We start from the raw sequence: 93,115 nt of genomic DNA on the forward strand, positions 1-93,115 counted from the left end.
CGCCAGCATGTGGACGCCGGCCTTGGCCACGCTGTAGGCCGCGCTGTCGGGGATGGCCCGGATGCCGATGTTGGAGCCCACCAGCACCACGCTGCCGCCGTCCTTCACCCTCGGGCCCAGGTGGTGGGCCATGAGCCAGGGGCCCCGCAGATTCACGGCGAGCGTGGCATCGAAGTCGGCCACGGGCATCGACGTCACCGAGCCCAGGAGGAGCCCTCCGGCGTTCAGGAACATGCCATCCAGCTCCGGACACTCCCGGGCGAAGGCCGCCACCGCCGCGTCGTCCGTGTGGTCCAGGACCGCATGGACCGCATCCGGCAGCGTCTCCTTCAGCCTGTCGAGATGCCGGCCCACCAGGATGAGCTCGGCCCCGCGGTCCCGGAAGAGTCGGGCCGCCGTCCGCCCGATGCCGCTGCCGGCGCCGGTGACGAGGATCCGGCGGTTCTGGAGGGCGCTCACGGCTTCTCCGGCATCCGGAAGCTGCCGGTCCCGGTGCGGATGGGCGTCACCACCCCGCCGCTGATGGCCCAGGTCAGAGCCTGATCGGCGCTGAGGTCCGCCGACTTTACCTTGGAGGCCTCGATCATGATCACATAGCCCGAGGTGGGGTTGGGGGCGGTGGGGATGTAGACGGCGACCATGCCCTGGCCGCCGGGGATGGCCCAGGAGCAGTCCCGGCCGGCCACGAAGCCAAGAGTGAACGAGCCGGGGTGGGGCCACTCGACGATCACCACCTCCTTGAAGCTGCCCCCCTGCCCCGACTGGATGGCGCCCATGAGCTGCCGGGTGGCGCCGTAGACGGTCTTCACCACGGGGAGGGACATCATCAGCTCGTCCATCCAGCCCAGCAGCTGGCGGCCGATGAAGTTGCCCATCAGGGCGCCCACCAGCAGCAGCAGCAGCACGGTGGCCAGGGCGGAAAGGGCGGCGAGCGCCCAGGTGGGCGGGTCCGGCATGCGGGTCAGGTGGGCCACCCAGGTGAGTGGCTCCCGCGAGATGCCCACCAGGGCCGTGAAGATGCCCTTGAGGATCCAGAGCGTCACCACGAGGGGCAGCAAAGTGAAAAGGCCTGCGAGGAGGTATTTGCGGATCATCGAAAGCCCCCAGGTCGGCACACGGACCAAACCCTACCGAGCGTCTCGCGCATCCCCGCAGGGGATGCCGAGAAAAGGCCTGCGAGGAGATACTTGCGGATCATCGAAGGTCCCCAGGTCGGCACACGGACCAAGCCCTACCGAGCGTCTCGCGCATCCCCGCAGGGGATGCCGAGAAAAGGCCTGCGAGGAGATACTTGCGGATCATCGAAAGTCCCCAGGTCGGCACACGGACCAAGCCCTACCAAGCGTCTCGCGCATCCCCGCAGGGGATGCCGAGAAAAGGCCTGCGAGGAGATGCTTGCGGATCATTCAGTGTCCTTCGTGCGCCTTATTTCCGGTCAGGCGGCCATCCTCGGCCATGATGCTGGGGCCCACCACCTTCCAGAAGCCGTGGAAGTAGGAGATGGCGCTCCAGATGGCCAGGATGACGGCGCCCCACAGCAGGAGGACGCCCATGCCCCAGAAGAAGCTGTAGGGCCGGTTGAGCTGGATGAAGAGGTGGAAGATGTCCTTGTGGGTCCACTCGTAGAGCCAATAGTCGAGCCTGGGGCCGAGGATGAGGCATGAGATGGCCGCCACCTGGAAGCCCATCTTCCACTTGCCGATGGTGCCGGCCGGGATGGTCATGCCCTCCTCGCTGGCGATGCCGCGAAGACCGGTCACGGCGAACTCCCGGGCCAGGATGATGAAGGTCATCCAGGCCGGCGCCAAATTCAGCTCCACCAGGGAAATCAGGGCCCCGGACACCAGCAGCTTGTCGGCCAGGGGATCCAGCAGCTTCCCAAGGGTGGTCACCTGCTTCCAGCGCCGGGCGAAGTAGCCGTCGAGAGCATCCGTGATGGAGGCCGCCCAGAACACGAGCACGCCGATGACCTCGTGGTTGGTGACCTTGGTCATGAGCACCACGACCAGGACTGGGACCATGAGGATCCGCGCGAGCGACAGGACATTGGGCAGGTTCATGGCGGGCGTTCGGCTCCTCAATCCAGCCTACCGCCTTTTCCCGGGCCCCCGCCGTCCTGGCCCCTGGAAGGCCGTGACATCCGGAGATCCGGGGGCGAGGATATCTCCAGGGAGGAAACCACCGCGTGCCAGTCGAACCGCCGCAACCGCTGGCATTCAGAGACTGGCTTCGATCCGAGGCGCTGGCCGCCGGGTTCGCCCGAGCCGGGTTCGCCGCCTGCGGCCCCTTCCAGAACGAGGAAGGGCATCTCCGAGCCTGGTTCCAGGAGGGCCGGAGCGCCCTGCTTCCCTATCTGGACCCGGCCACGCTCCTGGACCCCAGGGCCCTCTGGCCCCAGGCCCGCACGGCCCTGGCAGGTTTCTTCCCCTACGCCCGGCCCGAGGCCGTGCCCGGCGCGGCTCCAGGCAGCCTCAAGCTGAGCCGCTACCTCTGGGGCCCGGACTACCACATGATTCTCAAGCCACGCCTGGCCCGGCTGCTGGAGGCCGCCCAGGCCCGCTGGCCGGGGCTGGAGGGTCGCGTCTGCGTGGACACGGCCCCCCTGCTGGAGCGCCAGCTGGCGGCCCGGGCCGGCCTGGGCTGGCAGGGCAAGCACACCCTCCTCATCGCCGGGAAGGACGGCTCCTGGGGCTTCCTGGGCGTGCTGCTGCTCTCCGTGGACCTGCCCCCGGACGAGCCCTTCGGCACCCAGCAGTGCGGGACCTGCACGGCCTGCCTGGAGGCCTGCCCCTCCGGCGCCCTGGAGCCCTTCCGCCTGGACCCGGCCCGCTGCCTCACCACCTACACCATCGAGACCGAGGCCGAGCCGCCCCCGGCCGTCGCCGCCGCCCTGGCGGCGAGCCGGTGGGCCGCAGGCTGCGATGCCTGCCAGGAGGCCTGCCCCTGGAACCGGGCCCCAGTCTGGGGGGACCCGGCCCTCTGGGGCGGCCCGAGCCCCCTCCACACCCGCTCGGCTGAGGAGCTTCCTCACGGTGCCGCCCAGTGGCGGAAGCTCACCCGCCGGACCGCCCTGAGGCGCGTCCGGGACCGCCACTGGCGGGCGACCCTGGCCAGAATCCAGAACTCGTGATTTTTCATTGGAAGTGCTTGGCTTTTTTCCCTATAAACGAACTTCCGGCCAAAGGTGGCCACCAAGGTTTTGAGGAGGCACCTCGGATGCCCATGAAGCACTGGACGGTCCAGGACGCCGCGACCCTGTACGGCGTGAAGGAGTGGGGGAACGGCTACTTCGGCATCAATGCCAAGGGCCATCTGGAGATCACCCCCACCAAGGACGAGTCCCTCAGTTGCGACGTCTACGAGATCGTCCAGCACCTGAAGAAGAAGGGCATCCGCACTCCCGTGAACCTGCGCTTCCCCCAGGTGCTGGACCACCGCGTGGTGGAGGTCAACGAGGCCTTCCGGCGCGCCATCATCGAGTTCGGCTACGAGGGCGGCTATCAGGGCGTCTTCCCCGTGAAGACCAACCAGACCAAGGAAGTGGTCGAGGAGATCATCCGCTCCGGCAACAAGTACCACTACGGGCTCGAGGCCGGCTCCAAGCCCGAGCTGATCATCGCCCTCAGCCAGGACCTGCATCCCGAGGCCCTGGTGCTCTGCAACGGCTACAAGGACGAGTCCTTCATCCGCATGGCCCTGCTGGCCCGCAAGGCCGGCCGCAAGGTGGTCATCACCGTGGAGAAGATGACCGAGCTGCCTCTGATCCTGAAGGTGGCCAAGGAACTGAAAGTCGAGCCCCTCATCGGGCTGCGCGCCAAGCTCAACGCCCAGGGCAGCGGCAAGTGGGAGACCAGCGCCGGCGACCATGCGAAGTTCGGCCTCACCACCCGCGAGATCCTCGACGCCATCGAAGTGCTGGAGAAGCGCGACCTGCTGGACAGCGTCATCGAGCTGCACTTCCACATCGGTAGCCAGATCACGGACATCCGCAAGATCAAATCGGCCATGAAGGAGGCCACCCGCATCTACGCCAAGCTCCGCAAGCTGGGCGTGCCCATCCGCTACCTGAACGTGGGCGGCGGCCTGGGCGTGGACTACGACGGCAGCAAGACCACCTTCAGCAGCTCCATGAACTACACCATCAGCGAGTACGCCGCCGATGTGGTCTACACGACCAAGGACATCTGCACCCAGGAGCAGGTGCCCATGCCGGACCTGCTCAGCGAGTCGGGCCGCGCCATCGTGGCCTACCACGAGGTGGTGGTGGTGGACATCATCGGCCTCATCGACACCACCCACACCAAGTACACGGTGACGCTCACGGGCAACGAACCCCAGATCCTCAAGGAGCTGGCCTACACCCGCGACAACATCTCCGTGAAGAACTTCGCCGAGATGTACCACGACGCCATCACCCAGAAGGACGAGCTGCTCACGCTCTTCAACCTGGGCTACCTGGGCCTCGAGGACCGCAGCAAGGGCGAGACGCTGTTCTGGGAGGTCTGCCGCAAGCTCTCCCGCATCCTCAGCAGCAAGAGCCTGAAGTATGTCCCCGAGGAGTTCCAGGACCTCAACAAGAGCCTGGCGGACAAGCTCATCGCCAACTTCAGCCTCTTCCAGTCCATGCCCGACCACTGGGCCATCGAGCAGCTCTTCCCGGTGATGCCCATCCACCGGCTCAAGGAGAAGCCCGGCCTGTCCGCCACCCTCTGCGACATCACCTGCGACAGCGACGGGAAGATGGAGAAGTTCATCGACCTGAAGGACGTGCGCGACGAACTCCCCTTCCACGAGCCCCGCGGCGGCGAGGCCTACTACGTGGCGTTCTTCCTGACCGGCGCCTACCAGGACATCCTGGGCATGCGCCACAACCTCTTCGGCGCCCCCAACGAGGCCCACATCGTGGTGGACGAGGACGACACCTTCAAGGTGCAGCACATCGTCAAGGGCGACACGGTGGATCATGTGCTCCGCAGCGTCCATTACGATCCCGACGTGCTCGTCCAGGGCCCCCAGACCAAGCGCAAGACCAGCGCCAAGAGCGATGCCGCGGAGGCCCTGCGCGCCCTGCTCACCGAGGAACGGTCGCTGCACACGTATCTGGAGATTTAGCTCTCGGCTGTCAGCTATCGGCTATCGGCTGTCAGCTATCGGCTGTCAGTAGGGGGTTTTGTCGGGCTTCTTCGCCCAGGCGCGGAAAACGTCCAGGGCTTCGTCGCGCAGGAGCTGGCGGGACGGGAGTCTGCGGGCTTCCGCGGGAAGGGCCACCTCCCGGTAGAGCCACTCGTCGTCGAACTGGATGGCGGCGGCGTCCTCCCGGCCGTTGGCGTACCAGAGGCGGTCCAGCCGGGCCCAGTAGACGGCCCCCAGGCACATGGGGCAGGGCTCGCAGCTGGTGTAGATCTCGCAGCCCCGCAGCTGGAAGGTGCCCAGCCTCTGGCAGGCCTGGCGGATGGCCACGACTTCGGCGTGGGCCGTGGGGTCGTGGGAAGACGTGACTCGATTCCAGCCCTCGCCCACGATCTGGCCGTCCTTCACCACCACCGCGCCGAAGGGTCCCCCCTCGCCCGCCTCCATGTGGACCCGGGAGAGCTCGATGGCGCGCCGCATGAAGCGCAGGGAATCCTCGTCCGTCGGCATGTCGCGTCTCCGGAGCCAGTCTCTCACCTTCCGGCGCTCAGGACTCCCAGCGCGGCTCAGGCCGCTGTTTCCAGAGCCAGATGATGTAGTCCACGTTCTTCGGCACGGCGCCCAGGGCCTTGAGGCGGGTCATGTTCTGGGCCCGGTGGTGCTGGGTGTGCATGCAGACCTGGGTCAGGGCCTCCGCCACGGTCACCAGGCAGGGCGGGTCAGGGAACCAGGGCACCCGGATGGTGCGGGCCAGGGCCGCTTCGTCCAGGCTGCGGATCAGGGCCTGGAAGGCCGCGTGGCCGGCCCAGCAGCGCCCCTTCAGTGCCTCGAAGTCCGGAACCGGGCGGTCCTCCAGCGTGGGGATCCCGCCCTGGAGGATCGCCAGGAAGGCCTCCTGGACATCCACCAGGTGGCCCGTCCGCGTCCGCAGGTCGAGGTCCTCGCGGACCGCCGACTTGCCCCAGGCATGGAAGAACATCGCATCGGCCCAGGCCTGGTGGCCGAGCAGGTCCTTGAGCAGAGCGGACATGGGCACCCCCGGAAAGCGCTGATCCTCGCGGACGCATCCTACCGGAGGTCGCCACCCCGCGGGAGGGGCATCTGTCGGAGAATGGGGACCAGACCATCACCATTCCAGCGGAGGCGTCCCATGGACATCCAGCGTGTCGGCATCGTCGGTTGCGGCCTCATGGGCTCGGGCATCGCGCAGTGCGCGGCGGAGGCGGGCTGCGAGGTCTGGGTGAAGGAGGCGGACGAGTCCCTGCTCGCCAGGGGCCTGGCCCGGATCAGCGGAGCCTGGGAGCGGGCCGAGGGCAAGGGGAAGATCACGGGGGAGCAGCGGAACGCCTTCATCGCCCGTCTCCACGGAACCCTCGCCTTCGCGGACCTGGCCGGATGCGACCTGGCGGTGGAGGCCGTCCCCGAGCGCATGGACCTCAAGCTGGAGACCTTCGCCGAGCTGGACAAGGTCCTGGGGGCCCACGCGGTACTCTGCACCAACACCTCCAGCCTCACCGTGGCCCACCTCAGCCCCGTGCTGAGCCCGGAGCGCCTGCCCCGGCTGGCGGGCCTGCACTTCTTCAACCCCGTGCCCGCCATGCCCCTGGTGGAGATCGTCCGCACCCTGGCCACGGACGGGGACACCCTGGCGGCCCTGAAGGGCTTCGTCCAGAGGCTCGGCAAGACCGCCGTGCTGGCGCCCGACGCCCCGGGCTTCGTGGTGAACCGGCTCCTGGTGCCCTACCTGCTGGATGCCCTCCGCTGTGCCGAGCAGAAGCTCGCCACGGTGGAGGACATCGACACGGCCATGAAGCTGGGCTGCGGCCACCCCATGGGCCCCCTGCACCTCAGCGACTTCATCGGCCTCGACACCATGCAGAGCGTGGCCGATGTGATGTTCGAGGCCTTCGGGGAACCCCGGTTCAAGGCTCCGTCCATCCTGCGCCAGCTGGTGGCCGCCGGCCGACTGGGCCGCAAGTCCGGCGCGGGCTTCTACCGCTGGGAGGGCGAGAAGCGCCTGGAGGCCCTCCCGCTCTGAGCCAGCTGGGGTACCCTGGCCCTGATGCTGGACCTGCTGCTGATCCCCGCCGCCATCGTCCTGGCCCTGGCCCTGCGCGCGGTGCGACGGGGCGATCACCGGCTCCACGGCCACCTCATGGCCGCCGCCGCGACGGTGGTCCTCCTCCGGGTGGTCCTCCACCCCCGGGCCCTGGCCTCCCATCACCTGGTCCTCTGGCTGGTGCTCCTGGGCGCCGCCGGAACCACCCTCCTCCTGGGCCGGGCGGCCCTGGCCTGGCGCGAGGGCCGCGGGCGCAGCCCCTGGGTGCCCCGGGTCCACCGGGCCGCCGGGGCCATCACCCTGACCCTGGCGATCCTGGTGCTGGCGGTCTGGTTCCTGAGGAACGCCAGCTAAGTCCTTACCAGCGGTCCTGGACGGTCCGGCCCTCGCGGGCGTGCCTCAGGGCCTTGAGGCCGATGTCGCGGCGGACCTGCATGCCGGGCCAGGTGACCAGCGGCAGGGCGGCCTCGATGGCGGCCCGGGCCGTGGCGAGATCCGGCGCGGAGGTGGCCAGGTTCAGGACGCGGCCCCCGTTGGTGAGCCACTGCCCGGCCTCCTTGCGGGTGCCCGCGTGGATCACGGTGACATCGGGCGTCCCGATGGAGATGGGCACGCCCTTCCTGGCGCCCTCCGGATAGCCCTCCGCCGCCAGCACCACCGTGATGGCCGTGTGGGCCTTCAGCTTCAGGTCCCGGGAGGCCAGCCGGCCCTCGGCCACCTCCAGCAGCAGGGCCGCCAGGTCCTCGTCCAGCAGCTGCATGAGCACCTGGGTCTCGGGATCGCCGAACCGGACGTTGTACTCCAGCAGCTTGGGGCCCGCCGCCGTCCACATGACGCCCAGGAACAGCACGCCCCGGGCCGCGAGGCCGTCCTTCTGGAGGCCGCGCACCGTGGGCTCCACCAGCTCGATCCGCATCCGCTCCACGTCCTCGGGCCGCAGGAAGGGGATGGGCCCGAAGGCCCCCATGCCGCCGGTGTTGGGGCCATGGTCGCCCTCGAAGATGCGCTTGTGGTCCTGGCAGGCGGGGAGCATCGCATAGGCCGCGTGATCCGCATCCACGTCCACCAGCACATGCAGGGAGAGCTCCATGCCGTGCAGGGGTTCCTCGAACACCACCGTACGGCTGGCATCCCCGAACTGCCCCTCCAGGAAGGCCCGGAAGGTCTCCAGGGCCTCGGACTCGCTCTGGGCCAGCACCACGCCCTTCCCCGCCGCCAGGCCGTCGGCCTTGAGGACGATGGGGTACCCGTAGGACCAGCCCCGGATCAGGGCCACGCCCTCAGCCAGGTCGGTGATGGTCTCGCTGGCGGCGCAGGGGATGCCGTGGCGCTGCATGAACGCCTTGGCGAAGGCCTTGCTCCCTTCCAGGTGCGCCGTGGCGGCGTCGTGGCCGAAGACGGGGATGCCCAGGGCCCGCACCGCGTCAGCCACACCGGCCACCAGGGGCAGCTCCGGCCCGGCCACCACCAGATCGGGACGGTTCGTCGCGCACCAGGCCGCCACGGCGGCCGGATCCTCCAGGTCCAGGGCCACACAGCCGCCCAGCTCCGCCAGGGCATCGCTCCCGGGCGCCGAGACCAGCTCCATAGGCCGGGCCGAGGCCCGGAGCTTCAGGGCCAGCGCGTGTTCCCGGCCGCCCGAGCCGAGGAGCAGGATCTTCATGGATGCCTCCGAACCCCAAGTATCGCCCGGTGGAGGCCAGGAGGAGGCCGGGAGGTTGACAGGGGATCGGGAGGTTCTTAATCTTTGTATTGAGATTGAGTCTCTTTATTGGATACCCCATGCCCCGCCCGCCAGCCGCGCCGTCCGATCCCGCCCCCAGCCTTGAGGACCTGATCTACCGGTCCAGCCTCGTCACCAAGGACCCCGCCCTCGGCGCGGGCGATCGGGTCCGCGTGCTGGCCCTGAGCCTATTGGCCTACGGCTCCCTCGGGGCGGTGGCCGTGGGTCTGGGGGCCCGCGCCACGGGCCCGGTGGCGGTACCCCGGACCGTGACCCTCAGCTTCGTGGAGGAGGAGGTGCCGCTCCTGGCCCCGCCGCCCCCTCCGGCCGGGGCGCCCCAGGGCCCCCGCTCCGCAGGGGTGGCCGCGGAGCCCACGCCCGCACTGGTCCCCTGGCCAGAAGCGCCTCCCCGCGACACGCCCGAACCAGCTCCGGCCTCCGGCCCCAGCGCGCCGGCGGGCCCGGCCGGGGGCGTCCCCGGCGGCACGACGGGTGGCATTGCGGGCGGGACGATCGGCGGCACGGTTGGCGGCACGCCCGGGGGCGTGGTCCCGCCGCGCTTCGATGCCGCCTACCTGCAGAATCCGCCCCCGGACTACCCGGCCCTCTCCCGCCGCCTGGGCGAGGAGGGCCGCACGCTGCTGCGCGTGCTGATCTCGCCCGAGGGCCTGCCCCGGGACATCCAGCTCCAGGCCAGCAGCGGCTTCCCCCGCCTGGACCAGGCGGCCCTCCAGACCGTGCGCCGCTGGCGCTTCGTGCCCGCCATGCGCGGCGGCGAGACCTTCGCCGCCTGGGTGCTCGTGCCCATCCGCTTCGACCTCGAATCCTGACCCCAGGCCCTTCCCGGCCCCCCTCCCAACCCCACCCGAACCCGGAGCCCCCATGCTTCCCGCCCGACTTCTGCCCTGCCTCGCCGTGCTGACGGCCATGGCCCAGGAGCCCGCCAAGCCCGAACCCGCCGCCCCCACCCTGGCCGAGGTGAAGGTGAAGGCCGCCAAGACCAAGCCCAAGACCGAGGACCGGGAGTACCAGCCGGTCACCGCCCGCACCGCCACCAAGATCGAGGCGCCGCTGAAGGACATCCCCCAGACCGTGGACCAGGTGCCCGCCGCCCTGCTGAAGGACCAGGGGGCCCGCTCCATCCAGGACGCGCTGAAGAACGTGCCGGGCGTGGGCTTCAGCAGCGGCGACGGCCAGCGCGACCAGGTGACCATCCGAGGCTTCACCGCCATCGGCGACCAGTTCGTGGACGGCATCCGCGACGACGGACTGTACTTCCGCGACCTCAGCAACGTGGAGCGCGTGGAGGTGCTGAAGGGCCCCGCCTCCGTGCTCTACGGCCGCGGCTCCTCCGGCGGCATGATCAACCGCAGCACCAAGCAGCCGGACGGCCAACTCCTCCGGGAGCTGGAGCTGACCCTGGGCACCCTGGGCCAGCGCCGCGCCAGCTTCGACCTGGGCGGCGCGGCGGGGGGGGCCAACTACCGCCTGACCGGCGCCCTGGAGGACTCGGGCGGCTTCCGTGACCAGTCCTTCCTGGAGCGCCAGGCCCTGGCCCCCTCCTTCGGCTGGCGCTTCGGCAAGGACACGAAGCTCACGGTCCAGTTCGACTACCTGCGCGACAAGCGCCTCACGGACTTCGGCATCCCCGGCCTTCTCAGCACGGGCCGCCCGGTGGAGGTTCCCCGCGAGACCTACTACGGCTCCGCCGACGCCCGGAAGGACGACACCAGCCGCTCGGAAGTCTACGGCACCACCGTCACCTTCGAGCACCGCTTCAGCCCGGCCCTCAGCCTCCGCAACGCCACGCGGGCCTACGACTTCGACCTGGACCGCCACAACACGCTGGTGGGCGCCGTGAACGAGGCCGCGGGGACCGTCTCCCTCACCCACGGCGACCTCCGCCGCCAGGAGCGCGGCCTCTTCGACCAGCTGGAGCTGGTGCAGCGGATCAGCACGGGCTCCATCCACCACCAGCTGCTCTACGGCCTGGAGCTGGGCCTCCAGCGCAAGGGGGCCCGGAACTTCTCCTTCGCCAACGCCGTGACCGTGGCGCTCTACGATCCCGTCCTGAAGCCCCTGCCCGCCTTCAACTACGCGGTGCCCGCCGGCGACACGCTGACGCACCAGAAGAGCCTCAGCGGCTACGTCCAGGACCTGGTGGAATTCACCCCGCAGTGGAAGGCCCTGGTGGGCGTGCGCTGGGACCGCTTCGACCAGTCCACCCAGGACTTCAAGGCCCTGAGGACCCTGGCGCGGGTGGACACGGCCTGGAGCCCCCGGGCCGGCCTGGTCTTCCAGCCAACGGAGGTGCAGTCCTACTACCTGTCCTACAGCCGGAGCTTCCAGCCCTCGGCGGAGCTGCTGCCGCTGGCCGTCAACAACGCCGCCGTGGATCCCGAGCGCACCCGCAACTGGGAGCTGGGCGCCAAGTACGACCTCTTCGCCGGCAAGGCCGCCGCCACCGCGGCCCTCTTCAACCTGGAGCGCACGGGCATCAAGAGCACGGATCCGGCCAACCCGGCCCTCCTCATCCCCGTGGGCACCCAGCGCACCAACGGCCTGGAGCTGAGCCTGGGCGGGGAGATCGCCGAGGGCTGGCGCGTGCGCGCCGGCTACGCCCACCTGGATGGCCGCATCACCGGCTCCACCCCGGGCACCAAGGTGAGCGGCGTGCCCATCGAGGGGCACCGCCCCAGCCTCACGCCGGTGGACAGCGGCAACCTCTGGGTCACCTGGGACATCACGCCCGGCTGGGGGGCAGGGCTCGGCCTGAACGCCTCCGGCGACCGCTTCGCCTCCAGCAGCAACCGGGTGCGGCTGGGCTCGTACACCACCGTCGACGGGGCCGTCTACTACCGCTCCCAGCGATGGGACCTGGCGCTGAATCTCAAGAACCTCGCCAACCGGAAGTACATCGTCTCCGGCCACGGCGCCAGCGACCTCCTGCTGGTGCCCGGGGCGCCCTTCAGCGCGGACCTCAGCCTCCGGCTGCGGCTTTAGCCTGTGGCTGGTTCCCGCCGCCTCCTGGTCTGGCTCCGCCGGATCCACGCCTGGGTGGGCCTGGCGGGAGCCGCCCTGGGCCTGCTCTTCGGCCTTACGGGCTTCCTCCTGAACCACCGGGCCGTCATGAAGCTCCCCGGCGGGCGCATCGCCGTGGAGAAGGTCCAGGTCCCGCTGGAGGCGGTGCCCGACGCGCCGGAAACCCTGGCCCGGGACCTGGCCGCCCGCCTGGGCTTCGCCCCGGAGCGGGCCCGGTGGACGGTCCAGGCCCCCCGGCCCGTGCAGTTCGGCGGCGCCCCCGTCACCGCCGCCGGAACCTGGACCATCCTCCTGGGCACCCACACCCGGCAGGTGCGGGCCACCTACCTGCCGGGCAACCGGACGGCGGAGCTGGATTGGCGCCGGGCGGACGCCCTGGGCGCCCTCCAGCGCATGCACAAGGCGGACGCGGGGCACGCTCCGTGGATCCTCCTGGCGGACGCCTTCGCCGGGGCCCTGGTCTTCCTCACCCTCAGCGGCACGCTGCTCTGGACGCGGCTGGCGGGGAGCCGGCTCCTGGCCATGGGCCTGGCCGGCGGGGGCGGCCTGGTCCTCCTGGCGGTGGCCGCCGCGGCCTGGTAGTCAGACGAAGGCCTTCGCCGCCTCGGAGATGGCCAGCACGGCGGGGTGCCGCAGGCGCCGGTCCAGGGTGAGGGCGAAGACCCGCTCCCGGACGTTCTTCGCCGGGCCGAGTCGGCGGACCTGGTACTGGCGCTCCACCTCCCGCGCCAGGGGCGCGGGGGCGGAGAAGAAACCGTGGCCCTTCTGGCCGAAGGTCTTGAGGAGCGCACTGTCGTCGAACTCCCCGCCGATGCGCGGGCGGAGCCCTTCGGACTCGAACCACTGGTCCAGCTGCCGCCGCAGGGCCGTCCCCTCCGGCGGCAGCAGGAAGGGCGCGCCGTCCAGGCAGCGCGGGAAGGTCCCCGGGTGCGCCTTCCGCAGCCCCGCGGTACCGAACACCTGCACCCCGCACTCGCCCAGGAGGTGGCTGAAGGCCCGGACCGGGTTGTTCGGCGGCGGCGGGGCGTCCGAAAGCACGAGGTCCAGCTCGTGCAGGGAGAGCTTGGCCAGCAGCCGCTCCGTCCGATCCTCCAGGCAGACCAGCCGGATGCCCTCGGGCACCTTCAGGGCCGGTTCCAGCAGCCGGTGGACCATGAGCTTGGGCAGGGCATCGGAGATGCCCACGGTCAGGAGGGGCGCCCGTCCTTTGGCCAGCCCCGCCATGGACTCCCTCAGCTCCTGGCCCAGGCCGAAGATGCCGTCGGCATAGCGGAAGGCCGTGCGGCCGGCCTCCGTCAGGACCAGGCCCCGCCCCTGCTTCTCGAAGAGTTTCACGCCCAGCGAGGCCTCCAGCGCCCGGATCTGGGCGCTGAGGGTGGGCTGGGCCAGCCGCAGGCGCTCCGCCGCCCGGGTCACCCCGCCCTCCCGGGCCGTGGTCCAGAAGTAGAGGAGGTGATGGTAGTTCAGCCAGTCCATGCGATGTCTTTCAATACATAGATAATAACTATGTTTTCAATTTTTTTATCTATTTGATCGATGTTTCACCCGCCCTGAAACTGGAGCCCGGAGGCACCATGAACATCCAGATCAGAGCGATCGGAATCCCGGCCACCGAGGCGATCTCAGCCCACATCGAGCGGCGCCTGGCCTTCGCCCTGTCCCGGTTCTCCACCCAGCTCGACCGGGTCCTCGTCCGGTTCAGCGACCTGAACGGCCCCAAGGGCGGGAACGACAAGGTCTGCCAGGTGGACCTCGAGGTGCGGGGGCTGGGGCCTGCCTCCGTGGAGGCCCGGGACGCGGACCTCTACGCCGCCGTGGACCTGGCCGCCGCCAAGGCCGGCCGGAGGGTGGCCCACCTGCTGGACCGGCGCCGGTCCTAGGAGGCTGATCCATGGAGCATCCGGCCCCCTTCCTCCGGTTCCCCCGCCCCGCCCCCGCCGCCCAAAGGAGCGTCTGAATGGAGAGCATCGGTTCGCCCTGGATGTGGGGCGCGTTCATCGCCTTCGTGCTGGGCATGCTGGCCCTGGACCTGGGCGTGTTCCACCGCAAGGCCCACCGGGTGGGGGTCCGCGAGGCCGCCCTCTGGAGCGTCGTCTGGGTCGCCCTGGCCCTGACCTTCAACCTGATCCTGTGGCGGGCCTTCGGCCCCCAGCGCGGGATGGAGTTCCTCACGGGCTACCTCATCGAGAAGGCCCTGAGCGTGGACAACATCTTCGTCTTCGTGCTGATCTTCGGGGCCTTCTCCGTGCCCGACATCTACCAGCACCGGGTGCTCTTCTGGGGCATCCTCGGGGCCCTGGCCCTGCGGGCCCTCTTCGTGGGCCTGGGCGCCGCGCTCATCGCCTCCTTCCACTGGGTGCTCTACCTCTTCGGCGCCTTCCTGGTCATCACGGGCATCAAGATGCTGGTGGCACGGAACCAGGGATTCGATCCCAGGAACAACCCGCTCTTCCGTCTGTTCAGGAAGGCGGTGCCGGCGGTGGAGACCTACCACGGCCCCGCCTTCACCGTCGTGGCGGGCGGGCGCCGCTACGCCACCCCCCTGCTGCTGGTGCTGGTGGCGGTGGAGCTGACGGACCTGGTGTTCGCCGTGGACTCGGTCCCCGCCATCTTCGCCGTCACGCGGGATCCCTTCATCGTCTTCACCTCGAACATCTTCGCCATCCTGGGCCTGCGCAGCCTCTACTTCCTCCTCGCGGGCGTGGCGGACCGGTTCCACCTGCTCAAGGTGGGCCTGAGCCTCGTGCTGGTCTTCGTGGGCCTCAAGATGCTGGTGGTCGAGGCCTACAAGGTTCCCGTGGCCTGGAGCCTCGGCATCATCGGCCTGCTGGTGGGCGGGTCCGTGGCCGCCTCCCTGATCTGGCCCAAAGCACCCCACCCCGCCGGTCCCCCGGCGACCCCCTGAAAGGAGCCCCCATGCCCATCAAGCCCAGCACGCCGGAAGAAGAGTTCTTCGCCCGACAGGAATGGGAGCGGAAGCGCGCGCTCGCCCAGACCCGGGAGCAGGCCCTGAAGGAGGAGGAGCGGAAGGCGCTCCGCGAGCGCCACTGGATGCGCTGCCCCAAGTGCGGCATGGAGCTGGTGGAGATCGCCTACCAGGGCCACCAGATCGACCAGTGCTCCTCCTGCCGGGGCGTGTGGCTCGACGCCGGCGAACTCGAAGCCCTCTCGAAGGCCGAGGACACCGGCTTCCTGGGAAGCCTGGGACGCCTCTTCAAAGACTGACGGCTCGCCCCCCTGGAACCCCGGGTCGCCCTCGCCAGCTCCGGTCCGTCCCGGAACCCTGGCCGGGGCCCGGGGTTCCCCCATGTTGTGCCTCATCCCCAACCCCGGCCGGGCCCAGTCCCCGGCCCCTGCCCGGAGGCACCATGCATCGCTTCTCCACATCCCTCATGGTGGCCGCTGCGGTCTTCGCCGGCCCGGCGCTCTACGCCGAGGACTTCATGCCGCTGATGAAGACCACCCAGGCCACCTGGCCCGCCAAGCAGCACATCGGCGTGATCTGCGACTACTCGGCCAGCCGCGACGAGGTGCTGGCCCTGGCGCGGGCCGCCGGCGAAGGCGCCTTCATCACCGTGGCGGACACCCGCAGCCCGGACAAAGCCGTGCCCGCCGCCCACCTCATCGCCAACCACCAGGCGGACTATGTGGTGCTCCTGCCCAGCGACCGCGCCTTCCGGGACGGGTCCATCGGCGCCACCAAGGCCATCTCCCAGCTCGCGAAGCGGGGTGTGCCGGCCATCGGCACCACCCCGGTGGCCCTGAAGCAGGGGGCGGTGTTCAGCGTGGGTGAGGGCACGAAGGGCGAGCTGCTGGTGACGGACCGGCTCATCGGAACCGTGGACGTGATCCTGCCCAGCCGCGGCATGGTCCTGAAGGGGGCCCTGGTGCTCCGCGAGCCCGGCATGGCCACCATCGCGGTCAGCGCCGCGGAATGATCCCCCCGCCACGGGAAGGCCCGGCCCCGCGCCGGGCCTTCCTCTGTCAGAGCCACTCCCCGAACTGGTCCCGGTAGGTGCGGCTGAGGGTGAGGCGGGTGCCGTCGCGCATGATCACCAGGTGATCGCCGCCGGTCCAGGGCTGGAACTCCCGGATACAGTCCAGGTTCACGATGGCCGACCGGTGGATGCGCCTGAACCGCGCGGGATCGAGCTTCGCCAGCAGGCCGGTCATGGTCTGGCGGACCAGGTGGGAGGTGCCCTCGACATGGAGGCGGACGTAGTTGTCCTCGGCCTCGATCCACTGCACGGCCTCCGTCCGCACCAGGACGTGGCGATCCCCCGCGCGCACGAGGAGCCGGTCCGCCCAGGGGCGGTCCCGGCCCAGGCTGGCCATGAGGGCCTCCAGGTCCGGCCCTTTCTGCCCGGTGGGGGATCGGCACCAGCGCCGGGCCCGCTCGAGGGCCTGGTGGAACCGCTCCGGCGAGAAGGGCTTCAGGAGGTAGTCCACGGCGTGGACCTCGAAGGCGCGCAGGGCGTGCTGATCGTAGGCGGTGATGAAGAGGGTGGGCGGCATGCGGTCCGGCCCCACGGCCTCCACCACGCCGAAGCCGTCCAGCTCCGGCATCTGGATGTCCATGAAGACCAGGTCCGGGGCCAGCTCTTCGATGGCCTTCACCGCCTCCAGGCCGTTGGCGCACTCTCCCACGACCTCGATGTCCGTGGACCGGCGGAGCAGGTGCCGGATGCGCTGGCGGGCCAGCATCTCGTCGTCGACCACCAGGGCCCGGAGGTTCACGGCGTGGCCCCGCTCGCATCCCCCAGGGGCAGCCGGAGCGCCACCAGGGTGCCCCGGCCGGGGGCGCCCAGGATATCCAGGCGGTAGAGCCCCTTGTAGATCAGGCCCAGCCGCGCCCGCACATTGCCCAGGCCCACGCCCTCCCCGCCCGGCTGGAAGCCCTTGCCGTCGTCCTGGACCTCCAGCGCCAGGTGTTCCGAATCCCGGACCGCCCGGAGCCGCAGCATCCCACCCCGGGAGCGGTCCGAGAGACCGTGCTTGAGCGCATTCTCCACCAGGGGCTGGAGGATAAAGCTGGGCACCCGCAGGTCCTGCACGGTGGCGGGGGCGTCCACCTCGACCCGCAGCCGGCCCTGGAACCGCACCTGCTCGATGGACAGGTAGGCCTGGATGAAGGCCAGCTCCTTCCACAGGGGCACCATCTGGTCCGGTGTCGCCTCCAGGGTCATCCGCAGGAAGTCCCCGAGCCGGCTGATCATGTCGTCAGCACCGTCGGGGTCGGTGTGGACCAGGGCGGAGATGGAGTTGAGCGTGTTGAAGAGGAAGTGCGGCTGGAGCTGCATGCGCAGGGCCTGGTTCCGCGCCTCGGCGAACCGGGCTTCCAGGCGCGCGGCCTCCACCTCGCGGGCCTGGTACTTCCGGTAGATCCGGAGTCCGTGGAAGGCCGCCACCACCGCCCACATGAAGAGCAGGTTCGTGTGGAAGTAGGCCCGGTAGAACCTCGGCAGCCCCTTCCGGATCATGGCCATGTCCAGGGGCTTCCCCCGGCCTTCCATGACGAGGGAGATCAGGTAGGCCAGGAACAGCCCCAGGATGGCCACCAGGACGCTGGCCAGCAGGTGGAGGACCCAGGTCCGCCACTGGCCCCAGGCGAAGGACTCGATGGGGTGCCGGTCCGCCAGCCGGATCAGGAAGAGGCCCGCCAGCGCCCAGACCGCGTTCTGGAGCAGGTTCATCCCCAGGAGCCGCAGGAACGACTCGGCCGGATACATGACCATGTCCCAGGTGGCCATGTAGAGGCCCATCAGGCCCCAGATGCCCCAGTACCATCGCCACCTGCCGAGCGCGGGTTCCATGGTCCAAAGCTAGGGAGGATGGCCTGCCCCCGCCAGGAAAGCTGGGGCGAACCGAGGGATTCCGGGGGCGGTCCCGGCCCCCGGGGGCCGGGACGCGGGAACCTGCCCCCGGATCCCCCAATCGGAGTAGGATGGGCGCCGCCGGGAGGTCACCATGGCCACGATCACCCTGAACGGGAACCCCACCCACACCTCCGGCGAGCTGCCCATCGTCGGCTTCGCCGTCCCCGCCTTCAGCCTCACCCGCACGGACCTCCGTGACCTCAGCAGCGCGGACCTGGCCGGGAAGCGGGTGGTGCTGAGCATCTTCCCCAGCCTCGACACCGCCACCTGCGCCAAGAGCATGCGGAGGTTCCACGAGCTCACGGCGGACCTCAGCGACGCGCTCCTGCTGTGCGTCTCCATGGACCTGCCCTTCGCCCAGGACCTCTTCTGCGGAACGGAGCACCTCGAGCGGGCGATCCCGGCGTCCGCCTTCCGCCACCCGGAGTTCGGCCGCGACCTTGGCGTCACCCTCGTGGACGGCCCCCTGCGCGGACTCCTCGCCCGGGCCGTGGTGGCCATGGACGAGAACGGCACCGTCATCCACGCGGAGCTGGTGCCCGAGGTCACCCAGGAGCCGGACTACGAGGCCGCCATCCATGCCATCCGCAGCCACCACCATCCCTGCCCGGAGGATGCGCTGGAGAGCACGGAGTAGGTGTTCCGATCAGGCCCTGGGAAAAGACTCCACGAAGGACACGAAGGCGCCCCCCGGGCGCGAGCAGATCACGAAGATAAAGGAGAGAAACCCCCCGTCTTCGTGATCTTGTCTTACCCTTCGTGTCCTTCGTGGAGATCCTTTCCTCTCAAACCTTGGCCATGAGCCTCGCCCGGGTATAAGGGATCAGCCCGCCGGCGTCCATGATCCCCTTGCGGGCGGCGGGGAGCCTCACCTGGTCGTAGGCCCTGCCGGTGGTCTTGTTCAGCACCTGATCCGCCGTGATCTCCAGGTCATCGCCTTCGCTGGCCTCGATGCCGGGGCAGATCACCACCTGGAGGCCCAGGTTGATGCTGTTCTGGAGGAAGATGCGCGAGATGCTCTTGGCGACGATGGCGACCTCGTGGCCCTTGAGCGTGGAGCAGGCCTGCTCGCGGCTGGAGCCGCAGCCGAAGTTCTCGCCGCCCACGATGATGGAGCCCGCCGGGAAGGCCTTGGCCTTCAGCTTCGCGTTGAAATCGGTGCGATCGAAGAACGCGAACTGGGGCGTCTCTGTGGGCAGCACCGTGGCCATGAAGCGGCCGGGGTAGATGTCGTCCGTGCTGATGTCGTTGCCGAGCGTGATGATGACCTTGGGCATGGGAGACTCCGTGTCATGGGAAAGGATCCACCACCGAGGCACAGAGAACGCGGGAGAATCACGGAGAAGAATGGCCATCAGATCATTCCTCGGTGTTCTTTTCTCAGCGCCCTCCGTGCCTCCGTGGTGGATCAGTTCATGGTGCGGGGATCGGTGATGGCGCCGGTGATGGCGGAGGCGGCTGCCACGGCGGGGCTGCAGAGGTAGACCTCGCCCGTGGGATTCCCCATGCGGCCCTTGAAGTTGCGGTTGGTGGTGCTGAGGGCCACCTCGTGGTCGCCCAGCGCGCCTTCATGCACGCCCAGGCAGGGGCCGCAGCCCGAGTTCATGACCACGGCGCCGGCCTTCATGAGGTCGTGGACGATGCCCCGGTCGAGCGCCTTCGCGAAGATCTTGCTGGAGGCCGGGAACACCAGCATGCGGGTGCCCTCGGCCACCTTCTTCCCGCGCAGGATGCCGGCGGCGATCTCCAGGTCGTCCAGGCGGCCGTTGGTGCAGCTGCCGATGACGATCTGCTGGACCTTCGTGCCCGCCACGGCGTCCACGGGCTTCACGTGATCCACCATGTGGGGGCAGGCGATCTGGGGCACCAGCGTGGAGACGTCGATCTCCACGGTCTGGCAGTAGGTGGCGTCCGCGTCCGGCGTCGTGCAGGGGATGGCCTCGGTGACGCCCGCCTCCTCCCGCAGGTAGCGCACGGTCTCCTCGTCGCCGGGCACGATGCCCGAGGTGGCGCCGGCCTCCACGCTCATGTTGCAGATGGCGATGCGCCCGCTGGTGCTCATCTTCCGGATGGTTTCGCCGTGGAACTCCAGCACCTTGTAGTTGGCGCCCTGGGCCGTGAGCTTGCCGATGAGGTGGAGGATGAGGTCCTTGGGGCCCACCATGGGCGGGAACTCGCCCTTCACCACCACCTTGATGGTGGCGGGCACCTCGATGTTGACGGCAATGCCCAGGCTCCACACCGAGGCCATCTCCGTCGCGCCGATGCCGAAGCTGAAGGCGCCGAGGGCCCCGTGGCTGGTGGTGTGGGAGTCGGTGCCCACCACCACGAAACCCGGCCGGACATAGCCGTACTCGGGGAGGATCTGGTGGCAGATGCCGCCCACGTCGCCGCGCACATCGTGGAACTTCGTGATGCCGTGGGCCGCCACGAACTCGCGGATCTTCTTCTGGTTCGTCGCGGTCTTGGGGGACTCGGCCGGCACGCGGTGATCGAAGATGATGGCGATCCGCGAGGGATCCCAGATCTTCGGCGCCAGGCCGGTGCCCTCGAACACTTCCTGGAACTGGTTGATCACCAGCGCCGCGTTCTCGTGGGACATGGCGAGGTCCACCTTGGGCTCCACCACATCCCCGACTTTCACGGACGGCAGGCCCGCCGCGCGGGCCAGGATTTTCTCGACAACGGTCATGCCCATGGGAACCTCCTCAGATCACACCCTTGGTTTTGAGCTCTGCCTGCTCGGCCTCAGAGAGGCCGAGCAGGGAATAGATCTGCCGGTTGTGCTCGCCCAGCGCCGGAGGCGGAGCGTCCACGGAGCCCGGCGTCTTCTCGAAGAGGGCCGTGAGCCCGAACACCTCGATCTCGCCCACGCCCGCGACCTGCACCTTCTTCAGCACATCCCGATGCTTCACCTGCGGCTGCCGCAGCGCGTCTTCCAGCCCCAGAATCTCCCCGCTCGGAACATCCTTCGCATTGAGCGCTTCTACCCAGAAACCGGTAGGTTTCTGGGCCAACCGAGCCTCCAATAGCGGCGTCAACTCCCGCCGGTTCTTCTTGCGGGTGTCCCGCTCCTGGAACCGGGGATCTGTCTTCAGCTCGGGCACCTCCAGCACGTCGCAGACCGCCTCCCACTGCTCCTGCTTGTTGGCGGCAATGTTGATGTGGCCATCCTGGGTGCGGAAGGTGCCGCTGGGCGCGGCGGTGAAGTTGTCATTGCCCATGAGCACGGGCTGCTCGCCGCCGATGAGGAGGTTGGCCGCCACCCAGCCCATGAGGGGCATGATGCTGTCCAGCAGGGCGATGTCGATGGCCTGCCCCTGCCCCGTGCGCTCCCGGTGGAAGAGCGCCGCCATCACGGCAAAGGCCGCGTTCAGGCCGCCCACGGTGTCGCAGACGGGAAAGCCCGTGCGCAGCGGGCTCAGGCGCTCGTCGCCGTTCACCGCCATCTCGCCTGACAGCCCTTGGATGATCTGGTCGTAGGCGGGTTTCAGCGCGTCCGGCCCCGTCTGGCCGAACCCGGAAATGGCGCAGTAGATGAGGCGCGGATTGATCTCGGCGAGGGCCTTGTAGCCGATGCCCAGCCGATCCATGACGCCGGGGCGGAAGTTTTCCACCACCACGTCCGCGTCCTTCACCAGCCGGCGGAACAGCTCCTTGCCCTCGGGGCTCTTGGTGTTCAGCGTGATGGACTTCTTGTTGCAGTTCTGGGCCAGGAAGCTGGTGCCCATGAGCTTCTTGTTCAGCTCGGGCACGATGCCCAGCTTGCGCGCCAGGTCGCCGTCCTTGGGGTTTTCGACCTTGATGACCTCGGCACCCAACAGCGCCATGTGGAGCGTCGTGAAGGGACCGGAGAGGACGTTCGTCAGGTCCAGGACTTTGATGCCTTCGAGAATCTTCACCATCGACCTACCTCAAAAGCGATTGGAGCCACGGATGAACACGGATGGACGCAGATGAAGAAAAGGCATCCGTGTTCATCTGTGTTCATCTGTGGCAGATTCTGTTTTTTTCGATGACAGACTTTGAATCGGTCCAGTTTTGTAGACACACCCCGGCAAGTCACGCCCCACCTGACTGGCAACATCCGTGGCCACGCTGATGAGGGCTCCGAGGTCGATGTCCTCGCGAAGGCCCGTGCGCTGGAGGCCATGGACCAGGTCCTCCGTGGCCACATTTCCCGCGGCCACCTTGGTGAAGGGGCATCCGCCCAGGCCCCCGAAGCTGGTCTCGATGGCCGTGGCGCCGGCCTCCATGGCCGCGTAGACGCTGGCCATGCCCAGGCCGTAGGTGTTGTGGATGTGGGCCGTCACCTCGGCGGCGGGGTCCAGCTCCAGCACCCTCCGGACGTAGCGGCGCACCTGGTCCGGGTGCGAGTGGCCGGCCGTATCGGCGAGGCTGATGGAGGTGAGTCCGGCCTCCAGGTAGGCGGCCACGATCCCCATCACGCGCTCTTCAGGGATGGCCCCCTCGAAGCCGCAGCCGAAGGCGCTCTGCACGCTCACCTGCACCTTCCGCCCTGCGGCCTTGGCCTCCAGGGCCGTGGCGATGATGCGGCGCTGCGCCTCTTCGCTGCCCATGCCCGTGTTCTTCAGGCTGTGGGTCTCCGACGCGGACACGCCCATGCAGATGAGTGGCACGCCCACCTCGAGGGCCCGCGCCAGCCCCTTCTCGTTGAGCACCAGACCCGACAGCAGGGCCCCGTGGGATTCCTTCGCGAGGATGCGGAACAGGTCATCCGTATCCGCCATCTGCGGCACCTTGTCACCGCGCACGAAGGAGCCCACCTGGACGATGTCCACGCCCGAGTCCGCCACGCGGCGGATCCAGTCGAGCTTGACTTCCGTCGGCACCACCGCCGCTTCGACCTGGAGGCCGTCGCGGGGACCGACTTCGTGGATGAGGATGTGGTTCAAAGGATCACCTGCGGAGGTTTGCCACGGATGAACACGGATAAACACGGATGAGTGCAAGCGACCTTGATCTATCTGAGTTCATCCGTGTTCATCCGTGGCAGAAGATCAAAGCTTTCGCGCAATGGCCTCGCCCATGTCGAGGGTGGTGGCCTTGCCACCCATGTCGTACGTGCGGACCTGGCCCTCGGCGATGACGGCGGCCACGGCCTTCTCGAGGCGGGCGCCCTTCTCGGTCTCGCCCAGCCAGTCGAGCATCATCTTGGCGGCCAGGATGGTGGCGATGGGGTTCACCTTGTACTGGCCGGCGTACTTGGGTGCACTGCCGTGGCTGGGCTCGAAGACGGCCAGCTTCTCACCGATGTTGCCCGAGCAACCGAAGCCGAGGCCGCCCACCATCTGCGCCGCCAGGTCGCTGATGATGTCGCCGAAGAGGTTGGTGGCCACCATGACGCCGTAGTTCTTGGGGTTCTTCAGCATCCACATGGTGATGGCGTCCACGTTGGCGTCATCCATGGCGATGCCCGGATACTCCTTGGCGATGCGCTTGCCGGTCTCCAGGAACATGCCCTCCGTGGCACGCACCACGTTGGCCTTGTGGATGACGGTGACCTTCGGATAGTTGAACGTCTTGGCGTACTCGAAGGCCGCGCGGATGATGCGATCGCAGCCCTTCTTCGTGTTCACCTTGCAGGTGATGGCGAACTCGTCGCCGGGAATGTCGGCGAAGTGGCCGAAGGGCTTGCTCAGCGCCTTCAGGGTCTGCTTCAGCTCATCCGGCACGGGGCTGAACTCCACACCCGAGTAGAGGTCCTCGGTGTTCTCGCGGAACACCACCATGTCGATGCCGTCCTGGTAGTTCAGGGGGTTGCCCGGGTAGGCCTTGCAGGGACGCAGGCAGGTGTAGAGGTCGAACATCTGCCGCATGCGGACGATGGGGCTGCGATACACGAGGCCCTTGCCCTTCAGCTCGGGCACCAGCTCCGCCTCGGCGTCCTTCACGGGCTTGGAGGTGATGGCGCCGAACATGGCAGCGTGGCTCTGCTTGAGCAGATCGATGGTGCGCTGGGGGAAGGATTCGCCTTCCGTGCGCCAGAACTCCCAGCCGATGTCGCCGTGGGTGTACTTCGCGTCGAATTTGAGGGCATCGAGGCAGATCTTCGCGGCCTCCATGACTTCCACGCCCACACCGTCACCGGGCAGCCACGCGATGTTGAACTGGCTCATGATCAGGCTCCTTCGCAAGGGGTCTGCGGATGCGGCGCGGCCTGCGCCGGAAACGCCCAATCATGACCTCCCCGTTAAGTTCGGGCCCGGTCCGCCGTCACAAATCCTGCCGAAATACCCCGTTTCGGCTCTATGGACCTACAGATCGTCAAAACTACTTGGCGGCCAGCCAGCTGTCGCCGGTGCGAACCTCGGCTGCCAGCTTCACGCCCAGGGGTCCCAGATCATCGGCACCCTCCATGGCCTCCTTCAGCAGGGCCGAGGCATGCTCCACCTCCGCCGGAGGCGCCTCCAGGAGCAGCTCGTCGTGGACCTGGAGCAGGAGGCGCGCCTGGAGGCCCGAGGCCTGGAGACTGCGGTGCAGGCACACCATGGCCCGGCGCATGAGGTCCGCCGCCGTGCCCTGCACGATGGTGTTCACGGCCTCCCGCAGGCCCTGGGCCTGGAACTGCTTGTTGGGGCTCTCCAGCTCGGGGATGCGCCGGATGCGGCCCCAGTGGGTGCGCACCAGGCCCTCGGCCAGAGCCTTCTCCTTGGCCCCCTCGATCCAGGCGGCCACCTTGGGCATGCGCTCGAAGTAGCGCTCGATGAAGGCCTTGGCCTCCTTCTGGCTGACGCCGATGTTGGCCGCCAGCGCGAAGGCCCCCTGGCCGTAGAGCAGGCCGAAGTTCACGGCCTTGGAGGCGCTGCGCTGCTCGGAGGTGACCTGGTCCATGGGCACGTTGAACACTTCCGAGGCCGTGCGGCGGTGAATGTCCTCGCCAGCGGCGAAGGCGCCCAGCAGCACGGGGTCCTCGGCCAGAGCCGCCACCACGCGCAGCTCGATCTGGCTGTAGTCCGCGTCCAGCAACACCCAGCCGGGCTCGGGCACGAAGGCGCCGCGGATGAGGCGGCCCTCCTCCGTGCGGATGGGGATGTTCTGCAGGTTGGGATCGCTGGAGGCCAGCCGCCCCGAGGCCACGGCCGCCTGGTGCAGCCGCGTGTGCACCCGGCCCGTAACGGGGTTCACCATCTGCGGCAGGGCTTCCACGTAGGTGCCCAGCAGCTTCACCATCTGCCGGTGGCGCAGCAGCTCGCTGGCGATCTCGGCGCCCTGCTTCTCCGCCAGCTCCTGGAGCACGTCCTCGTCTGTGCTGGGGGCCTTGGTCTTGCCGGTGTACTTGACGGGTTTGAAGCCCAGCTTGCCGAAGAGGATGCCGCCCAGCTGCGTGGGGCTGTTGAGGTTGAAGGCCTCGCCGGCGAGCTCGACCACGCGCGTTTGCGCCCGTTCGCGCTCGGCGCGCATACGCGCGCCGAGTAGGGAAAGGACCTCCAGGTCTAAGCGGACGCCGTGGCCCTCCAGGGCGGCCAGCACGTCCACCAGTGGCAGGTCCACCTCCTCGTAGAGGCGCTTCAGCTGATCGTCCGTGAGCCTCGCCCGCAGCTTGTCGCAGAGCTGAAGGGCCAGGTCCGCATCCTCGGCGGCGTACTGCACGGCCTGCTCGAACACCGCCTCGTCGAAGCGCTTCTGGGCCTTGCCCTTCCCCACCACCTCCTCGAAGGCGATGGGCTTCAGATCCAGGTGGCGCACGGAGAGGTCGTCCAGGTTGTGGCGGACGCCGCTGTCCAGGAGGAAGCTCAGCACCATGCTGTCGTCGGCCAGGCCCGCCACGGGCAGGCCGTGGCGGGACAGGACCTGCAAGTCGTACTTGAGGTTCTGGCCGCACTTGCCCACGGAAGGATCGGCGAACAGCGGAGCCAGCACGCGCCGGGCCTCCGCAAAGGGGACGTTGCGGGGGTCGAGGTGGGGCGCCAGCTCGGCGAAGAAGGCGACCGCATCGCCCCGCAGGTCCAGCAGGGAATCCGGCAGTCCCGAGTCCGGGAGCAGGCCGGGCAGCGAGCCTTCCGTATCCGCCGTGGCGGGCTTGAGGTGGGCCAGGGGCACGTAGAGACCCTCGTTGGGCGTCCACGCCAGGCTCAGGCCCACGAGGTGACCCCGGGTGGGGTCGATGCTGGTGGTTTCGGTGTCAAGGCCGAAGCGCCCCGCCGCGCGGCAGGCGGCCACGGCGGCTTCCAGGTCCGCCGCGGTGGCCGCGGCGCGGTATTTCCGTGCGCTGCCCGCCTCCTTGGCGCTCTGGGTGAACTCCTTCGTGAGCGTCTGGAAGCCGAGGGCCTTGAAGGTCTCCCGGGCCCTGGCCTCGTCCACGCCGGGATAGACGAGATCCTTCGGATGCAGGGGCAGGTCGAGGTCGGTCACCACCGTGACCAGGCGCTTGGTGAGGTCCAGCCAGCCGGCCTCGGAATCGAGGGCGGCCTCCAGGCCCTCCCGCTGCTTGGGTTTCAGATCCGCCTTGGCGGCGATGACGCCGTCCAGGCTGCCGTGCTTCTCCAGCAGCAGGGCGGCACCCTTCTCGCCGATGCCGGGCACGCCCTTCACGTTGTCCGAGGCGTCTCCCACCAGGCTGAGGAAGTCCACCACCTGCTCGGGCCACACGCCCATGCGGGCCTTCACGCCCTCGCGGTCGTGCCAGACCTCGCCCTCCTTGGTGTTCAGCACCTGGATCTTCAGGCCGTCGTCCACCAGCTGGAGCAGGTCCTTGTCGGGACTGACGATGACCGCCGGCAGGCCGCTGGCGGCGGATTCCCGCGCCAGGGTGCCCATGACATCATCCGCCTCGAAGCCGGACAGCTCCACGATAGGGATGGAGAGCGCCTCCACCAGCTGACGGATCATGGGGATCTGCGGGCGCAGGTCCTCGGGCATCTCCGCCCGGTTGGCCTTGTACTCCGGATAGAGCTCGTGCCGGAAGGTGGGCCCGGGCATGTCGAACACGCAGGCGATGTGCGTGGGCTGGTGCTTCTCCAAGAGCTGGAGCACCAACCGCGTGAAGGTGTACGCCGCCCCGTTCTTCAGCCGCGGGTTGGCGAAGTAGGCCCGAAAAATGAAGGCGAAGGTGTCGACGAGGTAGAGGCGGTCTTCGGACATGCCCCCAGTCTGGCACCACTTTCCCCGGCCGCCCCGGCCCACACCCTGCGGGAGAGGGCGGATCGGCCGCGTCGTGGACGGGCTTCCTCGAGGGCCTTGACAGCACGAACGATCGTTCTATTTTTATGAAACACGCTGGATTCGCCCATGACCCCATCCTCTCCTGAACCCCTGGTCCCCCACCCCGCCCACAAGGGCGCGCTCACACGCCAGGCCATCCTCCAGGAGGCCATGGATCTGGCCTCGGTCAACGGGCTGGAAGGCTTGACCATCGGCTCCCTGGCCGAGGCCACGAACCTCAGCAAGAGCGGCCTCTTCGCCCATTTCGGTTCCAAGGAGGAGCTCCAGCTGGCCACCGTCCAGGCGGCTCGCGCGGTCTTCATCGAACAGGTCTTCGGGCCCGCGCTCACCGCGCCCCGCGGGGTCAAGCGGCTCTGCGCGGTTCTGGCCGCCTGGCTGGACTACGCGGAGCGGGAGATGTTCCGGGGCGGCTGTTTTTTCGCCGCGGTTTCCGTCGAATTCGACAGCCGCCCGGGCCCCGTGCGGGACATGGTGACGGTCTGCATGGATGACTGGCGCACCAGCCTCGCGCGCCTGGTGCGCGAAGCCAGAGAGTGCGGCGAGCTCTCGCGCGGCGCCGACCCCGAACAACTGGCCTTCGAGTTCGGGGCGCTGGCCCTGGGCGCCAACGGGGCCTTCCAGCTCCACCGGGATCATCGGTGCTTCGCCATGGCCCGCCGCGCGATCAAAGAGCGCCTGAAGGTCTTCGCCGCTCCGGGCCTCCGCATCCCCTCCTTCTGACGAGCCTCCCATGACCCGCCAAGCTGGCCGCTCCATCCAGGCCCAGACACTCAAGCTGGGCTTCCACGCCCTCCGCGCCCTGTCCTCGAACCTCGCCCATCGAGGGGCCGAGCGCCTGTTTTCCACCCCGCGCCGGCGGAAGGAGACCGGGGTCGAGCGGGTGGCCCTGGGGCGTGCGCGTACATTCCACTTCCATTCGGGGGGCCTCCGGCTCCGGGCCCACGCCTGGGGCGAAGGCCCGGCCGTGCTCTGCCTCCATGGGTGGGAGGGCCAGGGGCTCCAGTTCCATGCCTTCGTCGAACCCCTGGCCAAGGCCGGATTCTCCACTCTGACCTTCGACCAGCCCGGGCATGGCGGCTCCCAGGGCCGGCGCAGCGGCCCCCGTGAGTGGGCCCAGGCCATCCAGGACCTGGTGGCTCGAGTGGGCCCCATCCACGGAGCGGTGGCCCACTCGCTTGGCGCCGCGGGAGCCGCCCTGGCCGTGGACCAGGGATTGCACATGCCGCGCATCGTTCTCCTGGCACCCCCCGCCGGGCCCGATCGCTACTACTGCACCCTCCTGTCCCTGCTGGGCTTCCCCGAGGCCGAGCATGTGGCGGCATTCCAGGCCTATGCCGGCCGCACCGGACTCCCCCCTGAACGGATCCGAATCCAGAGCCTGGCCACCCGGATCGCCGCGCCTCTGTTGGTGATCCACGACCGCCTGGACCGCGAGGTGCCCTGGTCCGAGGGAGCCGCCATCGCCGCCGCCTGTCCCGGGGCCATCCTGCGCACCACGGAGGGCCTGGGCCACCGCCGGATCATCCGCGATCCCTGGGTGATCGAGCAGACGATCGCCTTCCTCGGTGAGGCGGCCCCGCAGGAGAAGATCCCCTACCATGGCGAGGGCCTCCGCAGCCTGGAGTGGCACCTCTTCCACCGTGACCTCCAGGGGAGGCTGCTCGATCCCGGAGCCTGAACCACTCCGCCTCGGCACTCCAGAATCTGGGTCAGCCCAGTCCGTAGGCCCGGCGCAGGATCCGCTCCCACCAGGCGGCGGGCAGGAGGGCCTTCAGCTTGCCCACCCAGAAGGCATCCCGGCCGATGACCACGCGCCGCGGGGGATGGTCGGCCACCAGGGCCCGCAGGATCCTGCGGGCACAGCGCTCCGCGTCCATGGCGAAGCGCTCGCCCTGGCGCTTCCGCACGGCCAGGTAGCGCGCAAGGATCGCCTCGTACCGGGTGCCCTTGGCCCGCTCGGGCAGATCCCCCCAGGCCTTCGTCAGGGTTTCCCTGAACTCCGTGCGGATGGCGCCGGGCTCCACCAGCACGACGGCCACCTCCTCCCCGACTTCCAGCCGCAGGCTCTCCGCCAGGGCCACCACCGCGTGCTTGGAGGCGTTGTAGGGGCCGGCCAGAGGGATGGACAGGCGACCCAGCATGGACGCCACCTGCAGGATCCGCGCGCCGGGCACCCGCCGCAACAGAGGCAGGAAGGCGTTCGTCACCTGGTGCAGGCCGATCACATTGGTCTCGAATTGCGCGCGGAGTTCCTCCGCGCGGAGAAGCTCGAGCGGGCCCACCTGGCCGTAGCCGGCGTTGTTGACCAGGGCTTTGAGGTGCAGGTCGGCGCAGGCGGCAGCCGCCGCCGCGATGCTGGCACCATCCGTCACATCCAGGGAGAGCAGCCGGAGGTCGTCGCCCGGCGGCAGGTCCGCCAGCGTTTCCGGCCGCCGCGCCGTGGCCACCACGCCCCACCCCGCCGCGCGGCAGAGCGGCACCAGGGCCCGCCCGATGCCCGTCGAACACCCTGTGATGAGCACCCAGTTCCGCATGCAGCCATCTTTCCACATGCTGCGAAACGGGGCGCCGATGGCGCCCCGTTTCGCAGACGGATGGATCGATTACTTCTTCTTGGCCGGAGCCTTGGCGGCGGCCTTGCTCTCGATCTTGGTGGCCACCTGCTTGTAGGTGACGGTCACCTTGTCGCCGACCTTGAGGGCTTCCTTGCCGGCGGTGCCGCCGTCGGTGTAGAAGCGCCAGGCCTCCTTGCCGAGGTCCAGGGTGAAGCTGTCGGGGGCCACTTCCTTCACGGTGCCGGTCTTCTGGTAGCTGACGGCTGCGGCGGCCCAGCCGAGGGCGGCGCCCAGGATGGCCGTGGCCGAAAGAACGGCAAGCGACTTCATGCGCATGAGGCTCTCCTTGAAAAGGTGCCCCCAGGCTAGCAGTCCCCCATGAAAGGGCAAGAACTACACGATGGCCAGCAACCCCACGAGCCAGAAGCTCAGGTCCACGCTCAGCTCGAAGCGGTGTTTCCCCGTCGTGAAGCGCTCGTGGTAGAGCCACAGGTACAGCACCGGGTAGGCCGCGCAGGCCACCAGCACCAGGGCCACCGCCAGGGGATGCCCGTGCTGGCGGTTCTCGAAGGTGAGCCAGAGGGTGCCCGCCAGCAGCGTCCCCAGCAGGGCCAGCAGCACCGCCTTGGTGGTGGCCTTCCCCATGAAGATGGGCAGGGTCTCCTTCCCCACGATCTGGTCGTTCTGCATGTCCCGGATCTCGTAGATGACCGTGCGCACGAAGGTCAGCACGCCCACCAGGAACATGGCGGCGAAGGCGCGCAGGTCCCAGATGCGGCCCTCCTGCCAGACCGGCATGATGACGGCCACCGTGGCCAGGGCCAGGGCCACCACCACGTCCTTGGAGCCCGGAATATTCCGCAGGCTGAAGGCGCGGCTCCCCAGGGTGAAGCGCCGCTTGTAGGCGGCGCCGACCAGGACGGCGCCCGCGGCCACTGCCAGGGCCTTGGGGCCCAGGCTGGCCGCCAGTCCCAGGGTGAGGGCCAGGGCCACCAGGCCCGTGGTCATCAGGACCCTGCGGTTGCGCTCCAGGAACCGCGCCCGGGCCGGCCCCTTGGCGCCGAGGCCCAGGGGATCCAGGAAGGGGCTCAGCAGGTACATGGCCAGCACGTAGGTGCCCGCGAGGAGGGGATAGCGCCAGCCCAGATGCAGGCCCAGCCACTTGTGGACGCCCAGGGTCATGAGCGCCACGCCGATGGCCAGCAGCGATGAGCTGCCGAAGGCGGCCTGGAGGAAGCTGCGCCAGCGGCTCGGACCGTCGCCCAGCTGCTCCAGCACATCCACCACCTCGTCCACCAGCCAGGTGGGCGTGGAGGCGCCGGCGAGGACCCCCACGGTCTCCCGGCCCGAGAACATCCCGAGGTCCAGCTCCGCTGCCGTCTCCACGTACTGGACGGGCTTGCCGTAGTGGTGGGCCAGCTCGGCCAGGTGCTTGGTGTTGCTGGAGGCCTTGCCGCCCACGACGATCACCGTGTCCACCGTGCGGGCCAGGTTCTTGGCCTCGTCCTGGCGCATCCAGGTGTCCTCGCAGATGGTGTTCTCGAAAACCGCGTCCACCGAGCGGGTGCGGATGTAGTCCGTGATGGCGTGATAGTCCTTCACCGTGAAGGTGGTCTGGGCCACCACCAGCACCTTCTTCAGCTGCTCGTCCGTGAGCGCCTCGGCCTCCGCCATGTTCGCGACGATGACCGAGCCGCTGTCCGCGAAGCTGCGGTGGGCCACGCTCTCCGCATGGCCGTGGCTGCCCAGGATCACGGTGAAGTACCCCTTGGGGCTCCACTTCTTGATCTTGTGGTGGACCTTGGCCACCTCGGGACAGGTGGCGTTCACGATCTTCAGCTCCCCCTTCTTCTGCCGCTCCTTCAGGCCCCGCAGGTCCTGGATGGGGATGCCATGGGCCCGGATGACCACGGTGCCGTTCTCCACCTTGTCCGGCGCCTCGGCCACGGCCACGCCCCGCTTGCCGATGAGATCCAGCGCCTGGGGGTTGTGGATGAGGGGGCCCAGCGTCTGGACCGTACGGCCGTCGTTCCGCACCGAGGCCTCCAGCACCGCGTCCATGGCGCGCTTCACGCCCCAGCAGAATCCCGCGGTCTTGGCGACGATCACCTTCATGGCGGCCCCATCATCCTGAATTGCACAATCCTGACCTGGTTAGTCAGGTTATTCATCATACCCCCCGCAGGACGCCGGCGCACCATCGAGATGGAATGGGTCCGATGAGGTACCCTGGCCTGAGCCCCCCTCGCCGCCTCTCCGGGAACCCTCCCATGGACTCCGACTACCTGGACAAGGACCTGCCTCTCAAAGAGGACATCCGCCTCCTGGGACGGCTGCTGGGGGACACAGTCCGGGAGCAGGAGGGCCCCGAGGTCTACCACCTCATCGAGCGGATCAGGCAGCGCTCCGTGCGCTTCCGGCGGGCCCAGGACGCCGGCGCGGGGGAGGCGCTGCGGACGCTCCTCGCGGACCTCAGCCCCGGCCAGGCCATCCTGGTGGTCCGGGCCTTCAGCTACTTCTCCCAGCTGGCCAACCTGGCAGAGGACCAGCACCACATCCGGCGCTCCCGGGCCCACCGCATGGACCACACGCCGTCCCGGCCCAGCTCCCTGGATCATGCCCTGGAACGGGCGGCCGCGGCGGGCCTGGACGCCGAAAGGCTGCGGGCCTTCTTCGCCGGAGCCCTGATCCGGCCGGTGCTCACCGCCCATCCCACCGAGGTGCAGCGCAAGAGCATCCTCAACGCCCAGATGGTGATCGCGCGGTTGCTGGACGAGCGGGACCGCGGCGTCTGCACCCCCAGGGAGGCTGAGCTCCGGGACGAGCACCTCCAGCGGCAGGTGCTGCTGCTCTGGCAGACGCGCATGCTCCGCCCCGAGCGGCCCGCGGTGGCGGACGAGGTCTCCAGCGCCCTCTCCACCTTCGACCGCACCTTCCTGCGAGAGGTGCCGGCCCTCTACGCGGACCTGGAGGACCGGCTCGGGCGGGACCCGGCCTGGGGGGACACGGAGCTGCCGCCCTTCTTCCGGGTGGCGAGCTGGATCGGCGGTGACCGGGACGGCAACCCCTTCGTCACCGCCGAGGTGCTCCGGCAGACCCTGCGGACGCAGTCCCGCGCGATTCTCGGCCATCTTCTGCGGGAGACGCGCGCCCTGGCCGAGGAGCTGTCCCTGAGCCTGCAGGTGTCGAAGGCCACCCCGGAGCTCCTGGACCTGGCCGGACGTTCTCCGGACCAAGCCCCCCGCCACGCGGACGAGGCCTACCGTCGGGCCCTCTCGCTGATCTTCGAGCGACTCTCGGCCACCCACCGGATGGACGCCGCCGCCGAGCCCGCCGGCTCCCAGGAACCCTACGCCTCACCCGCCCAGCTCCTGGCGGATCTGGACATCCTGGATCGCTCCCTGCGCGCCCACGGCGGGCGCCACCTCGCCCGGGGGCGCCTGCGGGAGCTGCGGCGGGCCGTGTCGGTCTTCGGGTTCCACCTCGCCCCCCTGGACCTGCGCCAGAGCTCCGACGTCCATGCCCGCGTGGTGGCAGAGCTGCTGGAGGCCGTGCGGCCAGGCACCGGGTACCTGGGCCTGGGCGAGGCGGAGCGGGTGGCCCTGCTGGCCTCGGAGCTGGAGAGCCCCCGCCCCCTCGCCTCGCCCTACCTGGCCTATGGCGAGGAGACCCGCGGCGAGTTGGCCCTGTTCCAGGCCGCCGCCGAGGCCCAGCGGCAGCTGGGGCCCGAAGCCGTCCCCAGCTGCATCGTCAGCCACACCGAAGGCGTCTCCGACCTCCTGGAGGCGGCGGTGATGCTGCGGGAAGCCGGGATCCTGCGTCCCGCGGAGGGCCGCCTCGACATCCACCTCATTCCCCTCTTCGAGACCATCGAGGACCTCCAGCGCTGCGGCGGGATCCTGGATGAGCTGCTCGCCCTGCCCCTCTACCGCCGCCTGCTGGAGGACCGCGGCGGGGTGCAGGAGGTAATGCTGGGCTATTCGGACAGCAACAAGGACGGCGGCTTCATCACGTCGCGCTGGGAGCTCTACAAGGCCGAGACGCGCCTGGTGGAGGTGGCCTCGCGCCACCAGGTCCGCCTGCGCCTCTTCCATGGCCGGGGCGGATCCGTGGGCCGGGGCGGCGGCCCCAGCTACGAGGCCATCCTGGCCCAGCCGCCCGGCGCGGTTCAGGGCCAGATCCGGCTCACGGAGCAGGGCGAGGTCATCGCCGCCAAGTACGGGCATCCGGCCGTGGGCCGCCGCAACCTCGAGGTCCTGGTGGCCGCCACCCTGGAGGCCAGCCTGCCCGACGCCGATGGCGCCGGTCCTGACCCGCGCTTCCCCGAGGCCATGGATGAGCTGTCGGCGGAGGCCTGCCGGGCCTACCGCGACCTCGTCTACGGCACCGAGGGCTTCGAGCGGTTCTTCTGGGAGTCCACCCCCATCGCCGAGATCGCGCGGCTCAACATCGGCTCGCGCCCCGCCGCCCGGAAGGCCAGCCGCGCCATCACAGACCTCCGCGCCATCCCCTGGGTCTTCAGCTGGAGCCAGTGCCGCGTCATGCTGCCGGGCTGGTACGGCTTCGGCGCGGCGGTCGGCGCTTTCGAGCGGGAACATGGCGAAGCGGGCCTGGCCCTCCTGCGGGAGATGCACGCCCGCTGGCCCACCTTCAGGAGCCTGCTGTCCAGCATGGACATGGTCCTGGCCAAGGTGGACCTGGGCATCGCCTCCCGGTACGCGGGCCTGGTGGGTGACACGGCGCTGCGGGACCGGATCTTCGGGCGCCTCCGGGCGGAATGCGAGGCCTCCATCGCGGCCCTGAAGGCCATCACGGGCCAGCGGGAGCTCCTGGAGGACAACCCCACCCTGAGGCGGTCCATCCAGCACCGCTTCCCCTACCTCGACCCCCTGAACCACCTCCAGGTGGAACTGATGCGCCGCTACCGCGCTGGCGACCGCGCCGATGCCACCGTTCGCAGCATCCTGCTCACCATCAACGGCATCGCCGCGGGGCTGCGCAACAGCGGATGAACCCGGCCCCCGGGCGGGGCCGGAGGCCGGAAGCTGAGCCTGGCAGGATCCTATTTGGGGCCCTTCTTCGAGCCCTTCTTGGCGTTCTTGGGGGTACCGTCGGCGTTCAGGTACTTGTCCGGATTCGCGGCCAACTCCTCGCCGCAGGCCGCGTCGTCCACTGTGTACTCATGGCCGCGAACCAGGATCTTGGAGCCCTGCCCCGCTGCGATGGTCTTTCCGCACACCGGACAGGCCGCGGCGCGCTCATCGGTCGCCCCCAGCGACGGAGCGGGCGGCTGGGCCTGCGGCGCCACCGACGGCGGTGAGGGGATGAAAGCCGCTAGGGAACAGGCTAGGACGAACGCGGACATCGACATGGTCACCTCACTCGATCCCGCGGAGCTCCGCTCCGCATGGTTGGAAGACCCCGCACCAGGACGGGCCCCCAATTTATTGTTCCGATACGATGTGTCAACGCGATCCAAGGCTGGTGGCTTCCCTAGAACTTAGGGTTGTGGCGCGCCTGCGAATGAAGCGGGGCCCCTGCCTCGCGGCAGGGGCCCCGCTCTGGTCCAGATCCGATCAGTCCTCGTTCAGGGCGAAGGCGGGGGCGCCATCCACCTCTTCCCGGGCGGGTTTCGTCTCCTCAGCGCTCCTCCAACCCCAGGCGCCGATGACCGCCTTGAAGGTGAAGAGGATGACGGCGAGGGCGCCGAGGCCGAAGAGGGTGTCGCCGGGCACGCGCAGCCAGGTGAAGGTGCGCATGAGCGGGCTCTGCACCACCTCGGCGCTGCGGGCATACCAGGTGCCGTGCTCCAGGCTCTGGGCGAACTGGTAGAGGCCGCTGGGGATCAGCGAGCAGACCAGCATGATGCCCAGCCCCAGGTTCAGGCCCCAGAAGCCCCACTTCAGCCACTTCTCGTCCCAGGCCCGGTCCGGCGTCATGCCGCGCAGCGCGAAGAGCATGAGGGAGATCGCCAGGAAGCCGTAGACCCCGAAGAGCGCGGCGTGGCTGTGGATGGGCGTGGTGTTGAGGCCCTGGCCGAAGTAGAGCACCGAGGGCGGATTGATGAGCATGCCGAAGACACCGGCGCCCAGCAGGTTCCAGAAGCAGACCGCCGCGAAGTACTTGAAGGGCCACTCGTAGCCGCTGCCCAGGGCGCGGCCCGCCTTGAGGCTCATGACGATCTCGAAGCCCACGATGCTGAGGGGCACGATCTCCAGGGCGCTGAACACGGAGCCCAGGGCCGAGATGGAGGCCGGGGAGCCGGTGTAGTAGAGGTGATGGAAGGTGCCGATGACGCCGCTGCCCAGGAAGAGGGCCATGGAGAGGCTCACGGCGCGCAGCGCGGTGCCCTCGCGGAGCAGGCCCATGCGGGTGGAGAGCAGCGCGATGGCGACGGTGGCGAAGACCTCGAAGAAGCCCTCCACCCAGAGGTGGACCACCCACCAGCGCCAGTACTCGGCCAGGGCGATGTGGGTCTCCCGGGTGTACATGAAGCCCGCGGAGTAGAAGAGCGGGATGGCGATGGCCGACAGCACGAAGAGCTTGAGCAGGCCCAGGCGGCCCTTTTCGCCCTTGAGGGCGGGGATCAGCGAGCGCAGCACCAGCACCAGCCAGATGACCATGCCGACCGTCAGCAGGATCTGCCAGAGGCGGCCCAGCTCGACGTATTCATAGCCCTGGGTGCCCAGCATGAAGGAGCCGGACAGCTTGCCGATGATGGCCTGGTGCGCGCCGGCGAGGGCGCCCACCACCACCACCACGAGGGCCGCCAGCAGGCCGGCGACACCCAGCCACTGGCCCTTGGGCTCCTTGGCGCTGAGCTTGGGCCCGAGGTAGAGGCCCGTGGCCAGCCAGCAGGTGGCGATCCAGAACACGGCCAGCTGCAGGTGCCAGGCGCGGGAGGCGGCGTAGGGCAGGATGCGGGAGAGGTCGAGGCCGTAGAGGCCGTTGCTTTCCACCGCATCGTGGGCGGTCATGACGCCCATGCCGATCTGCACGAGGAACAGGGCCATGGCCACGGCGAAGTAGATGGCGGACCAGCGCTGGCTGGGCGTGGCCGGGGCCGGCAGGATGGGCTTGGGATCCGGGAACTCCTCGGCGGGCTGGTTGGCGTGGTGCCAGACCATGAGCCCCACGCCCAGGAGCAGCAGCACCACGGAGAGGATGCTCCAGAGGTGGCTGATGGGCGTGATGACATTGCCCACCAGGGGTTCCTGGGGCCAGTTCTGGGTGTAGCTGTGGTCCGCGCCGGGGCGGCGGGCCGCCGCGCTCCAGGCGGTCCAGAGCCAGAAGTCGGCCACGCGCTCGCCCTCCTCCACGGTGGGAATCCACCGGGCAGGAATCGCCGCGTCCTTGTCCCCTTCCACGGCGACCTTCGTCAACTCCGCGCGGGTCTTCAGGTAGGCGGCGGCCTGGGCGGCGTTGAGCTTCAGGGTGCCGGTGGACGATTCATACTGGTTGCTCTGAAATATGGACATGGTGGTGGCCTTCGCATCGGCGATGGACGCCCCCTGGGCCTTCACACCATCCAGGGTGTGCGCCGCCCACTGGTGCAGCGCCTTGGCCGTCCAATCCGGCGCCAGATAGGCCCCGTGGCCCCAGATGGAGCCGATGTGCTGGCCGCCGTGGCCCAGGTAGCTCACCTGGCCTTCCAGGATCTGGCCGGGGCCCACCAGCTGGGTGCCGTCCTCCGCCACCACCCGCTGGGGGATCGGGGGGGCATTCTGGGCGATCTGCTTGCCACCCAACCCCAGAACGCCGAAGCCCGCCAGGAGCACCAGCAACACCAGCCACCACCTTGCCTTCATGGGTACCTCCGTCATGCCCGCTCTGGGCGCCGGAAAGCAGTGTTCCACAATTTCCCATATTTAGGACCGTTAATTCCTAATTGTGATCTTCAGCACGCACTCCCTTTGGTTCCAGATGCCTTGCAGGCCATGGCAAAACCTCTGGCCCCGGGGGGCGGATTCCAAGTACCTTGACCTTGGCTCCCCGGATCTCTGAAAGGGAATTTCCGTCCTATGGCTCATCCCGCCCTTCTGCCCGTCGTCCTCACCTGCAACACGGACCTGCGCTTCATCGACCTCATCCAGGTGGTGGGCGCGGAGTTCCTGAAGCACCTCAGCTTCACCCAGGAGGATGGCGAGCGTCTCTGGCTGGCGATCCAGGAGGGCATCGCCAACGCCATGCGGCACGGCAACAAGCTGGACCGGGACAAGCCCGTGAAGGTGACCTTCACCCCCAAGACCGACCGCTTCGAGATCCGCATCGAGGATCGCGGCCCCGGAGTGGACCTGGAGGCCCTGCCCGATCCGAACCTGCCCGAGAACCTCCTGAAGCCCGGTGGCCGTGGCGTGTACTTCATGCGCCAGGTCATGGACGAGGTGCACATGGAGCGCTCCCCTAAGGGCTCCACCCTGGTGCTCGTGAAGGCGCGGAAGGTGCGGGAGGCGCACGCCTGATGGGACCGGAGGTGGACTGGCGGCGGCGGGCCCTCTGGCTGTCCGGCCTCACCATCGCCTACAACCTGGCGGAGGGGCTGGTCTCCATGGCCTTCGGCTGGGCCGACGATTCCGTGGCGCTCTTCGGCTTCGGCGCCGACAGCTTCATCGAAGTGGCCTCCGCCGTGCTGGTGCTGTGGAAGCTGCTGGACCACGGGAACCTGGAGCGGGAGCGCAAGGCCACGCGCGGCATCGGCTGGCTCTTCCTCTGGCTGGCCCTGGGCATCGCCGGGGGCGCCGTCCTCCAGCTCACTGCCCGCACCCACCCACCCACCACCGTGCCGGGACTGGTCATCTCGGCCCTGTCCCTCTCCTTCATGGCCTTCCTGTGGCGCGCCAAGCTGAAGGCGGCCAAGGCCCTGGACAGCGCCACCGTGGAGGCAGATGCCGCCTGCAGCCGGGCCTGCATCCAGCTCTCCGTCGTGCTCTTCTTCGGCAGCCTGCTGTTCCTCCTCGCGCCCACCCTCTGGTGGGTGGATGCCGCCGCGGCGCTGGGCCTCGCCGTCCTCATCGGCCGGGAGGGGCTCGGCATGGTCCGCGCCGCGAAGAGCGCCTGCTTCACCGGCGGCTGCGGGTGCGGGCACTGATCAGGATCAGGCGCGCGCCTTCTCGTTGATGAAGCCGCACTCGGCGGGCACCGAGACATAGAACATGGACTGGCCTTCGGCCTCGATGAAGGCGATGAGACGGCTCGCCTCCTCCTCTGTGGCCATGAACGTCACCTCCACCGGCAGGTCGCCCGCCAGTTCGATGAAGTGGTCCGCGTGGATGAGTCCGTGGCGGCCGAAGCCCGCGACGGCCTTGAAGGCCGTGCCGCCCTTGAGGCCCAGCCGCCGCGCCTCCTTCAGCAGCCACTCGTAGACCAGGATCCCGCGGTGGGTCCGGTCTTCCTGGACGAAGAAGGTCAGGTAGATCCCCTTCATGGCGCCTCCTAGGCGGTCGCGAACGCCTTCACCGTCAGCAGCCCCAGCAGGGTCATGGAGAGCGATCCCACCAGGTGGACGGCCATGTGCCCCACGGCCCAGAGATACTCCCCGCGGGTCAGCAGATGCACCGCCTCGGCAGAGAACGTCGAGAAGGTGGTGAGCCCGCCCAGGAAACCCGTGATGATGAGGAGCCTGGCCTCAGGCGCCAGGCCCGGATGCTGGGTGAACACCGCCACGGCCACACCCACAAGGTAGCCCCCCAGCAGGTTCGCCGCCAGCGTCCCGAGTGGAAGAGCCGGAAGCATCGGATTCAACAGGGCGCCCAGGCCCCAGCGCAGCCACGCGCCCAGGGCCGCGCCGACGCCCACCGCCAGAAACGAATAGAAAGCCATGCCTGTGTCCTCCAGGATCCACAGGCGTCATCAGCCATCCAGGCGGTTATGGGGCGGACGCCATCGCCGGGACCAGCCTATCACCGGGAGAGCTCACCGGCCTTCACGAAGCGCACCTGCCCCTTGCTGCGGGGCACCAGCTTCTCCAGAGCCTCCACGGTCTCCGGGTAGATGTGGCCGATGATGAGCACCGAACCATCCTTCTCCGCCAGCTTGAGGGCGCGGTCCCACTGCTTCTCCATCTCGGGGAAGGCCTTGTCGTCATCCAGGAAGACCTTCCGCTGCACGGCCGGGATGCCCAGCTGCTCCGCCACGTCGAAGGCCACGCTGTCCTTCTCCGTGCGGCTGTCCACGAAGAAGAGCTTCCGGGCCTTGAGCTCCTGGAGCACCCAGCCCATGCGGGTGCGGTCCGGCGTGATGCGGCTGCCCATGTGGTTGTTCACGCCCACCCGGTGGGGGATGTCGTCCAGGGCCAGGCGCACGCGGCGGCGGACTTCGGTCTCCGGAAGGTTGTAGAGGATGGCATTGGGCCCCGGGTCGCGGCCCGGCCCCGGATAGCCGATGGGCTCCATGGGCAGGTGCAGCATGACCTCCTTGCCCAGGCGGTAGGCGATGTCCGCGCTCTCCCGGGTGTGCTCCTGGTAGGGCAGCACGGCCACGCTGAAGGGCACGGGCAGGCTGCACAGCCGCGTCACCAGCTCCGGCTGCATGTAGCCGAGGTCGTCGATGACGAGGGCGAGGCGGGGGAGCGCGCGCTCCGGTTCAGGGCTCTGAGGCCTGGCGGCCTCAGAGGACGGCTTCGCCTTCGGCTCGGCCGGTCGCTTGTCAGGTTTATGGGGTTCCGGTGCTTCCCGCTTGGCGGGCGTCTGGCGGCGGTCGCAGCCCTGCTGGCCCAGCATCAGGCCCGCACCCAGTCCCAGCAGCAGCGTGAAGGTGGCCCAGCCCAGCAGGGCCAGGGTGGAGGTGCGTTTGCCTTTGCCTCGGGCCAAGCTAGGTGGCCTTCGCGGGCGCGGCGGGCGGCGGGGTCTGGAGGGCGGCCAGCACCTTGGCCAGGGCGTCGTCCGAGTCCGTGAGCTTCAGCGTCTGGTCCGGGGCCACGCCCTGGCGGTCGAGCTTCTCGCCGCCCAGGCCCACCCAGCGCCGGGACACCAGCTCCACGGCCCCGCCCTGCTTCAGCATGAAGCGGCTCCGCTCCACGCCCAGGCCGGGCGTCTTCTCGCCGAAGGTCCGGGCGCCGCCCTTCTTCAGGCAGGCCGCCAGCACCTCAGGAAGGCCCAGGGTGGAGCGGCCCACGAGCAGCGACAGGCGGGCGAAGGGGACCCCCGTGCCCGATACGGAAATCTCACGATCAGGCTTCCCGGCCTCCTGCAAGGTGCCGAGGGGGCCCTTCGCGCCCAGGAGGCCCGCCACGGCGGCCGCTTCCTCGGTGGAGCCCTTCACGCACTGGCGAAGATCGAGGACGAGGGTCTGGCCGTGGTCCTGGGAGGCGAGCAGCTTCTTCAGCTCCTCCGCCCGCCCGGGATTCAGGTCCGGCAGGGACACCATGAGCGCGCCCGCGCCCTGCTTGACGGCCTCGGGGGCCTTTGGCAGGCGCTGCCGCTGCAGGGTGGTCTTGGTGAGGTCCCCGGTGGCGTTGTAGCGGTACAGGTCCAGGGTGGAGCTCTCCGCCCCCGCCATGCGGCGCTCCAGGGCCCAGGCGCTGAGGCGGCCCACGGAATCGCCGTCCACCTTGCGGATCACGTCACCGGGCTGGATGCCGGCCTTGGCGGCGGGGCCGCCGGGCGTCACCGCCAGGACGGTGGCATAGATGCCCCGCTTCACGACCACCAGACCGGCCTCGGCGGGGCCGGGATCCGGCAGCCTCAGGTCCTCCGCGGACAGGTAGGCATTCAGGGGATGGGAGCGCTCCAGCACCGCCTGGATGCCGCCGGAAACCACCTTCTCCATATCCGGCGGGTCCACGTAGTTCTGCTGCACCAGGGCCAGCACGTCCTGGATATCCGACATGCCGGCCAGGGGATCCTGGGGCGGCGCCTTCACCCCAGGCTTGGGCTGTGTGCGCGGCTGCTCGCCCCGCTGGATCACCGGCAGCGTGAAGGCGGCCACGAGGGGGAAGGAGAACACCGAGAGCCAGGTACGGGCGTGCATGGGGACAGTCTACGTGGAAAAGGGCTGTCAGCTGTCAGCTATCAGCTGTCGGTGAAAAGCCGGTCCCTGGGGTGGAACCCGCTAGCTCTGGGGGCCCCGGAACCAGTCGCTGCCGGAGCGGAAGCCCTTCTGCTTCACGGCGGTCTGGGCGTGGCGGGCCAGGGCCAGGTCGATGAGGCGGGTGAGCAGCTCGGCATAGGGCACGCCGCTGGCGGCCATCATCTTGGGATACATGGAGATGCTGGTGAAGCCGGGGATGAAGTTCAGCTCGTTCAGGAAGATCCGGCCAGTCAGGCGCTCCAGGAAGAAGTCCACCCGGGCCATGCCGTAGCCGTCCGAGGCCGCGAAGGCCTCCGCCGCCAGCTTCCGCACCAGGTCCGCCAGCTCCTCGGGGATGTTGGCGGGGATCTCCGTGCGGCTCCGGCCGTGGAGGTACTTGTCCTCGAAGGTGTAGAACTCGTCAGCCACGATCACTTCGCCGGGCTGGGACACCAGGGGCTGGTCGCCGCCCAGCACGGCCACCTCGATCTCACGGACGTCCAGGCCCTGCTCCACCAGCACGCGGCGGTCGAAGGTGAAGGCCCGGTCCAGGGCCGCGGCCAGGTCCTCGGCGCGCTTCACCTTCTCCACGCCGATGCTGCTGCCCAGGTTGGCCGGTTTCACGAAGAGCGGCAGGCCGAGCTTGGCGCACTCCGCCAGACAGGCCGCCTGGCCCCGCCGCCAGCGCTCCTCCGTGAGCCCCACATAGGGCACCACGGGCAGCCCCCCGGACTCCCACAGGCGCTTGGTGATCCACTTGTCCATGCCCGCAGCCATGGCCAGCAGGCCCGCGCCCGTGTAGGGGCGGTGCAGCAGCTCCAGGTAGCCCTGGATCTGGCCGTCCTCGCCGCCGGCGCCGTGAAGGGCGTTGAAGAAGAGGTCCGGCAGCAGGGTCGCCTCGGCGCCCTGCTCCAGGGGCAGGAAGGGGTGGCTGCTGCGCTCCGGCAGTTGCCCGGCCGCCAGGCGGGCGAAGGGATCGCCCTCCACCACCCACACGCCGTTCTGGGCGATGCCCATGGGCCGGACGTGAAAGCGCACCGGATCCAGGTGTTCTGCGATGGCCCGGGCCGTGACGATGGAGACTTCGTGCTCGGGGGATTCCCCGCCGAAGAGGAGGCCGACGCTCAGTTTGTCGCTCATATCCTCACTTTAGCACCCGGACGACGAGGGTCTCCCCAGGGCCGGAAGCCCATCCCTGCGACGGAAATCACATTTAGGAATAGTTGATTCTTTTACTATGATAATTTTTCACCGGAGACCGAACCCATGAGCGAACTCCTCAACAACCGGGAGCACCGGATCGCCACCCTCAAGGAGGTCATCCTGCACCTGCACCGGGGCGAGGCCCCCGAGCAGGTGAAGGGGCGCCTGGCCCAGCTGGTGGGCGAGGTGGACGCCAGCGAGATCGCCGCCATGGAGCAGTCGCTCATGGCCGACGGCATGAGCCCCGAGGAGGTGAAGTCCATGTGCGACCTCCATGCGGAGGTGCTCCAGGACACCGTGACCCCGGCCAAGGCCCGCGAGCTGCCGCCGGGGCATCCCGTGGACACCTTCCGCCGGGAGAACCGGGCCCTGGAGGCGGCCATCGCCACCGCCCGGCAGGCCGTGGCCGTCCTGGAATCCGTGCCGGACCAGGCCTACCCGGCCGACGAGCGCCTGGCCGTGCTGGGCACCTTCAATGCCCTCATGGACGTGGACAAGCACTACCAGCGCAAGGAGCACCTGGTCTTCTCCATCCTCGAGCGCCACGGCAACACGGGGCCCTCCAAGGTCATGTGGGCCAAGGACGATGAGGTGCGCGAGCTGCTCAAGGGCGCCATCGAGGTGCTGCGCGAGGAGAGTCTCAGCGGCGCCGAGCTGAAGATCCTCGTGCCCACGGTGCTGCGTCCGGCCCTGGCGGCGCTGGAGTCCATGATCTACAAGGAGGAGACCATCCTCCTGCCCATGTGCCTGGGCCTCTTCACCGAGGAGGAGTGGGGCGAGGCCTGGCGGGACAGCCCGCGCTACGGCTGGTGCCTGGTGGAGCCCGCCGCGGGCTACGCGCCGCCGGCGGCGGTCCTGCCCGAGGATCCCGTCCGTCTGCCCGACGCCTCGGCGGTGGCCTTCCCCAGTGGGGCCCTCAGCGTCCAGCAGCTCATCGGCATCTTCTCCTCGCTGCCCGTGGACATCACCTTCGTGGATGCCGACGACCGCGTGGCCTTCTTCAGCGAGGGGCCCGACCGGGTCTTCGCCCGCAGCCGAACCATCCTGGGCCGGGAGGTGAAGCACTGCCACCCGCCCAAGAGCGTGGACGTGGTGGAGCGCATCCTCAACGACTTCAAGACGGGTCGCCAGACCGTGGCCGAGTTCTGGATCCAGATGCACGGGAAGTTCGTCCACATCCGCTACTTCGCGGTGCGCGACGAGGCCGGGGCCTACCTGGGCACCCTGGAGGTCACCCAGGACCTCACGCGCCTGCGCGCCCTCGAAGGCGACCGCCGCCTGCTCCAGTACGACGAAGCCTGAGGCGACCCATGGCCATCACCCCCGACACCAAGATCGGCGACTTCCTGGCGGCCCATCCGGACCAGCAGGAGGCCCTCATCGCCCGCGTCCCCGAGTTCGCGAAGCTGCGCAACCCCATCCTGCGCCGCACGGTGGCGAAGCTGGCCACGGTGGACCACGCGGCCCGCATGGCCGGCCTTCCCACCGCCGAACTGGTGCGCTTCCTCCGGGAGCTGGCCGGGGAAGCTGGCGGGGACCCTGAGCCCGAGGCCCCGGCGAGGGGGGAGGAGTCCCGTCCGGACTGGGCCCAAACCAGCCGCGTGCGCTCCACCCTGGACGCCGACGCGATCCTGGCGGGAGGAGACCACCCCCTGGCGCGGACCCGCCGCGCCCTGATGACCCTGGCCCCCGGCGAGATCTTGCAGCTCCTGAGCCCCTTCCGCCCGGAGCCCCTCCTGGACCAGTTCCGCCAGGAGGGCCAGGCCTGCTGGTGCGAAGCTGAAGCGAACGGCCGGTTCCGGACCTGGATCATCAAGGCCTGAAGGGGTCATTCCAGGAATTCGCCGGCCTCCCAGTGGCTGGCCCGGCTCCGGTGGCGACCCTGGAGGAGTTCGAGCATCCGCTCGCCCTTCTCCTGGGCGGCGGGCTCCGGCCGAGGGGCCCCGCCTGCGCGCCGGCGGTCGGGCCCGGCGTAGGCGACATCACGGTTCCGGCGTTCCTTTCCATCCCAAGCCATGGTCCACCTCCCCCTGAAAGGTGGGTCCGGCGCGGCCACCCGCCAATCGGCCGTTCGGATGAACGGGCCTCATCCTCCCGGTTGGGACGGGTCCGTGGGAAGTGGAGCCTCGGGCTGGATCGCCCGGCCGGAGGAGGATCCCGTGCCCGGGGCGGGAGACGGGCCCCTGGCCGTGACCGGGCGCCTGCCGCGAGCCGGTGAGCTTTGACACGGAACGCGCCCAGGTTGCGCTAGGCTGTTTCACCATCCTTCGGAGCGCCCGTGCGGTCGGCCATCTATCCAGGCTCTTTCGATCCCGTGACCCTGGGCCACTGGGACCTCATCCAGCGTGCGGCCAAACTCGTGGACCGGCTCGTGGTGGCCGTCCTCCACAATCCCGCGAAGTCCCCCGCCTTCAGCGTGGACGAGCGGGTGGCCATGCTGAAGGAGCTGACGGCCGCCATGCCCCATGTGGAGGTCACCACGTTCCATGGCCTGCTGGTGGACTTCGCCAAGGCCCAGAACGCGCAGTTCATCATCCGCGGCGTACGGGCCTTCAGCGACTTCGAGTACGAGTTCCAGATGGCCCTCATGAACCGCAAGCTGGCCCCGGAGCTGGAGACGGTCTTCCTCATGCCCAAGGAGAAGTACAGCGCCGTGAGCAGCCGCTTCGTCCGCGAGATCGGCAGCATGGGGGGGAACCTGGCGGACCTGGTGCCGGAGCTCCTCCGGGAGCGCATCGTCGCGCGGCTGGGAAAGGCGGAGTAGGGAGCTCCTAGCGGAGGTAGGACCGCAGGATCGAAACCACCTGCTCCAGGTCCCGCTCCCGCTCCTCTGGAGCCACCGCCTCCGAGGCCAGGTGGTCGCGGAGGTGGCCCTCCAGGACCTCGGCCATCAGCCCGCTGACGGCTCCACGGATGGCGGCGATCTGCTGGAGGACCGCCGAGCAGTCGGTCTCCTCCTCCAGGGCCCGCTCCAGCGCCCCCGCCTGGCCCTGGATGCGGCGGACACGCGCCAGCAGGTGCTTCTTCGCCTTGATGGTGTGGGGCATGCCGCCCTCCTGTGGCGTCAAGGTATACTGGGGTATAGTATATATCCACCCGCTTGAAAGGCCCGCGCCATGCGAACACCCCCTTCACCGGAGGACCGTCGGCATTCCCATGTCTTCGACGAGGGCAACCCGCTGGCCGAGCGGAACACCCGGTGGACAGTCGGCCTCACGGCCTTCATGATGGTCGCCGAGATCGCCGGCGGCTGGATCTACAACTCCATGGCCCTGCTGGCGGACGGCTGGCACATGAGCTCCCACGCCCTGGCGCTGGGACTGTCGGTGCTGGCCTACGGAACCGCCCGGCGGCTGGCCCGGGACTCCCGCTTCACCTTCGGCACCTGGAAGATCGAGGTCCTGGGCAGCTACACCAGCGCCCTCTTCCTGGTCCTGGTGGCCGGGCTCATGGCCTACCAGTCCGTGGAGCGGCTCATCGCGCCCACGGCCATCCACTACGACCAGGCCATCGCCATCGCCGTGGTCGGCCTGCTGGTGAACCTGGCCTGCGCCTGGCTGCTCCGGGACGGCCATGACCATGACCACCACCATGACCACCATGGACACGAACATCCCGCCCCCGGCGGCCACCACCACGACCTGAACCTCCGGGCCGCCTATCTCCACGTGGTGGCGGACGCGGCCACCTCGGTGCTCGCCATCCTCGCCCTGTCCGGAGGCCGGATCTGGGGGGCCGCATGGCTCGACCCGGCCATGGGCCTGGTCGGAGCGGCGCTGGTGGGGACCTGGGCCTACGGCCTGCTCCGCGATTCCAGCCGGGTGCTCCTCGACGCCGAGATGAACGCCCCCGTGGTGGCGGAGATCCGGGAGGCCATTGCCCAGGGGCCCGTGGCCGCCGACATCAGCGACCTCCACGTCTGGCGCGTCGGCAAGGGCAAGTACGCCTGCATCCTCGCCCTGGAGACCTCTGAGGAGGCGAGCCCCGATTGCTTCAAGCGCGAGCTCGCCGTCCACGAGGAGCTGGTGCATGTCTCCGTCGAGGTGAATCGGAGCCCGGCCGCCGCCCATCCGGGCGGCGGCCAGGACTCCGTCCAGGTCCCTATCTGAAGGCGTGCACGACCCTCACGTCGGCGATCTTCCCGGCGGAGTGGCAGAGGAAGCACTGTTCCTGCCGCACGAACTGGCCGCCCACGGTGACGCTGGCCCTGCTGCCGTAGAAGGTCCCGCCGTTGGTCTGCATGTGGGAGATGGCGAGGGGGCTGTCGTGGCAGTTGGAGCAGGCGGCCACGTAGGGCGAGTTCACCAGGGTGGTGCCCGCGGCGGGCGTGGTGGCCCCGGTGTTGGCGTTGTAGCTGAAGCCGCTCCCGAAGACATAGCCCGAGCCGAAGGCGGCGGCGAAGGGTGACCAGTAGACGCCGGGGATGGGCTCGGTACCCGTGAGGATGACGTTGACGGGCGTGGGCACCGTGCCGGTGGCCACCGTGGTCCAGAGCAGATCCGGCAGCTCGCCCGCATTGAAGGAGAGGCCGAAGTCGTAGGTGCCCGGAATATGGCAGGCCTCGCAGTTGTTCAGCACCCCCGGGTAGGTGGTCTTCCAGTAGGTGTCTCCTGCGGAGGCTTCCCAGGAGAACTTGTTCACCCGCTTGCCGGCCCCGTGGATGGCGTGGACGAAATCCTTCATGTTCACGCCCCACCCGTTGTTCACCCGCTGGCCGTTGTGGCAGAACTCGCAGGTCTGTGGATCATTGCGCTGGCCCGCGTGGAAGGCCTTGGTGGTGAAGACACCCATGGCCCCGTGGCAGTCCAGGCACTTGGCGTTGGCCACGATGGTGCGGCGCGGGGTGTTCGCGGGCCCGGTGGTCGTGCTCCCGGCATTGAGGGGGAAGCCCGCCGGCAGCGGTCCACTGATGAGCTTCGAGACATTGGGGGCGGGAACGCTCAGGCCCCCCTGCCCCGTTCCGGCCACGCCCGCGACCCTGGGGGTGTAGGGATAGCCCGCCACGTTGGTCTGGGTCAGGGGCTGGGTCAGGGTCAGCCCGTAGGTGTAGCCGATGCCGCCCGTGATCATGCCCGCGGTGGTGGGGATGACCACGCCGGTCATGGTGAGGGTGTAGTAGCCGCTGGCATCAGGTGTGGCGCTGAGGGTGCTCTGGGCGGACGCCGCCAGGGGGTTCCCGGCCATGTCGAGCCCGTCGCCCCGCCAGATGTTCTTGAGGTAGGTGCTGGCCGTGGCGTTCCAGTCCGCCGGATTGGCGATGCCGTCCTGGGGCACGGAGAAGGCGAGGTAGAAGCTGGGGCCGCCCACGAAGTTGTCCATCAGCTCGGTGACCGATCCGGCGGCATAGGTGTTGAACACCACGGGAACGCCGTCCTTGAGGAACCGGAACGTGAAGACGGGCTTGGCGCTGGCGTTGAGGGTCACGCTCTTGAGATCCCAGGTGACCCGGCTGGCGCCCTCGGGCAGGTTGTTGATGAAGGCCGCCACGGAGGAGGCGTTGGTGTTGTTGTTCGTCCCGCCCGTGTTCCAGATGTTGGCGGGATCCGGCGGCACCACGGGACGGTGGACCAGCTGGATGCCCGCGGCCCCGTGGCAGCTGGTGCAGTTGAGGTCGGAGGTGGCCGCTCCCCCGGGGTGGTTGGCGCCCGTGGCCCAGTCGATGTCGTCATGGCAGCCGCTGCAGGCGAAGCGGTTGGGCACATTGAACCAGTTGTTCCCCTGGGGCGTCGTGGCGCTGGCGGTGTGGCACTTCACGCAGTTGCGATGGTCCTGTGGATAGGTGACCTCATTGAACGCGATGCCGCCGTAGGAGTAGCCGGTGCGGGCCAGCTCCTCGCCCATGTGGATGCGGTGGATGAAGCCCGGGAAGTCGCCCGAGGCATGCCCGGCCAGTTTTCCCGTATCCCCGGAGACCGTGGTGGCGGTGATCGTGGCTTCGGCGCGCCCGTACTTGCGCTGGTCGTTGTGGCAGATCACGCAGTAGCGGGTGTCCTGGCGGCCCGATCCGTGGAACTCGAACTTGGCATGGCAGGTGAAGCAGGATGAGACGTCCGCGATCAGTCGCTGCTCGTTCGAGGCTCCGGCCACGGCCCCGGTGGCGGGAATGAAGTCGTAGACCGTGTTGGCGGGATTCAGGATGGGCACGGCGACCAGGCCGCTGGCGGAGGCGTCGGACGTGTTGGTGCCCGTCCCCCGGGCGGTGCCGCCGACGAAGAGGGTGAGCCGGTGGGTCTGGTCGGGGTTGTAGCTGACATCGCCCAGATCCGCCCGGAGGTTGTTGCCGGAATAGGTGGCGGCATCCAGCAGGGTCTGGGTCTGGGTGATGTCGCGGCGGAAGGTGTAGACGTAGGATCCGTCGCCGTTGTCCACCAGGGTTCCGATGTTGTCGGTGGAAGGCCTGGCGGGGACCCAGGTGCTGGGGGCCGAAGCCGAAGGATTGGCCGTGACCACGTAGTTGACCCAGGTGCTGGGGCTTCCGTTGCTCCCGGGCACCAGCTTCGCCAAGCCGAAGGCCATGTTGGCGTAGCTGGCGTAGGCCGCGGAAGAGGCCTGGCTGGTGAAGCCCAGACCCTTCACCGGCACGTTGTGGCCGTCGGTCACCTTGAAGGACACCACGGGTGTGGAGCTGATGGTGACGCTGGTGATGGTGGCCTTGAGTGTCAGGGCCCCCCACTCGTCGGGAGAATAGGTGGTGGCGTCGATGGCGTAGGCGGGTCCCGGCGTCCCGTTGGAGCCGTTGGTCCCGTTCGTGCCGTTGGTTCCGTTCAGACCGTTGAGGCCGTTCTGCCCCGACTTCCCCCGGCAGCCCGACAGGGCCAGGACCGTGACGACGGCGGCGACCGCCGCCCAGAATCCCCTGGAAGTGGCGAACTTCATAGGACCTCCCCTGTGCCTTGTGCCGGTGGCTGGATCTGGATTCTCGGGTCGATTTTCCTGTTAAAACAAGTAATTACGATGCTTGACTCGACATCAACCAGGAATGGACCTCAGACATCCCGGCGCCTCTCAGGACATCCAGGGGGAGTGAGCCCAAATGTAGGCCGGAGGCCGCCCCGCGGAAGCCCCCGGATCGTCCGGCCAAGTCAGAAATTGGCTAGCCGAGAATCCGCTCGACGCCCGTCACCGTCATCACGACCGCGGCCCGGCACCAGGGGTACTTGGCCTTCATCCGCTCACGGAGGGGGCCTTCCGCCTGCACCACCGCCGTCCCGGAGAGCCTGAAGCCGAGGGCGGCGCCGTCGGCGCCCCGCTGCTTGCCGATGATCATCTGGACGGACGGGTCGTGCGCGAGGTTCGCTTCCGTCACGCGGTAGCCCGCGGCGGGAAACACCAGGGTCCTGGCATCAATGGGATCGAGGTAGCTCTGCCAGGTCGCCACCAGGTGCGGACCGTCGGGCCCCTTCGTCATGAAGGTTGCGGACCCTTCCGATTTGAGCACGCCAAGAACCGTTTCATCGAGCATCGCCGGCCTCCCTTTCCACGCTAGCACCGGCCGAACCGGCGTCGGGTTCAGCTGACGTCCGCCAGCCTCAGACGCGCCTGCTCCCGTTTCAGCCACTGGGCCTGGGCCTCGCTGAGGCCGCGGGCCAGGGCCTTCTCGGCGGCCTCGCGGCAGCGGGCCAGGAGGCGCCGGTCGCGGACCAGGTCCGCCACCTGGAACTGGGGGAGGCCCGCCTGCCTCACGCCGAAGAACTCGCCGGGCCCGCGCAGCTCCAGGTCCCGCTGGGCGATGCGGAAGCCGTCCTGGGTCTCCACCAGGGTCTGCAGGCGCTCTGTCTCCGAGCCGCTGATCATGAGGAAGTGGCTGCGGTGGGCGCCGCGGCCCACGCGGCCCCGCAGCTGGTGGAGCTGGCTGAGGCCGAAGCGCTCGGCATGGTCCACCACCATCACCGTGGCGTTGGGCACGTCCACGCCCACCTCGATCACCGTGGTGGCCAGCAGGATCTTCGCCTCGCCGGAGACGAAGCGCCCCATGCGGGCCCCCATCTCGTCGGGCTTGAGGCGGCCGTGGACCACCTCCAGGGGAACCTCCGGGAAGATGCCGCGAAGCAGGGCCTCCATGGCCTGGATGTCGCGGAGCTGCACCTTGCCCTCGTCTGAGGGATCGATGCTGGGGCTCACCACGAAGGCCTGGCGACCCTCGGCCAGCTCCCGGCGCACCTGCTCCCAGGCCCGCTCCGCGAACTCCGGCTTGTGCAGCTTGGTGGTGATGGGCTGGCGGCCGGGAGGCAATTCATCCAGCACGCTCTGGTCCAGGTCGCCGAAGACCGCCAGGGCCAGCGACCGGGGGATGGGCGTGGCGCTCATGACCAGCCAGTGGGGATCGCCGCCCTTCTCCTTCAGGGCCTCGCGCTGCTTCACGCCGAAGCGGTGCTGCTCGTCCACCACCACCAGCTGCAGGTTGTGGAAGGCCACGGCCTCCTGGAAGAGGGCGTGGGTCCCGACGACGTAGCGGGCCTCGCCGCTGGCGATGCGGGCCAGGGCCGCCCGCTTCTCCGCCGCCCTCATGCCACCCAGCAGAAGCTGCAGGGACTCCGCCCGGTCACCCAGGTAGCGCCGGAAGCTGGCGGCGTGCTGGCGGGCCAGCACCTCCGTGGGCGCCAGCAGGGCCCCCTGCCCGCCGGTCTCGGCCACCATGGCCAGGGAGAGGAGGGCCACCAGGGTCTTGCCGCTGCCCACGTCGCCCTGGAGCAGACGGTTCATGACGCGGCCCGAGGTGAGGTCGTCCACGATGTCCTTGAAGGCCCGCCGCTGGGCCCCGGTGAGGTGGAAGGGCAGGTAGGACCTCAGCTGCTCGCGCAGCTCCGGCGAGGTGGGCACCACCAGGCCCCGGCGCTTGAGGCGCCCGGCGCGGCGCAGGGCCACGCCCAAAGAGAAGGCGAACAGCTCCTCCGCCGCCAGCCGCTGGTGGGCGGGCGACTCCCCCCGTTCCAGCAGGGCCGGATCGCTGTCATCCGGCGGATCGTGGAGCAGGCGGAGGGCCGTGGGGCCATCCGGCAGGTCCCTCGACAGCTCCAGGGGCAGCCACTCGTCCGCGACATGGACCCGCGCCAGAGCCTCCTGCACGAGCTTCTGCCGCACCCGGCCCGGGAGGGGCCCCAGCTTGCGGTAGAGGGGCAGGAAGCGGCGCACCCAGGCGGCATCCTCGCCGCGCCCCATCACTTCGAACTGGGGGCCGCGCAGCTCCAGGCCATGGCGGCCCACGGCCAGGGTGCCGAAGGCCAGGAGGCGGTCCCCCACCTTGAGGGCCCGGGCCAGGTAAGGCTGGTTGAACCAGATGAGGCGCAGGGTGCCGGTGCCGTCCTCCAGCAGGGCCTCCGTGAGGGCCATGCGCTGGACGCGCGTGGTGCTCTGCCGGAGGTCCCGGAGGGTGCCCAGGACGGTGACGATCCCCTGGTCCGCGGGCTCCAGGCCCCGCAGCTCGAGGCTTCCCAGGGGCCGCAGGCTGCCCCGGTCCACATAGCGGTAGGGCAGGCTCCACAGCAGGTCGCGCAGGGTGTCGATCCCCGCCTCCTGGAGCGCGGCGGCGCGGGCCGGACCCAGGCCCCGGAGGACGGTGACCTTGGTGGACAGGGGCAGGGGCGCGAGGGAAGTCATGGCGGCTTCCTCAGCCTAGCCGCGCCTCCATGGAGTCCACCATCTTCGCCACGAACCGGTCGCCGTACCAGGCGCCGTGGTGGGGATCCTCCAGCTTCCTGAGGCCGGCCATGAGGGCCGGGAGCTCCCGCACGCCCTGGTCGATGAGGCCCCGGATCTGGGTGAGGGTGCGGCCCGGGCCCTCCCGGGGGTGATCCTCGGCCAGGCGCGCCAGCGCCCGGGCCATCCAGGGAAGGGCCGACAGGCCGCATCCGGTCAGGGAGCCCCAGCCCCCTTCCAGGAAGCCGTCCCACATCTCCCGCGCCTGGGCCAGGGTCTCCTCCTCCAGCAGTACACGGCCCGAGAAGAGGCCCGGCAGGGTCGAGGGCGGGGTCTGGGCCACGCTCCGGTCCAGGGGCACCAGGTCCGCCAGGGTGCCTTCCGGCAGCTCCGCCAGCACGCGCAGGAGGCAGGCCTGCTCCCAGGGATCCGGGCCGAACCACAGGATCGGCTCCGAGGACCCGCCCAGGTCCGCCAGGCGTGGCTCTTCCAGAATCTCGTCGGCGGCCACGCCCCACCAGACGGCCCTCAGGCCCGGCAGCCGCGCGGCGTCCGGCGTCCAGGGCCCCACGGCGGGGGAATCGCGGCAGACCCGCACCACCCCGGGGAGCCCCGACCGCCGGTGCACCAGGGCCGAGGCGTCGCCGCAGTGGAGGTGGATCAGGCTGTCACGTGGAGCCATGGGCGCTCCGAGGGGGAGACCCCTCAGCATACGACCGGGGTCAATCCGCGCACCTGATCCATCTGTCCTGACAGGGCTGTCAGCGGGCGGCGCCCACGGCCTGGCGGGCCATGGCCTTCGCCAGGGCCTGCTCCAGGTCGGCCCAGAGGTCCTCGGGGCTCTCCAGGCCGACGGAGAGGCGCATGAGGGACTGGGAGATGCCGCTGTGCTCGCGGGCCTCCGCATCCACCACGCGGTGCGTGAGGGCGGCCGGATGCTGGATCAGGGTGTCCACGCTGCCCAGGGACACGGCGGGCGTCATGAGCTTCACCTCGGCCATGACCACGGCGGCGGCTTCGAAGCCCCCCTTCAGCTCGAAGGCCATGAGGGAGCCGGGGCCCTGCATCTGGCGGCCGAGCAGGCCCTTGGGGTCCTGGCCGGGCAGGCCGGGGAAATGCACGGCGGCCACGGCGGGATGCTTGGCCAGACGCTCGGCGATGACCTGGGCGCCGGCCTGCTGGGCGCGCACGCGCAAGGGCATCGTGGGCAGGCCGCGGTGCAGCAGGTAGGCCGCCAGGGGATGGAGCACGTTGCCGGTGATGACGCGGACCTTGCGGAGCTCCGTGGCCCAGTCGTTGTTCGTGGCCACGATGCCGGCCAGCACGTCGCCATGGCCGCCCAGGAACTTGGTGGCGCTGTGGAGGACCAGGGTCACGCCCTGCTTGATGGGGTTCTGGAGGATGGGCGTGGCGAAGGTGTTGTCCACCAGCACGGGGACCTTGCCCGCCTGGCGCACGACCTCGTCGAGGTCCACCATGGCCAGGGTCGGATTGGCGGGCGTCTCCACGATGACCATGGCGGTGTCGGGCCGGATGGCCGCGGCGATGCCGTCGGCCTCGGCCCAGGTCACTTCGAGGCCCAGCATCCCGGAGGCCAGCAGGTGGTCCGTGCCGCCGTACAGGGGACGCACGGCCACCACATGGCCGCCCCGCTGCTTCGCGGCCATGAGGCAGGCGGTCACCGCCGCCATGCCGGATCCGAAGGCCACGGCCGCCTCGGCGCCCTCCAGCTGGGCCAGGGCCTGCTCATAGCGGGCGGTAGTCGGGTTGTAGAGGCGGGAATAGACGGGGCTCCCCACGGGCAGGCCGCCCAGGGCCATGGCCTCCAGACTGCGGCCGCCCTCCTCCAGGTTCTGGAGGGGATAGGTGCTGCTCAGGTCGATGGGCATGGCGTGGATGCCCTGCTCGTGCAGCACCTCCCGGCCGGCATGGACAGCCTGGGTCTCGATGGACAGGGGGGCGCTGGGCTTGGACATGGGGACTCTCCTGTCCCCAATGTAGGTTCCATAAATTCGGCATTCCTCCGAATCTTTTTCGTGGAATGATGCCATTCATGGAACTTGACCGAATCGACTGCGATATTTTGAACCTTCTCCAGAAGGATGGTCGGCTATCCAACAAGGAACTGGCGTCAGCCGTGGGTCTGGCGCCCTCCTCCTGCCTGGCCCGCGTGCAGCGCCTGCGCTCCGGGGGCGTGCTGAGGGGCGCCCATGCGGAGGTGGATCCCGCCGCCATGGGAGTGGGCCTCCAGGCCCTCATCGCGGTGCAGCTGCGCCAGCACAGCCGGGCCCAGGTGAAGGCCTTCTGGAAGCACGCCCTGGGCCTGCCGGAAGTGCTGGCGGTCTTCCACGTGGCCGGCACCCACGACTTCCAGGTGCATGTGGCCGTGCGGGACGCCCATCACTTGCGGGACCTGGCCATGGACGCCTTCACCACGCGCTCCGAGGTGGCCCACATCCAGACCAGCCTCATCTTTGAGTGGGCCAAGAGCGCCCTGATGCCGAACTACCGGGCCTGAATCTGGGCTTGGGCCTGGGCCTGAACCTGAGCTTCGGCCTCGGCGATCTGGGTCCCCCACTGGGTGACCGCCTCCACCACCTGCCGGAAGCCCTCGCCCTTGCAGGTCAGCTCGTACTCCACCCGCACGGGGGTCGTGGGCAGGACGCGGCGCACCAGCAGTCCCTGGCACTCCAGCTCCTTCAGCCGGGCCGAGAGCACCTTCTCGCCGATGCCCTGCACCTTGGTGGCGAGTTCGTTGAAGCGGAGAGGACCCTCCTGGAGGATCCATAGGATCTGGCCGGTCCAGGGCTTGGCCAGCAGGTCGATGGCCATGCGGAAGCAGCGGCAACTGGGGGATTCAGGCATGTCCATGGAGACGTTCCAGGACCCGGGGTGGGTCCTCATAAAACTATCTCAAAGAAAGTCCCTTGACAAGGGGAAGCACACGGCTGAAGATTGCTATCGAAGGGAAAGCCCCTTTCTGACGAAAAGCGAGGACCTCATCATGGCCGCCACCCCCACCTAGCAGCAAAGGTCCGGAAGCGTCATTTTCCTCCCTGCTTCTCGGGACCGCGCCGGTTTTCACAAGCCCAGATCAGCATCAAGGCCTGGATCCTCCGGCGAGGATGATTACCTTTCTCAACATCACGTTCGGGGAAGGCAACCTCCTTCGGTCCGTTCCCCGTCCGGGCGGCCACCCGCCCCACCACAGGTCCCACCCCCGCTGCCACCCACCCTCCCCCGCGGACGGGTCGGGATCGTGCGGCCCCGAAGGAGTCATTCATGCGCGCCGCTCTCGCGCTGGCCCTCGGCCTGTCCCTCCAGGCCCAGGACGAGCCCTATCCCGAGATGGGCCCCCTGCCCACCCGGAACATGTTCACGCTGCTCCAGGCCCCCATGACCTACCAGCCCGTGGCGCCCCGCCCCATCGGCGCCGGCCACTGGCAGATGACCATCTCCCATGTGCGGGCCAACGTCTTCGAGTTCTCGGACCTCATCAAGGACCACCCCCCCGCCTGGTTCCAGGGCCGCCACCGCATGGACCGCGCCTCCCTGGAGGCCCTGGCCGCCGAGTACCCCACGGCGCCCTTCGTCTTCTACTTCGACGAGGAGATCGCCCGGACCACCCTCCAGCTCCGCTACGGCCTCACGGACAAGACCGATGTCTGGATCGAGCTGCCCGTGGAGCGCCACGGCGGCGGCGACATGGACTCGCCCATCGAGTCCTTCCACAAGGCCTTCGGGTTCGCCCAGTGGGGCCGCACCGAGGTGGCCCGCAACCAGGCCGTGGTGGCCACCATCCGCTACGGCCGGCTGGACTTCGTGCGGGAAGGTTCTCAGCCCACCCGCGTGCAGGATCCCCTGATCGGTGTGGTCCATCAGATCCACCGGGACGAAACCACGGGCCTGAGCGCCACCCTCACCGTGAAGCCGCCCCTGACCACCGCCTACGGCTCCTACCGGGCCGGCTGGGACATGGAGGGCGGGCTCAGCGGCTGGTGGGATTTCACCCCCACCCAGACCCTCTACGCCGGGGCCGCTTACACCCACCGGGGCCGCGGCAACGACGCCTACAACAACCTGGACTACACCTCGGACCTGGGCGCCCACCTCACCTGGCAGGGCCGGCGCCACCGCGCCGTCCAGCCCTTCGTCCAGCTCTACTTCCTGAGCGGCTTCAGCACCCCCCGCCCCTTCGCCAAGCTCCACGAGGGCAGCCTCCAGCACGACCTCGGTGTCCACGTGCACCTGAACCGCCAGGCCACCCTCACCTTCCGCTACGTGAACAACATCACCCACCACGAGAACACGGACGACGCCTCCTTCGCGGGATCGCTCACCTACCGGTTCTGAGACGGGCGGGTCAGCCCAGCGCCCGGTCCGCCAGCCGCCCCAGGTCCCCGCTGCCCTGGCCATTGGCAAGGCTCTTGGCCAGGGCCGCGAGCATGGCCTCCTGCGCAGCCGGGGGCAGGTGGGGCAGCAGGTCCGCGGCCGCGGCCACCGACAGCACCTGGTGGGCGTGGTTGAAGGTCGGATCGTCGCGGGTGGCGGCCTCGGCCAGGGCCGCCAGCGCAGCCTCGGCCTGCCCTGCCCTCGCCAGGCCCGCGGCGTGGCCCATGGCCAGCGCCGGCTCCACATCCAGCACGGCGTCCGTCAGGGCCGCGGCGCTGGGTTCGGGAACCTCGACCGCCCGCACCCGATCCTCCGCCTCGTCCGTGGGGAAGAGGTTCACCAGGCCGGCGGCCTGGCACCAGATCCTCGGATCCGTGGCGCCGGACCGGGCGACGGTGGCCAGGTAGACGAAGGTCCAGGCCGTCTTCCCCTCCAGGTCGCGGCGGGCGTCCAACTGCTTCTCTGAAGCCGCCAGCACCAGGGCCGCCAGGGTGTCCCCGGCCCCCTGCCCCGCCTTCAGCCGGGTGACGAGGGTCTCCGTGAGGGCCACCAGGCCCAGGTCGCAGATCTCTCGCACCTGGGCCTCCAGGGCGGCCGCATCGAGGGAGGCCGGCGCCCAGGGCACAGAGACCTCCGCATCCTCCAGGCGCTTGGCGGCGCGGCGGGCCCAGAAGGTGTCCTCCGGCGAGGCGGCCACCCAGGCCGCCAGGCCGAACAGCCGGCGGCCCGTGGCCCTGGGCCGCTCCAGCCGCTCGTGGAGATCCGCCAGGTGGTCGCAGATCACGGCCTTGTGGCCGACGGTGGCCATGTCCAGGTCCGTGAGGCGGGCCAGGCGCTGGAAGTCCGCCGCTTCCGGCAGCTCGAAGCCCTGGGCCTCGGCGTAGGCCATGCCGGGGCGCCGGGATTGGATGAAGGCCTCCAGGTTCCGCCACTGGCCGCTGCCCTTGGCCGCGGCCACCTGGGCGAACACCTGGGGCGAGCGGCGCCCCTCGTGGGCCGCCATGTGCAGCTGGGTGGCCAGGGCCCGGTGGAAGCTCGCCTCGCCCAGCAGCGGGCGCAGGCGCAGCATCGCCCGCAGGCCCAGGATCCCGTGGGGCACGTGGGGCAAGTAGGCCTCCCAGTCGATGCGGGGGACCAGCGCCTTCACGGCCTCGCGCACCCCGTCACGCACGCCGTCGGGCTGGGCGGCCTGGGCAACATAGGCCTCGAAGAACCGCTCCGTGGGAGCCTCCAGCTCCTGCTGCCAGCGGGGATCCACAGTCATGCGCCCTCCAGCGGCAGGTTCCAGGCGGCGGCCACGAGGCGGGCCCAGTGGTGGTTCCAGGCCCGCTTCCAGACCAGGCTGCCCTCCTTCATGTCCGAGGCCTCCAGGCGCCGGTGGAGATCCGTGCGGAGGGTCTCCGCGGCCGGTCCCAGGGCCCCTTCGGCCTGGGCGAGCAGAACGGCCCGGGCCTCCCGTTCCTGGTCGTGGTGGGCCAGGTAGCCCACGGACTCCGGCGACGGCGCCGTGGCGCGCAGGCGCTGCCAGGCCTCGAAGGCCGCCTTCGCGGCCGGGTCGTCATGGAAGGGGGCCTTCACCTGGCTCCAGCCCCGGCCGGCTTCCAGCTCGGGGCCCGCCCGCAGGGCCGACTCGCGGAGCTTCACGGCCTTGGCCACGTCGCGGTCCAGGTGCTTGAGGGCGACGAAGGTCCGCGGCTTCTCCCGCTTCTCCCGGCGGTCGAAGAAGGCGTTGAGGGCCGCGACCACCAGGTCCATGGGCACACCCTGGGCCTCCCAGGCCAGCACCTGGCGGTAGTCATCCGTGCTGAGCAGCCCAGCCCGGCCCCAGGCCCGGAAGGCCCACTCGCGCTCCAGCCAGTCCTTCTCCTCGCGGGTGTAGGGCATCAGGGCTTTTCCCGCACCAGAACGGTCCCGTCCTTGAGCTGCAGGATCCCGTTCTCCCAGGCCAGCACCTCCTCGGGGACGATCTTGGCCTTGGCGAAGCCGCGCAGGCGGAAGGAACCCGAGGCCAGGGAGCGGCCCTTGCGGTCCCACACCTCCAGCTGCCAGAGGGTGCCCTGGTGGCCCCCCACCTTGAGGAAGAGCCCGCCCTTGGCCTCGGGGCACCACAGCGCCTCGGCGGATACGGAGGCCGGCCGGGAGGGCGTGCCCCCGCAGGCCAGCAGGGCCCCGGCCAGCACAGGTGTCGTCACCAGGATCGTCGTCGGTCGCGCCATGCCGACATTCTACCGCCTAGCCGGTAAACTGATGGTCGAGGGCGACATGGTCCTGATCCGCGAACAGATCCGATACAAGAGCCGCAAGGAGATCGAGAAGCTCCGCGAAGCGGGACGCGTGGCCGCCAACGCCCTGCGTCTGGCCGCCCGGGCCGCCAAGCCCGGCGTGAGCCTCCTGGAGATCGACCGCGTGGCCGAGGCCTACATCCGCCAGCAGGGCGCCAGCCCCAGCTTCAAGGGTTATCACGGCTTCCCCGCCACCCTCTGCCTCTCCGTGAACGACAAGGTGGTGCACGGCATCCCCTCCAAGTACGTCCTCCAGGAAGGCGACATCATCGCCATCGACTGCGGCGCCAAGCTCGACGGCTTCCACGGCGACACCTGCCTCACCGTGGGCGTGGGGAAGATCAGCGACGAGGCCCGCCGCCTCATCCAGACCGCCCAGCTGGCCATGTACGTGGGCATCGAGCACTGCCGCCCCGGCGAGCGCCTGGGCGACATGGCCACCGCCGTGCAGACCTTCGCGGAGGAGCGCGGCTACTCCGTGGTGCGCGAGTACATCGGCCACGGCCTGGGGCGCGACCTCCACGAGGATCCCCAGGTGGTCTTCGCGGACCAGCGCCCCGGCACCGGCTTCCGCATGGAGCCGGGCATGACCATCACCATCGAGCCCATCCTGAACCTCGGCAGCCATAAGTGCCTGGTGGAGCCCGACGGCTGGACCGTCAGCACCCGCGACGGCCAGCTCTCCGCCCAGTTCGAGCACGACATCGCCATCACCAAGGATGGGCCGGACATCCTGAGCATCCCCGATCCCGAGTTCGAGCTGGAAGACGGGCTGTAGGACAGTCCTCAGTCCTCAGTCTTCAGTCTTCAGTCTTCAGGGCGCGCGGGCTGCGCCCGCGCGTATACGAAAAACGCAGCCGCGTTTTTCGCCTTAATGGCTGGCCCATCTTCGGATGGCCTCGGGCAGCTCGGGACTGGGGCCCTCGTAACCCATCTGGCGGAGCAGCTCGGCCACGGGGACGTTGCCTTCCCTGCCGCGGAAGAGGGCCTTCACCACGCCCTCGGCGGCGAGGTCGCCGCCGCGCTTGAGGAAGCGCTGCTCCAGGAAGACCCATTTCTCGTCCCAGCCCAGGAGCCGCGTGTGCAGCTCGTAGGGCTCGAAGGGGGCCAGGCTGCGGCGGTAGCGCATGGTGATGCCCCCGACCAGCGGCTGCCAGCGGTTCCGCAGCATGACCCGGCCCAGCTTCGTGCGGAAGCTGAGGTCGAAGCGGCCCAGGTCCATGATGCTGAGGAAGCGGCCGTTGTTCATGTGGATGTTCACGTCCAGGTCGTTGGGCCAGACGCGGAAGCGCAGGACGGACGTGCCCATCGGTTCCATCCGGGGCCTGCGCCAGAGGGTGAGGAGCTTCCAGAGCGTGCGGAAGAAGAGGACCATCCGACCAGCCTAGCGGACCGATGCGCTACCTTGGAGCCATGGCCTTCGCGATCCAGGCACCCGCCAAGCTCAACCGCTTCCTCGCCGTGCTCGGCCGGCGCGCGGACGGCTTCCACGAGCTGGAGCTGGTCACCACCGTGCTGGAGGGTGTGCCGGAGTTGACGGACACGCTGGAAGGCGAGCCCGCCCCGGTGCTCACGCTCGAGATCGCCGGCCCCACAGGCGCCGGGCTGACGGCGGACGGATCCAACCTGGTGATCAAGGCCTGGCGCCTGTTGGAAGAGGCGGCGAAGCGTCCCCTGCCCGCGGCCCTGCGCCTGGAAAAGCGCATCCCCCACGGCGCGGGACTGGGCGGCGGCAGCAGCGACGCCGCGGCGGCCCTCCGGCTCGGCGACCGGATGTTCGGCCTCGGCCTGGGCGACGCGGCCCTGCTGGGCCTGGCGGCCCGCCTGGGCAGCGACGTGCCCCTGTTCCTGCTGGGCGGAACCGTGCTGGGCCTGGGCCGGGGCGAGCGGGTGTTCCCCCTGCGGCCGGTCCCGCTGGAGCCCATCCTGCTGGTCCACCCGGGCCTGCACGTCAGCACGCCCAGCGTGTACCGGGCCCTCCAGGACGTGGGCTATCCGTTCCCGGAGGCCCTGGCATCCCAGCCCGAAGGCGCCGCGCCCCCCTGGCGCAACGACCTCACGGGCGCGGCTCTGTGGGTCTGCCCGCCCCTGGCGGAGGTGCGCGACGCCCTGCGCGACACCGGCGGCGAGCCCTTGCTCTGCGGCTCCGGCAGCTGCTGGGCGGCCCGGTACGACGGTGCCCAGGCCCGGGACGCTGCCGCCACGCGGCTCTCCGGCCTCCAGCCCGCCTGGGGTGTCTGGCGGGTCTGACCGCTCAGCCGCGGCCGGAGTAGGATAGCCCGATCCCATGAGGTCGGAGGGCAGATGGCCGTACTCCCGGAAGCCCGATCCCCGCGGGTCCTGGTGATCCTGGGACATCCCCGCCTGGATAGCTTCTGCGGGGCCCTGGCTGGGGCCTATGAAGCAGGTGCCCGCGCCGCCGGCTGCGAAGTGCAGCGCCTGGACCTCGCCCGCCTTGCCTTCGATCCGAATGTGCACCTGCCTTACCCCCGGGACCAGGCCCTGGAGCCGGACTTGGCCCGGGCCCAGGCGCTGATCCGCTGGGCGGACCACCTGGTCTTCGTCTACCCCGCCTGGTGGGGCACCCTGCCCGCCCTGCTCAAGGGCTTCCTCGACCGCGTGCTCACGCCCGGCTTCGCCTTCGCGGCCGATGATGAGGATCCCTCCAGCTGGGCGAAGCTGCTGAAGGGCCGCTCGGCCCACCTGCTGGTGACCATGGACACGCCACCCTGGGCCTACCGGGTCGTTTACCGCCAGCCGGGGCACCAGGCCATGCGGCGCGCCACCCTGGGCTTCTGCGGCGTCGCGCCCACCTTCGTCTCGACCTTCGGCCCCGTGAAGCCCGCCACTGCCGAGGCGCGGGCCCAGTGGCTGGATCGGGCCCGGGCAGAGGCGCTGCGCCTGCCCGGCCGCCTCCGCCGCCACCGCCTCCGCGCGCGGGCCGGGGCCTGGCTGCGGCTGCTGCGCCTCCAGTTCTATCCCATGGCCTGGGTGGCCTACACCATCGGGGCCCTGGCGGCGGCGCGGCATGGCGGGGTCTTCTCGAGCCGGGTCTACTGGCTCGGCTACCTGTGCCTCTTCCTCATGGAGGCGCTCACCGTGGTCAGCAACGAGTGGTTCGACCAGGGCACGGACCGCCTCAACCGCCACGCGGGGCCCTTCAACGGCGGCAGCCGCGTGCTGGCGGATGGGGAGCTCGGTCCCGGAAGCGTCCGCCGGGCCATGCTCGGGCTGGCCCTGGCACTGGGGATGGCGCTGGCGGCCCTGGGCGCGGCCCTTGCCGGCGGGCCGGGACTGGCGGCCATGATCGCCTTGGCGGTGCTCGCCGCGGGCTACACCGTACCTCCCCTGAAGCTCGTGTACCGGGGCCTGGGCGAGCTGGACGTGGGCCTCACCCACAGCTTCGCGGCCATCTTCGTCGGAGGGCTGCTCCAGTCCGGCGTCTGGCGGGACCCCTTCCCCTGGCTCGTCGGCCTGCCGCTCTTCCTCGCCACCCTCGCGGCCATCACCCTGTCCGCCCTCCCGGACCATGAGGCCGACGGGGCCGTGGCCAAGCGGACGCTGGCGGTGCTCCTGGGCCGGCGGGGGGCTGCCTGGGCGGCCCTGGGGTTCGCGGTGGCCGCCGCCGCCTGCGGGGTGCTCTGGCAGCGATGCGGCCTCTTCGGAGGGCTCAGCGGATTCGCGGCCTTCCTGGCGGTCCCCCACGCCCTGCTGCTCGTCCGGGCCATCCTCCGCTACCTCCGGCGCGGCGCGCCCTGCGAGCGCATCGACGGCATCATGACTCTGGCCCTGACCTACCTCCTGTGGTTCGGGGTGATCCCGCTGGTGGGCCTCTCCTGAGCGCCACCCCGGTTCCCGGGAGGCTCAACCCTGGTCGTCGCCCACCCTGAAGAGCCAGTAGGCCTTCGGCAGGAACTCCACCACGACCAGCAGGAAGTAGATCTTCTCGTAGAAGGCCAGGCTCATGAGCTCGATGCCGGCATAGGCCAGCAGCCGGACCGCCGTGCGGATGATGGCGATGGCCATGCCGGCCTTCAGGGCCCAATGGATCCGCGGCGTTCTTGGGAACAGGAAGAACACGCCGATGCTGCCGAGCCACGGCGCGAACATCAGGGGGAAGTACAGCGCGTGCTGGATGGATTGGAAGGTGGCCACCTTGTCGAGGATCGTCGCGCGAAGGGCCGGATCCGCTGTCTTGAGATACGCCGCCGGAAGCTGGATCTGGGTCCAGAAGAGCTCGACCGAACGGAGGGCCACCTCGAACAGGCCGAACATGAAGAAGCCCAGGAACGCCGCGCCGGCGAGGATGGGCCGCCTCCGCATGCCCTGGGCGCAGATCACCCACGAGATGAAGATCAGGGCGAACATCCAGACCAGCATGAGTGAGGAACGGGCCACGTGCAGGGGGGCAGCGCCCTGAAGCAGTTCCTCGGCGGCGCTGGCCGGGGCGGGGAAGGTGCCGAACACATGAGCCTGGAACGCCTGCACGGCGACGTAGCCGAGCACGAGTCCGCCCGCGGCGGTCCTGAAGGCCCGCGCATCCCTGCCAGGAGGAAGAAGGGCCGCTGAACGGGAATCCGGCAACATCATGCCTCTGCCTCCATAGATCTGCGGATTTGCCGTTTATGACGGTATCTTCATGTGGATGGTGTGTCGACAACCATGCAGTCCGGGGAAAGGCCCGGCGCGCCGTTTCCTGGAATCCGCCTTCCTCACATCCACCGGCGGAATCCGCACCTTCACCGATCCAGGGTTGAGCGCACCGGGTCCATCATGGAAGGCTGGACGATCGAGGTGGACATGACCGACCTGGCGTTGCGCGTGAAGGGGCTCCGGAAGCAGTACGCCAAGGTTCTCGCGGTCGACGGCCTGGATCTGGAGGTGCCCCGGGGCGAGGTCTTCGGCCTGCTGGGCCCCAACGGCGCGGGGAAGACCACCACGCTGGAGATCATCGAGGGCCTCACCACCGCCGACGCCGGCGAGATCGAGATCCTGGGCCTCACCTGGGCGCAGCAGGGCCAGGAGATCCGGGCCCGCATCGGCGTCCAGCTCCAGAGCACCAGCCTCTTCAACAAGATCACGCCGCGGGAATCGCTCGACCTCTACGGCAGCTACTACCCCAAGCGCCGGAGCACCGAGGAGCTGCTGGACCTGGTGCAGCTCCAGGAGAAGGCGGACGCCTACCACATCACCCTCAGCGGCGGGCAGCAGCAGCGGCTGGCCCTGGCCCTGGCCCTGGTGAACGACCCGGAGCTGGTGTTCCTGGACGAGCCCACCACGGGCCTCGATCCCCAGGCCCGCCGCAGCCTGTGGGACGTGGTGCGCCGCATGAAGGCCGAGGGACGGACCGTGATGCTCACCACCCACTACATGGACGAGGCCGAGGCCCTCTGCGACCGGCTGGCCATCATGGACCACGGCCAGGTCATCGCCACGGGAACGCCGGCCTCGCTCATCTCCGACCTGGCCATCCCCAGCGTGGTGGAGCTGACCTTCGAAGGCGCCGCGCCCGAGCCCGCCGCCTTCGCCGCGCGGCTGGACCAGGTCGTGGAGCGCCGCGCCGACCTGTGGGAGATCCCCACGCCGGACCCCAAGGCCCTCCTGCCGCGGCTGCTGGAGGCCGCCGAGGCCGCGGCCGTCCCCTTCCAGCAGGTCCACATCCGTCGGGCCACGCTGGAGGACGTGTTCCTGCACCGCACCGGCCGCAGCCTGAGGGAGTAACCATGATGTTGTGGCGCCAATTCGCGATGGAATGGCGGCTCTACCGCCGCGACCGCGTGGCCATGTTCTGGACCTTCGCTTTCCCCGTGGTGCTGCTGCTGGGCTTCGGCACCATCTTCCGGGATGGCGGCGGGCCGAAGCTGTCCGTGGTCCGCGTACAGGCCCCGGCCCCGGGCCCGCAGGATGCGGCCCTGGACCAGGCCCTGGCCGATGTGCAGCTCAAGGTGCAGGCGCTTCCGAAGGCCGAGGCCGAGGCCCGCTGGGCGAGGGGCGAAACCGCCGCCCAGCTGGAGGCCGATGGCGCGGGCTACCGCCTGCGCCTGAACAGCTACCTCATGGCCCAAGCCGGCGCCACGGCCGGGCTGGTGAACCAGGCCTGGCTCATGGCCCAGGCGCGCCTGAATGGGGCGCCGGAACCGGGCCGCATCCCGGTCTCCGTGGAGAGCCCGGGCCACAAGCACTCCGCCAACTACGCCGCTTTCCTGCTGCCGGGCCTGCTGGGGCTGAACCTCGTGAGCATGGGGCTCTTCAGCGTGGGCATGGTGAACGTCTCCTACCGCGAGAAGGGCAAGTTCCGGCGCCTGGCGGTGACCCCGCTGCCCAAGTGGGTGTTCCTGCTGGGCCAGGTGCTGCACCGCCTGACGGTCACCGTGATCCAGGCCGGCATCCTGCTGCTGGTGGGCCGCCTGGTCTTCGGCATCCAGAACCAGGGATCCTTCCTCGACCTGCTCCTCATCATGACGCTGGGCACGGGCTGCTTCATGGCCTTCGGCTTCGCCCTCAGCGGCTTCGCGGACACTTCCGAGGGCTACGCCGCCATCTCGAACCTGGTGTTCTTCCCGCTCATGCTGCTCAGCGGCGTGTATTTCACGCTCGACTCGGCCCCGGCCTGGCTCCAGCACGCCGTGGCCGTGGCGCCGCTGGCCCCCTTCCTCCGGGCCCTGCGGGCCGTGTTCAACGATGGGGGCACCCTGGCCGGACACGGGGCCGGCCTGGCCATTGTGGCGGCCTGGGGCCTGGCCGCCTTCGCCCTGGCGGTCCGCCGGTTCCGCTGGGCCTGATTCCGTCCATTTCTGAAGCCTCCCAGAGAGGACACCGATAAGGGATCCATGCATCCACCTGGGGAACCACGGGATCCGGCCGAAGCTCTGGCCCTGGTCCGCCGCTATCTGAAGGCCACCTACCGCATCGCGGAGGCGGCGCTGCGGGCCACGGACCTCCAGGAGCTGTACGCACGGGTCCACGCCATCGTCCGCGACCTCATGACGGCGGAGAACCTCTACTTCGCCCTCTGGGACCGGCCCACGGGAACCGTGTCCTTCCCCTACTTCGTGGATGAGGTGGACCCGGCCCCCGCCCCCCGGAAGCTCAAGCGGGGCCTCACCGAGTACGTGCTCCGCACGGAGAGGCCGCTCCTCCTGAGCCCGGAGCTCAGCCGCAACCTGGTGGCCACCGGAGAGGTGGAGCCTCAAGGTACGGATTGCCTGGACTGGCTGGGCGTCCCCCTCGTGGGGACCGAGGGCACCTTCGGCGTCCTGGCCATCCAGATCTATGAGGGCACCCGCCGCTATACCCCGGAGGAACGGGACCTGCTGGTTTTCGTCTCCGGCCAGGTGGCCATGGCCATCGAGCGCAAGGCCGCCGAGGACGCGCTCAGACTCAGCGAGGCGAAGTTCTCGAGGGCCTTCCAGGCCAGCCCCGACGCCATCAACCTGACCCGGCTGGAGGACGGGACCTACCTGGACGTCAGCGAGGGCTTCACCCGCCTCACAGGATGGACGCGCGAGGAGGCCGTGGGCCGCACGGCCCCGGACCTGAGGATCTGGGCCGACCCGGGAGATCGCGACCGGGCGGTCCGCCTCATCCAGGAGCACGGGGAGTTCACGGGCCTGGAGGCCGGATTCAGGCGCAAGGACGGCGGGATCATCACCGGCCTCATGTCCGGGAAGATCATGGAGGTGGGCGGCATCCCCTGCCTGCTTTCCATCACCCGCGACATCACGGACCGCATGGCCGCGGAGCAGGCGCTCCGCGCCGAGCGGGGCCTCTTCGTGGGCGGGCCGGTGATGGTCATCAAGTGGCGCAATGCCGAAGGCTGGCCGGTGGACTACGTCTCGCCCAACATCCAGGCCATCCTGGGCTACGCCCCCGAGGAGCTCACCAGCGGCCGCATCTCCTACAACGCCCTCGTGCATCCCGATGAGCTGGAGGCCATCCACCGGACCGCCGCCGAGAACAAGACCCGGGGTCTCACCCACTACGAGCAGCAGTACCGGCTCCGCACCGCCAGCGGGGAATACCGCTGGTTCTTCGATTTCAGCGCCTCGGTTCCGGCCCAGGGAGCCGACCCGGGCTACCACTTGGGCTACATCCTGGACATCACGGACCGCCGCCGGGCGGAGGAGGCCCTCCGGCAGGCTCAGAAGCTGGAGAGCCTCGGCGTGCTGGCCGGGGGCATCGCCCATGACTTCAACAACCTCCTGACCGTGGTCCTGGGCAACCTGAACCTCGCCCAGCTCAAGATGACGGACGCCTCCCCGGCCCGCCCCTACCTCGCGAACATGGAGGCCGCGGTCCTCCGGGCCACGGAGCTGACCAAGCAGATGCTGGCCTATTCCGGCCGGGGGCACTTCGAGGTCCGGCCCCACGACCTCAATGCGGTGGTCCGGGACCTCACCCAGCTGCTCGAGGTCTCCATCTCGAAGAAGGTCCGCCTCCAGCTGGACCTGGCCCCGGACCTGCCGCCCATCCAGGCGGATGCGGCCCAGTTCCAGCAGGTGGTCATGAACCTGGTCACCAACGCCTCGGACGCCATCGGCGACCGGGACGGCAGCATCCATATCGCCACTTCCGCGCGGGATCTCGATGCCGCGGCGCTGCGGCAGGAGTTCCGGATCGAGGCCCCCAGGCCCGGCCGCCACGTGATCCTGGAGGTGCAGGACACGGGCTGCGGCATGTCGCCCGACGTCCTGGACCGCATCTTCGATCCCTTCTTCACCACCAAGGCCGCGGGCCGGGGCCTGGGCCTCTCCGCCATGCAGGGCATCCTCCGGGGCCATGGCGCGGGCCTGAGCATCACCAGCCAGGTGGGCTGGGGCACCCGCTTCAGGCTCTGCTTTCCCGCCGCCGACCGGAGTCCCGCCGTGAACCGGGGGGCGGAGCCGACGCCCGCCGAAGTCCCCTCCCGGGGCACGGTGCTCCTCGTGGACGACGAGGAGCAGATCCTCCGGACCACGGCGATATCCCTCGAGCTGCTCGGCTTCCAGGTGGTGGTGGCCGGCGATGGCCTGGAGGCCCTGGCCCGCTTCCGGGAGCACCGGCAGGACCTGAGCCTGGTGCTGATGGACATCACCATGCCGCGCCTGGACGGCCGGGAGGCCTTCCGGACCATGCGCGGCCTGGATCCGGCCATCCCCGTGGTGCTCTGCAGCGGCTTCACGGAGCAGGACTCCCTCCAGGCCTTTCCGGACGGCGGCCCCGCGGGTTTCCTCCAGAAGCCCTACCAGCTCAAGGATCTGAAGACCGCCATCCGGGGTGTCCTGGGGAGGTGAGCGGGATCCCGAGCTAGACTGGTCGGCTGGAGAACCTCATGCCGTCTTCCAAGCGCGCCAGGCTGGCCATCTTCCTCACCGTCTTCGTCGACCTGCTGGGCTTTGGCATCGTCATCCCGATCCTGCCCCTCTACGCCAAGGAGATCGCGGACCACCCCAGCGCCTGGATGGAGGGTGTGAACCACTTTCTGGGCCTGGGCGGGGCGGGCACCACGCCCGGGGCCTTCTGGGCCGGCGTGGGCTTCCTCAGCTTCAGCCTCATGCAGTTCATCGCCTCGCCCATCCTGGGCCGCACCTCGGACAAGGTGGGCCGCAAGCCAGTGCTCTGGATGAGCCTGCTGGGGTCCTCCCTGGGCTACCTGATGCTGGCCCTCACCAGCCGCTTCGAGTGGATGCTGGCGGCCCGCATCCTGGACGGCATCACCGGCGGCAACATCTCCGTGGCCCAGGCGGCCATGGCCGACAGCTCGGCCCCGGAGGAGCGCTCCAAGGCCATGGGCATGATCGGCGCGGCCTTCGGCCTGGGCTTCGTCCTGGGCCCCGCCCTGGCCGGGATCCTCAGCGGCAGCGCCTTCGGGCACCACCTGCTGGCGACCCGCGGCTGGCACCTGCCCTTCTTCGTGGCGGCGGGGCTGTCCCTCCTTGCCTCGCTGCTGGTGGTCCTGTGGGTCCCGGAAACGCTCGATGACGAGGCCCGCACCCGCGCCCGTTCCAGCGAGAGCCGCGGGCACGCCCTGGTGAAGGCCTTCAAGCGTCCCGGCATGCCCCAGATCCTGTTCGTGTCCCTGCTGGCCATGGCCGGCTTTGCCATGATGGAGGGCACCTTCGCGCTGCTGGTCCAGCACCGGTTCGGCTTCCATCAGCGGGAGGTGGGCTACCTCTTCGCCGGCATCGGCATCCTCCTCGTGATCTACCAGGGCGGCCTCGTCCGAATGGTGTCCAAGCGCATTCCCGAGCGGGGGGCCCTCATCGCCGGGCTGATCATCCTGGGCATCACCCTGCCCCTCATGCCCCTGGCCGCCTGGATGTGGCCCTTCCTGCTGCTGCTCGTCCCCCTCTCCTGGGGCAGCGGCATGAGCAACACCGCCGGCTCGGCCCTGGCCAGCCGCCTCACGCCGCCGGAGGACCAGGGCAGCCTCTTCGGCGTGCTGAACGCCATGACGGGCCTGGGTCGCATCGTCGGCCCCGCGGTCGGCACCTTCACCTTCGCCCGCTGGGGCGGCCAGGTCTCCTACACCGTGGCCGGCATCACCCTGGCCCTGGCCCTCCTCCTCGCCCTCACCCTCTCACGCAAGGTGCATGCATGATCCGCCTCGATGGACGAACCCTCACCGCTCCCCTGCTGGCCCGCATCGCCGCTGGCGAGGGCGTCTCCCTGGACGAGGGCGCGCTGGCCCTCGTGGCCAAGAACCGGGCCGTGGTGGACCGCATCGTGGCCGAGGGCCGCACGGTCTACGGCATCAACACCGGCTTCGGCCAGTTCGCCACGGTGGTCATCCCCCCGGACCAGCTCCAGCAGCTCCAGCTCAACCTCGTGCGCAGCCACGCTGCGGGCGTGGGCGAGCCCCTGCCCAAGGATCAGACCCGCGCCCTCATGGCCGCCCGCATCAACTGCCTGCTCAAGGCCCACAGCGGCATCCGGCCCGAGCCCATCCGCCTGCTGGCGGAATGCCTCAACCGCGACATCGTCCCCCTGGTGCCCAGCCAGGGCAGCGTGGGCGCCAGCGGTGACCTGGCCCCCCTGGCCCACATGGCCCTGCTGCTGGTGGGCGAAGGCCTGGCCTGGGCGGATGGTCGGCACATCCCCGGCGGTCAGGCCCTGGCCCAGGCGGGCCTGAAGCCTGTGACCCTCCAGGCCAAGGAGGGACTGGCCCTCATCAACGGCACCCAGCTCATCACCTCCCTGGGCAACCTGGCGGTGGAGAAGTTCGCGCGCCTGGCGGATCTGGCGGACGAGATCGCCGGGCTGAGCCTGGAGGCCCTGCGGGGCACCCGCTCCGCCTTCGATCCCCGCATCCACACCGCGCGGCCCCATCCCGGCCAGATCGCCGTGGCCGAGCGCATGCGGGGAATCCTGGGCGCCTCCAGCGAGATCTCGGAAAGCCACAAGGATTGCCACCGCGTACAGGACGCCTACAGCCTGCGCTGCATCCCCCAGGTCCACGGCGTCACCCGGGATGCGCTCCAGTTCGCGGGCGCCATCCTCGAGCGGGAACTCAACAGTGCCACGGATAATCCGATGATCTTCACAGACACCCAGGAGTCCCGTTCCGGTGGCAACTTCCACGGCCAGTATCCCGCCTTCGCCTGCGATGTCCTCGCCATCGCGGCGGCGGACCTCGCCAGCATCTCCGAGCGCCGGCAGGAGCGCCTCGTGAACCCCGCCTACAGCGACCTCCCGGCCTTCCTCACGCAGAACGGCGGCCTCGAATCCGGCTTCATGATGGCCCACGTCACCTCGGCGGCCCTCGTGAGCGAGATGAAGGGCCTGGCCCATCCCGCCTGCGTGGACACCATCCCCACCAGCGCCGGCAAGGAGGACCACGTCAGCATGGGTCCCATCGCCGCCCGCAAGCTGCTCCGCGCCGTGGAGGCCTTGGAGCAGGTGCTGGCCATCGAGGCCCGCATGGCCCTGGAGGGCCTCCGCATCCTCGGCATGGCCCCGGCCGCGGGCCTGCAACCGCTGGTGGCCCGCCTGGCCGAAGCCTGTGCCCCCTGGACGGACCGGGTGATGTACGAGGAGATCGATGCCACCCTCGGCGCCCTCCGCGCCCACCAGGAGGTCTGCCCATGACCACCCCCTGGCGGCTCGCCTGCGAACTGGCGCTCCGGCGCTTCTCGGATGCCGATGCCATCCGGTTCTGGGGCATCGGCCACCAGGTGGGCGGGGAATACCAGCCCATCTTCAACTACCGCTTCGAGCACACCTATGCGGCCGTGCTCCTGGCCCGCTGGCTGGCCCCCCTCGCGGGGGCGGATCCGGAGGTGGTGGAGTGCGCCGCCTGGCTGCACGACGTGGCCAAGCGATTGAAGGACCCCCAGGCCAAGGACACCCACGCCCAGGACGCCTCAGCGCGGGTGGAGGAGATCCTCGCGGGCACGGACTTCCCCCCGGAGAAGATCCCCGCCGTGCGTCACGCCATCGAGCACCACGTGGGCCTCAAGCTCACGAAGCGGCTCGAGCCCATCGAGACCGCCTGCCTCTGGGACTGCGACAAGCTCAGCAAGATCGGTGCGGCCAGCCTCATCCACTTCGGCTGCATCAGCGGGGCCTTCCAGCCCATCACCACCGCGGAGATCCTGCGCCGGGGCGAGGCCTGGCTGGACCTGGCCCGGGGCATCACGGCCAGCTTCAACACGGAGCCCGCCCGCGAGGAGGGCCGGAAGCGCCTGGCCTTCCTGGAGGCCCACTACGCCCAGCTGCGCCGGGAGTGGTCCGACCCCATGGAGCCGACTCCCCCATGAGCGATCTCCTCCAGCTGGCCCAGAGCCTGGCCGTGGCCTTCCGGTCCCTGCAGATGTACACCGCGGCCCATCCCCGCTCCAAGGATGCCGTGGCTGCGGCCTACGCCACCCTGCTGGAGCAGCTGGCGGAGCGCCCCAAACTCCAGTTCGTGGTCTCGGGATCGCGCCCCTTCTTCAACGGCGAGGCCCAGGACGACCGCAGCCCCCACCTCGCCGCCCTCGTCCGGCAAGTGACCGAGCGGGGCGTCAGCGGGTTCATCATCGAGCGCGGAGCCTCCCCTGACGAGTTCGCCTCCTTCGTGGAGGCCCTGGGCACCCGGCCGCCGAGGGTCCAGGAGCTGGGCGGGCTGGAGAGCATGCTGCTGGCGGCGGGCGTGAGGCGCATCCAGGTCACCCAGGTCCGCTACCAGGTGGTGCTGGAGGGCGACGAGGCGGAGGCCTCCAACCGGGACCTCAACCGCGCTCCGTCCGTGCAGGCACCGCCCATCGAGGACCCGCTGGTGAAGGCCATCCGCGAAGCCCTCCTGTTCTCCCTCCCCCAGGAGCCGGGTGCCGGAGCCCCCGGGGCGGCGGACGCCGACGAGCTGGCCTTCCTCCAGACCTTCCGGCCCCTCGAGCTGGGGGGACTGGGGGCCCTGGGCGCGGAGCTGGGATTCGGCGCCGGGCAGGCCACCGCGGACCAGGTGGACACGCTGCGCCAGGTGCTCTCGGGCCTCGGCCCCGGAACGCTCCTCCGCCTGCTGGCCGGCCTCGGCACCCTCCCCCAGGAGCCTGGCGGGCTTACCGCCGGAGTCCACGGACTGGCGGGCGGGCTGCTGCAGCAGGCGGTGGCGGGCCTGCTCGGCCAGGGGGCCACCTGGGAGCAGCTGGCCGGTCCCGTCCAGGGCATCCTGGGCCTCCTTCCCGACCGGGACGAGGTCCGCGGCGGCCTCGGCGACTTCCTCCGGGGCCAGGGCCACGATCCAAGCAAGGTCGGCCTCCTGCTGCGGCGAGTCACCTGGGAGGACCTCAGCCTGGAAGCCCGGCTCGTGAAGGTCCTCGAAGAGGGCTGCCTCTTCGACCTCACGCTGGAGGAGCGGCTGGCCTTCCTGAGGGAGCTGCTGGACCTGGGCCGCACCGACGACTTCATCCGCGTGCAGGAACTGCTCCTGGACGCCCTCCGGCAGGAGCGCCTGCTCCGCCTGCAGTCCGCCCAGACGCTGGCCGGCATCGCCCGGTGGATCCATGCCCCGGGCCTTCCCCCGGCCATCGAGGCCCCCCTGGCGGAGGGGCTCAAGGCCAACTTCCCCTGGGAACCCGACCCCCCCGTGCACCGCTGGACCACCGAGGCGCTGGAGACCCTCCTCCGCGCCCATGTCAGCCGGGGCGACCTCAACCGCGTCATCTCGGACATGCGGGAACTCGAAGGGGCCTGCGCGTTCCTGGACCATCCCCAGCCCTGGCGCCGGGAGGCCTACGACCGGCTCCTGGAGGCCCTCCGCCGGCCCGGCCTTCTTGATGAGGTGGTAGCCCACCTCCACGGGATGGACCGCGCCCACCTCGCCTCGGAGGCCTTCCCCTACCTCGACTTCATCGGCGTCCCCATGGTCCACCACCTCATGGCCTGCCTGGGCCAGGAGGAGGACCGGGTGAAGCGCGGACGGCTGGTGGAAGCCATCCGGCAGATGGGCCCGGCCGCGCTGCCGCCCATCCTCCAGGCCCTGGAGTCCCCCACCTGGTACCTGGTGCGCAACGCCCTCAGCCTGCTCACGGACATCGGCGACGCGGGCCTCCTGCCCACCATCGCCCCCCTGCTCCGGCATCCGGAACCCCGGGTCCGCCGGGTGGCCATCCGCTCCCTCTGGCGGCTCTGCGGCCCGGCCTCCGAGCCGCACCTCATCCCCCGGATGAAGGAGACCGATCCCGGCGCGCTGGAGGAGGTCCTCTTCGCCCTGGGCCAGCTCAAGTCCGTGGCCGGACTCCCGGCCATCGCCGAGTTCGCCCAGGACCGCCGGGCCATGGAGAAGCTGCGGATCAAGGCCATCGAGACCCTCGGCGCCATCCGCTCCCCGGAGGCCCTGGCGCCGCTGGCGGAGCTGGTCCGGCGCCGGGGCTTCTTCGCCGGCACGGAGTCCGCCGCCATCCGGCTGGCGGGAGCCCGGGCCCTCGTGGACCTGGGAATCCCCGCGGCCACCGAGTTCCTGAAGGGCGTCCTGGACGCGGAGCCCCGGGGGGAGTTCCGCGAGGCCCTGAGCGGGCTGAAGGGGCTGGCCTGATTCCGTGACGGGCGTCACAGGGCATGCGAAAATCGAGGCCTTCGCGGAGCTTCCATGTCCCTGGTCCATCTCGATCCCGGTCCCCAGGCGCCGGAGATCGTCAATGCCATCATCGAGATCCCCACCGGGTCCCGCATCAAGTACGAGATCGACCACCACACGGGCCTGGTCCACGTGGACCGGGTGCTCTTCTCGCCCTTCCACTACCCGGCCGAGTACGGCTTCATCCCCGGCACCCTGGCGGAGGATGGCGATCCGGCGGATGTCCTCGTGCTCATCAACGGCGCCACCTACCCCGGCGTGGTGATGCGGGCCCGGCCCATCGGCCTGCTGCGCATGAAGGATGACAAGGGCCTGGATTCGAAGATCCTCGCCGTGGCCACGGACGATCCCACCTACGCCCACGTGACCTCCCGCAGCGACCTGCCGCCCCACTTCCTGCTGGAGGTGGAGCACTTCTTCCTCACCTACAAGGACCTCGAGCGCAAGAGCGTCACCAGCGACGGCTGGGGCGGCAAGGACGAGGCCCACGCCTTCGTGCGGGCCTCCATCGAAGCGTTCAACCGGCAGAAGAAGTAGCGGGCGATGGCATCACCGGAGGCGCCGGGCCTCATCTGCTTCGACCTGGACGGAACCCTGGTGGATCCCCTGCTGGGGGTACGGAACTGCGTGCGGAAGACCTGCGAGGCCTTCGGACTGCCGGTACCTGAAGAGGCCACCGTCCGCGCCTGGATCGGCTTCGGCATGCGCGAGTCCCTGGCCACGCTTCCGGGCCTCGCGGACCCCGAGCGCCTGGAGGAGGCCCTGGACTTCTACTGGGAGCGCTACCGGGAGGACGGCGTCTTCGAGCACGAGCTGTACCCCGGCGTCTTCCGCCTGCTGCACCGGCTGAAGCGCCAGGGGCACCGCATCTACATCGTGTCGGCCAAGCCCAGCCTCTTCGCCCGGCGCATCGCCTACCAGTTCGACCTCAACCTCATCTTCGACGACATCTTCGGCAGCACCCTCAAGGGCCGCTGGCAGCCCAAGACCGAGGTGGTGGCGGGCCTGGTGCGCCAGGGCACCCTCTGGCCCGGCGGCGTCTTCATCGGCGACCGGGGCGTGGACATGGTCGCCGCGCGCGACCACGGCCTCGAGGCCATCGGCGTGGGCTGGGGCTACGGCAGCCACGGGGAGCTGGAGCAGAACGGGGCGGAGCGCATCTTCGACACGGTGCCGGAGCTGGATGCCTGGCTGCGCATCCGCTTCCCGCAAGCTGAAGTGTTCGACGCCTTCAGCCGTTCGGAGTAGCCCATCGCGTTCCCGGGGGCACCTGGGCCTTGAAGGCGGCCGGGCCCGGGGCCGCCGGCGTCTTCGCATCCAGCAGCTCCAGGCGCTGGCGCGCGCCGGTGGGATCGGTCCACTCGAGGACGTGCAGGAGCCCCTTGCGGCCCGTGGCCTGCAGGGCGGGGATGTCCGGCGTCCGGGGCACCAGCTTCACGGTCTCCCCGCCGGCGGACTCGGCGCGGTAGAGGAGGCCGATCCGCGCGGGATCCAGCAGGATCCCCAGCAGCGGGAAGTCGCGTACCGCCCGGGCCAGCTCCACCCGCTGAGCCGTGCGGGTATCGGGATCGTACTGGACGAGGTGGCGGCCGTCGGAGGTCACGACGAGCCCCGAATCGTAGGCCACCTTCAGCTTCCCCCCCCGGGCCAGCAGCAGGTTCCCCTGGCGGGTCATCTTCCCGAAGACGGCGCTGTCGCTCTCCTGGCGGAAGCGGCTGACCAGGGCGGGCACCCTGGGGAAGGCGGTCCACCAAGCGGGCAGGGCCGCGGCCAGGGGCGCCGCGAGCAGCACCGGGAGGCAGAGGGACCGGACACGAAGGCTCATCTCAGCTCCGCTTCAGCTCGACGCTGAGCTTGGCCGTGCTGCCCTTGGCGGGGGCGGGCCGCTGGATTCCGCCCTCGGCCACCACCGCCCCCCGGTGGCGGAGCTGGACGACGACCTCGACTTCCTGCCCATCCAGGTCCGCGGGAACCTCGATCCGCAGCACCGACGGGGCCCCCTGGCGGCCCACCAGGGTGAGTTCGTCCAGCAAAGAGGAGATGACGTCCGTCGGATCCGCGCTCCGCGGCTTGGGGGCCGGGCGGCGGCCCTCCACGCGCAGCGAGGCCAGGGCCGCCAGGGGATCGGCCTTGGCGGGCGGCCGGGAGGCAGGTGCCCCCGGCACCGGCGGCTGGGCCTCGGCGGGGGTGTCCTCCCCCTGGAAGGCGGAGAAGGCCTCCGCATCGAAGGGGCCGGCCCCCTCCTCCATGAGGAAGGAGAGCGCTGGGTCCTCGGAGGGCGGCTCCGGAAGGTGGGGCGCCTCGATGAAGATGCCCGTGTCGTCATCCAGATCGGGCAGGGGCGTACCTTCGGCGGTGGGAAGCGGGAGGTCCATGTCGAGCAGGTCCGTCACCGAGGGCAGGTCCGAGAAGGTGAGGGCCTCGCCCACCGGAGGCGCCGGAACGGCCGGAGGCGGCGGAGGAATGGATGCCGCCTGAGCCGATGGACCAGGCGCCGCCGGGACCAACGGACCAGGCGCCGCCGGCGCTGGGGGACTAGGCGCCGCCGGGGATTCCCCGAGCACGTGGGTCTTGATGTGGGTCAGGGCGAGCTTGGTGATGCCGCGCAGAGTCTCGAAGACCCCCGTGCCATCCGAGGCCACGGATTGGAAGCTGGGGGCGCCGCGGGGGTTGAAGACCGCCTCGAGCTCGTCCACGGGAACCACGTTCTTCAGGTCCCGCTTGTTCCACTGGAAGACCACGGGGATGTCCTGGAGGTTGAGCCCCAACTCGCCCATGTTCTCCTCGAGGTTCGCCCAGCTCTCCCGGCAGGCGTCCAGCATGGGGACCTGGCTGTCCACCACGAAGACGATGCCGTCCACGCCCTTGAGCACCAGCTTCCGGGTGCTGTTGTAGAACACCTGGCCCGGAACGGTGTAGAGCTGGAGCTTGGTGCGGAAGCCGCCCACCATGCCCACGTCCATGGGCAGCAGGTCGAAGAACAGGGTGCGGTCCGTCTCGGTGTTGAGGCTCACCATCTCGCCCCGGGCCTTGAGGCTGGTCTTGCCGTAGATGGTGTTGAGGTTGGTGGTCTTTCCGCACAGACCCGGCCCGTAGTAGACGATCTTCGCCGTCATCTGCCGGGTGGCGTGGTTGAAAAACACCATTCCTGAACCTCTTGGGAGGAATAAGTTTAGCCCGGAAAACCCGCCGGGCTCAATGCAAATGCGGCTTCCCCGCCCTCAGGACAGGGTCTTGAGGAGGGCCAGAACCTGCTGGTCGTGGTCCTTGGTGCGGACATCGGTGATGACCTTGCGGACGATGCCCTGCCGGTCGATGAGGACCGTGATCCGCTTGGCCATCCCGAGGAGGGGCATCTTCACCCCGTAGGTCTCGATGATCCGCCGGTCTGGGTCCGCCAGGATGCTGAAGGGCAGGTGGAACTTCTCGGCAAAGGCCTTGTGGCTCTGGGTGGTGTCCGCGCTCACGCCCAGGACCACCGCGCCGGCGGCCTGGATGGCCTTGAACCCGTCCCTCAGGCTGCAGGCCTCGGCCGTGCAGCCGGGCGTGTCGTCCTTGGGGTAGAAATAGAGCACCACCGCCGACTTGCCCTGGAAATCCGCCAGCCTGACCAGGGCCTCGTGCTGGTCCCGGGCCTCGAAGGCCGGCGCCTTCATGCCCTCCCGGACCTCCCCCGCCGAGGCCGCTCCGAACATCGCCATCAGGCCCAATCCGACCCTCCATCTCCGATCCATGGTCGCCTCCCCGAGGGGTGCGAGTGTGGCACCATCGGCGGAGAACAGGGAACAGGAAAGGGGCAGAAGATTTTGGACGTCACGACACGCATCGCCCTCATCCCCGGCGACGGCGCCGGCCCGGAAGTCATGGCGGAGGCCGAGCCACTGCTGGACTGGGCCCGGGACAGGGGCCGCCGCCTGGACGTGGTTCGCCTGCCCTTCGGCGCGGAGCATTTCCTGGCCACGGGGGAAACCCTGCCCGAGACGGCCTTTGCGGAACTCCGGGACGGCGCCGATGCCATCCTCTTCGGCGCCGTGGGCGACCCCCGGGTGCCGGACGGCCGCCACGCGGAGGCGATCCTGCTGCGCCTGCGCCGGGAGCTGGACCTCGTCGTGAACTTCCGTCCCTGCCAGCCCCTCCCCGGGACGGGGACGGAGGGACTCCACCTCGAGGTCTTCCGGGAGAACACGGAGGGGGCCTACTGCCTCCAGGGCTCCACGGAACCGGGCCGGGCCGTGGACCTGGCCGTGCACACGGAGGTGGCCGTGCGCCGCCTGCTGGAAGCAGCCTTCACCCGGGCCGAGGAGCGCGGCTGCCCCCTCACCCTGGCCCACAAGGCCAATGTGCTCAAGCACGGGCATGGGCTGTGGATGCGGGTGTTCCAGGACCTCCGCGGCGCCTTCCCGCAGGTGCCCGCCCGCGGGATGCACGCGGATGCCCTCCTCTGCGCCCTGGTGCAGGATCCAGCCCCCTTCGGCGTCATCGCCGCGGATAACTACCTGGGTGATCTCATCAGCGACCTCACCGCGGCTTTCGCCGGCGGCATGGGTACGGCGCCCTCCCTGAGCTGGGCGCCGCACCGGCCCTTCCGCTGCGCGGCCCTGGCGGAGCCCGTGCACGGCTCCGCGCCGGACATCGCCGGAAAGAACCTGGCCAACCCCGTGGGTATGATCCTCAGCACCGCCCTGCTCTTCCGGCACCTGGGCTGGGAGCCGGAGGCCCGAGCGGTGGAACAGGCCGTGGCCGCAGCCATGTGCGATGGCGCGAAGACACATGATCTCGGCGGTAGCCTCGGGACCGCCGCGATGGGCTGGGCCATCCGCGAGCGGCTGCCCTAGAACCGGCATTCCATGTCTTTTTGGGAAAGCTTCACAGAAGCGGAGGTTTGCGGAGCATGGAAGGAAAGCGGAGAGCAGGTGAAGGCCTGTTTCCGTTCTCCGCTTCCCTCAACTCCTCAGCGATCCTCTGCTTATCTCAATTCTTTCCAGGAGGGCGCCGGCCCTTCAGCAACTGCGCATGACGCCGGTGGATGCTTGGTCCGCGTCAGCAACTGCGCATGACATCGGTTGATGCTTGGTCGGCGTCAGCAACTGCGCATGACGCCGGTTGATGCTTGGTCGGCGTCAGCAACTGCGCATGACGCCGACGAGGACCCCCTGGATGTCGATGGCCTCGGGGGCATAGCAGCGTGGCTGGAGCTCAGGATTGTGGGGGATGAGCCACACGCCCCTGGCGTCGCGCCGGAACTCCTTGAGGGTGACCTCCTCCTGGTCGATGAGGGCCACCACCCGGTCGCCATTGCGGTACTCGCCCTTGCGCTGGAGCACCACGAGGTCTCCGTCGAGGATGGCGTCGTCCACCATGGAATCGCCCCGGACCCGCAGGACGAAGAGCTCCTCCTTCTGGCGATGGATGCTGTTCGGCACCTCGATGGGAAGGGAGCGGCTCTCGGGCAGGATGGGCGAGCCGGCGGCCACATCCCCGCAGAACGGGAAGATCCGCACGGGGCTCACGGGTTCGCTCCGCTCCGTCCGGGCGGGCGCCTCGTCCTCCACGGGTCCAGCCGCCACCACCAGGTTGTTCCCCTTGCCGTGGCTGCGGACGAGGAACCCCTTGTCCATGAGGTGCTGGACGTGCTTGTGGATGGTCGACACCGCGCTGGAGCCCACGCCCTTGGCAATTTCAGCCAGGGTGGGACTTCGCCCCTCGTCCTGCACGAAGGTGCGGATGAATTTCAGGACGGCCTGTTGGCGCTTGGTGAGATCGGAGGCTTTCATGGTCTCCAAGGTAAGAGTCGATCCGCAGGTCGTCAATCCCTTTTTTTTCGCTTTATTTCAGACCCCTCGGAGGGGGGCTCCCGGGACCTTGCCTGGATGCATCTGGCGGCCTCTGCCATACTCAAGGATGCTTTGGTGAGCCTAGTATTTACGCCCTCTTCGTCGCCATTGCCCCGATGAGAAAGGAGTCCTATGACTGCCGCCCTTGCCGCCCCCTCGCCTGCCGGAGGAGCGAAAACGAGGATCAATGATTTTTCCATCCAGGTGGCCACGGTCAACGGATCGGGTTCCCAGACCGCCAACACGGTGCTGCTGCGTTCCATCTTCCAGATGGGCGTGTTCGTCAGCGGCAAGAACCTCTTCCCCTCGAACATCGCCGGGCTGCCCACCTGGTTCACCATCCGCGCCAGCGCCCAGGGCTACGTGGCGCGCAAGGCCAGCAACGAGATGCTGATCCTCATGAACCCCGAGACGGCCAAGGAGGACATCGCCCGGGCTGATGCGAACGCCCTGGTGATCTACGACGAGCCGCTCCAGCTCGACAAGCTCCGCGCCGACCTCAGCTACATCCCCGTGCCCTTCCAGAAGCTCGTGACGGCCTCCTGCCCCGAGCCCAAGCTCCACAAGCTCGTGAAGAACATGATCTACGTGGGCGTGGCCGCCCGCCTGCTCGGCATCGACATGGAGGAGGTCAAGAAGGCCATCGCCAAGCAGCTCAAGGGCAAGACCAAGGCCATCGAGCTCAACCAGACCGCCTGCGTGGCCGGCTATGACTGGGCCATGGAGAACCTGGAAGACCAGGACCACGTCAAGGTCGTGCGCGACAACAAGACCCAGGGGCTCATCATCATCGACGGCAACGAGGCCTGCGCCCTGGGCGCCCTCTTCGCCGGCGTGACCGTGGTGGGCTGGTATCCCATCACCCCGGCCTCCAGCCTGGTCGAGACCTTCATCGAGTACGCCGAGGAGTACCGCAAGGATCCCAAGACCGGCAAGTCCACCGTCGCCATCGTGCAGATGGAGGACGAGCTGGCCTCCGCGGGCGTGGTGCTGTCCGCGGGCTGGGCCGGCGCCCGCTCCATGACCTCCACCGCGGGCCCCGGCATCTCGCTCATGAGCGAGTTCATCGGCCTGGGCTACTACGTCGAGGCCCCCGGCGTGTTCTTCAACGTGGCGCGCACGGGCCCCAGCACGGGCCTGCCCACCCGCACCCAGCAGTCGGACGTGGAGCTCTGTGCCAAGGCCAGCCACGGCGACACCCTGCACATCAACCTCTACCCCGGGACCATGGAGGAGTGCTTCCAGTTCTCCTACGATGCCTTCGACCTGGCGGAGCGGTTCCAGACGCCCATCTTCGTCGTCACCGACCTGGACCTGGGCATGCAGAACTGGGCCTCCAAGCCCTTCGCCTACCCCTCCAAGCCCTATGACCGCGGCAAGGTCCTCAACCAGCAGCAGCTGGCGGAAATGAAGGACTGGGGCCGCTACAAGGACGTGGACGGAGACGGCATCCCCTACCGCTCCCTGCCCGGAACGCCCGGCGGCAAGGGCGCCTACACCACCCGCGGTTCCGGCCACAACGCGTACGCCCAGTACTCCGAGAAGCCCGGCGACTACCTCGAGGTGGTGGACCGCCTCAAGCGCAAGTACGAGACCGCCAAGACCCACGTGCCCGGGCCCGTGTTCCGCAACCAGGGCTCCGACAAGGGCGTGCTGGCCTTCGGGTCCAGCGATCCCGCCGTCATCGAGGCCCAGGACATCCTCGCGGCTCAGGGCCTCAAGACCGACTACCTGCGCCTCCGCGCCCTGCCCTTCACCGCCGAGGTCGACGCCTATGTGAAGGAGAAGAAGGTGGTCTACGTGGTCGAGCAGAACCGCGATGGCCAGATGGCCAACCTCTTCCGCGAGACCTATCCCGAGCACGCCACCAAGTTCAAGAGCGTCCTGCACTACGACGGCCACGCCATCGACGCCAAGAGCATCGTGGACCAGATCACCGCCTTCGAGCAGAAGTAAGGAGCCGACCATGACCACCGCCACACCCTCCGCTCCCGTACCCGCCGCTCCCACCAACAAGCTCGGCTTCACCAAGCAGGACTACGTGGGCTCCAAGTCCACCCTCTGCGCCGGTTGCGGCCACGACGCCATCACGGCCCAGATCATCAACGCCGCCTTCGAGTCCAGCATCGAGGGCCACCGCGTCACCAAGTACTCCGGCATCGGCTGCTCGTCGAAAACCCCCGCCTACTTCATCAACCAGGGCTGGGGCTTCAACAGCGTCCACGGCCGCATGCCCTCCATCGCCACCGGCGCCTCCCTGGCCAACCGGACCCTCATCAACATCGGCGTCTCCGGCGACGGCGACTCCATGTCCATCGGCATGGGCCAGTTCGTCCACGCCGTCCGCCGCAACATCCCGATGATCTACATCATCGAGGACAACGGCGTCTACGGCCTCACCAAGGGCCAGTTCTCCGCCACCGCCGACAAGGGCTCCCACCTGAAGACCGGCGCCGTGAACGACTTCCCACCCATCGACCCCTGCACCCTGGCCATCGAGCTGGGCTGCGGCTTCGTGGCCCGCAGCTTCTCGGGCAATCCCAAGCAGCTGAACGCGCTCCTGAAGGCGGCCTTCGCCTACGAAGGCACCGTGGTCCTGGACGTCATCAGCCCCTGCGTCACCTTCAACAACCACGATGCCTCCACGCGCTCCTACAAGCACGTCAAGGACCACGACTTCCCCCTCCACGACCTGGGCTTCATCCAGTACTCGGAGGTCGAGCAGGTGGACATCCCCGCGGGCGAGACCGAGATCGTCACGTTCCCGGACGGCTCCAAGGTCGCCATCAAGGCCATCCACGAAGGCTACGAGCCCACGGACCGCTTCGGCGCCATGAAGGCCATCCACGAGTCCATGGCCAAGGGCGAGTTCCTCACGGGCCTCCTCTACATCAACCCCACCCAGCCCCCCCTGCCCGAGGTGCTGAACCTGGTGGAGGAGCCCCTGGCCACCCTGGGCGAGGACCTGCTCAAGCCCAGCCCCGCGGAGCTGGACAAGATCATGCACAGCCTCATGTAGCTACGCCGTTCATGCGCAGAAAGCCGCCGGAAGGCGGCTTTCTGCGCACATGGAACCTCAATCGTCGTCCTCCGCTTCCGATTCGTGCCCGGGGCCATGCCCGCCGCCTTCCCCAAGTTGGATGGGCGCGACTCCCGGCAGGCTCAACAGCCCCCTTTCCGCATCGAAGGAGCGGACCAGAAGGCTCCCCCACCCGCCCAGCAGCAGGAGGGCCGCCAGGGCCGGCAGGGGATGGACCGAGGCGATGCCCTCCTCCGGGCGCCCCAGCTTCCTGCCGGTGACCATGCTGCTGGGGGTCCGGTCCCGGTGCCGGATCGCATGGAAGGCCAGGCCGGCCAGGTGGGCCATCACCGCGGCGAGCATGCCGTAGGCGAGCGCCTGATGAAGGTCCTCGAAGGCCTCTTTGCGGCCGGACATCGCCAGGCCCGTGGCGACCAGGCCGAAGGGAAGCAGGAGCAGGGCCATGGCCGCGAAGGCGGCCCCCGGGTTGTGGCCCGCCTGCCGCTTGTCCCGCCCCCGCGCCGCATCCGCGAGGTAACTCAGGAGCGTTCCCGGACCGCACAGGAAGGAACGGAACCGGGCGTGGCGCGACCCCATGAACCCCCAGACCACACGCAGCGCCGCAGCGCCCACCAGGGCCAGACCAGCCGCCATGTGCCAGCGGAAGGCCGGGCTGTGCTCCGAGGACAGGGTCGCCAGGCCGAAGGAAGCCGCGAACAACCCCGCCATGGCCCAGTGGAGCAGGCGGGTGGGCAGGTCCCAGACCCGGATGGAGGCGTCGGCTCCCTCCGGGGCGAGGGAAGCGGGGGACGTGGATGAGGATGCGGGTGGGGTCATGGTAGCCTCCGGCCTGGCGGAGATCCTCGGCTCGCCTCGCCCCGGGATCCATCCGACAGACGACCGATGCCCGGAGCCTCCCATGGGATTGACGCACCCCAACGACCATCCGACAGATGGGGGATGGCCCGGCGGGCGGGCCCTCGCGCTGGCGCTTCTGGTGGTGGCCGGCCTCCTCGCCGTCGATCTGGCCATGGACCGCTTCCTCCGCTCGGCGGGCTGGGGGCACCTCCTGATCGAAGGACTCACCGCCTGCCTCGCCCTGGGCATGGGCCTCGGCCTGCTGCGGGCCCTCCGCGCCCGTGACCGGGACGTCCTGCGCCTCCGGCGGGATCTGGCCGCTGAGCAGGCCGAGGCCCACCGATGGCGCCAGGAAGCCGCCGGCCTGCTCCGGGGCCTGTCGGAAGCCATCGACGGCCAGTTCGAGCGCTGGGCGCTCACGGAGGCAGAGCGCGAGGTGGCCCTCCTCCTTCTGAAGGGCCTGAGCACAAGGGACATCGCCGCCCTCCGCGAGACCCGCGAGGCCACCGTCCGGCAGCAGGCCCAGGCCATCTACCGGAAGGCCGGGCTGGAAGGGCGCGCGGAACTCTCCGCCTTCTTCCTGGAGGATCTCCTGGCCCCGAGGACCCCGCATTGACTGAAGCGGGGACCCCGCTAAACTGGAGGTTCGTGGGCCTGTAGCTCAGCTGGGAGAGCGCTGCGTTCGCAATGCAGAGGTCGTCAGTTCGATCCTGATCAGGTCCACCAGTCCATGGAATGCGGCGGTCATCGGGCCGCCGCTTCTGTTTCATGGGACGACCTCGCCGATGTCTTCCTGTCGGTCGTCAGCCCACCTATCGCAGGCTCCCCCGGAGCCTGCTCCCGCTCGCATGGCTCGCGGAGGCGGGCCCCATGATCCTGATCAGGTCCACCAAACGAAAAGCCCCCTGTCGCCAGGGGGCTTTCACGTGAGGTGCGGGAACCTAGAGCACGGCCTCCATGGGCGCCATCTCGCCGGCCCGCAGGGCCACGGCCTGGGCGGCCACCAGGGGCAGACCCCGGTGGGCGAAGTGGATCGCGGCCTGGACCTTGTTCTGGTAGAAGGCGGCCTCGGAGCTGCCGGCCAGGAGGGCCCGGACGGCCTTGGCGTCGGCGGCGTCCACGCCCCGCTCCTGCATCAGGGCGGCGAGCTTGCCCTTGGCCAGCGCGGCCTGCTGCAGCAGCAGGTGGCCCGCCACCACGTGCCCGACCATGTCCAGCAGCGGCACGGCGTTCAGGCCCGTCAGCAGGGCGGCGTTCTCCTGGGCGGGAATCTCCTGGAGCACCGTCCCCAGGGCCTTCGCGGCCTCGCCCAGCTGGCGGGCGGAGGGACCGAGGACCGGATCCGCGGCCAGGGCCTGCACCGAGGCCCCCACCTGGCCCATCAGGGCCTTGACGGGCTTCCCTTCCTGCATGCGGAACTTCCGTCCCACCAGGTCAAGGGCCTGGATGCCGTTGGTGCCTTCGTAGATCGAGGCGATCTTGCAGTCGCGGAGGTACTGCTCGGCGGGGTATTCCATGGTGTAGCCGTAGCCGCCGAAGGTCTGGAGGGCCCACTCCGTGACCCGGAAGCCCCAGTCGGAGCACCAGGCCTTGCAGACGGGCGTGAACAGCTCCACCAGCCCCTGCCAGCGGTCCCGCTCCTCCCCGGCGGAGACGTGGGCCATGTCCATGCACCAGGCCGTGTAGGTCACGAGGGCGCGCATGGCCTGGACGTAGGCGGACTGCATGAGGAGCATCCGGCGCACGTCGGGGTGGTCGACGATGAGGGACTGCGAAGCGCCCTTGGCGGCGCCGGGAGCGCGGCCCTGCAGCCGCTCCTTGGCGTAGGCCAGGGCCGCCTGGTGGGCGGCGGAGGCATTGCCCAGGCCCTGGACGCCCACCTCGTACCGGGCGGCGTTCATCATCACGAACATGTGGGCGAGGCCCTGGTTCTCCTGGCCCAGGAGAAAACCCTGGGTGCCGCCGTTGGTGCCGAACACCAGGCTGCAGGTGGGCGAGCCGTGGATGCCCAGCTTGTGCTCGATGCCCGCGCAGGCCACGTCGTTGGGGGCGCCCAGGCTGCCATCGGCGTTCACGCGGTACTTGGGCACCACGAAGAGGCTGATGCCCTTGGGACCCGCGGGGGCGTCCGGCGTGCGGGCCAGCACGGCATGGATGATGTTCGGCACCAGCTCGTGGTCGCCGCTGGTGATGAAGATCTTCTCGCCGGTGATCAGGTAGGACCCGTCCGCCTGCTTCACGGCCTTGGTGGTGAGCGCGCCCAGGTCGCTGCCGGCCCCGGCCTCGGTGAGGCACATGGTGCCGGTCCACTCGCCGGTGTACATCTTCTCGCAATAGACCTTCTTGAGCTCATCGCTGCCGAAGGTCTCGATGAGGTGGGCGGCGCCGCGGGTGAGCAGCACCTTGAGGCCCAGGGCCGTGTTCGCCCCCATGAGGTACTCGCTGATGCCGGTGCCCACGGCCTCCGGCAGGCCCATGCCGCCGAACTCGGGGTTCATGGTGGCGCTGATCCAGCCGCCGGAGGCGAGGTCCCCGAAGGCCTCGGCGAACCCGTCCGGCAGCCGCACCTTCCCGCTCTCCCACTGGGCGCCGACCCGGTCGCCGATCTCGTTGCAGGCGGCGACGCTGCCCTTGGCCACCTTGAGCGCCTCGTCCAGCACCATGGCCAGCTGGTCGCGATCGACCTCCTGGTAGGGTTCGGCTTTCAGGACCGCATCCAGATCCAGCCATTCGAGGAGGTTGAACTTGATGTCACGGGCGTCGTCCAGGTACTTCATGGGATCTCCAGGAATGCGGGGCAGGTTGAATGTATTGCCGTGGAAGGGGGTTCGCTCTCCATTTTTCGCCCAGGTGGCGCCCTGCTCCAATACCTGTCCTCAGGTAAGTTGGAGCGGGCCTCCCAGGGCGGTGGCTACTTCAGTTCAGGAAACTGCTCCTCCCGGAACTCCAGGGCGGAAGAGGCCGGATCCGCAGCGCGCTTCCGCAGCTCCACCCGCCGGATCTTGCCGGAGATGGTCTTGGGGAGGTCCCCGAACTCGATGATGCGGATGCGCTTGTAGGGGGAGATGCGCTCGCGGATGAAGCGGAACAGGGCCAGGGCCGTGGCGCGGTCCGGCGCGTACCCCGCCCGCAGGATGATGTAGGCCTTGGGCACGGTGAGCTTGAGGGGATCCGGGCTCGGCACCACCGCCGCCTCGGCCACGGACTCGTGCTCGATGAGGAAGGACTCCAGCTCGAAGGGACTGATGCGGTAGTCGGAGCTCTTGAAGACGTCGTCCGCCCGGCCCACGAAGCAGAGGTAGCCGTCCTCGTCGCGGGTGGCCACGTCCCCGGTGCGGTAGTAGCCTTCCGCCTCGGCCTTCCGCATCTTCTCGGGATCGTCCTTGTAGCCGGCCATGAGGCTCGTGGGCCGGGGCTTCAGCTTGAGGGCGATCTCGCCCTCCTCGGCCTCCCGGCCCTCGGGATCCAGCAGCGCCACGTGGAAGCCCGGCAGGGGGCGGCCCATGGAGCCGGACTTCACCGCCTGCCCCGGCGAGTTGCCCACGATGGCCGTGGTCTCCGTCTGCCCGTAGCCGTCGCGGATGGTGAGGCCCCAGGCCTTCTCCACCTGGGTGATGACCTCGGGGTTCAGGGGCTCTCCGGCGCCCACAAGGGCCCGGAGCTTCACCTTGTAGGCCGCCAGGTCCTCCTGGATGAAGAGGCGCCACACGGTCGGGGGGGCGCAGAGGGTGGTCACGCCTTTGTCCACGATGGCCTTGAGGGTGGCGGACGCGCTGAACCGGGCCGCCCGGTAGACGAAGATGCAGGCTCCGGCGTTCCAGGGCGCGAAGAAGCTGCTCCAGGCGTGCTTGGCCCAGCCCGGCGAGCTGATGTTGTAGTGGACGTCGCCTTCCTGCAGGCCCACCCAGTACATCGTGGACAGGTGGCCCACGGGGTAGGACTGGTGGGTGTGGACCACCAGCTTGGGCTTGGCCGTGGTGCCGGAGGTGAAGTAGAGCAGCATGGGATCCGTGGCGCGGGTGGGGCCATCGGCCTCGAAGGCGGTCGAGCCCGCGTAGAGCTCCGACACGTCGTGCCAGCCAGGCACCGAGGCGCCCACGCTGATGCGGGTGAGGCTGGCGTCCAGGCCGTCGAACTTGGCCGTCTGGGCGGAATCCACCACCAGGTGCCGGATCCCGCCGCGCTCGATGCGGTCCTGGAGGTCCGCCTGCGCCAGCAGCAGCGTGGAGGGCACCAGCACCGCCCCGAGCTTGATGCACGCGAGCATCACCTCCCAGAGGGGCAGGACGTTGTCCAGCATGATGAGCACGCCATCGCCGCGTTTGACGCCCATGGCCCGCAGGGTGTTGGCCACCTGGTTGCTGCGCCGGGAGAGGTCCTGGAAGCTGACCTTCGTCTCCGTTCCGTTCTCCTCGACGATCCACAGCGCGGGCCTGTCATTGCCCACGGCGTAGGTGTCGAAGTGGTCCAGGGCCCAGTTGAAGGCATCGAGGACGGGCCAACGGAAATCCCGGCAGGCCCCTTCGTAGTCGTCGCGATGCGCGACGAGAAAGTCCCTGGCCTGGAGAAACGCCTCGCGACCATTCATCTGGTCCTCCTGAATTCGCTTGGGGGGGTATGAAGCAATCTAGGACGGCCCGGTCCGTCCGTCCAGGATGAAAAGCGACATACAGGGGGAGAAAGAATCTCAAGTAGGGCCAGCGACCTGGAGCGCGTGGTAGGGTGGTCGCATCGCACCCCCTGTTCCGCGAGGCATCCTGTGTTCAGCATCATCCCTGACGGCGCAGGCTACCGGGAATTCGTCCTCCTGAAGGACGGCCAGGGCGTGCTCCTGCGGACCGCCTCCCCGGAGGACGCGGACCGCGTGGAGGCCTTCATCCGCGGCCTCTCCCGGGAGAGCATGGCCATGCGCTTCATGGGCGGCGTGTCCGGCGTCTCGCGCAAGTTCGTGGAGGACCTCTGCGACGAGAACCGCCGCCAGCGGGCCTGCCTCCTGGCCATCGAGGGCGAGGGGTCCGAGCAGCAGGTGCTGGGCCTGGGCAACTACGTGGGCGACGGCGGCGCCGTGGCCGAGGTCGCCTTCATGATCGGGGACGCGCACCAGGGCCGGGGCATCGGCACACTGATCCTCGAGCGCCTGGCGGGTCTGGCCGCGGGGGCCGGCTACCTGGGCTTCGAAGCCGAGCTGCTCCACGAGAACCAGAAGATGGCGAACGTCTTCCGGGATTCGGGGTTCGAGACCACCCGGGCCATGGAGGGCGGCATCATCCATGTGCGCTTCCCCCTGAGCGCCCCCGAGGCCCAGCGGGAGCGGGCGGAGATTCGCGAGCGCGTGGCCACGGCCAACTCCCTGGTGCCGCTCCTGCGGCCCGGCAGCGTGGCCGTGGTGGGCGCCTCCCGGGACCCGGGCTCCGTGGGCAGCACCATCTTCCGCAACATCCTCCGGGGCGGCTTCCAGGGGGCGGTCTACCCGGTGAACCCCAGGGCCAAGACCATCGAGGGCGTCAAATCCTATCCCTCCCTGGCCTCGCTGCCGGAGTCCCCGGACCTGGTGGTGCTGGCGGTGCCGGCCGCCAAGGTGCCCGCGCTCGCCCGGCGGGCCCTGGACAAGGGCACCCGCGGCCTCCTGGTCCTCACGGCCGGCTTCGCGGAGACCGGCCCGGAAGGCGCCCGGCGCCAGGAGCGGCTGGTGCGCCTCGCCCGCAGCCGGGGGGCGCGCCTGGTGGGCCCCAACTGCCTGGGACTCCTGAACACACATGCCGCCGTCCAGCTGAACGCCAGCCTGGCCACGGCGATGCCGCCGCGCGGACGGGTCGGCTTCTTCAGCCATTCCGCGGCCCTGGGCGTGGTGATCCTCCAGTACGCCGCCGAGCGCGGCCTGGGGTTCTCCTCCTTCGTCTCCGCGGGGAACCGGGCCGATGTCTCGGGCAACGACCTGCTCCAGTACTGGGAGGAGGATCCGGACACGGACCTGGCCCTGCTCTACCTGGAGACCTTCGGAAACCCGCGCCGCTTCGCCCGGCTGGCCCGCCGGATCTCCCACCGCAAGCCCGTCCTCTGCGTGAAGAGCGCCCGCAGCCACGCCGGGCGCCGGGTGGCCCAGGCCCACATCGCGGCGAGCCCCCAGAATGACGCCGAGGTGGAGGCCCTCTTCCACCAGGCCGGCGTGATCCGCGCCGACACCCTGGAGGACCTCTTCGACATCGCCCTCCTGCTGTCGCACCAGCCCCTGCCCCGGGGCGACCGCGTGGCCATCGTCAGCAATTCCGGCGGAGTGGCCACCATCTGCGCAGACGCCTGCGAAGCCCATGGCATGCGGATCGCGGGCCCGGGCGTGGTGGACCTGCACGCCATGGCCACCCCGGAGCACTACGAGCAGGCCTGCCGCGAGGCCCTGGAGCATCCCGAGGTGGACGCCCTCATCGCCTCCTTCGCCTGCCTGGGGGACTGCGATCCCGACATGGTGGCGCGGGCCATCCGCCGGGCCGCCGTGCGGGCGGAGCAGACCACGGGCGTCCCCAAGCCCACCCTGCTCTCCCTCATGGGCGTGAGCGGGGCCATTCCCGTGGGATCCACCGCCCGGGGCGAGGGCGGCGCCATGAACCGCACCTTCCCCTCCTACCGCTTCCCCGAGTCGGCGGCCCTGGCCCTGTCCAAGGTGGTGCAGTACGCCCACTTCCGCCGGCAGCCCCCGGGCCGGTTCCAGGGCTACGCGGACCTCAACGCCGGCGAAGCCCGGCGGCGCGTGGAGCAGTTGGTGGGGAAGCTGCCCGAGGCCGCCCAGGCGATCCTCTCCCTGCCCCAGGCCCGGGAGCTCATGGCGCTCTTCGGCATCCCCGTCACCACCCTCCCGGAGCCCGCGGAACGGAGGGGCCCGAGGGTCCAGCTCCACCTCACGGCGGATCCCGACTTCGGTCCCATCTGGCGCTTCCACCGCCAGGGCGTGGGCTCCATCCTGCGCCTCACCCCGCTCACGGACCTGGACATCGCCGACGTCCTCGAGCGGATGCACCTGCCGCCTGGCAACGGCCTGGGCGAGACCCTGGGCCGCCTAACCCAGCTGGTGGAGGAACTGCCCTGGCTCCACACGCTGGAGGCGCAGGTCGCCGTCCACGGCGAGACCGGCGCCCTCAGCCCTCTGCCCCTGCAGCCGGACCTGCGCCTGACCTTCACCCAGGTGGGCTTCCGCAAGCCCTGAACCCCGAGGAGACCGCCATGCTCGTGAAGGAGATGATGCGCCGGCCGGTGACGGTGGTCTCCGTGGAGGCCACCATCGGGGAGGCCTACCAGCTGCTCCTGGATCGCGGCTTCCGCCACCTGCCCGTGGTGGACCATGGGCGCCTGGTGGGCGTGCTCACGGACCGCGACCTCCGCCTGGCCACCAGCAGCTTCAGCGAGAAGCCGCATGTGGCCACGGATCCCGTCTCCGCCGTGATGAGCAGCCCGCCCCTGACGGCGGATCCCCTGGATCCCGTGGAGGACGCCGCGCGGATCATGCGCGAGCACAAGATCGGCTGCCTGCCGGTGGTGGACGGCCAGGAGCTGGTGGGCATCCTCACGGGCATGGACCTGCTGGACGCCCTGATGACCCTCACCGGGGTGACCAAGCCCTCGTCCCGGCTCGAGGTGGCCCTCGCGGACCGGCCCGGCGAGCTGGCGCGCCTCACCGCCTTCCTCGCGGAACGCCACGTCAACATCCACTCCATCCTCACCTACCCCTCGCCGGAGGCCGTGCGCACGGTGCTGCGGGTGGACTCCAACCAGATCCGCCCCCTGGCGGACGAGCTCCGGCGGGCGGAGTTCGATGTCCTGTGGCCGCTGCCCAAGCCATGGCAGCACTGATCCACCGCCCGGAATACGCCGGGTACGACTTCGGGCCGGAGCATCCCTTCACGCCGGCGCGGCTCGCCATGGTCCTGGACCTGATCCAGTCCCTGGGCCACACCCTCTCGCCCATCGCGGCGCCCGCGGCCACCCGGGAGGAGATCCTCACGGTCCACGACGAGGCCTATGTGGCCATGGTCGAGGCCCTGGATCGCGGCGAGGCCCGACCCGAGGCGGAGCGCTTCGGCCTGGGCACGCCGGACAACCCCGTCTTCCCGGGCATGGACCTCGCGGCCCGCTGGCTGGTGGGCGGCGCCCTCCACGGGGCGCGGCTGCTGATGGCGGGCACGGAGACGCGCGTGCTCCAGCTGGGCGGGGGCCTGCACCATGCCCAGAAGGACCGGGCGGCGGGCTTCTGCATGTACAACGACCTGGCCGTGGCCATCCAGGCCTGCGTGGCCCACGGCTGGCGCGTGGCCTACCTGGACATCGACCTCCACCACGGCGACGGCGTCCAGAACCTGTTCTACGGCGACGACCGGGTGCTCACCGTCAGCCTCCACGAGACGGGGCACTACCTCTACCCGGGCACGGGCCACATCCAGGAGCTGGGGACGGGCCCGGCCCGGGGCCTGAGCGTGAACGTGCCCCTGGAGCCCTTCACGGAGTCCGAGAGCTACCTGGAGGCCTTCGACGCCGTGGTGCCCCGGGCCCTGGAGTGGTTCGCCCCGCAGGTCCTGGTGGTCCAGGCCGGCGCCGACGCGCACTTCACGGATCCCATGGGCGACCTGGCCCTCACCACCCAGGCCTTCCAGGGGCTCTACCGGCGGATCCTCGACCTGGCCGCCACGCACACCCAGGGCCGCGTGCTCCTCACCCTGGGAGGGGGCTACGAGCCGCAGGTGGTGGCCCGCGTGTGGACGATCCTCTACCTCACGCTGATGGACCTGCCCATCCCCGAGCGGCTCCCCCAGGCCTGGCTGGAACGCTGGCGGGACCGCCTGGGCCCGGAGCCGGGCTCGACCCTCCACGACCCTGTCCCCGCCTATCCCGAGCTCCCGGGCCGCGAGGAGAGGAACCGCCGCAACCGCGACATCGTCGCGCGCCTGCAGGATTCCCTGTTCCGCTACTGGCTCTAGGTGTCGCGGCCAAGGACGTTGTTCAGCTTTTGAGCGGGGGCGAGACCGCCGAGGGCTGAGTGGGACCTGTGGTGATTGTAGTGGTGGAGCCAGGCTTTGAGGGCTTGGCTCCGCTGTTCTGAGGATTGGTAGGCCAGGCGGTAGGCCCACTCGCGAAGGGCTGTCTGGATGAACCGTTCGGCCTTGCCGTTGGTCTGAGGGCGGTAAGGCCGGGTGAAGCTGTGCCGGATGTCTTGGGCCTCGCAGACAGCTTGGACCAGCTTCGAGTGGTAGCACATGCCGTTGTCGGTGAGGATGCGCTGAACCCGGACGCCCTG

87 protein-coding genes, 1 tRNA gene, 1 pseudogene and 1 riboswitch (1 of these 90 running past the window's edge) are annotated in these 93,115 nt (G+C 69.5%); of the genes and pseudogenes, 43 read left to right on the plus strand and 46 right to left on the minus strand.

From position 1 onward, the window contains the following. The 3 genes from G398_RS0113630 to pgsA all read right to left on the minus strand — a co-directional run. Positions 1 to 459: the 5' portion of an SDR family NAD(P)-dependent oxidoreductase gene (locus tag G398_RS0113630; protein WP_026854010.1), read on the minus strand. 270 nt of this gene lie to the left of the window's left edge; only the first 459 of its 729 coding nucleotides appear in the window; it begins with the start codon at positions 457 to 459; its stop codon lies beyond the left edge, outside the window. Continuing rightward, entirely contained in the window at positions 456 to 1,094 is a 639-nt protein-coding gene (locus tag G398_RS0113635) for a DUF502 domain-containing protein (protein ID WP_026854011.1), read from the minus strand. The genes G398_RS0113630 and G398_RS0113635 overlap by 4 nt, the downstream gene beginning before the upstream one ends. Positions 1,095 to 1,406: 312 nt before the next feature. Beyond that, entirely contained in the window at positions 1,407 to 2,060 is a 654-nt protein-coding gene (gene pgsA, locus G398_RS18540) for a CDP-diacylglycerol--glycerol-3-phosphate 3-phosphatidyltransferase (RefSeq protein WP_052571977.1), read from the minus strand. Between the two features lie 125 nt (positions 2,061 to 2,185). Between pgsA and queG the strand changes: the two genes are divergently transcribed. Further along, on the plus strand, positions 2,186 to 3,130 hold the full coding sequence (gene queG / locus G398_RS18545) for a tRNA epoxyqueuosine(34) reductase QueG (RefSeq protein ID WP_052571979.1): 945 nt from the start codon (positions 2,186 to 2,188) through the stop codon (positions 3,128 to 3,130). Positions 3,131 to 3,222: 92 nt separating this feature from the next. After that, positions 3,223 to 5,112 (plus strand): biosynthetic arginine decarboxylase, encoded by a 1,890-nt coding sequence (gene speA, locus G398_RS0113650; RefSeq protein WP_245576305.1) that lies wholly within the window; start codon positions 3,223 to 3,225, stop codon positions 5,110 to 5,112. Positions 5,113 to 5,157: 45 nt separating this feature from the next. Here speA and G398_RS0113655 read toward each other — a convergent pair whose 3' ends face one another. Together G398_RS0113655 and G398_RS0113660 are read right to left on the minus strand one after the other, a co-directional pair. Further along, positions 5,158 to 5,640 carry a nucleoside deaminase gene (locus tag G398_RS0113655; RefSeq protein WP_043484990.1) on the minus strand — a complete coding sequence of 161 codons (483 nt, stop codon included), beginning with the start codon at positions 5,638 to 5,640 and terminating at the stop codon, positions 5,158 to 5,160. Between the two features lie 37 nt (positions 5,641 to 5,677). After that, positions 5,678 to 6,160, minus strand: a complete 483-nt coding sequence (locus G398_RS0113660; RefSeq protein ID WP_026854014.1) for a DinB family protein — start codon at positions 6,158 to 6,160, stop codon at positions 5,678 to 5,680. Positions 6,161 to 6,280: 120 nt separating this feature from the next. On the opposite strand from G398_RS0113660, the gene G398_RS0113665 reads away from it, so the two are divergent. Together G398_RS0113665 and G398_RS22065 are read left to right on the plus strand one after the other, a co-directional pair. After that, on the plus strand, positions 6,281 to 7,168 hold the full coding sequence (locus G398_RS0113665; RefSeq protein ID WP_026854015.1) for a 3-hydroxyacyl-CoA dehydrogenase family protein: 888 nt from the start codon (positions 6,281 to 6,283) through the stop codon (positions 7,166 to 7,168). A 24-nt stretch (positions 7,169 to 7,192) separates the two neighbouring features. After that, the gene (locus G398_RS22065; protein ID WP_026854016.1) at positions 7,193 to 7,543 is read left to right on the plus strand and encodes a hypothetical protein; all 351 of its coding nucleotides are present in this window, start codon (positions 7,193 to 7,195) and stop codon (positions 7,541 to 7,543) included. A gap of 4 nt (positions 7,544 to 7,547) precedes the next feature. On the opposite strand, the gene purD is transcribed toward G398_RS22065, so the two are convergent. Then, positions 7,548 to 8,852, minus strand: coding sequence for a phosphoribosylamine--glycine ligase (gene purD / locus G398_RS0113675; RefSeq protein WP_026854017.1), 1,305 nt, complete (start codon positions 8,850 to 8,852; stop codon positions 7,548 to 7,550). A gap of 119 nt (positions 8,853 to 8,971) precedes the next feature. On the opposite strand from purD, the gene G398_RS21215 reads away from it, so the two are divergent. From G398_RS21215 to G398_RS18555, 3 genes are read left to right on the plus strand one after another with little or no spacing between them, the layout of a single operon-like run. Beyond that, positions 8,972 to 9,742, plus strand: a complete 771-nt coding sequence (locus tag G398_RS21215; protein WP_052571981.1) for an energy transducer TonB — start codon at positions 8,972 to 8,974, stop codon at positions 9,740 to 9,742. A gap of 52 nt (positions 9,743 to 9,794) precedes the next feature. After that, positions 9,795 to 11,915, plus strand: coding sequence for a TonB-dependent receptor (locus tag G398_RS0113685; protein WP_026854018.1), 2,121 nt, complete (start codon positions 9,795 to 9,797; stop codon positions 11,913 to 11,915). Positions 11,916 to 11,918: 3 nt separating this feature from the next. Continuing rightward, positions 11,919 to 12,536, plus strand: a complete 618-nt coding sequence (locus tag G398_RS18555) for a PepSY-associated TM helix domain-containing protein (protein WP_043484995.1) — start codon at positions 11,919 to 11,921, stop codon at positions 12,534 to 12,536. On the opposite strand, the gene nhaR is transcribed toward G398_RS18555, so the two are convergent. Then, positions 12,537 to 13,430 carry a transcriptional activator NhaR gene (nhaR, locus tag G398_RS0113695; protein ID WP_026854019.1) on the minus strand — a complete coding sequence of 298 codons (894 nt, stop codon included), beginning with the start codon at positions 13,428 to 13,430 and terminating at the stop codon, positions 12,537 to 12,539. It abuts the gene before it with no gap. Between the two features lie 98 nt (positions 13,431 to 13,528). Between nhaR and G398_RS18560 the strand changes: the two genes are divergently transcribed. From G398_RS18560 to G398_RS0113715, 4 genes are all read left to right on the plus strand, one after another. Next, positions 13,529 to 13,834, plus strand: coding sequence for an HPF/RaiA family ribosome-associated protein (locus G398_RS18560; RefSeq protein ID WP_052571984.1), 306 nt, complete (start codon positions 13,529 to 13,531; stop codon positions 13,832 to 13,834). A 77-nt stretch (positions 13,835 to 13,911) separates the two neighbouring features. After that, positions 13,912 to 14,859: a TerC family protein gene (locus G398_RS0113705; protein ID WP_026854020.1), complete on the plus strand. Its 948-nt coding sequence runs from the start codon at positions 13,912 to 13,914 to the stop codon at positions 14,857 to 14,859. An 11-nt stretch (positions 14,860 to 14,870) separates the two neighbouring features. Then, positions 14,871 to 15,179, plus strand: a complete 309-nt coding sequence (locus tag G398_RS0113710) for a TFIIB-type zinc ribbon-containing protein (RefSeq protein WP_026854021.1) — start codon at positions 14,871 to 14,873, stop codon at positions 15,177 to 15,179. Positions 15,180 to 15,322: 143 nt separating this feature from the next. Beyond that, positions 15,323 to 15,892, plus strand: a complete 570-nt coding sequence (locus tag G398_RS0113715; protein ID WP_026854022.1) for a hypothetical protein — start codon at positions 15,323 to 15,325, stop codon at positions 15,890 to 15,892. Positions 15,893 to 15,938: 46 nt separating this feature from the next. Here the strand turns inward: G398_RS0113715 and G398_RS0113720 are convergent, their stop codons facing one another. Continuing rightward, positions 15,939 to 16,691: a LytR/AlgR family response regulator transcription factor gene (locus G398_RS0113720; protein WP_043484999.1), complete on the minus strand. Its 753-nt coding sequence runs from the start codon at positions 16,689 to 16,691 to the stop codon at positions 15,939 to 15,941. Further along, positions 16,688 to 17,767: a sensor histidine kinase gene (locus G398_RS18565; RefSeq protein ID WP_157492423.1), complete on the minus strand. Its 1,080-nt coding sequence runs from the start codon at positions 17,765 to 17,767 to the stop codon at positions 16,688 to 16,690. Before G398_RS18565 ends, G398_RS0113720 begins: the two co-directional genes overlap by 4 nt. 154 nt (positions 17,768 to 17,921) lie before the next feature. Here G398_RS18565 and tpx point away from each other — a divergent pair, with 154 nt between their 5' ends. Beyond that, positions 17,922 to 18,467, plus strand: a complete 546-nt coding sequence (tpx, locus tag G398_RS18570) for a thiol peroxidase (RefSeq protein ID WP_052571988.1) — start codon at positions 17,922 to 17,924, stop codon at positions 18,465 to 18,467. A gap of 148 nt (positions 18,468 to 18,615) precedes the next feature. Here tpx and G398_RS0113735 read toward each other — a convergent pair whose 3' ends face one another. The 6 genes from G398_RS0113735 to polA all read right to left on the minus strand — a co-directional run bounded on the left by G398_RS0113735 (position 18,616) and on the right by polA (position 26,935). Beyond that, the gene (locus G398_RS0113735; protein WP_026854024.1) at positions 18,616 to 19,107 is read right to left on the minus strand and encodes a 3-isopropylmalate dehydratase small subunit; all 492 of its coding nucleotides are present in this window, start codon (positions 19,105 to 19,107) and stop codon (positions 18,616 to 18,618) included. A gap of 131 nt (positions 19,108 to 19,238) precedes the next feature. Further along, the gene (locus G398_RS0113740; RefSeq protein ID WP_026854025.1) at positions 19,239 to 20,528 is read right to left on the minus strand and encodes a 3-isopropylmalate dehydratase large subunit; all 1,290 of its coding nucleotides are present in this window, start codon (positions 20,526 to 20,528) and stop codon (positions 19,239 to 19,241) included. Positions 20,529 to 20,538: 10 nt separating this feature from the next. After that, positions 20,539 to 21,735: a CaiB/BaiF CoA transferase family protein gene (locus G398_RS0113745; RefSeq protein ID WP_026854026.1), complete on the minus strand. Its 1,197-nt coding sequence runs from the start codon at positions 21,733 to 21,735 to the stop codon at positions 20,539 to 20,541. 72 nt (positions 21,736 to 21,807) lie between these two features. Further along, the gene (locus G398_RS18575) at positions 21,808 to 22,746 is read right to left on the minus strand and encodes a hydroxymethylglutaryl-CoA lyase (protein WP_052571991.1); all 939 of its coding nucleotides are present in this window, start codon (positions 22,744 to 22,746) and stop codon (positions 21,808 to 21,810) included. Positions 22,747 to 22,851: 105 nt separating this feature from the next. Continuing rightward, entirely contained in the window at positions 22,852 to 23,970 is a 1,119-nt protein-coding gene (locus G398_RS0113755; RefSeq protein ID WP_026854027.1) for an isocitrate/isopropylmalate dehydrogenase family protein, read from the minus strand. A gap of 154 nt (positions 23,971 to 24,124) precedes the next feature. Continuing rightward, the gene (gene polA, locus G398_RS18580) at positions 24,125 to 26,935 is read right to left on the minus strand and encodes a DNA polymerase I (RefSeq protein WP_043485001.1); all 2,811 of its coding nucleotides are present in this window, start codon (positions 26,933 to 26,935) and stop codon (positions 24,125 to 24,127) included. Positions 26,936 to 27,082: 147 nt separating this feature from the next. On the opposite strand from polA, the gene G398_RS0113770 reads away from it, so the two are divergent. Both G398_RS0113770 and G398_RS18585 read left to right on the plus strand, forming a co-directional pair. After that, entirely contained in the window at positions 27,083 to 27,736 is a 654-nt protein-coding gene (locus tag G398_RS0113770) for a TetR/AcrR family transcriptional regulator (RefSeq protein ID WP_052571993.1), read from the plus strand. A 10-nt stretch (positions 27,737 to 27,746) separates the two neighbouring features. Beyond that, complete coding sequence (locus G398_RS18585) at positions 27,747 to 28,694, plus strand: alpha/beta hydrolase (protein WP_052571995.1); 948 nt, start codon at positions 27,747 to 27,749, stop codon at positions 28,692 to 28,694. A gap of 31 nt (positions 28,695 to 28,725) precedes the next feature. On the opposite strand, the gene G398_RS0113780 is transcribed toward G398_RS18585, so the two are convergent. From G398_RS0113780 to ispH, 3 genes are all read right to left on the minus strand, one after another. Next, positions 28,726 to 29,550: an SDR family oxidoreductase gene (locus G398_RS0113780; RefSeq protein WP_043485003.1), complete on the minus strand. Its 825-nt coding sequence runs from the start codon at positions 29,548 to 29,550 to the stop codon at positions 28,726 to 28,728. A 69-nt stretch (positions 29,551 to 29,619) separates the two neighbouring features. Further along, the gene (locus tag G398_RS0113785) at positions 29,620 to 29,901 is read right to left on the minus strand and encodes a hypothetical protein (RefSeq protein ID WP_157492425.1); all 282 of its coding nucleotides are present in this window, start codon (positions 29,899 to 29,901) and stop codon (positions 29,620 to 29,622) included. Between the two features lie 63 nt (positions 29,902 to 29,964). Next, on the minus strand, positions 29,965 to 31,686 hold the full coding sequence (gene ispH, locus G398_RS19930) for a 4-hydroxy-3-methylbut-2-enyl diphosphate reductase (protein WP_052571999.1): 1,722 nt from the start codon (positions 31,684 to 31,686) through the stop codon (positions 29,965 to 29,967). Positions 31,687 to 31,841: 155 nt separating this feature from the next. Between ispH and ppc the strand changes: the two genes are divergently transcribed. Beyond that, positions 31,842 to 34,583: a phosphoenolpyruvate carboxylase gene (gene ppc, locus G398_RS0113795; RefSeq protein ID WP_026854031.1), complete on the plus strand. Its 2,742-nt coding sequence runs from the start codon at positions 31,842 to 31,844 to the stop codon at positions 34,581 to 34,583. Between the two features lie 50 nt (positions 34,584 to 34,633). Here the strand turns inward: ppc and G398_RS20905 are convergent, their stop codons facing one another. Both G398_RS20905 and G398_RS18595 read right to left on the minus strand, forming a co-directional pair. Next, positions 34,634 to 34,942, minus strand: a complete 309-nt coding sequence (locus G398_RS20905; protein WP_157492426.1) for an eL24 family ribosomal protein — start codon at positions 34,940 to 34,942, stop codon at positions 34,634 to 34,636. Between the two features lie 205 nt (positions 34,943 to 35,147). Beyond that, positions 35,148 to 37,379: a nitric-oxide reductase large subunit gene (locus tag G398_RS18595; protein WP_052572002.1), complete on the minus strand. Its 2,232-nt coding sequence runs from the start codon at positions 37,377 to 37,379 to the stop codon at positions 35,148 to 35,150. 213 nt (positions 37,380 to 37,592) lie between these two features. Here G398_RS18595 and G398_RS18600 point away from each other — a divergent pair, with 213 nt between their 5' ends. After that, positions 37,593 to 38,033, plus strand: a complete 441-nt coding sequence (locus G398_RS18600) for an ATP-binding protein (protein ID WP_052572005.1) — start codon at positions 37,593 to 37,595, stop codon at positions 38,031 to 38,033. Next, positions 38,033 to 38,659 carry a cation efflux transmembrane domain-containing protein gene (locus tag G398_RS0113815; RefSeq protein WP_026854032.1) on the plus strand — a complete coding sequence of 209 codons (627 nt, stop codon included), beginning with the start codon at positions 38,033 to 38,035 and terminating at the stop codon, positions 38,657 to 38,659. The genes G398_RS18600 and G398_RS0113815 overlap by 1 nt, the downstream gene beginning before the upstream one ends. Positions 38,660 to 38,665: 6 nt before the next feature. On the opposite strand, the gene G398_RS0113820 is transcribed toward G398_RS0113815, so the two are convergent. From G398_RS0113820 to G398_RS18610, 5 genes are all read right to left on the minus strand, one after another. Continuing rightward, complete coding sequence (locus G398_RS0113820; protein ID WP_026854033.1) at positions 38,666 to 38,995, minus strand: DUF190 domain-containing protein; 330 nt, start codon at positions 38,993 to 38,995, stop codon at positions 38,666 to 38,668. A gap of 8 nt (positions 38,996 to 39,003) precedes the next feature. Next, positions 39,004 to 39,390, minus strand: a complete 387-nt coding sequence (crcB, locus tag G398_RS0113825; protein WP_026854034.1) for a fluoride efflux transporter CrcB — start codon at positions 39,388 to 39,390, stop codon at positions 39,004 to 39,006. A 14-nt stretch (positions 39,391 to 39,404) separates the two neighbouring features. Beyond that, a riboswitch (Fluoride riboswitch) is annotated at positions 39,405 to 39,467 on the minus strand. 3 nt (positions 39,468 to 39,470) lie between these two features. Then, positions 39,471 to 40,379, minus strand: a complete 909-nt coding sequence (locus G398_RS18605) for a divergent polysaccharide deacetylase family protein (RefSeq protein WP_052572006.1) — start codon at positions 40,377 to 40,379, stop codon at positions 39,471 to 39,473. A gap of 1 nt (position 40,380) precedes the next feature. Then, positions 40,381 to 41,538 carry a S41 family peptidase gene (locus G398_RS0113835; RefSeq protein WP_026854035.1) on the minus strand — a complete coding sequence of 386 codons (1,158 nt, stop codon included), beginning with the start codon at positions 41,536 to 41,538 and terminating at the stop codon, positions 40,381 to 40,383. An 81-nt stretch (positions 41,539 to 41,619) separates the two neighbouring features. Then, positions 41,620 to 42,717: a D-alanine--D-alanine ligase family protein gene (locus G398_RS18610; RefSeq protein ID WP_084512711.1), complete on the minus strand. Its 1,098-nt coding sequence runs from the start codon at positions 42,715 to 42,717 to the stop codon at positions 41,620 to 41,622. Between the two features lie 126 nt (positions 42,718 to 42,843). Here G398_RS18610 and G398_RS0113845 point away from each other — a divergent pair, with 126 nt between their 5' ends. Continuing rightward, a complete protein-coding gene (locus tag G398_RS0113845; RefSeq protein WP_026854036.1) occupies positions 42,844 to 44,082 on the plus strand; it encodes a DUF438 domain-containing protein in 1,239 nt (412 codons plus the stop codon). Positions 44,083 to 44,090: 8 nt separating this feature from the next. After that, positions 44,091 to 44,603, plus strand: coding sequence for a DUF1858 domain-containing protein (locus tag G398_RS0113850; protein WP_026854037.1), 513 nt, complete (start codon positions 44,091 to 44,093; stop codon positions 44,601 to 44,603). A gap of 5 nt (positions 44,604 to 44,608) precedes the next feature. On the opposite strand, the gene G398_RS0113855 is transcribed toward G398_RS0113850, so the two are convergent. Continuing rightward, the gene (locus G398_RS0113855) at positions 44,609 to 44,797 is read right to left on the minus strand and encodes a hypothetical protein (protein ID WP_026854038.1); all 189 of its coding nucleotides are present in this window, start codon (positions 44,795 to 44,797) and stop codon (positions 44,609 to 44,611) included. Between the two features lie 261 nt (positions 44,798 to 45,058). Between G398_RS0113855 and coaD the strand changes: the two genes are divergently transcribed. Next, positions 45,059 to 45,544, plus strand: coding sequence for a pantetheine-phosphate adenylyltransferase (gene coaD / locus G398_RS0113860; protein WP_026854039.1), 486 nt, complete (start codon positions 45,059 to 45,061; stop codon positions 45,542 to 45,544). Positions 45,545 to 45,551: 7 nt separating this feature from the next. Here the strand turns inward: coaD and G398_RS0113865 are convergent, their stop codons facing one another. Continuing rightward, positions 45,552 to 45,827 carry a metal/formaldehyde-sensitive transcriptional repressor gene (locus tag G398_RS0113865; RefSeq protein WP_026854040.1) on the minus strand — a complete coding sequence of 92 codons (276 nt, stop codon included), beginning with the start codon at positions 45,825 to 45,827 and terminating at the stop codon, positions 45,552 to 45,554. A 69-nt stretch (positions 45,828 to 45,896) separates the two neighbouring features. Here G398_RS0113865 and dmeF point away from each other — a divergent pair, with 69 nt between their 5' ends. Next, positions 45,897 to 46,889: a CDF family Co(II)/Ni(II) efflux transporter DmeF gene (gene dmeF, locus G398_RS18615; RefSeq protein WP_052572008.1), complete on the plus strand. Its 993-nt coding sequence runs from the start codon at positions 45,897 to 45,899 to the stop codon at positions 46,887 to 46,889. Here dmeF and G398_RS0113875 read toward each other — a convergent pair. The 5 genes from G398_RS0113875 to G398_RS0113895 form a co-directional block, all read right to left on the minus strand. Further along, positions 46,882 to 49,656 (minus strand): OmcA/MtrC family decaheme c-type cytochrome, encoded by a 2,775-nt coding sequence (locus G398_RS0113875; protein WP_026854041.1) that lies wholly within the window; start codon positions 49,654 to 49,656, stop codon positions 46,882 to 46,884. The genes dmeF and G398_RS0113875 overlap by 8 nt on opposite strands. Positions 49,657 to 49,873: 217 nt before the next feature. Further along, complete coding sequence (locus G398_RS0113880) at positions 49,874 to 50,242, minus strand: pyridoxamine 5'-phosphate oxidase family protein (protein ID WP_026854042.1); 369 nt, start codon at positions 50,240 to 50,242, stop codon at positions 49,874 to 49,876. Between the two features lie 47 nt (positions 50,243 to 50,289). Next, on the minus strand, positions 50,290 to 52,377 hold the full coding sequence (gene recG, locus G398_RS18620; protein WP_043485006.1) for an ATP-dependent DNA helicase RecG: 2,088 nt from the start codon (positions 52,375 to 52,377) through the stop codon (positions 50,290 to 50,292). 10 nt (positions 52,378 to 52,387) lie between these two features. Next, positions 52,388 to 53,098: a hypothetical protein gene (locus G398_RS0113890; RefSeq protein ID WP_026854043.1), complete on the minus strand. Its 711-nt coding sequence runs from the start codon at positions 53,096 to 53,098 to the stop codon at positions 52,388 to 52,390. 79 nt (positions 53,099 to 53,177) lie between these two features. Then, positions 53,178 to 54,392 (minus strand): trans-sulfuration enzyme family protein, encoded by a 1,215-nt coding sequence (locus tag G398_RS0113895; protein ID WP_026854044.1) that lies wholly within the window; start codon positions 54,390 to 54,392, stop codon positions 53,178 to 53,180. Between the two features lie 77 nt (positions 54,393 to 54,469). Here G398_RS0113895 and G398_RS0113900 point away from each other — a divergent pair, with 77 nt between their 5' ends. Further along, positions 54,470 to 54,934: an Lrp/AsnC family transcriptional regulator gene (locus tag G398_RS0113900; protein ID WP_026854045.1), complete on the plus strand. Its 465-nt coding sequence runs from the start codon at positions 54,470 to 54,472 to the stop codon at positions 54,932 to 54,934. Here the strand turns inward: G398_RS0113900 and G398_RS0113905 are convergent. Next, complete coding sequence (locus G398_RS0113905; RefSeq protein WP_052572040.1) at positions 54,922 to 55,281, minus strand: winged helix-turn-helix transcriptional regulator; 360 nt, start codon at positions 55,279 to 55,281, stop codon at positions 54,922 to 54,924. The two genes, G398_RS0113900 and G398_RS0113905, sit on opposite strands and share 13 nt — an antisense overlap. Before the next feature lie 417 nt (positions 55,282 to 55,698). Between G398_RS0113905 and G398_RS0113915 the strand changes: the two genes are divergently transcribed. Next, entirely contained in the window at positions 55,699 to 56,769 is a 1,071-nt protein-coding gene (locus G398_RS0113915) for a DUF3187 family protein (protein WP_026854047.1), read from the plus strand. A 10-nt stretch (positions 56,770 to 56,779) separates the two neighbouring features. On the opposite strand, the gene G398_RS0113920 is transcribed toward G398_RS0113915, so the two are convergent. Genes G398_RS0113920 through G398_RS0113930 form a run of 3 tightly spaced genes read right to left on the minus strand, consistent with a single transcriptional unit; the run spans position 56,780 to position 59,024 of the window. Further along, entirely contained in the window at positions 56,780 to 58,072 is a 1,293-nt protein-coding gene (locus G398_RS0113920) for a hypothetical protein (protein WP_026854048.1), read from the minus strand. Continuing rightward, positions 58,069 to 58,692 (minus strand): hypothetical protein, encoded by a 624-nt coding sequence (locus G398_RS0113925; RefSeq protein ID WP_026854049.1) that lies wholly within the window; start codon positions 58,690 to 58,692, stop codon positions 58,069 to 58,071. The genes G398_RS0113920 and G398_RS0113925 overlap by 4 nt, the downstream gene beginning before the upstream one ends. After that, positions 58,692 to 59,024, minus strand: a complete 333-nt coding sequence (locus tag G398_RS0113930) for a hypothetical protein (RefSeq protein WP_157492428.1) — start codon at positions 59,022 to 59,024, stop codon at positions 58,692 to 58,694. Before G398_RS0113930 ends, G398_RS0113925 begins: the two co-directional genes overlap by 1 nt. Before the next feature lie 46 nt (positions 59,025 to 59,070). On the opposite strand from G398_RS0113930, the gene map reads away from it, so the two are divergent. Further along, positions 59,071 to 59,868, plus strand: a complete 798-nt coding sequence (map, locus tag G398_RS0113935; protein ID WP_026854051.1) for a type I methionyl aminopeptidase — start codon at positions 59,071 to 59,073, stop codon at positions 59,866 to 59,868. A 93-nt stretch (positions 59,869 to 59,961) separates the two neighbouring features. Here map and G398_RS0113940 read toward each other — a convergent pair whose 3' ends face one another. Further along, the gene (locus G398_RS0113940) at positions 59,962 to 60,465 is read right to left on the minus strand and encodes a thioesterase family protein (RefSeq protein ID WP_026854052.1); all 504 of its coding nucleotides are present in this window, start codon (positions 60,463 to 60,465) and stop codon (positions 59,962 to 59,964) included. A 38-nt stretch (positions 60,466 to 60,503) separates the two neighbouring features. On the opposite strand from G398_RS0113940, the gene ispE reads away from it, so the two are divergent. Then, a complete protein-coding gene (gene ispE / locus G398_RS18625) occupies positions 60,504 to 61,340 on the plus strand; it encodes a 4-(cytidine 5'-diphospho)-2-C-methyl-D-erythritol kinase (protein WP_043485009.1) in 837 nt (278 codons plus the stop codon). Between the two features lie 54 nt (positions 61,341 to 61,394). Next, positions 61,395 to 62,930, plus strand: coding sequence for an NAD(P)H-dependent oxidoreductase (locus G398_RS0113950; protein ID WP_026854053.1), 1,536 nt, complete (start codon positions 61,395 to 61,397; stop codon positions 62,928 to 62,930). A 24-nt stretch (positions 62,931 to 62,954) separates the two neighbouring features. Here the strand turns inward: G398_RS0113950 and G398_RS0113955 are convergent, their stop codons facing one another. Further along, positions 62,955 to 63,680, minus strand: a complete 726-nt coding sequence (locus G398_RS0113955; RefSeq protein WP_026854054.1) for a hypothetical protein — start codon at positions 63,678 to 63,680, stop codon at positions 62,955 to 62,957. Positions 63,681 to 63,863: 183 nt separating this feature from the next. Between G398_RS0113955 and G398_RS0113960 the strand changes: the two genes are divergently transcribed. Genes G398_RS0113960 through G398_RS18640 form a run of 9 tightly spaced genes read left to right on the plus strand, consistent with a single transcriptional unit; the run spans position 63,864 to position 75,372 of the window. After that, positions 63,864 to 64,811, plus strand: coding sequence for an ABC transporter ATP-binding protein (locus G398_RS0113960; RefSeq protein WP_211229096.1), 948 nt, complete (start codon positions 63,864 to 63,866; stop codon positions 64,809 to 64,811). A 2-nt stretch (positions 64,812 to 64,813) separates the two neighbouring features. Beyond that, a complete protein-coding gene (locus G398_RS0113965) occupies positions 64,814 to 65,872 on the plus strand; it encodes an ABC transporter permease (protein ID WP_084512717.1) in 1,059 nt (352 codons plus the stop codon). Positions 65,873 to 65,920: 48 nt separating this feature from the next. Further along, positions 65,921 to 68,362, plus strand: coding sequence for a hybrid sensor histidine kinase/response regulator (locus G398_RS19935; protein WP_052572010.1), 2,442 nt, complete (start codon positions 65,921 to 65,923; stop codon positions 68,360 to 68,362). Between the two features lie 38 nt (positions 68,363 to 68,400). Then, positions 68,401 to 69,669: a tetracycline resistance MFS efflux pump gene (locus G398_RS0113980; RefSeq protein ID WP_026854057.1), complete on the plus strand. Its 1,269-nt coding sequence runs from the start codon at positions 68,401 to 68,403 to the stop codon at positions 69,667 to 69,669. Continuing rightward, the gene (hutH, locus tag G398_RS0113985) at positions 69,666 to 71,156 is read left to right on the plus strand and encodes a histidine ammonia-lyase (RefSeq protein WP_026854058.1); all 1,491 of its coding nucleotides are present in this window, start codon (positions 69,666 to 69,668) and stop codon (positions 71,154 to 71,156) included. Before G398_RS0113980 ends, hutH begins: the two co-directional genes overlap by 4 nt. Continuing rightward, on the plus strand, positions 71,153 to 71,827 hold the full coding sequence (locus G398_RS19940; RefSeq protein ID WP_052572012.1) for an HD domain-containing protein: 675 nt from the start codon (positions 71,153 to 71,155) through the stop codon (positions 71,825 to 71,827). The genes hutH and G398_RS19940 overlap by 4 nt, the downstream gene beginning before the upstream one ends. After that, positions 71,824 to 74,082: a HEAT repeat domain-containing protein gene (locus G398_RS0113995; RefSeq protein WP_026854059.1), complete on the plus strand. Its 2,259-nt coding sequence runs from the start codon at positions 71,824 to 71,826 to the stop codon at positions 74,080 to 74,082. The genes G398_RS19940 and G398_RS0113995 overlap by 4 nt, the downstream gene beginning before the upstream one ends. A 54-nt stretch (positions 74,083 to 74,136) precedes the next feature. After that, complete coding sequence (locus tag G398_RS0114000) at positions 74,137 to 74,661, plus strand: inorganic diphosphatase (protein ID WP_026854060.1); 525 nt, start codon at positions 74,137 to 74,139, stop codon at positions 74,659 to 74,661. A gap of 6 nt (positions 74,662 to 74,667) precedes the next feature. Next, positions 74,668 to 75,372, plus strand: a complete 705-nt coding sequence (locus tag G398_RS18640; RefSeq protein ID WP_052572014.1) for an HAD hydrolase-like protein — start codon at positions 74,668 to 74,670, stop codon at positions 75,370 to 75,372. Here G398_RS18640 and G398_RS0114010 read toward each other — a convergent pair. The 3 genes and pseudogenes from G398_RS0114010 to G398_RS0114020 form a co-directional block, all read right to left on the minus strand. Further along, on the minus strand, positions 75,356 to 75,949 hold the full coding sequence (locus G398_RS0114010; protein ID WP_026854061.1) for a LolA family protein: 594 nt from the start codon (positions 75,947 to 75,949) through the stop codon (positions 75,356 to 75,358). The genes G398_RS18640 and G398_RS0114010 overlap by 17 nt on opposite strands. 745 nt (positions 75,950 to 76,694) lie before the next feature. Then, a pseudogene (locus G398_RS22140) lies at positions 76,695 to 77,270 on the minus strand (GTP-binding protein); the annotation flags it as partial. Between the two features lie 75 nt (positions 77,271 to 77,345). After that, positions 77,346 to 77,825: a peroxiredoxin gene (locus G398_RS0114020; protein WP_211229098.1), complete on the minus strand. Its 480-nt coding sequence runs from the start codon at positions 77,823 to 77,825 to the stop codon at positions 77,346 to 77,348. Between the two features lie 105 nt (positions 77,826 to 77,930). On the opposite strand from G398_RS0114020, the gene G398_RS0114025 reads away from it, so the two are divergent. Beyond that, positions 77,931 to 78,959, plus strand: coding sequence for an isocitrate/isopropylmalate dehydrogenase family protein (locus G398_RS0114025; RefSeq protein ID WP_043485011.1), 1,029 nt, complete (start codon positions 77,931 to 77,933; stop codon positions 78,957 to 78,959). Between the two features lie 285 nt (positions 78,960 to 79,244). Here G398_RS0114025 and lexA read toward each other — a convergent pair whose 3' ends face one another. After that, positions 79,245 to 79,898, minus strand: coding sequence for a transcriptional repressor LexA (gene lexA / locus G398_RS0114030; RefSeq protein ID WP_026854064.1), 654 nt, complete (start codon positions 79,896 to 79,898; stop codon positions 79,245 to 79,247). 192 nt (positions 79,899 to 80,090) lie between these two features. On the opposite strand from lexA, the gene G398_RS0114035 reads away from it, so the two are divergent. Then, positions 80,091 to 81,914, plus strand: coding sequence for a 2-oxoacid:acceptor oxidoreductase subunit alpha (locus G398_RS0114035; protein WP_026854065.1), 1,824 nt, complete (start codon positions 80,091 to 80,093; stop codon positions 81,912 to 81,914). A gap of 10 nt (positions 81,915 to 81,924) precedes the next feature. Next, a complete protein-coding gene (locus G398_RS0114040) occupies positions 81,925 to 82,977 on the plus strand; it encodes a 2-oxoacid:ferredoxin oxidoreductase subunit beta (RefSeq protein ID WP_026854066.1) in 1,053 nt (350 codons plus the stop codon). A gap of 57 nt (positions 82,978 to 83,034) precedes the next feature. Here G398_RS0114040 and G398_RS18650 read toward each other — a convergent pair whose 3' ends face one another. Beyond that, on the minus strand, positions 83,035 to 83,814 hold the full coding sequence (locus tag G398_RS18650; RefSeq protein ID WP_052572016.1) for a cytochrome b/b6 domain-containing protein: 780 nt from the start codon (positions 83,812 to 83,814) through the stop codon (positions 83,035 to 83,037). An 82-nt stretch (positions 83,815 to 83,896) separates the two neighbouring features. Between G398_RS18650 and G398_RS0114050 the strand changes: the two genes are divergently transcribed. Then, on the plus strand, positions 83,897 to 84,451 hold the full coding sequence (locus tag G398_RS0114050; protein ID WP_052572019.1) for a helix-turn-helix transcriptional regulator: 555 nt from the start codon (positions 83,897 to 83,899) through the stop codon (positions 84,449 to 84,451). Positions 84,452 to 84,485: 34 nt separating this feature from the next. Then, positions 84,486 to 84,561 (plus strand) — tRNA-Ala (locus G398_RS0114055). A gap of 215 nt (positions 84,562 to 84,776) precedes the next feature. Here G398_RS0114055 and G398_RS0114060 read toward each other — a convergent pair. Next, the gene (locus G398_RS0114060; RefSeq protein WP_026854068.1) at positions 84,777 to 86,612 is read right to left on the minus strand and encodes an acyl-CoA dehydrogenase; all 1,836 of its coding nucleotides are present in this window, start codon (positions 86,610 to 86,612) and stop codon (positions 84,777 to 84,779) included. A gap of 134 nt (positions 86,613 to 86,746) precedes the next feature. Beyond that, the gene (locus G398_RS0114065) at positions 86,747 to 88,423 is read right to left on the minus strand and encodes an AMP-binding protein (protein WP_026854069.1); all 1,677 of its coding nucleotides are present in this window, start codon (positions 88,421 to 88,423) and stop codon (positions 86,747 to 86,749) included. Between the two features lie 171 nt (positions 88,424 to 88,594). Between G398_RS0114065 and G398_RS18655 the strand changes: the two genes are divergently transcribed. From G398_RS18655 to G398_RS0114080, 3 genes are read left to right on the plus strand one after another with little or no spacing between them, the layout of a single operon-like run. Beyond that, the gene (locus tag G398_RS18655) at positions 88,595 to 91,033 is read left to right on the plus strand and encodes a bifunctional acetate--CoA ligase family protein/GNAT family N-acetyltransferase (protein WP_052572021.1); all 2,439 of its coding nucleotides are present in this window, start codon (positions 88,595 to 88,597) and stop codon (positions 91,031 to 91,033) included. A 17-nt stretch (positions 91,034 to 91,050) separates the two neighbouring features. Continuing rightward, on the plus strand, positions 91,051 to 91,677 hold the full coding sequence (locus G398_RS0114075) for a CBS and ACT domain-containing protein (RefSeq protein WP_026854070.1): 627 nt from the start codon (positions 91,051 to 91,053) through the stop codon (positions 91,675 to 91,677). Next, positions 91,665 to 92,798 (plus strand): acetoin utilization protein AcuC, encoded by a 1,134-nt coding sequence (locus G398_RS0114080; RefSeq protein ID WP_043485015.1) that lies wholly within the window; start codon positions 91,665 to 91,667, stop codon positions 92,796 to 92,798. Before G398_RS0114075 ends, G398_RS0114080 begins: the two co-directional genes overlap by 13 nt. Here the strand turns inward: G398_RS0114080 and G398_RS0114085 are convergent. Further along, the coding region (locus G398_RS0114085) for an integrase core domain-containing protein (RefSeq protein WP_026854072.1) at positions 92,795 to 93,115 on the minus strand (321 nt) is incomplete at its 5' end. The two genes, G398_RS0114080 and G398_RS0114085, sit on opposite strands and share 4 nt — an antisense overlap.

The sequence above is a fragment of the Geothrix fermentans DSM 14018 genome, assembly GCF_000428885.1.
Taxonomy (GTDB): Bacteria; Acidobacteriota; Holophagae; order Holophagales; family Holophagaceae; genus Geothrix; species Geothrix fermentans.

Coding starts and splice junctions, on each gene's coding strand:
- G398_RS0113635 (WP_026854011.1), bottom strand. CDS start 1,094: ATGATCCGCAAATACCTCCTCGCAGGCCTTTTCACTTTGCTGCCCCTC.
- pgsA (WP_052571977.1), bottom strand. CDS start 2,060: ATGAACCTGCCCAATGTCCTGTCGCTCGCGCGGATCCTCATGGTCCCA.
- speA (WP_245576305.1), top strand. CDS start 3,223: ATGAAGCACTGGACGGTCCAGGACGCCGCGACCCTGTACGGCGTGAAG.
- G398_RS0113655 (WP_043484990.1), bottom strand. CDS start 5,640: ATGCCGACGGACGAGGATTCCCTGCGCTTCATGCGGCGCGCCATCGAG.
- G398_RS0113660 (WP_026854014.1), bottom strand. CDS start 6,160: ATGTCCGCTCTGCTCAAGGACCTGCTCGGCCACCAGGCCTGGGCCGAT.
- G398_RS0113665 (WP_026854015.1), top strand. CDS start 6,281: ATGGACATCCAGCGTGTCGGCATCGTCGGTTGCGGCCTCATGGGCTCG.
- G398_RS22065 (WP_026854016.1), top strand. CDS start 7,193: ATGCTGGACCTGCTGCTGATCCCCGCCGCCATCGTCCTGGCCCTGGCC.
- purD (WP_026854017.1), bottom strand. CDS start 8,852: ATGAAGATCCTGCTCCTCGGCTCGGGCGGCCGGGAACACGCGCTGGCC.
- G398_RS21215 (WP_052571981.1), top strand. CDS start 8,972: ATGCCCCGCCCGCCAGCCGCGCCGTCCGATCCCGCCCCCAGCCTTGAG.
- G398_RS0113685 (WP_026854018.1), top strand. CDS start 9,795: ATGCTTCCCGCCCGACTTCTGCCCTGCCTCGCCGTGCTGACGGCCATG.
- nhaR (WP_026854019.1), bottom strand. CDS start 13,430: ATGGACTGGCTGAACTACCATCACCTCCTCTACTTCTGGACCACGGCC.
- G398_RS18560 (WP_052571984.1), top strand. CDS start 13,529: ATGAACATCCAGATCAGAGCGATCGGAATCCCGGCCACCGAGGCGATC.
- G398_RS0113705 (WP_026854020.1), top strand. CDS start 13,912: ATGGAGAGCATCGGTTCGCCCTGGATGTGGGGCGCGTTCATCGCCTTC.
- G398_RS0113710 (WP_026854021.1), top strand. CDS start 14,871: ATGCCCATCAAGCCCAGCACGCCGGAAGAAGAGTTCTTCGCCCGACAG.
- G398_RS0113715 (WP_026854022.1), top strand. CDS start 15,323: ATGCATCGCTTCTCCACATCCCTCATGGTGGCCGCTGCGGTCTTCGCC.
- G398_RS18565 (WP_157492423.1), bottom strand. CDS start 17,767: ATGGAACCCGCGCTCGGCAGGTGGCGATGGTACTGGGGCATCTGGGGC.
- tpx (WP_052571988.1), top strand. CDS start 17,922: ATGGCCACGATCACCCTGAACGGGAACCCCACCCACACCTCCGGCGAG.
- G398_RS0113735 (WP_026854024.1), bottom strand. CDS start 19,107: ATGCCCAAGGTCATCATCACGCTCGGCAACGACATCAGCACGGACGAC.
- G398_RS0113740 (WP_026854025.1), bottom strand. CDS start 20,528: ATGGGCATGACCGTTGTCGAGAAAATCCTGGCCCGCGCGGCGGGCCTG.
- G398_RS0113745 (WP_026854026.1), bottom strand. CDS start 21,735: ATGGTGAAGATTCTCGAAGGCATCAAAGTCCTGGACCTGACGAACGTC.
- G398_RS0113755 (WP_026854027.1), bottom strand. CDS start 23,970: ATGAGCCAGTTCAACATCGCGTGGCTGCCCGGTGACGGTGTGGGCGTG.
- polA (WP_043485001.1), bottom strand. CDS start 26,935: ATGTCCGAAGACCGCCTCTACCTCGTCGACACCTTCGCCTTCATTTTT.
- G398_RS0113770 (WP_052571993.1), top strand. CDS start 27,083: ATGACCCCATCCTCTCCTGAACCCCTGGTCCCCCACCCCGCCCACAAG.
- G398_RS18585 (WP_052571995.1), top strand. CDS start 27,747: ATGACCCGCCAAGCTGGCCGCTCCATCCAGGCCCAGACACTCAAGCTG.
- G398_RS0113780 (WP_043485003.1), bottom strand. CDS start 29,550: ATGCGGAACTGGGTGCTCATCACAGGGTGTTCGACGGGCATCGGGCGG.
- G398_RS0113785 (WP_157492425.1), bottom strand. CDS start 29,901: ATGAAGTCGCTTGCCGTTCTTTCGGCCACGGCCATCCTGGGCGCCGCC.
- ispH (WP_052571999.1), bottom strand. CDS start 31,686: ATGAAGGTGATCGTCGCCAAGACCGCGGGATTCTGCTGGGGCGTGAAG.
- ppc (WP_026854031.1), top strand. CDS start 31,842: ATGGACTCCGACTACCTGGACAAGGACCTGCCTCTCAAAGAGGACATC.
- G398_RS20905 (WP_157492426.1), bottom strand. CDS start 34,942: ATGTCGATGTCCGCGTTCGTCCTAGCCTGTTCCCTAGCGGCTTTCATC.
- G398_RS18595 (WP_052572002.1), bottom strand. CDS start 37,379: ATGAAGGCAAGGTGGTGGCTGGTGTTGCTGGTGCTCCTGGCGGGCTTC.
- G398_RS18600 (WP_052572005.1), top strand. CDS start 37,593: ATGGCTCATCCCGCCCTTCTGCCCGTCGTCCTCACCTGCAACACGGAC.
- G398_RS0113815 (WP_026854032.1), top strand. CDS start 38,033: ATGGGACCGGAGGTGGACTGGCGGCGGCGGGCCCTCTGGCTGTCCGGC.
- G398_RS0113820 (WP_026854033.1), bottom strand. CDS start 38,995: ATGAAGGGGATCTACCTGACCTTCTTCGTCCAGGAAGACCGGACCCAC.
- crcB (WP_026854034.1), bottom strand. CDS start 39,390: ATGGCTTTCTATTCGTTTCTGGCGGTGGGCGTCGGCGCGGCCCTGGGC.
- G398_RS0113835 (WP_026854035.1), bottom strand. CDS start 41,538: ATGCACGCCCGTACCTGGCTCTCGGTGTTCTCCTTCCCCCTCGTGGCC.
- G398_RS18610 (WP_084512711.1), bottom strand. CDS start 42,717: ATGAGCGACAAACTGAGCGTCGGCCTCCTCTTCGGCGGGGAATCCCCC.
- G398_RS0113845 (WP_026854036.1), top strand. CDS start 42,844: ATGAGCGAACTCCTCAACAACCGGGAGCACCGGATCGCCACCCTCAAG.
- G398_RS0113850 (WP_026854037.1), top strand. CDS start 44,091: ATGGCCATCACCCCCGACACCAAGATCGGCGACTTCCTGGCGGCCCAT.
- G398_RS0113855 (WP_026854038.1), bottom strand. CDS start 44,797: ATGGCTTGGGATGGAAAGGAACGCCGGAACCGTGATGTCGCCTACGCC.
- G398_RS0113865 (WP_026854040.1), bottom strand. CDS start 45,827: ATGCCCCACACCATCAAGGCGAAGAAGCACCTGCTGGCGCGTGTCCGC.
- dmeF (WP_052572008.1), top strand. CDS start 45,897: ATGCGAACACCCCCTTCACCGGAGGACCGTCGGCATTCCCATGTCTTC.
- G398_RS0113875 (WP_026854041.1), bottom strand. CDS start 49,656: ATGAAGTTCGCCACTTCCAGGGGATTCTGGGCGGCGGTCGCCGCCGTC.
- G398_RS0113880 (WP_026854042.1), bottom strand. CDS start 50,242: ATGCTCGATGAAACGGTTCTTGGCGTGCTCAAATCGGAAGGGTCCGCA.
- recG (WP_043485006.1), bottom strand. CDS start 52,377: ATGACTTCCCTCGCGCCCCTGCCCCTGTCCACCAAGGTCACCGTCCTC.
- G398_RS0113890 (WP_026854043.1), bottom strand. CDS start 53,098: ATGGCTCCACGTGACAGCCTGATCCACCTCCACTGCGGCGACGCCTCG.
- G398_RS0113895 (WP_026854044.1), bottom strand. CDS start 54,392: ATGTCCAAGCCCAGCGCCCCCCTGTCCATCGAGACCCAGGCTGTCCAT.
- G398_RS0113900 (WP_026854045.1), top strand. CDS start 54,470: ATGGAACTTGACCGAATCGACTGCGATATTTTGAACCTTCTCCAGAAG.
- G398_RS0113905 (WP_052572040.1), bottom strand. CDS start 55,281: ATGCCTGAATCCCCCAGTTGCCGCTGCTTCCGCATGGCCATCGACCTG.
- G398_RS0113915 (WP_026854047.1), top strand. CDS start 55,699: ATGCGCGCCGCTCTCGCGCTGGCCCTCGGCCTGTCCCTCCAGGCCCAG.
- G398_RS0113920 (WP_026854048.1), bottom strand. CDS start 58,072: ATGACTGTGGATCCCCGCTGGCAGCAGGAGCTGGAGGCTCCCACGGAG.
- G398_RS0113925 (WP_026854049.1), bottom strand. CDS start 58,692: ATGCCCTACACCCGCGAGGAGAAGGACTGGCTGGAGCGCGAGTGGGCC.
- G398_RS0113930 (WP_157492428.1), bottom strand. CDS start 59,024: ATGGCGCGACCGACGACGATCCTGGTGACGACACCTGTGCTGGCCGGG.
- map (WP_026854051.1), top strand. CDS start 59,071: ATGGTCCTGATCCGCGAACAGATCCGATACAAGAGCCGCAAGGAGATC.
- G398_RS0113940 (WP_026854052.1), bottom strand. CDS start 60,465: ATGGTCCTCTTCTTCCGCACGCTCTGGAAGCTCCTCACCCTCTGGCGC.
- ispE (WP_043485009.1), top strand. CDS start 60,504: ATGGCCTTCGCGATCCAGGCACCCGCCAAGCTCAACCGCTTCCTCGCC.
- G398_RS0113950 (WP_026854053.1), top strand. CDS start 61,395: ATGGCCGTACTCCCGGAAGCCCGATCCCCGCGGGTCCTGGTGATCCTG.
- G398_RS0113955 (WP_026854054.1), bottom strand. CDS start 63,680: ATGATGTTGCCGGATTCCCGTTCAGCGGCCCTTCTTCCTCCTGGCAGG.
- G398_RS0113960 (WP_211229096.1), top strand. CDS start 63,864: ATGGAAGGCTGGACGATCGAGGTGGACATGACCGACCTGGCGTTGCGC.
- G398_RS0113965 (WP_084512717.1), top strand. CDS start 64,814: ATGATGTTGTGGCGCCAATTCGCGATGGAATGGCGGCTCTACCGCCGC.
- G398_RS19935 (WP_052572010.1), top strand. CDS start 65,921: ATGCATCCACCTGGGGAACCACGGGATCCGGCCGAAGCTCTGGCCCTG.
- G398_RS0113980 (WP_026854057.1), top strand. CDS start 68,401: ATGCCGTCTTCCAAGCGCGCCAGGCTGGCCATCTTCCTCACCGTCTTC.
- hutH (WP_026854058.1), top strand. CDS start 69,666: ATGATCCGCCTCGATGGACGAACCCTCACCGCTCCCCTGCTGGCCCGC.
- G398_RS19940 (WP_052572012.1), top strand. CDS start 71,153: ATGACCACCCCCTGGCGGCTCGCCTGCGAACTGGCGCTCCGGCGCTTC.
- G398_RS0113995 (WP_026854059.1), top strand. CDS start 71,824: ATGAGCGATCTCCTCCAGCTGGCCCAGAGCCTGGCCGTGGCCTTCCGG.
- G398_RS0114000 (WP_026854060.1), top strand. CDS start 74,137: ATGTCCCTGGTCCATCTCGATCCCGGTCCCCAGGCGCCGGAGATCGTC.
- G398_RS18640 (WP_052572014.1), top strand. CDS start 74,668: ATGGCATCACCGGAGGCGCCGGGCCTCATCTGCTTCGACCTGGACGGA.
- G398_RS0114010 (WP_026854061.1), bottom strand. CDS start 75,949: ATGAGCCTTCGTGTCCGGTCCCTCTGCCTCCCGGTGCTGCTCGCGGCG.
- G398_RS0114020 (WP_211229098.1), bottom strand. CDS start 77,825: ATGGCGATGTTCGGAGCGGCCTCGGCGGGGGAGGTCCGGGAGGGCATG.
- lexA (WP_026854064.1), bottom strand. CDS start 79,898: ATGAAAGCCTCCGATCTCACCAAGCGCCAACAGGCCGTCCTGAAATTC.
- G398_RS0114035 (WP_026854065.1), top strand. CDS start 80,091: ATGACTGCCGCCCTTGCCGCCCCCTCGCCTGCCGGAGGAGCGAAAACG.
- G398_RS0114040 (WP_026854066.1), top strand. CDS start 81,925: ATGACCACCGCCACACCCTCCGCTCCCGTACCCGCCGCTCCCACCAAC.
- G398_RS18650 (WP_052572016.1), bottom strand. CDS start 83,814: ATGACCCCACCCGCATCCTCATCCACGTCCCCCGCTTCCCTCGCCCCG.
- G398_RS0114050 (WP_052572019.1), top strand. CDS start 83,897: ATGGGATTGACGCACCCCAACGACCATCCGACAGATGGGGGATGGCCC.
- G398_RS0114060 (WP_026854068.1), bottom strand. CDS start 86,612: ATGAAGTACCTGGACGACGCCCGTGACATCAAGTTCAACCTCCTCGAA.
- G398_RS0114065 (WP_026854069.1), bottom strand. CDS start 88,423: ATGAATGGTCGCGAGGCGTTTCTCCAGGCCAGGGACTTTCTCGTCGCG.
- G398_RS0114075 (WP_026854070.1), top strand. CDS start 91,051: ATGCTCGTGAAGGAGATGATGCGCCGGCCGGTGACGGTGGTCTCCGTG.
- G398_RS0114080 (WP_043485015.1), top strand. CDS start 91,665: ATGGCAGCACTGATCCACCGCCCGGAATACGCCGGGTACGACTTCGGG.